The sequence below is a fragment of the Actinomycetota bacterium genome (assembly GCA_035697485.1).
GTDB lineage: Bacteria > Actinomycetota > UBA4738 > UBA4738 > HRBIN12 > JAOUEA01.
On record DASSCU010000064.1, the window covers coordinates 1 to 113,503 of the forward strand.

The 113,503-nt window shown below is 70.2% G+C and carries 120 protein-coding genes and 1 tRNA gene (2 of these 121 running past the window's edge); 29 read left to right on the forward strand and 92 right to left on the reverse strand.

The features are described 5' to 3' along the window. From VFI59_16775 to VFI59_16790, 4 genes are all read right to left on the reverse strand, one after another. The coding region (locus VFI59_16775; GenBank protein HET6715351.1) for an NAD(P)/FAD-dependent oxidoreductase at positions 1–1,144 on the reverse strand (1,144 nt) is incomplete at its 3' end. A gap of 142 nt (positions 1,145–1,286) precedes the next feature. Then, a complete protein-coding gene (locus VFI59_16780) occupies positions 1,287–2,582 on the reverse strand; it encodes an MFS transporter (GenBank protein ID HET6715352.1) in 1,296 nt (431 codons plus the stop codon). A gap of 171 nt (positions 2,583–2,753) precedes the next feature. Further along, complete coding sequence (serA, locus tag VFI59_16785; protein HET6715353.1) at positions 2,754–4,337, reverse strand: phosphoglycerate dehydrogenase; 1,584 nt, start codon at positions 4,335–4,337, stop codon at positions 2,754–2,756. Next, entirely contained in the window at positions 4,334–5,494 is a 1,161-nt protein-coding gene (locus tag VFI59_16790) for an alanine--glyoxylate aminotransferase family protein (GenBank protein HET6715354.1), read from the reverse strand. The genes serA and VFI59_16790 overlap by 4 nt, the downstream gene beginning before the upstream one ends. 175 nt (positions 5,495–5,669) lie before the next feature. Here VFI59_16790 and VFI59_16795 point away from each other — a divergent pair, with 175 nt between their 5' ends. Genes VFI59_16795 through VFI59_16805 form a run of 3 tightly spaced genes read left to right on the forward strand, consistent with a single transcriptional unit; the run spans position 5,670 to position 10,382 of the window. Next, entirely contained in the window at positions 5,670–8,699 is a 3,030-nt protein-coding gene (locus VFI59_16795; protein ID HET6715355.1) for an FtsX-like permease family protein, read from the forward strand. After that, a complete protein-coding gene (locus tag VFI59_16800; GenBank protein HET6715356.1) occupies positions 8,696–9,562 on the forward strand; it encodes an ABC transporter ATP-binding protein in 867 nt (288 codons plus the stop codon). The genes VFI59_16795 and VFI59_16800 overlap by 4 nt, the downstream gene beginning before the upstream one ends. Then, the gene (locus VFI59_16805; GenBank protein ID HET6715357.1) at positions 9,555–10,382 is read left to right on the forward strand and encodes an ABC transporter ATP-binding protein; all 828 of its coding nucleotides are present in this window, start codon (positions 9,555–9,557) and stop codon (positions 10,380–10,382) included. The genes VFI59_16800 and VFI59_16805 overlap by 8 nt, the downstream gene beginning before the upstream one ends. 25 nt (positions 10,383–10,407) lie before the next feature. Here VFI59_16805 and VFI59_16810 read toward each other — a convergent pair whose 3' ends face one another. The 5 genes from VFI59_16810 to gatB form a co-directional block, all read right to left on the reverse strand. Beyond that, positions 10,408–10,560 (reverse strand): hypothetical protein, encoded by a 153-nt coding sequence (locus VFI59_16810; protein ID HET6715358.1) that lies wholly within the window; start codon positions 10,558–10,560, stop codon positions 10,408–10,410. 87 nt (positions 10,561–10,647) lie between these two features. Further along, positions 10,648–11,880, reverse strand: coding sequence for an FAD-dependent oxidoreductase (locus tag VFI59_16815; protein ID HET6715359.1), 1,233 nt, complete (start codon positions 11,878–11,880; stop codon positions 10,648–10,650). Between the two features lie 8 nt (positions 11,881–11,888). After that, a complete protein-coding gene (locus VFI59_16820; protein HET6715360.1) occupies positions 11,889–12,200 on the reverse strand; it encodes a Rieske (2Fe-2S) protein in 312 nt (103 codons plus the stop codon). Positions 12,201–12,279: 79 nt separating this feature from the next. Beyond that, positions 12,280–13,572 carry an MFS transporter gene (locus VFI59_16825; protein ID HET6715361.1) on the reverse strand — a complete coding sequence of 431 codons (1,293 nt, stop codon included), beginning with the start codon at positions 13,570–13,572 and terminating at the stop codon, positions 12,280–12,282. A gap of 9 nt (positions 13,573–13,581) precedes the next feature. Next, positions 13,582–15,033: an Asp-tRNA(Asn)/Glu-tRNA(Gln) amidotransferase subunit GatB gene (gene gatB, locus VFI59_16830; protein HET6715362.1), complete on the reverse strand. Its 1,452-nt coding sequence runs from the start codon at positions 15,031–15,033 to the stop codon at positions 13,582–13,584. A 53-nt stretch (positions 15,034–15,086) separates the two neighbouring features. Here gatB and VFI59_16835 point away from each other — a divergent pair, with 53 nt between their 5' ends. The 4 genes from VFI59_16835 (at position 15,087) to VFI59_16850 (ending at position 16,229) form a co-directional block, all read left to right on the forward strand. After that, entirely contained in the window at positions 15,087–15,293 is a 207-nt protein-coding gene (locus tag VFI59_16835) for a hypothetical protein (GenBank protein HET6715363.1), read from the forward strand. A 5-nt stretch (positions 15,294–15,298) separates the two neighbouring features. After that, on the forward strand, positions 15,299–15,448 hold the full coding sequence (locus tag VFI59_16840; protein ID HET6715364.1) for a hypothetical protein: 150 nt from the start codon (positions 15,299–15,301) through the stop codon (positions 15,446–15,448). Positions 15,449–15,484: 36 nt separating this feature from the next. Next, entirely contained in the window at positions 15,485–15,628 is a 144-nt protein-coding gene (locus VFI59_16845) for a hypothetical protein (protein ID HET6715365.1), read from the forward strand. A 220-nt stretch (positions 15,629–15,848) separates the two neighbouring features. Continuing rightward, positions 15,849–16,229 (forward strand): nuclear transport factor 2 family protein, encoded by a 381-nt coding sequence (locus tag VFI59_16850; GenBank protein ID HET6715366.1) that lies wholly within the window; start codon positions 15,849–15,851, stop codon positions 16,227–16,229. Positions 16,230–16,250: 21 nt separating this feature from the next. Here the strand turns inward: VFI59_16850 and VFI59_16855 are convergent, their stop codons facing one another. The 5 genes from VFI59_16855 to VFI59_16875 form a co-directional block, all read right to left on the reverse strand. Continuing rightward, positions 16,251–16,763 carry a GrpB family protein gene (locus tag VFI59_16855; GenBank protein HET6715367.1) on the reverse strand — a complete coding sequence of 171 codons (513 nt, stop codon included), beginning with the start codon at positions 16,761–16,763 and terminating at the stop codon, positions 16,251–16,253. 263 nt (positions 16,764–17,026) lie between these two features. After that, on the reverse strand, positions 17,027–17,341 hold the full coding sequence (locus VFI59_16860; GenBank protein HET6715368.1) for a hypothetical protein: 315 nt from the start codon (positions 17,339–17,341) through the stop codon (positions 17,027–17,029). Positions 17,342–17,661: 320 nt separating this feature from the next. Further along, on the reverse strand, positions 17,662–18,150 hold the full coding sequence (locus VFI59_16865) for a GNAT family N-acetyltransferase (GenBank protein ID HET6715369.1): 489 nt from the start codon (positions 18,148–18,150) through the stop codon (positions 17,662–17,664). Positions 18,151–18,191: 41 nt separating this feature from the next. After that, positions 18,192–18,767 carry a GrpB family protein gene (locus VFI59_16870; protein ID HET6715370.1) on the reverse strand — a complete coding sequence of 192 codons (576 nt, stop codon included), beginning with the start codon at positions 18,765–18,767 and terminating at the stop codon, positions 18,192–18,194. A gap of 265 nt (positions 18,768–19,032) precedes the next feature. Then, a complete protein-coding gene (locus tag VFI59_16875) occupies positions 19,033–19,416 on the reverse strand; it encodes a hypothetical protein (protein HET6715371.1) in 384 nt (127 codons plus the stop codon). A 148-nt stretch (positions 19,417–19,564) separates the two neighbouring features. On the opposite strand from VFI59_16875, the gene VFI59_16880 reads away from it, so the two are divergent. Then, positions 19,565–20,569 (forward strand): EamA family transporter, encoded by a 1,005-nt coding sequence (locus VFI59_16880; protein HET6715372.1) that lies wholly within the window; start codon positions 19,565–19,567, stop codon positions 20,567–20,569. Between the two features lie 69 nt (positions 20,570–20,638). On the opposite strand, the gene VFI59_16885 is transcribed toward VFI59_16880, so the two are convergent. From VFI59_16885 to mnmA, 8 genes are all read right to left on the reverse strand, one after another. After that, positions 20,639–21,811 carry a hypothetical protein gene (locus tag VFI59_16885; GenBank protein ID HET6715373.1) on the reverse strand — a complete coding sequence of 391 codons (1,173 nt, stop codon included), beginning with the start codon at positions 21,809–21,811 and terminating at the stop codon, positions 20,639–20,641. 75 nt (positions 21,812–21,886) lie between these two features. Continuing rightward, positions 21,887–23,356, reverse strand: a complete 1,470-nt coding sequence (gene gatA / locus VFI59_16890) for an Asp-tRNA(Asn)/Glu-tRNA(Gln) amidotransferase subunit GatA (GenBank protein ID HET6715374.1) — start codon at positions 23,354–23,356, stop codon at positions 21,887–21,889. Then, a complete protein-coding gene (gene gatC / locus VFI59_16895) occupies positions 23,353–23,646 on the reverse strand; it encodes an Asp-tRNA(Asn)/Glu-tRNA(Gln) amidotransferase subunit GatC (protein HET6715375.1) in 294 nt (97 codons plus the stop codon). The genes gatA and gatC overlap by 4 nt, the downstream gene beginning before the upstream one ends. Positions 23,647–23,670: 24 nt before the next feature. Continuing rightward, on the reverse strand, positions 23,671–24,471 hold the full coding sequence (locus VFI59_16900; protein ID HET6715376.1) for a DUF4328 domain-containing protein: 801 nt from the start codon (positions 24,469–24,471) through the stop codon (positions 23,671–23,673). 1 nt (position 24,472) lies between these two features. Then, positions 24,473–25,399, reverse strand: a complete 927-nt coding sequence (locus VFI59_16905) for a tetrahydrofolate dehydrogenase/cyclohydrolase catalytic domain-containing protein (GenBank protein HET6715377.1) — start codon at positions 25,397–25,399, stop codon at positions 24,473–24,475. A gap of 6 nt (positions 25,400–25,405) precedes the next feature. Further along, positions 25,406–27,463, reverse strand: coding sequence for an NAD-dependent DNA ligase LigA (gene ligA / locus VFI59_16910; GenBank protein HET6715378.1), 2,058 nt, complete (start codon positions 27,461–27,463; stop codon positions 25,406–25,408). Then, entirely contained in the window at positions 27,460–28,098 is a 639-nt protein-coding gene (locus tag VFI59_16915) for a hypothetical protein (protein HET6715379.1), read from the reverse strand. Before VFI59_16915 ends, ligA begins: the two co-directional genes overlap by 4 nt. Before the next feature lie 125 nt (positions 28,099–28,223). Then, positions 28,224–29,300: a tRNA 2-thiouridine(34) synthase MnmA gene (gene mnmA / locus VFI59_16920; protein HET6715380.1), complete on the reverse strand. Its 1,077-nt coding sequence runs from the start codon at positions 29,298–29,300 to the stop codon at positions 28,224–28,226. Between the two features lie 194 nt (positions 29,301–29,494). On the opposite strand from mnmA, the gene pabB reads away from it, so the two are divergent. Then, positions 29,495–31,267, forward strand: coding sequence for an aminodeoxychorismate synthase component I (pabB, locus tag VFI59_16925; protein ID HET6715381.1), 1,773 nt, complete (start codon positions 29,495–29,497; stop codon positions 31,265–31,267). A gap of 17 nt (positions 31,268–31,284) precedes the next feature. Here pabB and VFI59_16930 read toward each other — a convergent pair whose 3' ends face one another. The 4 genes from VFI59_16930 to VFI59_16945 all read right to left on the reverse strand — a co-directional run bounded on the left by VFI59_16930 (position 31,285) and on the right by VFI59_16945 (position 33,736). Next, positions 31,285–31,464, reverse strand: coding sequence for a hypothetical protein (locus tag VFI59_16930; GenBank protein ID HET6715382.1), 180 nt, complete (start codon positions 31,462–31,464; stop codon positions 31,285–31,287). 233 nt (positions 31,465–31,697) lie between these two features. Further along, the gene (locus VFI59_16935) at positions 31,698–31,898 is read right to left on the reverse strand and encodes a hypothetical protein (GenBank protein ID HET6715383.1); all 201 of its coding nucleotides are present in this window, start codon (positions 31,896–31,898) and stop codon (positions 31,698–31,700) included. A 163-nt stretch (positions 31,899–32,061) separates the two neighbouring features. After that, a complete protein-coding gene (locus VFI59_16940; GenBank protein HET6715384.1) occupies positions 32,062–32,832 on the reverse strand; it encodes an enoyl-CoA hydratase-related protein in 771 nt (256 codons plus the stop codon). 13 nt (positions 32,833–32,845) lie between these two features. After that, the gene (locus VFI59_16945; protein ID HET6715385.1) at positions 32,846–33,736 is read right to left on the reverse strand and encodes an NAD(P)H-binding protein; all 891 of its coding nucleotides are present in this window, start codon (positions 33,734–33,736) and stop codon (positions 32,846–32,848) included. 77 nt (positions 33,737–33,813) lie between these two features. Here VFI59_16945 and VFI59_16950 point away from each other — a divergent pair, with 77 nt between their 5' ends. Further along, positions 33,814–34,254 carry a Fur family transcriptional regulator gene (locus tag VFI59_16950; GenBank protein HET6715386.1) on the forward strand — a complete coding sequence of 147 codons (441 nt, stop codon included), beginning with the start codon at positions 33,814–33,816 and terminating at the stop codon, positions 34,252–34,254. Here the strand turns inward: VFI59_16950 and VFI59_16955 are convergent. The 42 genes from VFI59_16955 to VFI59_17160 all read right to left on the reverse strand — a co-directional run bounded on the left by VFI59_16955 (position 34,251) and on the right by VFI59_17160 (position 71,593). Continuing rightward, the gene (locus VFI59_16955; GenBank protein ID HET6715387.1) at positions 34,251–35,048 is read right to left on the reverse strand and encodes an ATP-binding cassette domain-containing protein; all 798 of its coding nucleotides are present in this window, start codon (positions 35,046–35,048) and stop codon (positions 34,251–34,253) included. The genes VFI59_16950 and VFI59_16955 overlap by 4 nt on opposite strands. Then, the gene (gene cbiQ, locus VFI59_16960; GenBank protein ID HET6715388.1) at positions 35,045–35,812 is read right to left on the reverse strand and encodes a cobalt ECF transporter T component CbiQ; all 768 of its coding nucleotides are present in this window, start codon (positions 35,810–35,812) and stop codon (positions 35,045–35,047) included. The genes VFI59_16955 and cbiQ overlap by 4 nt, the downstream gene beginning before the upstream one ends. A gap of 19 nt (positions 35,813–35,831) precedes the next feature. Next, on the reverse strand, positions 35,832–36,179 hold the full coding sequence (locus VFI59_16965) for a PDGLE domain-containing protein (protein HET6715389.1): 348 nt from the start codon (positions 36,177–36,179) through the stop codon (positions 35,832–35,834). Continuing rightward, entirely contained in the window at positions 36,176–36,874 is a 699-nt protein-coding gene (locus tag VFI59_16970; GenBank protein ID HET6715390.1) for an energy-coupling factor ABC transporter permease, read from the reverse strand. Before VFI59_16970 ends, VFI59_16965 begins: the two co-directional genes overlap by 4 nt. A 145-nt stretch (positions 36,875–37,019) precedes the next feature. Continuing rightward, the gene (locus tag VFI59_16975) at positions 37,020–38,666 is read right to left on the reverse strand and encodes a methylmalonyl-CoA mutase family protein (protein HET6715391.1); all 1,647 of its coding nucleotides are present in this window, start codon (positions 38,664–38,666) and stop codon (positions 37,020–37,022) included. 49 nt (positions 38,667–38,715) lie between these two features. Continuing rightward, entirely contained in the window at positions 38,716–39,651 is a 936-nt protein-coding gene (gene meaB / locus VFI59_16980; GenBank protein ID HET6715392.1) for a methylmalonyl Co-A mutase-associated GTPase MeaB, read from the reverse strand. 9 nt (positions 39,652–39,660) lie between these two features. Continuing rightward, positions 39,661–40,875: a PrsW family intramembrane metalloprotease gene (locus tag VFI59_16985; protein HET6715393.1), complete on the reverse strand. Its 1,215-nt coding sequence runs from the start codon at positions 40,873–40,875 to the stop codon at positions 39,661–39,663. After that, positions 40,872–41,450, reverse strand: a complete 579-nt coding sequence (locus VFI59_16990) for a hypothetical protein (protein HET6715394.1) — start codon at positions 41,448–41,450, stop codon at positions 40,872–40,874. The genes VFI59_16985 and VFI59_16990 overlap by 4 nt, the downstream gene beginning before the upstream one ends. Positions 41,451–41,476: 26 nt before the next feature. Next, positions 41,477–41,920, reverse strand: a complete 444-nt coding sequence (locus tag VFI59_16995) for a hypothetical protein (GenBank protein ID HET6715395.1) — start codon at positions 41,918–41,920, stop codon at positions 41,477–41,479. Beyond that, positions 41,917–42,957, reverse strand: coding sequence for an alcohol dehydrogenase catalytic domain-containing protein (locus tag VFI59_17000; GenBank protein HET6715396.1), 1,041 nt, complete (start codon positions 42,955–42,957; stop codon positions 41,917–41,919). The genes VFI59_16995 and VFI59_17000 overlap by 4 nt, the downstream gene beginning before the upstream one ends. Next, positions 42,957–43,418, reverse strand: a complete 462-nt coding sequence (locus tag VFI59_17005; protein ID HET6715397.1) for an SCP2 sterol-binding domain-containing protein — start codon at positions 43,416–43,418, stop codon at positions 42,957–42,959. The genes VFI59_17000 and VFI59_17005 overlap by 1 nt, the downstream gene beginning before the upstream one ends. A gap of 18 nt (positions 43,419–43,436) precedes the next feature. Continuing rightward, positions 43,437–44,264: a CPBP family intramembrane glutamic endopeptidase gene (locus VFI59_17010; GenBank protein HET6715398.1), complete on the reverse strand. Its 828-nt coding sequence runs from the start codon at positions 44,262–44,264 to the stop codon at positions 43,437–43,439. Between the two features lie 11 nt (positions 44,265–44,275). Beyond that, entirely contained in the window at positions 44,276–45,547 is a 1,272-nt protein-coding gene (gene murA / locus VFI59_17015; GenBank protein ID HET6715399.1) for a UDP-N-acetylglucosamine 1-carboxyvinyltransferase, read from the reverse strand. 47 nt (positions 45,548–45,594) lie between these two features. After that, positions 45,595–46,044: an ATP synthase F1 subunit epsilon gene (gene atpC / locus VFI59_17020; protein ID HET6715400.1), complete on the reverse strand. Its 450-nt coding sequence runs from the start codon at positions 46,042–46,044 to the stop codon at positions 45,595–45,597. A gap of 68 nt (positions 46,045–46,112) precedes the next feature. After that, positions 46,113–47,546, reverse strand: coding sequence for a F0F1 ATP synthase subunit beta (atpD, locus tag VFI59_17025; GenBank protein ID HET6715401.1), 1,434 nt, complete (start codon positions 47,544–47,546; stop codon positions 46,113–46,115). Continuing rightward, positions 47,543–48,436 carry a F0F1 ATP synthase subunit gamma gene (locus VFI59_17030; GenBank protein HET6715402.1) on the reverse strand — a complete coding sequence of 298 codons (894 nt, stop codon included), beginning with the start codon at positions 48,434–48,436 and terminating at the stop codon, positions 47,543–47,545. The genes atpD and VFI59_17030 overlap by 4 nt, the downstream gene beginning before the upstream one ends. Beyond that, positions 48,437–50,140 carry a F0F1 ATP synthase subunit alpha gene (gene atpA, locus VFI59_17035; GenBank protein HET6715403.1) on the reverse strand — a complete coding sequence of 568 codons (1,704 nt, stop codon included), beginning with the start codon at positions 50,138–50,140 and terminating at the stop codon, positions 48,437–48,439. Positions 50,141–50,158: 18 nt separating this feature from the next. Further along, entirely contained in the window at positions 50,159–50,698 is a 540-nt protein-coding gene (gene atpH, locus VFI59_17040) for an ATP synthase F1 subunit delta (protein ID HET6715404.1), read from the reverse strand. 1 nt (position 50,699) lies between these two features. After that, entirely contained in the window at positions 50,700–51,266 is a 567-nt protein-coding gene (locus tag VFI59_17045) for a F0F1 ATP synthase subunit B (GenBank protein HET6715405.1), read from the reverse strand. Between the two features lie 25 nt (positions 51,267–51,291). After that, positions 51,292–51,543, reverse strand: a complete 252-nt coding sequence (gene atpE, locus VFI59_17050) for an ATP synthase F0 subunit C (GenBank protein HET6715406.1) — start codon at positions 51,541–51,543, stop codon at positions 51,292–51,294. 38 nt (positions 51,544–51,581) lie between these two features. Then, positions 51,582–52,382 (reverse strand): F0F1 ATP synthase subunit A, encoded by an 801-nt coding sequence (atpB, locus tag VFI59_17055; GenBank protein HET6715407.1) that lies wholly within the window; start codon positions 52,380–52,382, stop codon positions 51,582–51,584. A gap of 24 nt (positions 52,383–52,406) precedes the next feature. Then, complete coding sequence (locus tag VFI59_17060; GenBank protein HET6715408.1) at positions 52,407–52,835, reverse strand: ATP synthase subunit I; 429 nt, start codon at positions 52,833–52,835, stop codon at positions 52,407–52,409. A gap of 16 nt (positions 52,836–52,851) precedes the next feature. Continuing rightward, positions 52,852–53,070 (reverse strand): AtpZ/AtpI family protein, encoded by a 219-nt coding sequence (locus VFI59_17065; GenBank protein HET6715409.1) that lies wholly within the window; start codon positions 53,068–53,070, stop codon positions 52,852–52,854. A gap of 154 nt (positions 53,071–53,224) precedes the next feature. After that, complete coding sequence (locus VFI59_17070; protein HET6715410.1) at positions 53,225–54,124, reverse strand: ABC transporter permease; 900 nt, start codon at positions 54,122–54,124, stop codon at positions 53,225–53,227. After that, on the reverse strand, positions 54,121–55,077 hold the full coding sequence (locus tag VFI59_17075; GenBank protein HET6715411.1) for an ABC transporter permease: 957 nt from the start codon (positions 55,075–55,077) through the stop codon (positions 54,121–54,123). The genes VFI59_17070 and VFI59_17075 overlap by 4 nt, the downstream gene beginning before the upstream one ends. Before the next feature lie 2 nt (positions 55,078–55,079). After that, positions 55,080–56,375 carry a spermidine/putrescine ABC transporter substrate-binding protein gene (locus VFI59_17080; GenBank protein HET6715412.1) on the reverse strand — a complete coding sequence of 432 codons (1,296 nt, stop codon included), beginning with the start codon at positions 56,373–56,375 and terminating at the stop codon, positions 55,080–55,082. Continuing rightward, a complete protein-coding gene (locus VFI59_17085; GenBank protein HET6715413.1) occupies positions 56,372–57,460 on the reverse strand; it encodes an ABC transporter ATP-binding protein in 1,089 nt (362 codons plus the stop codon). Before VFI59_17085 ends, VFI59_17080 begins: the two co-directional genes overlap by 4 nt. A gap of 215 nt (positions 57,461–57,675) precedes the next feature. Continuing rightward, the gene (locus VFI59_17090; GenBank protein ID HET6715414.1) at positions 57,676–58,845 is read right to left on the reverse strand and encodes an MraY family glycosyltransferase; all 1,170 of its coding nucleotides are present in this window, start codon (positions 58,843–58,845) and stop codon (positions 57,676–57,678) included. A gap of 67 nt (positions 58,846–58,912) precedes the next feature. Next, complete coding sequence (gene glyA / locus VFI59_17095; GenBank protein HET6715415.1) at positions 58,913–60,196, reverse strand: serine hydroxymethyltransferase; 1,284 nt, start codon at positions 60,194–60,196, stop codon at positions 58,913–58,915. A 2-nt stretch (positions 60,197–60,198) separates the two neighbouring features. Continuing rightward, positions 60,199–60,645: a ribose 5-phosphate isomerase B gene (gene rpiB, locus VFI59_17100; protein HET6715416.1), complete on the reverse strand. Its 447-nt coding sequence runs from the start codon at positions 60,643–60,645 to the stop codon at positions 60,199–60,201. 3 nt (positions 60,646–60,648) lie between these two features. After that, positions 60,649–61,236: a protein-tyrosine-phosphatase gene (locus VFI59_17105; protein HET6715417.1), complete on the reverse strand. Its 588-nt coding sequence runs from the start codon at positions 61,234–61,236 to the stop codon at positions 60,649–60,651. Then, complete coding sequence (locus tag VFI59_17110; protein ID HET6715418.1) at positions 61,233–61,871, reverse strand: L-threonylcarbamoyladenylate synthase; 639 nt, start codon at positions 61,869–61,871, stop codon at positions 61,233–61,235. The genes VFI59_17105 and VFI59_17110 overlap by 4 nt, the downstream gene beginning before the upstream one ends. Next, the gene (prmC, locus tag VFI59_17115; GenBank protein HET6715419.1) at positions 61,862–62,695 is read right to left on the reverse strand and encodes a peptide chain release factor N(5)-glutamine methyltransferase; all 834 of its coding nucleotides are present in this window, start codon (positions 62,693–62,695) and stop codon (positions 61,862–61,864) included. Before prmC ends, VFI59_17110 begins: the two co-directional genes overlap by 10 nt. Next, on the reverse strand, positions 62,692–63,792 hold the full coding sequence (gene prfA, locus VFI59_17120) for a peptide chain release factor 1 (GenBank protein ID HET6715420.1): 1,101 nt from the start codon (positions 63,790–63,792) through the stop codon (positions 62,692–62,694). The genes prmC and prfA overlap by 4 nt, the downstream gene beginning before the upstream one ends. Before the next feature lie 60 nt (positions 63,793–63,852). Continuing rightward, positions 63,853–64,668 (reverse strand): DivIVA domain-containing protein, encoded by an 816-nt coding sequence (locus tag VFI59_17125; protein HET6715421.1) that lies wholly within the window; start codon positions 64,666–64,668, stop codon positions 63,853–63,855. A 78-nt stretch (positions 64,669–64,746) separates the two neighbouring features. Next, positions 64,747–65,661, reverse strand: coding sequence for a DUF1385 domain-containing protein (locus VFI59_17130; GenBank protein ID HET6715422.1), 915 nt, complete (start codon positions 65,659–65,661; stop codon positions 64,747–64,749). A gap of 6 nt (positions 65,662–65,667) precedes the next feature. Next, positions 65,668–65,898 (reverse strand): 50S ribosomal protein L31, encoded by a 231-nt coding sequence (gene rpmE, locus VFI59_17135; GenBank protein ID HET6715423.1) that lies wholly within the window; start codon positions 65,896–65,898, stop codon positions 65,668–65,670. A gap of 85 nt (positions 65,899–65,983) precedes the next feature. Continuing rightward, positions 65,984–67,669, reverse strand: coding sequence for a transcription termination factor Rho (gene rho / locus VFI59_17140; protein HET6715424.1), 1,686 nt, complete (start codon positions 67,667–67,669; stop codon positions 65,984–65,986). Positions 67,670–67,673: 4 nt separating this feature from the next. Further along, positions 67,674–68,336: a fructose-6-phosphate aldolase gene (gene fsa / locus VFI59_17145; GenBank protein ID HET6715425.1), complete on the reverse strand. Its 663-nt coding sequence runs from the start codon at positions 68,334–68,336 to the stop codon at positions 67,674–67,676. Beyond that, positions 68,333–69,400, reverse strand: coding sequence for a hypothetical protein (locus VFI59_17150; protein HET6715426.1), 1,068 nt, complete (start codon positions 69,398–69,400; stop codon positions 68,333–68,335). The genes fsa and VFI59_17150 overlap by 4 nt, the downstream gene beginning before the upstream one ends. A gap of 8 nt (positions 69,401–69,408) precedes the next feature. After that, entirely contained in the window at positions 69,409–70,749 is a 1,341-nt protein-coding gene (locus VFI59_17155; protein HET6715427.1) for a cyclic 2,3-diphosphoglycerate synthetase, read from the reverse strand. 55 nt (positions 70,750–70,804) lie between these two features. Further along, positions 70,805–71,593 (reverse strand): metallophosphoesterase, encoded by a 789-nt coding sequence (locus VFI59_17160; protein HET6715428.1) that lies wholly within the window; start codon positions 71,591–71,593, stop codon positions 70,805–70,807. Between the two features lie 106 nt (positions 71,594–71,699). On the opposite strand from VFI59_17160, the gene VFI59_17165 reads away from it, so the two are divergent. Then, on the forward strand, positions 71,700–72,875 hold the full coding sequence (locus VFI59_17165) for a MarP family serine protease (protein ID HET6715429.1): 1,176 nt from the start codon (positions 71,700–71,702) through the stop codon (positions 72,873–72,875). 6 nt (positions 72,876–72,881) lie between these two features. On the opposite strand, the gene thrB is transcribed toward VFI59_17165, so the two are convergent. From thrB to VFI59_17195, 6 genes are read right to left on the reverse strand one after another with little or no spacing between them, the layout of a single operon-like run. After that, the gene (gene thrB, locus VFI59_17170) at positions 72,882–73,736 is read right to left on the reverse strand and encodes a homoserine kinase (GenBank protein HET6715430.1); all 855 of its coding nucleotides are present in this window, start codon (positions 73,734–73,736) and stop codon (positions 72,882–72,884) included. A gap of 28 nt (positions 73,737–73,764) precedes the next feature. Continuing rightward, a complete protein-coding gene (gene thrC, locus VFI59_17175; GenBank protein HET6715431.1) occupies positions 73,765–74,853 on the reverse strand; it encodes a threonine synthase in 1,089 nt (362 codons plus the stop codon). Next, complete coding sequence (locus tag VFI59_17180; GenBank protein ID HET6715432.1) at positions 74,850–76,142, reverse strand: homoserine dehydrogenase; 1,293 nt, start codon at positions 76,140–76,142, stop codon at positions 74,850–74,852. The genes thrC and VFI59_17180 overlap by 4 nt, the downstream gene beginning before the upstream one ends. Further along, positions 76,139–78,022: a diaminopimelate decarboxylase gene (gene lysA / locus VFI59_17185; GenBank protein ID HET6715433.1), complete on the reverse strand. Its 1,884-nt coding sequence runs from the start codon at positions 78,020–78,022 to the stop codon at positions 76,139–76,141. The genes VFI59_17180 and lysA overlap by 4 nt, the downstream gene beginning before the upstream one ends. Next, positions 78,015–79,697: an arginine--tRNA ligase gene (gene argS / locus VFI59_17190; protein HET6715434.1), complete on the reverse strand. Its 1,683-nt coding sequence runs from the start codon at positions 79,695–79,697 to the stop codon at positions 78,015–78,017. Before argS ends, lysA begins: the two co-directional genes overlap by 8 nt. Beyond that, positions 79,694–80,083: a response regulator gene (locus VFI59_17195; GenBank protein HET6715435.1), complete on the reverse strand. Its 390-nt coding sequence runs from the start codon at positions 80,081–80,083 to the stop codon at positions 79,694–79,696. The genes argS and VFI59_17195 overlap by 4 nt, the downstream gene beginning before the upstream one ends. A 98-nt stretch (positions 80,084–80,181) precedes the next feature. On the opposite strand from VFI59_17195, the gene VFI59_17200 reads away from it, so the two are divergent. The 6 genes from VFI59_17200 to VFI59_17225 all read left to right on the forward strand — a co-directional run bounded on the left by VFI59_17200 (position 80,182) and on the right by VFI59_17225 (position 87,675). Beyond that, a tRNA-Arg gene (locus VFI59_17200) sits at positions 80,182–80,253 on the forward strand. Between the two features lie 15 nt (positions 80,254–80,268). Continuing rightward, positions 80,269–80,922, forward strand: coding sequence for a pyridoxamine 5'-phosphate oxidase (gene pdxH, locus VFI59_17205; protein ID HET6715436.1), 654 nt, complete (start codon positions 80,269–80,271; stop codon positions 80,920–80,922). Positions 80,923–80,995: 73 nt separating this feature from the next. Further along, positions 80,996–84,649: a pyruvate:ferredoxin (flavodoxin) oxidoreductase gene (gene nifJ, locus VFI59_17210; GenBank protein HET6715437.1), complete on the forward strand. Its 3,654-nt coding sequence runs from the start codon at positions 80,996–80,998 to the stop codon at positions 84,647–84,649. Then, on the forward strand, positions 84,646–85,689 hold the full coding sequence (locus tag VFI59_17215) for a dihydroorotate dehydrogenase-like protein (GenBank protein ID HET6715438.1): 1,044 nt from the start codon (positions 84,646–84,648) through the stop codon (positions 85,687–85,689). Before nifJ ends, VFI59_17215 begins: the two co-directional genes overlap by 4 nt. A 36-nt stretch (positions 85,690–85,725) precedes the next feature. Next, entirely contained in the window at positions 85,726–87,087 is a 1,362-nt protein-coding gene (locus VFI59_17220; GenBank protein HET6715439.1) for a M20/M25/M40 family metallo-hydrolase, read from the forward strand. A 54-nt stretch (positions 87,088–87,141) separates the two neighbouring features. Continuing rightward, a complete protein-coding gene (locus VFI59_17225; protein ID HET6715440.1) occupies positions 87,142–87,675 on the forward strand; it encodes a proteasome activator in 534 nt (177 codons plus the stop codon). Positions 87,676–87,707: 32 nt separating this feature from the next. Here the strand turns inward: VFI59_17225 and VFI59_17230 are convergent, their stop codons facing one another. The 5 genes from VFI59_17230 to VFI59_17250 all read right to left on the reverse strand — a co-directional run bounded on the left by VFI59_17230 (position 87,708) and on the right by VFI59_17250 (position 93,048). After that, positions 87,708–88,571: an ABC transporter permease gene (locus VFI59_17230; GenBank protein HET6715441.1), complete on the reverse strand. Its 864-nt coding sequence runs from the start codon at positions 88,569–88,571 to the stop codon at positions 87,708–87,710. After that, on the reverse strand, positions 88,568–89,506 hold the full coding sequence (locus VFI59_17235) for an ABC transporter permease (GenBank protein HET6715442.1): 939 nt from the start codon (positions 89,504–89,506) through the stop codon (positions 88,568–88,570). The genes VFI59_17230 and VFI59_17235 overlap by 4 nt, the downstream gene beginning before the upstream one ends. A 79-nt stretch (positions 89,507–89,585) precedes the next feature. Further along, the gene (locus tag VFI59_17240) at positions 89,586–90,845 is read right to left on the reverse strand and encodes an ABC transporter substrate-binding protein (GenBank protein HET6715443.1); all 1,260 of its coding nucleotides are present in this window, start codon (positions 90,843–90,845) and stop codon (positions 89,586–89,588) included. Further along, positions 90,842–91,984 (reverse strand): ABC transporter ATP-binding protein, encoded by a 1,143-nt coding sequence (locus tag VFI59_17245; protein HET6715444.1) that lies wholly within the window; start codon positions 91,982–91,984, stop codon positions 90,842–90,844. Before VFI59_17245 ends, VFI59_17240 begins: the two co-directional genes overlap by 4 nt. Positions 91,985–92,037: 53 nt before the next feature. Next, entirely contained in the window at positions 92,038–93,048 is a 1,011-nt protein-coding gene (locus VFI59_17250; protein HET6715445.1) for a dihydroorotate dehydrogenase 2, read from the reverse strand. 18 nt (positions 93,049–93,066) lie between these two features. Here VFI59_17250 and VFI59_17255 point away from each other — a divergent pair, with 18 nt between their 5' ends. After that, positions 93,067–93,615, forward strand: a complete 549-nt coding sequence (locus tag VFI59_17255; protein ID HET6715446.1) for a phosphoribosyltransferase family protein — start codon at positions 93,067–93,069, stop codon at positions 93,613–93,615. On the opposite strand, the gene VFI59_17260 is transcribed toward VFI59_17255, so the two are convergent. Further along, a complete protein-coding gene (locus VFI59_17260) occupies positions 93,612–94,493 on the reverse strand; it encodes a cytochrome c oxidase assembly protein (GenBank protein ID HET6715447.1) in 882 nt (293 codons plus the stop codon). The genes VFI59_17255 and VFI59_17260 overlap by 4 nt on opposite strands. 153 nt (positions 94,494–94,646) lie before the next feature. On the opposite strand from VFI59_17260, the gene VFI59_17265 reads away from it, so the two are divergent. From VFI59_17265 to VFI59_17295, 7 genes are all read left to right on the forward strand, one after another. After that, positions 94,647–95,225: a cytochrome c oxidase subunit 3 gene (locus tag VFI59_17265; GenBank protein ID HET6715448.1), complete on the forward strand. Its 579-nt coding sequence runs from the start codon at positions 94,647–94,649 to the stop codon at positions 95,223–95,225. Positions 95,226–95,229: 4 nt separating this feature from the next. Beyond that, the gene (locus VFI59_17270) at positions 95,230–95,991 is read left to right on the forward strand and encodes a c-type cytochrome (GenBank protein HET6715449.1); all 762 of its coding nucleotides are present in this window, start codon (positions 95,230–95,232) and stop codon (positions 95,989–95,991) included. Then, positions 95,988–96,827 (forward strand): Rieske (2Fe-2S) protein, encoded by an 840-nt coding sequence (locus VFI59_17275; GenBank protein ID HET6715450.1) that lies wholly within the window; start codon positions 95,988–95,990, stop codon positions 96,825–96,827. Before VFI59_17270 ends, VFI59_17275 begins: the two co-directional genes overlap by 4 nt. After that, a complete protein-coding gene (locus VFI59_17280) occupies positions 96,824–98,260 on the forward strand; it encodes a ubiquinol-cytochrome c reductase cytochrome b subunit (GenBank protein ID HET6715451.1) in 1,437 nt (478 codons plus the stop codon). The genes VFI59_17275 and VFI59_17280 overlap by 4 nt, the downstream gene beginning before the upstream one ends. Then, positions 98,257–99,012 carry a cytochrome c oxidase subunit II gene (coxB, locus tag VFI59_17285; protein ID HET6715452.1) on the forward strand — a complete coding sequence of 252 codons (756 nt, stop codon included), beginning with the start codon at positions 98,257–98,259 and terminating at the stop codon, positions 99,010–99,012. Before VFI59_17280 ends, coxB begins: the two co-directional genes overlap by 4 nt. A 71-nt stretch (positions 99,013–99,083) precedes the next feature. Next, complete coding sequence (gene ctaD, locus VFI59_17290; protein HET6715453.1) at positions 99,084–100,682, forward strand: cytochrome c oxidase subunit I; 1,599 nt, start codon at positions 99,084–99,086, stop codon at positions 100,680–100,682. Further along, entirely contained in the window at positions 100,679–101,062 is a 384-nt protein-coding gene (locus tag VFI59_17295) for a cytochrome c oxidase subunit 4 (GenBank protein ID HET6715454.1), read from the forward strand. The genes ctaD and VFI59_17295 overlap by 4 nt, the downstream gene beginning before the upstream one ends. Before the next feature lie 28 nt (positions 101,063–101,090). Here the strand turns inward: VFI59_17295 and VFI59_17300 are convergent, their stop codons facing one another. Both VFI59_17300 and VFI59_17305 read right to left on the reverse strand, forming a co-directional pair. Then, positions 101,091–101,810 (reverse strand): 50S ribosomal protein L11 methyltransferase, encoded by a 720-nt coding sequence (locus VFI59_17300; GenBank protein ID HET6715455.1) that lies wholly within the window; start codon positions 101,808–101,810, stop codon positions 101,091–101,093. Between the two features lie 37 nt (positions 101,811–101,847). Beyond that, positions 101,848–102,345 carry a DUF309 domain-containing protein gene (locus VFI59_17305; protein HET6715456.1) on the reverse strand — a complete coding sequence of 166 codons (498 nt, stop codon included), beginning with the start codon at positions 102,343–102,345 and terminating at the stop codon, positions 101,848–101,850. Positions 102,346–102,424: 79 nt separating this feature from the next. On the opposite strand from VFI59_17305, the gene solA reads away from it, so the two are divergent. Then, positions 102,425–103,540, forward strand: coding sequence for an N-methyl-L-tryptophan oxidase (solA, locus tag VFI59_17310; GenBank protein HET6715457.1), 1,116 nt, complete (start codon positions 102,425–102,427; stop codon positions 103,538–103,540). Here the strand turns inward: solA and VFI59_17315 are convergent. Continuing rightward, positions 103,537–103,962 (reverse strand): MarR family winged helix-turn-helix transcriptional regulator, encoded by a 426-nt coding sequence (locus VFI59_17315; GenBank protein HET6715458.1) that lies wholly within the window; start codon positions 103,960–103,962, stop codon positions 103,537–103,539. The two genes, solA and VFI59_17315, sit on opposite strands and share 4 nt — an antisense overlap. 20 nt (positions 103,963–103,982) lie before the next feature. Here VFI59_17315 and VFI59_17320 point away from each other — a divergent pair, with 20 nt between their 5' ends. Then, positions 103,983–104,804, forward strand: coding sequence for a VIT1/CCC1 transporter family protein (locus VFI59_17320; protein ID HET6715459.1), 822 nt, complete (start codon positions 103,983–103,985; stop codon positions 104,802–104,804). After that, positions 104,801–105,310 (forward strand): GNAT family N-acetyltransferase, encoded by a 510-nt coding sequence (locus tag VFI59_17325; protein ID HET6715460.1) that lies wholly within the window; start codon positions 104,801–104,803, stop codon positions 105,308–105,310. The genes VFI59_17320 and VFI59_17325 overlap by 4 nt, the downstream gene beginning before the upstream one ends. On the opposite strand, the gene VFI59_17330 is transcribed toward VFI59_17325, so the two are convergent. From VFI59_17330 to VFI59_17355, 6 genes are read right to left on the reverse strand one after another with little or no spacing between them, the layout of a single operon-like run. Beyond that, positions 105,307–107,268, reverse strand: coding sequence for an ABC transporter ATP-binding protein (locus VFI59_17330; GenBank protein ID HET6715461.1), 1,962 nt, complete (start codon positions 107,266–107,268; stop codon positions 105,307–105,309). The two genes, VFI59_17325 and VFI59_17330, sit on opposite strands and share 4 nt — an antisense overlap. A 47-nt stretch (positions 107,269–107,315) precedes the next feature. Next, positions 107,316–107,918, reverse strand: a complete 603-nt coding sequence (locus VFI59_17335; protein ID HET6715462.1) for a calcium-binding protein — start codon at positions 107,916–107,918, stop codon at positions 107,316–107,318. Positions 107,919–107,964: 46 nt separating this feature from the next. After that, complete coding sequence (locus VFI59_17340) at positions 107,965–108,654, reverse strand: uracil-DNA glycosylase (protein ID HET6715463.1); 690 nt, start codon at positions 108,652–108,654, stop codon at positions 107,965–107,967. Further along, positions 108,651–110,288, reverse strand: coding sequence for an ABC-F family ATP-binding cassette domain-containing protein (locus tag VFI59_17345; GenBank protein ID HET6715464.1), 1,638 nt, complete (start codon positions 110,286–110,288; stop codon positions 108,651–108,653). Before VFI59_17345 ends, VFI59_17340 begins: the two co-directional genes overlap by 4 nt. Before the next feature lie 29 nt (positions 110,289–110,317). After that, on the reverse strand, positions 110,318–111,007 hold the full coding sequence (locus VFI59_17350; GenBank protein ID HET6715465.1) for a GNAT family protein: 690 nt from the start codon (positions 111,005–111,007) through the stop codon (positions 110,318–110,320). Next, complete coding sequence (locus tag VFI59_17355) at positions 111,004–111,414, reverse strand: hypothetical protein (GenBank protein HET6715466.1); 411 nt, start codon at positions 111,412–111,414, stop codon at positions 111,004–111,006. Before VFI59_17355 ends, VFI59_17350 begins: the two co-directional genes overlap by 4 nt. 90 nt (positions 111,415–111,504) lie before the next feature. On the opposite strand from VFI59_17355, the gene VFI59_17360 reads away from it, so the two are divergent. Then, positions 111,505–111,837, forward strand: coding sequence for a WhiB family transcriptional regulator (locus tag VFI59_17360; protein ID HET6715467.1), 333 nt, complete (start codon positions 111,505–111,507; stop codon positions 111,835–111,837). A gap of 7 nt (positions 111,838–111,844) precedes the next feature. Here VFI59_17360 and nth read toward each other — a convergent pair whose 3' ends face one another. Then, positions 111,845–112,507 (reverse strand): endonuclease III, encoded by a 663-nt coding sequence (nth, locus tag VFI59_17365; GenBank protein ID HET6715468.1) that lies wholly within the window; start codon positions 112,505–112,507, stop codon positions 111,845–111,847. A 252-nt stretch (positions 112,508–112,759) separates the two neighbouring features. Beyond that, positions 112,760–113,503: the 3' portion of a Type 1 glutamine amidotransferase-like domain-containing protein gene (locus VFI59_17370; protein HET6715469.1), read on the reverse strand. The gene runs 3 nt beyond the window's last position; only the last 744 of its 747 coding nucleotides appear in the window; its start codon lies beyond the right edge, outside the window; it ends in the stop codon at positions 112,760–112,762. Then, position 113,503 carries a 1-nt sliver of a pyridoxal-dependent decarboxylase gene (locus tag VFI59_17375; protein ID HET6715470.1) on the reverse strand. Its footprint extends 1,526 nt past the window's final position, so only 1 of the gene's 1,527 nt is visible here; its start codon lies off the right edge, out of view; only part of the stop codon is in view: it crosses the right edge, with 1 base visible at position 113,503. The genes VFI59_17370 and VFI59_17375 overlap by 4 nt, the downstream gene beginning before the upstream one ends.

Here is a 113,503-nt window from a genome sequence, read left to right on the forward strand (position 1 = left end):
CTCCAGCGCGCGCCTGCTCGAAGGCCTTTTCGAGGTAGGCGACCGAGTGCGCGAGCTCGAACCCGCCGGTGAGGTCGGCCTGGTCGGGCTTCGCCGCGAACACCGGCGCGCGGTCGAGCGCCAGGTTGATCTTCACGGTGCCGCTCCGCGACTTCCAGTTGTGGATATCGTCCACGAAACCCGGAGGCAGTTCGCTCGCCTCGAGCTGGCGCAGGAATGTGATCGTCGGGTGGGTCGCCGCCACGACGACCGCAGCGGTCAGCTCCTCGCCCGACTCGAGCGCGACTCCGGTCGTGGTACCACCCTCGATCAGGATCTTGGCGACCTTCGCGCCGGTGCGGATCTCGGCGCCCTGGGAACGCGCGCTCGAGGCGATCGCGTCGCTCACAGCACCCATGCCGCCCTCGGGCACCGCCCACGAGCCGAGGTGGCCGTCGCCGACGTCGCCGATCGAGTGATGCGCCATCACGTAGCCGGTGCCCGGCTCGTTGGGGCCGGCCCACGTGCCGATCAGCCCGTTCAGCGCCATCACGGTCTTGACCTGGTCGGACTCGAAGAAGCGGTCGAGCAGGTCGACGACCGACATCGTCATCAGCTGGGTCACGTCGGCGAGCCCGCGCACGTCGAGCCCGCGGAAGCGCCACGCGAGCCGGAGCTGCTCGGTGAGGTCGCTCGGCTTCAGCGAGCCGAGCTTCGGAGGCGTCGTCATCATCAACGGGCCGAGCACTTCGGCGAGCCCGCCGATCCACGAGTCCCAGCGCTCGATCGCGTCGGCGTCGCGCTTGGAGAACTGGGCGAACGACTCGTAGTTCTTCCGGGCGTCGTCGTCGTACTGCACGATGCAGCGGCCATCGGGGAACGGCAGGAAGTACGGCCCGACCGGCGTCGCCTTGTACCCGTGCCGCTCGAGCTGCAGGTCGCGCAGGATCGTGTCGGGCATCAGGCTCATCACGTAGCTGAGCGTGGTGACCTTGAACTCGGGCGCCTCGGGCCAGGGCTCCATCGTGTCGGCGGCCCCACCGACCTTGTGGCGAGCTTCCAGCACCACGGTGCGGGCGCCGGCCCTCGCGAGGTAGGCGGCGGCGACGAGCCCGTTGTGGCCCCCGCCCACGACGATCGAGTGGTAGCCGTTCGTGGACGACATCGCTCCCTCTCCGACGGCCGACGTTGGACCGCCACGGGGCGTGACGATACCCCTGAACGGCAATTCAATTCAAATCCCCTTGGCCGACCGTTGTCTCGAGGGGAGATGCGGGCGGCTTGCCGACCGCGTGCTGACCGGTCGTTCAGGACGAAGCGGCGTTGCTCGCGGGCGTGACGTCCCGCATCGCGGCGTCCCGGTGCTCGCCGCCCAGCGGGCGCACGAGCACCAGGGCGGCCAACAGACAGCTCAGTCCCCCGACGAAGTACGCGCCCCGAGGACCGATCGAGTCGACGACCTCACCGCCGAACGCGAACGAGATCGCGAGCGCGATCAGGATCGCGGATTCGCTCGCGCCGATCACCCGGCTGCGCACGTGGTCGGGCGTGCGCCGCTGCAAGATTCCCTGTTCCGCGACGCCACCGATCCCTTCCCCGGTGCCGGCGCCGACCATCAGGCCGACGGCGAGCGGCAACCATGGGACGACCCCGATCAGACCCAGACACAGGCCGACGAGGACCACGCCCCAGATCAACGCGCGCGCCTCCTGGCGTTCCCGCAGGTATCGCTGGGCGAGGAAGGAACCCAGCGCGGCACCGCCACCCCATCCCGCGTTCAGCAGCCCGTAGCCGATCGCCCCGGCCCCGAGCTCCTCGGCGAAGGCGACCTCGGCGACGAGGGTGAAGCCCGCCCCGAGCAGCAGCACGACCCACGCGAGCGTGATCGCGCGCAGCACGCGGTCACGCAGCAGGAACACGACGCCGTCCTTCAGACTGCCGAATCCGTCGTCCTCCCCGCGCTCACCCGAGAACGAGCCCGGAGTCGTGCCGATCAGCCATGCCGATCCCGCGAACGAGACGGCGTTCAGGCCGAAGACCCAGTAACCGGCGGCCTGGAGCTGTTCGGGAGTGGAGTCGGGCGCGATCACGGCGACGAGCACGCCACCGAGGATGGGGCCGACCAGGTTCCCGATGTTGCGACCGACCGCGACCATGCCGTTCGCCCAGGTCAGGTCCTCGGGCCCGACCAGGTTCGGCACGGCCGCCGCGGACACCGACCAGATCGGCGACTCGAGCGTGGCGGTCACGAATGCCATCACGAGCAGCTGCGCCGGCGTCTGCGCGAACGCGAGCGCTACGAAGCCGGCTGCGGCCGCAAGATCGGCGATCACGAGCACCTTCCTGCGGTCGAACCGGTCGCCGAGAGCGCTCCCCAGCGGCGCGAAGAGGCCCTGGGCACCGAACGTGAGCAACAGCGTCCACGACACCCACCGGGACTCACCGGTGAGCTGGAACATGATGAAGGCGAGCGCGGCGAAGGCCGCGCCGCTGCCCGTGAGCGAGATCAGGCGGGCGGCCGCGAGCCGGCGCACGGCGGCACGCTCGCGCGCCGACGGCACATGGCGAGGCTCGGGGACGGCGGTGCTCGGGGTCTGGCTCATGAAGCGGGGCTCCTTGCGAGGTGGTGCTGGGCGGTGGTCCTGAGGCCGGTGTTACCGCGGGGCGCGCGGCCCGACGAAGGCACGCGCTCCGGCCGCATCACCGGTGATCAGGGACATCCGCTTCATGATCGGGGCAGGCTATCACAGCGATGCGTCCCGAGGGACCGCCGCTCAGACGGGAGGCAGCGTCACCGTTCGCAGCTGGTGGGCCTCGATCTCTCGGGCGACGCGCTCCAGCACCTTGGGCGGGGCCTCGGTGTCGACCGTCAGGCACATCAGCGCCTCGCCACCCTCGGCCTTGCGACCGACGTCCATCGTGGCGATGTTGATGCCGGCCTCGCCGAGCAGGGTGCCGACCTTCCCGATGATGCCGGGACGGTCGACGTACGTGAAGAACACCATGTGCCCGGCCGGCGTGACCTCGATCTCGAAGCCGTTCACCTGGGTCACTCGCTCGTGGTCGCGCCCGAGCACCGACCCCGACACCTCGACGGGGTCCGCATCGGTCTCGGCCCGCAGCGAGATCGAGCTCACGTAGTCCTGCGAGACCGTCGATCGCATCTCGCTCACCGTGAGTCCGCGCTCACGGGCGAGCATCGGCGCATTCACGAACGAGACCGGTTCATTCACGGTATTTCCGAGGATGCCCTTCAGGGTGGCGAGCGTGAGCACCCGTGTGTCCGATTCCGCGATACGGCCGAGGTAGCTCGCGACGATCGATCGCACACCGCCCTCGGCCAGGCCGGCGGTGAGCGCGCCGAGGCGTTCCGCGAGCGGCACGAACGGCCGCACCACCTCGGTGACCTCCGCGCCCGCCGAGACGTTCACGGCGTAGGGGACGAACTCGCCGGTCAGCGCGAGCCGCACCATCTCGGCCACCGTCGTGCCGGCCTTGTCCTGCGCCTCCTTCGTCGACGCGCCGAGGTGGGGAGTGACGACGACCGACTCGAGGCCGAACAGCGGGGAATCGGTCGTGGGCTCCGTCGAGAACACGTCGAGTGCCGCACCGCCGAGATGTCCGTCCTCGATCGCCTTCGCGAGGGCGCTCTCGTCGACGATGCCCCCGCGGGCCGTGTTGACCAGCCGCGCGCCCTGTTTCATCAGCCGCAGCTCGTGCTCGCCGATCAGCCCCTCGGTCTCGGGCGTGCGGGGCAGGTGGATCGAGACGAAGTCCGCCTGCACCAGCAGGGCCTCGAGCGAGGGCATCGCGTCGACGCCCATCTCCTTCGCGCGCTCGGCGCTCACGTACGGGTCGAAGGCGATCACTCGCATGCCGAACCCGGCGGCGCGCTGCGCGACGAGCGCGCCGACGCGTCCGAGGCCCACGAGCCCGACGGTCTTGCCGGCGAGCTCGACGCCCTCCCACTTCGAGCGCTCCCAGGCGCCAGCCTTCAGCGCCGCGTGTGCCTGCGGGGTGTTGCGGGCCTGGGCGAGCAGCAGCGCCATCGCCTGCTCGGCGGCGCTGATGATGTTCGACTGCGGCGCGTTCACGACCATCACACCCCGCCGGGTGGCCGCCTCGACGTCGATGTTGTCGAGGCCGATGCCGGCGCGGGCGACGACCTTCAGGTGCGTTGCCGCCTCCAGCACCGCGTCGGTGACCTGGGTCGCACTGCGGATGATCAGCGCGTCGTAGGGCTCGATCTCGGCCGCGAGGTCACCGCTCGCGAGGTCGGTGCGCTCGTCGACCTGGAAGTCGGCCCGCAGCAGCTCGAGCCCCTGCGCCGACAGCGGCTCGGTGACGAGGACCCTCACGCCCCGCGCGACTCCATGAACACCGTCTCGGCAGCGGCAACCGCAGCACCACGCTTCACCGGATGCCCGAGCGACTCGAGCGTCATCTCGAGCGCCGCGAGCCCGCGGATGATGTCGAGCTCGCTGAAGTAGCCGAAGTGCCCGATGCGGAAGACCTTCCCCTTCAGGGGGCCCTGTCCGGGGGCGAGCACGCAACCGTGATCCGCCCGGATCGTGTCGCAGATCGCGTCCGCGTCGGCCGACTCGGGCGCGCGGATCGCGGTGACGGTCCAGTTGCCGTCGAGCCCCTCCCCGAACAGGTCGAGCCCGAGCGCCTTCGCGCCTTCCTTCACCGCCCGCGAAAGCGTCCGGTGGCGCCGCATCGCGGCCTCGACGCCGTCCTGGAAGTAGAGCTCGAGCGCGGCCTGCAGGCCCTGCATCACGCTGATCGCGGGGGTCCACGGGTTCTCGGGGTCGGGAAGGTCGGCGAAGCGCTTGTAGGTGGCCCAGTCGAAGTAGAAGCGTGGGTTCGTGGCGGTGCGTGAGGCTTCCCACGCCCGCCCGCTGATCGCGACGAACGCGATCCCCGGCGAGGCGCTCAGCGCCTTCTGCGAGCCCCCGATCGCGACGTCGACGCCCCACGCGTCGAACTCGAACGGCACGGCGCCGAGCGACGAGACGACGTCGACCACGACCATGGCGCCGGCGTCGTTCGCAACCTTCGCGAGCTGCTCGATCGGCTGGATAACGCCGGTCGAGGTCTCCGACTGCGTGAGCAGCACGGCCTTGATCGGGTGCTCGGCCAGCGCCGCCGCGACCTCGTCGGGCCGGATGCGCGCTCCCCACTCGTAGTCGACCGTGTGCACCGTGAGCCCGAACGTCTCGGCCAGGGTCTTGAACCGTTCCGCGAAGAATCCCGCGAGTGGCACGAGCACCTCGTCGCCGGGCGAGAAGCAGTTCGCGATCGCCGACTCGAGGCCGCCGGTGCCGCTCGAGGTCATCAAGAGCACGTCGGCTGTCTCCGAACGGTAGAGCTGCCTCAGCCGGTCGGTGACCTCTCGCATGATGTTTCCGAACCCAGGTCCGCGGTGGTACACGAGCGGGCTGCCCTGGGCGAGCAGTACCTCGGGTGGGATCGGGGTGGGGCCGGGTGCCAGGATGATCTCGGGCCTGTCCACGGTGCGGATCAACTCCTCGCAGGTGTCGTTCTGGGCTCGAAGTCCCAGCCTAACAGGGCCCTCCCCGGCCCCTGCGGCGTCCGGGAACGGCACGATTCCGCAACCGCGCGCACCGGCAAGGAAGCGTAGGTCCGTATCATCCGTGCGGGCGCTCCGACGGGCGCCACCTGCGGTGATGGCGACCCTTCGGTTCCTGTTCAAGCGCTTCGTTGCCCAGCGATCGCTGGGGCTGGCCGTCGTCGTCACGCTGGCCTTCACGATCGGAGTGCTCGTCGCGGGGCCGATCTACGCCGATGCCGCTCGCGAGGCGATCATGTCGTCCTCGCTCGGCAGCGAGAGCGTCACGGTCACGAACGCCCGCCTGCAGCTGTTCGCGGGGGCCGACTTCGATTGGAACGCCGCTGACGGCGCGATCACCGGCGCGTTCGACGCCGTGCCCGTGGACGCCGTGGTGCCGCAGGGCCTCGGCACGGTGCGGCTCGGCGGGGCCGACGGCCCGTCGGTGCCGCTCGTCTTCCGTAAGGGCGCCCCTGAGCACCTGGAGATCGAGGGAGAGCCACCCGGCGCCGGCGAGATCGCCCTGCCCACGAGCACGGCTGCGTCCCTCGGCCTCGAGACCGGCGACCACGTGGCCCTCGTGGGACCCAACGACGAGACGCTCGACCTGCGCGTCTCGGGCACGTTCGAGTCCCCCGATCGCGAGGATCCGTTCTGGTACGGCGGCCGCAGCCCGTTCCCGGCGCCCGACTCGACCGACCCGCCGCCGCTGCTCGTCGACCGCGCCACCTACCTCGATGCCGCCGGGACGCTCGGCCTCACGACGGAGTTCACGTGGGACGCGTTCCTCGCCCTGGACGGCGTGCCGTTCGAGCAGGCGTCGCGCGTGCCAGCCGAGCTCGCCGAGATCGAGGACGTAGTGCGGGCCCGGCCGGGGCTCTCGTCGACCCGCATGGTGAGCGGCCTCGAGACGCTGTTCGATCTCGTCGACCTGCGGGTGAAGAACCTGCGGGTTCCGATCCTGCTCGTCGTGTTCCAGATCGGGGCGGTGACGTTGGCCGTGCTCGCCGGCGTCGGGTCGCTGACGCTGACCCGCCAGACGTTCGAGCTCGCGGTGCTGCACAGCCGCGGCTTCTCCCGCCGCACCCTGCTCGTGGCGCAGGGCGCCCAGGCGCTGCTCTGCGCAGCGGTCGCGTTCCCGCTCGGGTTGTTGCTCGGACTCGGGCTCGCCAAGCTCGCCGGGCGGTTCAACGGCGAACAGCTTCCCGGGGTCGAGTTCCCCGCCCGGTTCAACGACGGCGCGCTCTGGCTCGGCCTCGCCGTGGCGTTCGTCGGCGCGCTCGTGCTGCTGGCGCTCTCGGCGCCGGCGGTCTCGCGCACGGTGATCGAGGAACGCCGCATCGCCTCGCGCGAGGATCGTCCCCTGCTCGCCCGGGTGCCGGTCGAGCTGATCGTGCTGCCACTCGGCATCTTCGCCTTCATCCAGCTTCGTGGCGGTACGAAGCCGGAGGCGGGCGAGGGTGCGATCGAACCCCTGGTCCTCGCCGCGCCGACGCTGCTGTTGTTCGCGGCCTCGTTCGTCGCCCTTCGGTTGCTCTCCTTCGTGTTGCGCCGGCTCGACGGGCGTATCGGACGCGCTCGTCGGCTCCCGCCCTACCTCGCCGGGCGGCGGCTGGGGCGCTCCCCCGGCACCGGGTTCGCCTCGGCGCTGTTGCTGCTGCTGTCGATGGGACTGCTCGTGCTCGCGACGTCGTACCGGGCGATCGTGCTGCAGAACCACAGCGACGCCGCGCACGTGCAGGTCGGCGCCGACTGGAGCGTCAGCGCGACCCCGCCCGACCAGGTGCTCGCCGCAGCGGGGTCGATGCCGCCCGAGACGATGGCCGTCGTGCGCACGGACCCCAGCTTCTCGACCGGGAGCTTCTCGCTGCCGCCGACAGCCCTCGGCATCGACCCGGCCCGCTTCGAGGAAGCGGGATGGTGGCGCGACGACTTCTCTTCGACGTCGCTCGACGACATCCTCGAGCGGCTCGACACCGAGCCGCTCGGGGTCCGGGTTCCCGACGGCGCGACCGAGCTCACGATGACCGTCGAGGTGCCCCGTGCCGCCGACGAGCTGCGAGCGCAGGCAACGTCGGTGACGGTGGGGGGTGAGCTCTCGACCTCCTCGCAGCCGCTCACCGCGGGTCCGCAGGAGGTCTCCCTGGCGGTCCCCCAGGCCGAGCGCCTGCTGTCGATCACGTTCCAGGCGGACACCGGCACGGATCTCCCCGACGAGATCGATGTCGTGATCGGCGCGCCGCGGCTCGGCGACCAGGCCCTCGACCTCGCGACTTGGCAGCCGACGACCTGGCGCGGCGGCTCGGGCACGCTCGAGATCGAGCCCGACGGGTCCGCGCGCTACACCTTCCGTCCAGGGGCTGGGAACGTGGTCGGCGGGCTCCTCCCGGCCGCGCCCGTCCTGCCGGCCCTCGTCTCCGACAACGTGGCGACGCAGACCGGGGGCACGGTGGAGCTCGGGCTCGCCGGCCAACGGCTGCAGGTCGAACCCGTCGCCGTGGCGAGCCAGTTCCCCGGGGTCGTACCGAACGCGCCGTTCGTGGTCGTGCCCCTCCGTGGGCTGCTCGAGCGGCAGTTCTCGATCCCGGAAGCCGGCGTCACGCTGAACGAGGTGTGGGCCAACACCCCCGAGGACCCGTCGCCGCTGCTGACCGAGGCCGGATGGGTGCCGGGCGTGGTGAACGCCACGGCGCCGATCGAGGGATCGCTCGCACAGCTTCCGCAGTCGCTCGCGGTGGGCATGAACTTCGCGGCCGCGGTCGCGGGCGTCGGGCTCGTGATCGTCGGGGTCGCCGCGGGCCTGTACTTCACGATGCGCCGGCGAGACTACGAGTTCGCGGCCTTGCGGGCGATGGGCACGGACCGGCGACAGATCCGGACCACCCTCGTGCTCGAACAGGCCGCCCTGCTCGGCTTCGCGCTCCTCGCCGGGCTCGCGATCGGCTACTGGCTCCTGCGGCTCGTGATGCCCTACGTCGGCACGAGCCTCGGGGTCTCGTATCCGGCGCCAGTGCTGATGCTCGACTGGCCCGCGATCGGCACGGCGGTCGTGGCGATCGTCGTCGCGAGCGCGATCGCGCTCGGCGCGGCGATGCGCACCCTGATGCGATCGTCGGTGACCGGCGTCCTGCGAGGTGAGCCCGAATGACGATGGTGAGCCCCGGGCTGTTCGCCCCGTCCGATCGGGAGGTGCTGATCCGCTTCCGGCACGTGTTCAAGGTCTACCGGATCGCCGAGACCGGGGTGGTCGCGCTCGGTGGGGTCGACCTCGACATCGCGCCCGGCGAGTTCCTCGTGGTCGTCGGCCCCAGCGGCGCCGGGAAGTCGACGATCCTCAACCTGATCGGCGGGCTCGATCGGGCCTCGGCGGGCTCGGTCGAGGTCGACGGGCAGGACCTCGGCCTGCTCGACGTCGATGCGCTCACTCGCTACCGCGCCCACCGCATCGGCTTCGTGTGGCAGGGCACCGCGCGCAACCTCGTGCCGTACCTCACGGTGCGCGAGAACGTAAGCCTGCCGGCCGCCATCGACCGCCACGACGATCCCGGACGGCGACGCGACGCCGACGAGCTCCTGCGCCTCGTCGGCCTCGGCGACCGGTTGCGCCACACGCCGGGCATGTTGTCGGGCGGCGAGCAGCAGCGGGCGGCGATCGCGGTCGCCCTCGCGAACACCCCCTCGATCCTGCTCGCCGACGAGCCGACCGCCGAGCTCGACTCCGAGAGCGCGGCCACGGTGCTCGACGCCTTCCGCGCGGTCAACCGGGAGTTCGGCGTCACGATCGTGATGGTGACGCACGACCTCGCGGCCGCGCGCGCCGCCGACCGGCGCATCCGGGTGCGGGACGGGCGTGTGCTGCACGAGGCCACCAGCGTGGGGCCGGTCGGCGACGACGGACGGGTGCGTCTGCCCGAGGAGGCAGTCGCGGCCCTCGGCGACGGGGAACTGGAGGCCGAGGTCTCGCCCGACGAGGTGCGGCTGCGGCGGCGGAGCGAGACGGGCCATGCCTGAGATCGACGACCTGCGCGCGAAGTGGGGCCCTTCGGGCGATGCCGCCGATGTGCGCGAGAGCGATGTCGCCGGGCCGTCGACGGAGCGTCGCGACACGACGCCGGCCGGTTCGGCCCCCTTACTCGAGGGGGAGGCCGTCGTGCGCAGGTACCCGGGGGCCCAGGGCGTCCTCGCAGTGCGGGGAGCGTCGCTCTCGCTCGCCCCGCGCGACTTCGTGGCGCTGATGGGCCCCAGCGGATCGGGGAAGACGACGTTCATCGGTACGCTCAGCGGCCTCGACGCTCCCGACGAGGGCGAGGTTCGCTGGAAGGGTCGGACGATCCACCGGATGTCGCGCGCCGAACGCGGCGAGCTCCGCCGGCGAAACATGGGCATCGTCTTCCAGTCGTTCGGCCTGCTCCCCACGCTCTCGGCCGTCGAGAACGTCGAGCTCCCGCTCCGTGTGAACGGCGCGCAACTCGACGAGGCTCGGGAACGCGCGAGCGGCTGGCTCGAGCGGCTCGGCCTGGCCCACCGCATCGACAACCGCACGTTCGAGCTCTCAGCCGGCCAGCAGCAACGCGTCGCGGTCGCTCGCGCACTGATCACCGAGCCCGAGGTCGTGCTCGCCGACGAGCCGATCGCCGAGGTCGACACCGAGAACGCCGACCTGATCCTCGCGGCGCTGTGGGACGTGATCGGCAGAGGTGGCGCCGTGCTCGCCGCGACCCACAACCCCGAGGCGCTGCGGTACGCCAACCGGGTGGTGCTGTTCCGCGACGGCGTGGTCGAGCGGGAAGGCTCTCCCGACGAGCTCGCCGGGCACCTGTCGACCGACTAGTCTCGTTCAGACTACTGACGACGCTTCAGAACCGGAGGGACTTCCAGACGTCGTCGCCGCGGTCGACGACGGCGTCGGGATCGAGCTCGACCGGCAGCGGTCGCTCACCGGGCTCACGCCTCAGTACGCGGTCGAGGAGCGTGCGCCGACCGCTGGCTCGCGCCAGCGCCGTGGCCATGCGATCGCGCCGCGTCTCACGGATGCGGCGTTGCAGGTCGAGGTCTCAGGTGGGGTGCCCGACCGCGGGACCGCCGATGTGCATCGCTCACGCCTCCCCGGGTACGAGCGTGCGCAGGTCGACGTCGGGGTCGGCGAGCGCCGCCGGGTCGGGGGCCGCCTGCGCCGAGACGAGGCCGAACGAGCGGCGCACGTCGCGCTTCCAGTCCAGGCTGACGGTGGAACGCACCACACCGTCGGCGTCGAGCAGGAACGCGCAGAACGACCGGTGATCGATCGAGCCGCGCACGACCGTGCGGTCCCAGGTCGCCGCGACGCCGGCCATCTGCACCTGTGACTCGTACTGATCGCTCCAGAACCAGTGCGGATCGTCGTACGTCTCGCCCGCCCCGAGCATGTTCCGGGCCGCGGTCTCCCCCATCTTGATCGCGTTGTCGAAGTGCTCGACGCGGATCGGCCCGAACACCGGATGATCGTGGCGGGCGACGTCGCCGGCGGCGAACACGCCGGGCACCGACGTCTCCAGCGCCGGCCCCACCGGGATGCCGCCGCCCTGGTCGAGCCCGGTCCCGGCCATCAGCTCGACGCTCGGCTCCGTGCCGACCCCGACGATCGCGAGGTCGGCGTCGATGCGCTTCCCGCCGCTCGTGACGACCACTTCGAGGCGTCCGTCGCCTTCGAAGCTCGCGACCGCCTCGTTGAAGAGCATCCGAACCCCGCGATCGCGGTGCAGCGCCTCCAGCGCCCGCCCGATCTCGGGGCCGAGCACCCGGTAGAGGGCGGTCTCGAAGACCTCGACCACCGTCACGTCGTGGCCGAGCATGCGCATCGATGCCGCGACCTCGGCCCCGATGAACCCCATGCCGACGCAGACGACCCGCGCGCCGTCGACGGCCGCTTCCTTGACGCGCTCGGCGTCTGCGGCCGTCCGCAGGTCGAAGACACCGGGCAGCGAGACGCCCGGCACGTCGAGCTTGCGGTTGCGGCTGCCGGTCGCGACGAGCAGAGCGTCGAACGCGACGCGCTCGCCGCCGGCGACCACGATCTCGCGATCGCGCACGTCGAGCTGCACCGCACGGGCCGCGAAGCGCGTCTCGACCTCGTGGTCGGCGTACCACCCCTCGGGCCGCACGTACTGCTCCTCGAGCGGCTGCTCGCCGCGCAGGAATTCCTTGGAGAGCGCGGGCCGCTCGTACGGGGGCAGCGGTTCCGCCCCGATCATCACGACACGGCCGTCGAACCCCGCGTCCCGGAGCGTCGCGGCCGCAGTGGCGCCGGCGAGCGAGCCGCCGACGATCACGAACGACCGGTCGTGCGCCACCAGATGCCTCAGGCCTCGATCCTCAGGTCGCCGCCCTCGTCCGACACCGGGTAGGTCGCGATCGACTCGGTCGCCGGCCCCTCGACCACCTCGCCGGTCACCATGTCGAAGACGCTGCCGTGACACTCGCACTCGATCGTGGTGCCGTCGATCTCGCCGCCGAGGGACAGGTTGCACTGCCGATGCGTGCAGATGTCGCTGAACGCGCGCAGCTCGCCCTCGACGCGCGACACGGCGATCTGCTCGCCGTTGACGTCGAACGCGGTCGCGTCACCCTCGGCGACGTCGTCGGCCTTCCCGACGGTGATCCACTCGGCCACGGTCCGCACCTCCTCGCTCGTCGGCACCCGGCGGGCGCGCGTCGAGCAAGCTTACGTCGCAACCTCAGAACGGTCCTCGTCAGGGTGGCGGCGGCATCGAGGGCGGTCGGGAGTCGTCGGCGGCGCGGGCGCGCGCCCGCAGCACCGTGCCGACCCCGAGCACGCCGTAGAACGCCGCCAGGATCAGGATGCCGACCCGGAAATCGATCGAGAGCAGCACCGGCGCGAAGGCTCCCGCCACCCACGCGACCTGGAACATCACCTCGTACCGGACGAACACCCGCCCCTGGGCGCCGGGCGGGGCGTGACGCTGCATCAGGCTCTGGAACGCGAGCCGGCTGAACTCCGCGGCGGCGCCCGCGACGAACGCGAAGACGGTGAGCAGCGGCAGCCCGAACAGCTCGAACGCGAGCACGGCGCCGATGCACGCTGCGCTCACCGACGCGACCACCACCGCCTCCTCCCGGGTGGTGCGCGGCACGCGCGGCGCCACGACATCGGCGACGAACGTGCCCAGCACCCCGGCCCCGGCCAGCACCGCGAACCAGTACAGGGGCTCCCCCGCCTCCCGGAGCGAGAACGCGAGCAGGAACAGCAGGAAGCCGCTCGCCGCGCGCATGCCGACCGCCCCCACCGCCGGCACCGCCAGGGCGGGCACGGCACCCCGACGCCCGAGCTCCCGGCGCCGCGGGGGCGGGGTGCCCGGATGCGGAAGGCGCAGCGTCAGCAGCGCCGACACCGCGTACACGGTGGCGGCCGCATAGATCGCGGCGGTCGAGTCGCCGAACCAGATCGCGGCGAACGCGATCGGCGCCGCGAGGATCGCTCCGACCGCCGCGAGCCGGCCGAGGCGCGCGTTGGCCTGCATCAGGCCGTCCCCCGGACCGGCGTAAGCGATCGTGAGCCCGTTCTTCGTGATCGCGTGCACCTTGGAGAGCACGAGCAGCGCGAGGGCGGTCGGGAACAGCACGAGGGTGTCGAAGCGGGGCGCCGCGTAGACGGCGATCGCCGCCCTGCCTGCGGCCGAGACGAACGCGATCAGCCGGCGCGGTCCGGCTCGGTCGAGCACGGGCACGAGCAGTGGCCCCGCCAGGGCGAGCGGCAGCATCGTGATCCCGAGGTAGGCGGCCACGCGCAGCTTCGCCTCGCCGACGGGCAGCGAGAAGAAGACCGAGTCGGCCAGGGCGATCGCGAGCATCGCGTCGCCCGCCACGCTCGTGAAGTGGTTCAGCGCGTAACTGTCGATCGGATCGGTCGAGCGCCACATGCGCACGAACGGATGCACGGCGCCGCGCGCCAGGCTCGAGATGCCGTAGAGCGCCAGCTGCCACAGCGGGATCCGCTTCGGTCGGCCCGCCGGAGTCCCGGCCACCGCGAGACCTCAGCCCTGCAGTCGCTCGCGCAGCAGCTCCTGCGCCAGCTTGGGGTTCGCGGACCCACCCGAGGCCTTCATGACCTGCCCGACGAGGAAGCCGATCACGCTCTCGTTCCCGTCGCGGAACTTCTGCGCCGCGTCAGCGTTCTCGGTGAGCACCCCGTCGACGATCGAGCCGAGCTCGCCGCTGTCGGACACCTGGCGCAGCCCCGTGCGCTCGACGATCGTCTCGATGGCGTCGCCGGTCTCGGCCGCCTCCTCGAGTGCCTGCTTGGCGCCCGTGCCGCTGATCGAGTCGTCGCCGAGCATCTCGAGTAGATCGGCGATGTGCTGCGGGGTTACGCGGGCGGCGGCGTTCGCCCCGTGCTTGTTCGCGAGGCCCGCGAGGTCCTGCGTGATCCAGTTCGCGGCCGCGACCGGGTCCGCACCGAGCTCGACGGTCGCCTCGAACGTCGCCGTCGAAGCGCGGTCCCCCACGAGAACTCGCGCGACCTCGGGCTTCAGGCCGTGCTCACCGACGTAGCGCTCGCGCCGAGCCCTCGGCAGCTCGGGCAGCGCCGCCCGCAGCTCCTCGATCCACTCGGCCGAGGGCTCGATCGCCGGGATGTCGGGCTCGGGGAAGTACCGGTAGTCGAACGCTTCCTCCTTCGAGCGCATCGACGCGGTCGCGCCGGCGTCCTCGTTCCAGTGGCGGGTCTCCTGCACGATCGTCTCGCCGGCCTCGAGCGCCTTCGTCTGGCGCGAGATCTCGTAGACGAGCGCCCGTTCGAGCGAGCGCACCGAGTTCATGTTCTTGATCTCGACCTTCGTGCCGAACACCTCGGTGCGCACCGGCCGCATCGAGATGTTCGCGTCGCAGCGCAGCGAGCCCTCTTCCATGCGCACGTCGCTGACGTCGAGCGACTCGAGCGTGGCGCGCAGCTCGCGCAGGTACGCGCCGGCCTCCTCGGGCGAGCGGATGTCGGGCTCGCTCACGCACTCGACGAGCGGCACGCCGGCGCGGTTGAAGTCCACGAGCGCGGCGTCGGCGTCGTGGATCCGTCCGCTCGGGCTGCCGTGGGTCGTCTTGCCGGTGTCCTCCTCCATGTGCACGCGCGTGATGCCCACGCGGCTCGTCGTGCCGTCAGGCAGCTCGACGTCGAGGTGCCCCCCCACACAGATCGGCAGGTCGTACTGGCTGATCTGGTAGTTCTTCGGCATGTCCGGATAGAAGTAGTTCTTCCGGTGGAAGAGCGAATGCGGCGCGATCTCGCTGCCGAGCGCGAGACCGATCGTGATGATGCGCCGGATCGCTTCGCGGTTGGGCACCGGCAGGGAACCCGGATGCCCGAGGCACACCGGGCAGACGTTCGTGTTGGGCGGCGCGCCGAACGTGTTGCGGCACCCACAGAACATCTTCGTCTCGGTGCTGAGCTCGACGTGGCACTCGAGCCCGATCACGGCCTCGTACTCGGTCATGCGGCCCAGCCTACCGGCCTGCATGCCCACCCGTTCGGGGATACCCTCGTGCGGTGAGCGGGTACGGCGGACTGGGCGGCCACGAGGGCCACGGCGGCGTCCCGGCCGGCGGGCACGGCTACTTCAGCACGCCCGGGCGCGCCGGTGACGTCGCCGACGAGCTCCGACGCACCCGTGGCCCACGCAGGCCTCGCGATCCGAAGCGGGGTTGGTGGCGGCGGTTCTGGCGTCGCGACGATCCGCCCGGATCGGGGTCGTGAGATCGATGAGGGTCACGCTCCTTCCCGTCGACGACGCGAACCGGCGCGCGCTCGAGGCCCTGCGCGTCTCCCCGGAGCAGGAGCGGTTCGTCAGCACCGTCTCGGACTCGTTGCTCGAGGCCGCCGAGGAGCCTGACGGCCGAGCGATCGCGTAGGGCGTCTACGCCGACCGGACGCCCGTCGGCTTCGTGATGATCAGCGACGAGGTGGGCGCGCCGGGCTACATCCCGCAGTACCTGTGGAAGCTGCTGATCGACGACCGATACCAGCGACGCGGGTACGGCACCGCGACGCTCGACCTGATCGCGCGCACTTCAGGGGTCGACCCGGGGTGAACGAGAAGTGGACGAGCGCCGGCCAGGGGAGACGGCAGCCCGATCCCGTTCTACGAACGCTACGGCTTCGTCCGCACGGGAGAGGTCGTCTTCGACGACGAGGTGCTGTTGCGCCTGGACCTCACCGAGAGCTCGGGACGCCCTGTGGAGAACGCGCCGTGATTCGCCAGTGTTCGCCTGTGTACCGGACGAAACCTGTGCTCTATGAGGAGGTCGAGTCATGTCGAACGAGCGAACCCCCCACATCCCTCTGCGGGTGCTGAACGGGTTCAACGACCACGACATCGATGCGATCATGGCGAACTTCGCCGAGGGCTGCGTCTTCGAGTCTCCTCGTGGCCCGGACCCGTGGGGGCGCAGGTTCGTCGGTAGAGCAGAGGTTCGTCGTGGACTGGCAGCTCGCTTCGAGGGGATCCCCGACGTCCACTACGGTGAGGACGATCACTTCGCGACCGGATCGCGCGGGGTCTCCGAGTGGACGATCACGGGCACCGAGGTCGGCGGAGATCGGATCGAGGTTCGGGGTTGCGACCTCTGGACCTTCGGCGATGACGGTCTCATCGTCAAGAAGGACAGCTTCTGGAAGCGCCGCGAACCCTAGGCGGAGCGGGCAAGCGATCGTCTAGGTTCCCGCGGCATCTCCCCTCGTCGAGCCCGCTTGACGGACGACTTTCCGCACATACGAGGATTTCGCTTCAGCGTAGGCGGTTGCGTCGCTGTGCCGGCCGGCAAGTGCCAGCTTCAGCTCTTCGTATCGGCGTGCCTCATCGGGATGCGATCGAAGGTAGTCGCGGAAGGCGATCATCATGGACGCATCCGCGGCACCTTCCTCCACGACGTGCACGTTGAACGCCACACCTCCGCGAGAGCCCTTGAAGAGGACGTGCACGTCGTCCCGGTGATGATGGGTATAGCCGAGTGACGCGAGGGGAGATCGATAGACGGCCTCCGGGTCGTAGCGCTCCACGAGGATGAGGACGTCGATCGTCGGCTTCGCCACGATGCCCGGGACCGCGGTCGACCCCACGTGCTCGACACGCAGACCCCTCGGACCGAGCGCCCGTCGGATCTCTTCCGCTGCGGTCTCGTAAAGGCCGGCCCACGCGGGATCGTGCGGCAGCAGTTGGATCACCATCTCGCCACCCTATTGAGATGGCACGGACGGGTGCGCGCCGATCACGTCGCGACCGATCCCGCGGAGTCTCCGATCCCGCTCGTGGGGCCGATCGAGGTCGCTTGAACTCCACGCCGATCGCAAAGCCTGACCAGGCGATTCCTTCGAGCAGCGACGCATCACGGCGCGTGACGCTGGAGTGCGTGAGCGCTCGGAGATGCCCCTGGAGAGGCTATCCGATAAGAAACGCCGGACGGCTGTGAAGCCCGCCTTGAACGTCCCTCCTAGCTGAAGCTGGGCACCGGGCTCAAGAGCTCGCTGTAAGTGGGTCGGACGGAATCGATCGCCCAGATCTTGCCACCCAGGGCCATCAGGTCCGGCTCCGTGAACATGTGGGTACTCTCCCGCTCGAAGGCCGCAAGGTCCGGGTAGTCGAACTCGGCGATGACCTCGGTCTCACCGGCCAACGGCATCCAGAACGTGCCTTGTGTCCAACCCTTGTCAGCCAGGAGCTTGTTGAACTCATCGCCCAGCCTTAGGAGCTCGATCCAGGCTTCCTGCGACTTCGGGAAGAAGTGCATCCGCTGTCGGTACAACATGGCTCCTCCGATCTCCGAGGGCCGACTCGCACCAGGAACCGATCCCTGAGAGGGGCGCGAGTTCCCGCCGCCTCGGCCCTCCACCACTGGTGGCCTCCGTTCTGCTTCGCGCCCTCCTTACCTCACCCCCTCCAGTTAGGGTCCCTCCCGCTAGGCGGCCTGCGCCCAACGCGACCAAAGCCAACGTAATCCGTTGGGTTCGTCTCGAGCAGGGTCATACGACCTTCAAGGGCCGGGCACTGAACCAAGGGACGCGTCCGTCGGGGAACATGCACGCCCTGATGCGCGAGTGCTCGGGAATGTCCCCCGAGGAAGCGAGGCTATGAGTCGAAGGGCAGACTCATGGCGACTCCGTACCACCCTCGTCCTGCTGCGGCGACCTTGAAACCTGCCCGGATGTAGAGTCGGACGGCGGGGTTGAGAAGGTGCACGTTCAACGCCAACGCGGGAAAATGGCCGCGCGCTCGCGCCACGAGCGCGTCGAGCAGCGCCCGACCGATTCCCCTTCCGCGCTGGTCCTCGACGACGGCTATCGCCAACTCCGGGAGCGGCTTCCCCTTCGGATCGCGTAGCAGCGGCGGTTCGCGCAGCACCCACCAGACCGCGCCGAGGCGCCGTTCGCTCCTGTCCACAGCGACAACCGCCGCATCCATCGAATCGGGCAGGAACGCCACGACCTGGGGATCGTCTGCAGCAGCCAGCGGCTGACCTTCGAGCGTGCAGACCTGCCGGGCCATCTCGACGAGGAACGGGCGATCTTCAGTGGCGGCCGACCGCAGGGCGAAGCAGAGATTCGGGTTATCCGGCATGACGAGTGATCATGGACAGCGTTCGCGCATGTCCCTCGATGTCAATCGGAGTGATCGGATGGCTCCCAGCCCGCCTCCGTTGCCCATGCCTCTGCCGCGCGATAGATGAGGTCGCAGGCCGGGTCCTTCGCGTCCGCATAGGCATCGCTATCGGGAGCCAGCGTCGCCAGCCCGCGCTTTACCTCCGCATACGCGGCGGCAGCGGCAGGGTGCCCGCGGAGGTAGTCACGAACGATGAGCGCGTACCGCTGGTTCGCCCGGCCTGCCACACGCACATGAACATGGGCCTGCCGTCTGCCTTCCGGCTCATGGAAGAGAGCCTTCTGCCACTCCGACGGATCGGCCGAGAGACCGGGCACGACGTGGTCGTCCACGGGGGCACGACGTCGCCATCCCCGTTGCTCCAACATCGAAGCGACCCGGTCGAGCAGACTCTCGTCCACGACGGTGACCTGAACGTCGATCACGTCCTTTGACAGCAAGCCGGGCACGGACGTGGACCCTATGTGATCGACCCGTTGGGCATCCTCGCCGAGGATCGTGCGGAGTTCGCGCTCGATCCGGTCGAACTCGTCGGCCCATCCTTCGTCTGCTTCCCACAAGGTGACAAGGGACATCAGGACCACGTACTCCAGCGTCGGTCGTTGCTTCAACAGGGATGACGATACGTCGTGATGGGCCGGGACCTGAGCGTCATCAGGATCTGAAGCGGGTGGCGCACCCTGCCCGAAACTCCGCGGTCGAGATCTCCCTCTCCCGAACAGCGATCACTCCGTGAGCTGGCCGCTGCAGACCACGTCGTGGTGCTCGGGTGTTCATGAAGCGGATGTCGACACCGACGAGGTCGGTGGGGCGAGAACGCGAGCGACTTGGCTCCCGGGGTCAGATCGTCGCAGCCGCCTTGACGATCTCACCGTTGCTGCGGTCCACAGCGCGGACCCGGATGGCGTCGGGACCTGCCACGTTGGCGACGGTCTTGTCGACCTCGAACTCCCCTTCGTGGTCCGCGATACGGGTGCCCCTGAAGAAGACCGTGCCGTTGTGGCGCATCACGATCCTCCACACGTGCCCGGCTCGCTTGTTCGGGGAGTTCACCTCGAAGTCGACCTCGATGCGGTGCTCCCGGTCGAGTTCGAGCTTCCAGACCGACCCCATCGTGCCGTGGCCGGTCTTCGTCACCTCGACGTCGTCGTTGGCCAGCGCGGCCGGTGCGGCGAGTGTCAGCGCCAAGATCGCCACGAGGCATGAACGGATGAATGCAGACATGATTCGCCTCCTCTCCGTTGCCTCACTGTCAGCGTGGCACCGGATGGACGACGCGAACACCGCGACCGACCTGCACGAGTCGGGACCCGGCTCGGCCCCCTGAGACCATCGGACCGACGCAGCCCGCGGCGGCCTCTATCCTTCCTCGATGTCCGATGTCCCGCACCCGCCGACCGCGAAGGTCTGGACGATCCTCGGCGCCCTCTACTTCGTGTGGGGCACGACCTACCTCGGCATCGAGAAGGTCAACGAGACGGTGCCGACACTGCTCGGGGCTTCGGCGCGATTCCTGTTCGCCGGCACGGTGCTGTTCGCCTGGACGTCGATGCGCACGGGCGAGCGCACGACCTCGAAGCAGTGGCGGGCCGCCGGCATCGTGGGGGTCTTCCTGCTGCTCGGGGGGAACGCGCTCGTGGCGGTGTCGGAGAACATGGGTACGCCGACGAGCATCGTGTCGTTGATCATCGCGTTGATCCCGCTGTGGCTCGCGTTCTTCGACCGGGTCGTGTTCCGCGCGGCGCCCCTCGGTTGGAAGGTGATCGTGGGACTCGTGGGCGGCTTCACGGGGGCGGCCCTCCTCGTGAGCGGCAGCGCCGGCGCGGGCGTGCCGGTCGGCGGCATGCTCGTCGCGGTCGCCGCCACGCTCTGCTGGACGGTCGGGTCGCTGTACGCGCGCGGGGCGCCGCTTCCGAAGGCGCCGCTGCTCGGCAGCGGCATGCAGCAACTGGTGGGCGGCGGCGTGATCCTCGTCGTCGCGCTCTCGATCGGCGAGGGCGCCGACCTCGATATGGACGCGATCTCCAGCTCGTCGTGGCTCGGCCTCGCGTGGCTGATCGTGGCCGGCTCGTTCGTGGGCTTCAGCGCCTACCTGTGGCTGCTGCGCAACGTGCGTACGACGCTCGTCTCGACGTACGCGTACGTGAACCCGATCGTCGCCGTCACGCTCGGCGTGGTCGTGCTCGACGAGGCCCTCACCGGGCGGATCTTCCTGAGCGGCGCGATCGTGCTGGCGTCGGTCGCGCTGATCGTCTCGTCGGGCAGCGCCGCGCGGCAGCCTGAGGACGCCGGCGACCCGGCCGCGGGCGTCGCCCGAGAGATGGCCGAGGAGCACGGCGAGCCCGCGCCCTCCCCCACGGGTCGACCCGAGCACTGACGAGCCCGCCGCTCGACCGACGAGCGATCTCGGTTCCCGGCGGCCGACCGGCCGCCGCACGACCTGCTATCACCCGACCCCCTCGGGCGGCGGCTGCTCCTCGGCGTCGGCGGCTGGCGCGGGTACCTCCGTGGGAGCGTCGACCGTGATCACCCGCGCCGCGGCCGCTTCGGCGCCCAGCACGACCGGGGTCGCGGTGCCGGACACGTCGACGGCGACGACGTCCATCGCCTCGTCGCATCCGGCGACCCCGACCAGCAGCGTCGACGCATCGAGCCACCCGAGCGCGGTCGTGGGCCGATCGGCGTCGGGCAGAGCCGGTCGGGCCACGCGGGGGCCGAGGGCGATCGTCGCGACGCGATCGGCACACGTCTCGCCGACATCGAAAGCCTGCAGCGTCCCCGACGGAGGCAGTCGGAGGTTCCACGCCGCCTGGCCGGCGTCGCCTCGCCACCCGTCGGTGAAGCCGGTGCGGTCGGCGAGGTCCATCGAATGGACCTGGGGATAGTCGCCCGCGTGCTGGGCGGTCCAGACGAGGTGCTGTCCGTCGGACGTGAACGCGATCGAGGTGAACCGTGTCCCGCCCTTCGAGAAGACGAGCGGCACCGGATCGAGCCCCTCGTTCGTCGACAGCCAGATGCGCTGACGTCCGCCGCGATCCACGACGAAGGCCAGGGCGAGTCCGCTGGGGTGATACGCGATATGGAGGTATCGACCGACCGGCAGGTCGTCCAGCCGATCGACGCGCCCGTCGTCCATGAACCGCTTCTCCGGCGGGCGCGAACCGGGGGTCGCGAACACCAGGGCGAGGCCGAGGGGGTGGCCCCAATCGAAGGCGCGCACGCGCTGACCGGTCGCCCGCAGGTTCGGATCGTCGCCCTCGACACCCCGGATCTCGAGGTCGCCAAGGAGCACGCGGTCGCCCTGCGGTCCCCAGGCGAACGGTCCCGCGTCGGGAACCTCGAACAGACAGCTGAGGCGTCGCCCGGAGGGATCGACCACCCATGCCTTCCCCTCCGCCACGAATGCCACGGTCTGCTTGGCCTTCGTCGAGCCGCCGACGCACGATCCAGGGATCGGATCGCCGTTCCCCAGCGCGGCGATCGGCGACGGAGCCGCCGAGGGGCCACCGGTGGCAACCGTGGACCGATCGTCGTCGCCCGCTGGCGGTCGATCGCTCGTACAGGTCGACGCCAGCAACAGCAGAGCGAGGACCAACAGGGTGTTCCGCCGTCCCCGCACGACCCGACCTCCGGATCGAGGGTATCCCCGGGCAGCACCGCGGGCAACGGTCGATGCCTGCGATGCGACGACGCCTCAGGCGGCTGCGAGGAGCGGGGGCCGGAGGTCCAGCCCGAGGTCTGACTCCAGCGTGTGTGCGGCCCGGAACAGGGTGGATTCCTCGAGCGCCGGCGCGGTGAGCTGCAGACCGATCGGCAGTCCGTTCGCGTCGAGCCCGCACGGCACACTGATCGCCGGCACGCCTCCCAGGTTCGCCGGGATCGTGAAGATGTCGTTCAGGTACATCGCCAACGGGTCGTCGGCCTTCGCCCCGATCGGGAACGCGGTCGTCGGCGACGTCGGCGAGACGAGCACGTCGAACCGCTCGAAGGCCGCAGCGTAGTCCTGCAGGATCAGCGTACGCACCTTCTGGGCCTGGCCGTAATAGGCCTCGTAGTAGCCGGCCGAGAGGGCGTACGTGCCGAGCATGATGCGCCGCTTCACCTCGGGGCCGAACCCGGCGCCGCGCGTGCGGAACATCATCTCGATCGAGTCGTCGCCGTCGACGCGCAGGCCGTAACGCACGCCGTCGTACCGGGCGAGGTTCGACGACGCCTCGCTCGGCGCGATCAGGTAGTAGGCGCTGAGCGCATACTCCGCGTGCGGCAGCGACGCCTCGCCCACCTCGGCGCCGAGCCCGGCGAGGCGATCGACGCCCGCGTGCACCGACGCGGCGACGTCGGGCTCCACGCCCTCGCCGAAGGCCTCGGCGAGCACGCCGATCCGCAGGCCCTGAACCCCGGCTTCGAGGCCCTGCGCGTAGTCGGGCACATCGGCGTCGAGGCTCGTCGCGTCGTGGCGATCCTTCCCGGCCATCACGCCGAGCAGCGTCGCGGCGTCGCGCACGCTCCTCGTGAACGTGCCGACGGTGTCGAGCGACGAGGCGAACGCGATCAGGCCGTACCGGCTGATGCGCCCGTAGGTCGGCTTCAGCCCGACGACCCCGCTGAGCGAGGCGGGCTGACGCACCGAACCGCCGGTGTCGGTGCCGAGCGCCCACACGGCCATGCCGCTCGCGACGGCCGCCGCGCTGCCCCCGCTCGACCCGCCCGGCACGGTCTCGAGTGCCCAGGGATTGTGCACGGGACCGAACGCCGAGTTCTCGTTCGAGGAGCCCATGGCGAACTCGTCGCAGTTCGTCTTGCCGACGAGCACCGAGCCGCCGCCCGACAGCCTGGTCCAGGCCGACGCGTCGTAGGGCGGCACGTAGTCGTCGAGGATCTTCGAGCCGCACGTCGTTCGGATGCCCTTCGTGGTGAAGACGTCCTTCAGTGCGAGTGGCATCCCGGCCACGCCCGATTGCGGCGCGCCGGTCGCGAGGTACGTGTCGAACGCCTCCGCCCGCTCGAGCGCGACCTCGGGTGTCGGCGTGAGGAACGCGGCCACGCGATCGTCGAATGCCTCGCGGCGAGCGATCGCCGACTCCGCGAGGGCGACCGCGGAGATCTCACCGTCACGCAGGGCCGCGGAGAGCTCCGTGCCCGTGCGATCGCAGAGCTCGGTCACGACCCGGTCTCCGCGATCTTCGGCACGAGGAACCGCCCGTCGGTCGACGCCGGGGCGTTCGCGAGGGCGGCGTCGTGCGGCAGGCTCGGCTCGGGCTCGTCGTCACGGAACACGTTCACCTTCGGGATCGGCGAGGCCGTCGGCGCGACGTCGTCCGCGGCGACCTCCCCGACCTTCGCGGCGTGTTCCAGGATCACGGCCAGCTGGTCGCGCATCCGCGCCTTCTCGTCGTCGGTGAGCTGCACGCGCGCGAGCTTCGCGACGTGGTCGATGTCGATCTCCACCGGCATGGGCGGCAGTCTAGTCGCGCCGGGTCAGTCGAGGTCCGGGCGCGGCGGTGCGAGGCCGTCCGGCCCCGCCGGGAACGGCGCCGATCCGGCTGGACCGCCCGCGGTGCCGGCGTCGATCGAGCCCTGGTGACGCTCGATGTCGCCGACGACACCCGCTCCGGCGAGCCCCGCGGCCGCAAGGAAGAGGTGCCAGACCCCGATCCCCCATGCGACCGGCGAGAGATCGACGACGTAGGTGGTGCCGCGGACCTGGTCGCCGGCCTCCGCCACCCGAGCGACGATCAGCACCCACGGCCAGATGGCCGCGACGATGCTCGCGACCACGGCCGCCAGGAACAGCGCCCACCAGACCACGTGCAGCCCACGCCGAGGCGTCGACCCGGCCCGCGCGGCGGAGATCGTCGAGAGCTCACGCACACACACGTAGGGCATCACCAGGTTCGCGAAGGGGATGAACCACCAGATCACGGCCATGCCGGGTTTGCGGGTGGGGGCGGGAAGACCGGGCACGGCCCAGACGTTCTCGTGGGCCCGCGCCTGCCAGACGAGCCAGCACACGGCGGTCGCGAGGAACGCAAGGCTGCCGATCCACACCACCGTGCCGATCGCGCCGGGATAGAAGGTCGAGAACGCCGGCTGGGCCGACGACCCCTCGGGGGGCAGGAAGAGGCGCACCTGCCACTCGGCATCGGAGGCCCCTCGCGTGATGGCCACGATGCCCGTGATCGACAGGATGGCCGCGCTCGCGAGGCATGCCCATCTCGCCGCCCGCCCGGGGGCACCCGGCTCTCGGAACCGGTACGTCGTGCCGAACGCGCTCGCCATGTCAGGTCCCCGTCCCGAAGCGCGGTTCCACGTGGGCCGCGATCGCGGCGGCCACCAGGGTGTTCCCCACGAGCCAAACGTCGGTGATCGGCCCCACGCCGCCGGGCACCGGCGTGACCGCCTCGGCCTTGGCCGCGACCGAGTCGAAGTCGAGGTCGCCGGTCAACCGCGTCGCGCCCGTCGCCGGGTCCGGAACCGCGTGGAAGCCGACATCGACGGCGATCACGCCCTCACGGACCATGTCGCCGGTCACGAGCCCCGGCTGACCGGCGGCGACGATCAGGATGTCGGCCTGGCGGGTGGCCTCGGCCAGACGTCCCGATGCCGCCGTCCGGCTGTGGGTGGCGATCACCGTGGCGTGACGTTCGAGCGCGAGCCACTGCGCCGGCTTGCCGACGCTCGTCGAGCGCCCGACCACGACGACGGTGCGACCCTCGTAGAAGCCCGCCGGGTCGGCGCCGGTCGACCGCGCGTAGGCATCGAGCAGGAAGAAGCACGACGCGGGGGTCGACGGCACGAAGCGTGGCCGACCCAGGGCCAGCAACCCCGCGTTCTCGGGATGCTGCCCCTCGACGTCCTTGCGTGGGTCGACCGTCGCGTTCACGACCGCCTCCGGCAGGTGCTCCGGGAGCGGTCGCAACACGAGCACGCCCGTGACGCGCGGGTCGGCGTTGACCTTGCCGATCGTGGCGAGCACGTCGGGCAGCTCCACGGTCGACGGCAGGCGTTCCGACACGTAGTGGTAGCTCAGCCCCTCGGCGAGATGCCGTACGTGGCGCTCGTAGGCGGCGGCCCCCGCGTCGTCGCCCACCGTGATCGTCGCGAGCCCGGGGGTGACCGACGACATTCGCAGCACGCGGAGTTCGTCGTCGATCGACGCCCTGAGCGTCGCCGCGAGCGCGACCCCGTCGATCACGGTCGCGCCCACGCGTGTTCAGCTCCGGCCGAGGCGGCGCACGAACTCGGCCTCGTCGATCACGTCGACGCCGAGCGTCTCCGCCTTCGCGAGCTTCGAGCCCGGGTTCTCCCCGGCCACGACGAATGAGGTCTTCTTCGAGACGCTCGAGGCCACCCTGGCGCCGGCGGCATGCGCGAACTCGGTCGCCTCCTCGCGGCTCATCGTCTCGAGCCCGCCGGTGAGCACGATCGACTGCCCCTCGAGCGGCCTCGGACCCTCGTCGCCCGCACGCTCGTCGGCCATGCGGACGCCGGCGGCCCGCAGCTTCTCGATCAGCGCGAGGTTCTCCTCCTCGTCGAACCACTCACGCACCGTCGCCGCGATCTCGGGGCCGATCTCGGGCACGGCGTCGATCTCGTCCTCGCTCGCGGCCGCGATCGCGTCGATCGAGCCGAACGCGCGAGCGAGCACCTGCGCGACGTGCGCGCCGACGTGGCGGATGTTGAGACCCACGAGCAGCCGCCAGATCGGTCGATCCTTCGACGCTTCGATCTGCGTCAGCACGTTCGTGATCGCCTTGTCCTTGAACCCGGGCAGCTGGGAGAGCTTCTCGGGGTCGAGGGCGTAGATGTCGGCGGGATCCTCGATCAGCCCGGCCTCCAGCAGACGCATCACGGTCATGTACCCGAGGTGCTCGATGTCCATCGCGCCGCGACCGGCGAAGTGGAACAACCACTCGATGCCCTGCGACGGACACCCCCGTTTGTTCGGGCAGCGGTAGTCGGCCTCGCCCTCGGGCCGCACGAGCGACGTGCCGCACGAGGAGCAGGTCGCCGGCATCTTCCACCGCCGGGCACCCTTCTTCCGCTTCGAGAGCACCGGCCCGACGATCTCGGGGATCACGTCGCCGGCGCGCCGGACGATCACCGTGTCGCCCTGCCGGACGTCCTTTCGCCGCACCTCGTCCTCGTTGTGCAGCGTGGCGTAGGTGATCGTCACGCCGCCGACGAACACGGGGTCGAGCACGGCGAACGGCGTGACCTTGCCAGTGCGCCCCGTGTGCACGTCGATCTTCTTCAGCAACGCGGTCCGCTCCTCGGGCGGGAACTTGTACGCGATCGCCCAGCGCGGGGCGTGGCTCGTGGCACCCAGCTCGCGCTGCAGGTCGGTCTGGTCGATCTTGATCACCGTGCCGTCGATCTCCCAGTCCACCGAGTGCCGGTGCGACTCCCAGTGCCGCAGGAACGCCTTGACACCGTCGATCGAGTCGCGCGCCTCGGTGGTCGGTGCGACCGGCAGCCCGGCCTTGGCCGCCCAGTCGAGGAACCCCAGGTGCGAATCGAACATGATGCCCTCGGCATAGCCGAACGAGTGTGCCCACAGCCGCAGCGGTCTCGACGCGGTCACCTTGGGGTCCTTCTGGCGAAGCGACCCAGCGGCCGCGTTGCGCGGATTCGCGAACGCCTTGCCGCCGGCGGCCAGGAGCTGCACGTTCAGCTGCTCGAACGCGCTGACGGGGAAGTACATCTCGCCTCGGATCTCGACGACGGCTGGCGGATCGTCGACCGTGAGCGTGCGCGGGATGCCCTGCACGGTGCGCACGTTCGAGGTGATGTCCTCACCGATGCGTCCGTCACCGCGGGTCGCCGCCTTCGCCAGGCGCCCCCGCTCATACGTGAGCGCGCACGCGACCCCGTCGATCTTCAGCTCGCACGCGTAGCGGGCCTCGGCGCCGACCCCTCGCTCGATGCGCGCCGCCCAGGCGTCGAGCTCCTCGAAGCTGAACGCGTTGTCGAGCGAGAGCATCGGGGCCCGATGGGCGACCGGTGCGAACAGGTCCGCGGGGGCACCCCCCACGGTGATCGTCGGCGAATCGGGCGTCTGCAGCTCGGGGAATCGATCCTCGAGCTCGCGCAGCTCGCGCATCAGCTCGTCGTACTCGGCGTCGGCGACCTCGGGATCGTCGAGCACGTGGTAGCGGTAGCGGTGGTGCTCGATCTCGGACCGCAGCTCCTCGACGCGGAGCTTCGCCTCGGCCCGCTCGCGCTCGTCGGGCGCCCGAGCCGTGCCGGTCGGCCTCGCCCGAGCGCTCACGCGGCGATCTCCACCCCGCCGGCGAGGCCGATCTCGAGGCCGGCGACGATCACGCCCCCGTGCACGCCGGGGACCTGACGCAGGTACTGCAGCGAGCGATGGAAGCCCCCCGGCTTCCCCAGCACCGCCTGCACGCCCGCGGCGGCGGCATCGGCGAGCATGCACGTGTCGGCGATCACTGCGAGCCCGTCCGGGCCGGCTCCTCCGCGGCCGCGGCCGAGCGTCGTGGAGACCCCCACCCCCGATTGCGACGGGGGCAGCGCCACCGTGATCGGTTCGCCGCCACGGCGCTTGACCCCGAGCTTCATGCGCTTGCGGGATCGGATGTGGTAGTCGCCGTCGCAGGCGACCGTCAGCTCGTGCAGCTGCTCCCCGAGGAAGCGCCCCACCTGGTCGACGACCGCCCCTCGGAACGTGAACATCGGCCCGACCCCGGCACTCGTGGCCGCCAGCACCATCTCCTTCACGATGTCGGGCGCGTCGGCCGTGATGCGATCGAGCGGACGCTTGCTCTCGCGGAACGCCGGGTAGCGCAGCGCGTAGCTCTGCAGCTGTTCCCAGAAGCTGAGCGCGGCGGCGCGCGACTCCTCGGCGTAGTCCTCGGGTGCGGAGATGTGCAGCACCAGGTCCTGCACCTGGATGTCGAAGCTCTTGGCGCGGCGCCGCAGCAGCTTCAGGGTGTGTCCCTTCCTCTCGGCTCGGAAGGCGATGATAGCCGAGGCCGCCGACGGCTCCGAACCTGACCGACGAGGGCCGGAGGTCAGCGCAACGACTCGACGATGCGGCCGCCGCCGAGGAGCTCGTCGCCCCGGTACACGACCGCCGCCTGACCGGGCGAGATCGCCCGCTGCGGCTCACGGAACTCCACCCGGAACCCACCTGGCGTCGCTTCCACCAGCGAGGGGACGTCGTCGCCGCGGTAGCGGATGCGCACGGTCGCCTCGAACGGGAAGTCGGCGGGCGGTCCCCCTGCGATCCATGACGGCCGGTCGGCGAGGAGTCCCCCGCGTGCCAGGAGCTCCTGCGGCCCTACGACGACGCGGTTGTGCGCCGCATCGACCTCGAGCACGTAGGCCGGTTCGCCTAGGGCGACGCCGAGCCCCCGCCGCTGCCCGACCGTGAACCCGAACGTGCCGTCGTGCTCGGCGAGGACTCGACCCTCGGCGTCGACCACCTCACCCCTCGGGTGCGTGAGTGCCGGCACCCGCGACCGCACGAACCCGCCCGCGTCGCCGCTCGGCGCGAAACACAGTTCCTGCGAGTCGGGCTTCGTCGCGACCGGAAGGCCGAACCGCTCGGCATGCGCCCGCGTCTGCCGCTTCGGCATGTCGCCCACGGGGAACAACGACCGCGCGAGCTGGCCCTGCCCCAGCATGTAGAGCATGTAGGACTGATCCTTGGCCCCGTCCGCCCCGCGGCGGAGATGCCAGGTGCCGTCCGCGCTCCGGTCGCTCCGCACGTAGTGCCCGGTCGCCACCATGTCGACGCCGAGCTCGTCGGCTCGCCTGAGGAAGGCGCCGAACTTGATCTCGCCGTTGCACCGGGCGCACGGGTTCGGCGTGCGGCCCGCCTCGTGCTCGGCGATGAAGTCATCGATCACCCGCCGATCGAACTCCGCCGTCATCTCCGCGATCTCGAACGGGAACCCGCCGATCCGCGCCACCGCATGGGCATCGGCCAGCGCGGCCGGACCGCAGCAGCCGTGCTCGACTCCGTCGAGAACGAGCCGCATGTGCGACCCGATCACCTCGTACCCCTGCTCGGCGAGGAGGCACGCGGCGACGGACGAGTCGACACCGCCCGACATCGCGACCAGCACGGAACCCTTCGACGCCATGACGACAAGGCTACCGTCGGAACCGCGGTCAGCCCGACGTGCACGATGGCCGCGAATCGAACACGCGGGCCGGCGCCAGGCTCGATCCCGGCAGCTCGTCGAACAGCACGTCGCCGGACGGCAACACGGCGGCGTGGACGCCGATGACCCCAGTGAAGGGGCCCCGTCAATGGCCGTACCGCTATCGTTCCGGCATGATCGAGGCGCGCTTCGACGACCTGACGGGCGCCTCGGACTCGTTCCGCCTGATCGGGCCGGCGGGCGTGCTCGAGGCGCTGCGGGTCGACGAAGTCGCGGGCGTGATCGCGGCAGCGGAGAGCGCAGCCGCTCGGGGTATGTGGGTCGCGGGCTTCGTCGCCTACGAGGCGGCGCCGGGCCTCGACCCCGCGATGCGTGTGCGGGACGGGGCAGGCGACGATCCCTTCGCACGGCTGCCGCTGGCGTGGTTCGCCATGTTCGAGGATCGCGAGCGCACCGTGCTACCGGAACCGCAGGACGGCCCCCCTCGGACCGGGACCGACGCGTGGCGCCCCTCGGTCGATCGCGACTCCTACGACGCCGCGATCGTCCGCATCCGCGAGCACATCGCGGCCGGCGACACCTACCAGGTCAACCACACGCTCCGGTTGCGATCCAGGGTGGAAGGCGACGATCGTGGCCTCTACCGGGACCTGTGCTACGCGCAGCGGGGCGCGTACGCCGCCCACCTGAACCTCGGGCGCTACCGGGTCCTCTCGGCCTCCCCGGAGTTGTTCTTCCGCATCGACGACGGCCGCATCACGACGAGGCCGATGAAGGGCACCGCGCGCCGGGGGCGGTGGTCAGCCGAGGACGACGAGGTCGCGGCCGGCCTGCGGGGATCGGTGAAGGATCGCGCCGAGAACGCGATGATCGTCGACCTGCTCCGCAACGACATGGGGCGGGTCGCTCGCACGGGCACCGTGACCTGGAGCGACGTGTTCGACCTCGAGCGCTACGAGACCGTGTGGCAGCTCACCTCGACGGTCTCGGCCGACCTCGAGCCCACCGCGTCGCTGGTCGACGTCTTCCGGGCGCTCTTCCCGTGCGGCTCCGTCACGGGGGCGCCGAAAGTCCGGACGATGGAGATCATCGCCGAGCTGGAGGATTCTCCGAGAGGCGTGTACTGCGGAGCGATCGGGGTCCTCTCCCCGCGCGGTTCGGACGCTCCCGCCGCGCGGTTCAGCGTGCCGATCCGCACGGTGGTGCTCGATGCCGACAGCCACACCGCCGAGTACGGGGTCGGGGGCGGCATCACGTGGGGGTCGAGCGCCGAGGGCGAGTACGACGAGACGGTCGCGAAGGCGCAGGTGCTGACGGCCAAGCGGCCGCGGTTCGAACTGTACGAGACGCTCCGCCACGACCCTGGGGAGGGGTTCCGCCACCTCGATCGGCACCTCAGGCGTCTGCGGGAGTCGAGCGCCTACTTCGGGTTCGCGTACGACGAACGAGCCGTGGTGACGGCCCTGCAGCAGGCGGCGGCGCGCTTCCCCGACCGGCCAGCCCGGCTCCGGGTCTCCGTCGACCGCCGAGGCGCGGTCGACGTGGGCGCCACCGCGCTCGTCACGTCAGCGGAACCCGTTCGCGTGGCGGTCGACCGCGGCCACCCCGTGGACCACGCCGACCCGATGATGTTCCACAAGAACAGCCTGCGCGGCGTCTACGAGGAGGCGAGGGCCCGCCACCCCGACGCCGACGAGGTCCTGCTCATGAACGACCGGGGAGAGATCACCGAGGCCACGATCGCCAACGTCGCCGTCGCTCTCGATGGGCAGTGGGTGACCCCGCCCCTCGACGCCGGACTGCTGCCGGGCGTGGGCCGTGAAGTCGCGCTCGAGGAGGGATGGCTGGTCGAGGGCACCGTGCAACTCGACGACCTAGACCGGGCCGACGCGATCGAGCTGGTGAGCGACGTCCGCGGGCGACGACGCGTGCTGCTGGTCGAATGAGGCCGTGCTCGGGCCGGCTATTCGGGGTCGACCGGGGCCCTGGCCCCCGGGAAGCGGAACGGGTGCACGGTGTGCTCGTCCAACGGGCAGGCGCACAGCGGGCAGCGAGGCGGCTCCTCGTAGACGAGCACGGTTCGCTCGCAGTACGGGCAGGCGCCCTCTCGCATCGCAGGAGGCTCGGCGATCTCGTTCGTCATAAAGGGTTCCACGCTCGGGGGGAGCGGTCTGCACCCTGCATCGGCACCACCCGCGGCTACCTTGAATCGGGGATACCTGAGGGCTGCACCCTGTGCGCGACAGAACATCTGAGGAACTCAAGGGATCCCCCGCTGTACGCCGTCCGGGGGAACCCTCGAACGGCCGACCCCGGAACGGAACGAGGCCCTCCGGGGGAGGGCCTCGTGGTCGGGGTCGATCGTCGGCGGGTGTTTCAGGCGGCCTTCCGGCTCTTGCGCTTGCCGCGAGGCACGTAGCTGTGCACCGGTTCGTGCTGCCAGCAGAACTGCCACTTGTTGTAGCGCGAGAGCTTCGTGTCGCAGCCTCGCTCGGCGCAGACGCGATCGCCCGCGTACTGGCGGTTCGGACGCGGGAGCGTCCGGACGGCCGCGCCCCGGTACCTCTCCTCTGCCACGTCGTTCACATCCTTTCGGACGGGACCGGCGGACGGCTCGGGGTGTCGGTCCCGCTTTGCACGTTCTTCGAACGGCGAACGGCATCGGTTCATTCCGCGACGTGAACGGAGTGTGACTGCATAGGTTCGGAGGCCAGGAGGTCGGGAACCGATGCAGGCCGGGTCAGGCGCCGAAGCGCGGATCGCGCTTTTCCAGGAACGCCCGCATGCCCTCGCGCTGGTCGGCCGTGCCGAACAGATCCAGGAAGAGCCGACGCTCCCGCGCAATGCCCTCAGGACCGGACGAGACGAGCGCGGCCCCGATCGCGGCCTTGGCGGCCGCGAGCGCCTGCCGCGGACCGCGGGCGAACGCCCGAGCCGCCTCGACCGCCGTGGGAAGCACGTCGGCCGCCGGTACCACGCGGTCGGCGATGCCGAGGCGGCGGGCCTCGTCGGCCCGCACGAGACGCCCCGAGTAGACGAGGTCGCGGGCGCCGCTCGGACCGATCATCTGGGTCAGGCGTTGCGTCCCCCCGGCTCCGGGGATGACCCCGAGCGTGATCTCGGGCTGGCCGACGGTGGCGTCGTCGGCCAAGAACCGCAGGTCCGCCCCAAGGGCGAGCTCGAGCCCTCCGCCGAGCGCGAAGCCGTTGACGGCCGCGATCGAGACCTTGGGGATCTCAGCGAGGAGGTCGGACGCCGCGCCGAGCGCGTCGACGGTCGGCCGCACCTCGTCGGGGCCCCACTCGGCCATCGCTTTGATGTCGGCGCCCGCGGCGAAGATGCGCTCGCCACCCCACAGCACGAGGGATCCGACCTCATCGCGGTCGGCCGCCTCACGGATCGCGTCGTTGAGCTCGGTCGCGAGCTGAAGATCGATCGCGTTCGCCGGTGGCCGGTCGAGCCGGACGATACCGACAGCGTCGTCGACCTCGAGCCTCACGGAGTCGCCCATCGTGGCGGCGATGCTACCGGGCCGCGGCGTCGGCCGTCGCCGCCGAGGCGACGGCCGACCGCATGGCGTCGGCGAACGGCGTCGTGGAGAGGCCGAACCGCTCGGCTGCATCGGGTGCGTCCGAGCGCGCCGACGTGATGAGAGCGTCGACGACGTGGCGACTGACCGGGCGCTCGAACAGAGTCGAGAGGCGAGAGCGCGCCGTCTCGCCCTCGAGATGGTCGGGTCGGGCGGCGGGGCCGGCGAGCAGCGCGAGCACCTCGTCGGCGGCCACCACGTCGGGACCCTCGAGGCCCCAGATACCGGCGAGGTCCTCGTCGAGGTCGTCGGCGACCGCGAGGGTAGCGGCGAGGTCACCGACGGCAACCGGCGCGACCCGCCGTCGGCCGGACCCCCAGACGATCGGTGGCACCTGAAGCGCGCCGGCCACCGTGGCGGCGAACCAGAGTGAGCCGGCGCCCACGACCGGGGCGCTCCGGATCACGGCATGTTGCAGGCCCGACGTGACCACGACCTCTTCTGCGAGACCCTTGGCTCGCAGGAACGGCACCGCCGACGCCGGCGAGGCTCCCGGAACCGAGACGAACACGATCCGCCGCACCCCCGCCTCTCGAGCGGCGGTCACCGCTCGCACGGTCGAACCGTGGTTCGCGGCGAGCAGGGCGTCGTCGTCGACCTGGTCGGGTCCGCCGACCAGATGCACGAGCGTGAACACCCCTCGGAGCACCTCTGCGAGATCGTCCGCCTCGTCGAGCCGGCCGATCGTGACCTTCGCCCCGAGCGCGCGGAGCGGTTCCGCGGCGTCGGGATCGCGGATCGCGACCCTCACCTCGTCCTTTCGGGCGAGCAGCGGCACGAGGGCGTGCCCGACCGGGCCGGAGGCCCCGGTGACCATGACCGTCATGGCTCGATGCTACCGAGCGGCCATGCCAAGCACCTGCAACGGGCGTTGCACCTGCAACGCCCTGCTACTATCGGCGCGTGGAACGCACCGGACACGACTACGCCGACGTGATGGATCAGCTGCGCAGCAGGGGGCTTCGAATGACCCCACAGCGACGGGCGATCGTCACCGAGGTCATGCGCACCCAGGGACACATCTCCCCCAGCGTGATCGCCCGCAAGGTGCAGGGCGAGATGCCGGGCGTCAACGCCTCCACCGTCTACCGCACGCTCACCCTGCTCGAAGATGTCGGCGTGTTGTCCCACTCCCACCTCGAGACCGGCGCCGAGTACCACAAGACCGAGGAAGCAGAGCACGTGCACCTCACGTGCGGACGATGCGGCAAGGATGACCCGCTCTCACTCGCAGAGGCCCATGCCCTGCAGGATCTGATCCGGCGACACCATGGCTTCGAGGCCGACCTGACCCACTTCGCGATCACGGGTCGGTGCGCGACCTGCGCCGCGAAGGCGGGCTAAGGCTTCCGCGTCTCGCCCCGGGCCCGCTCGGCCTCCGCCAACGCGGGGAAGAACCCGAACGGCAGCTCCAAGCGGTTGGCCGCCATCAACGCCTCGTCGGCGAGCACCTCCGCCGTAGCCCCGTCGGCGACGACCCGCCCACCGTTCATCACGAGGGAACGTGGGCACAGCTCCAACGCGTAGGGGAGGTCGTGGGTGACCATCAGCATCGTGATGTCGAGCGTTCGCAGGATGTCGGCGAGCTCCCGGCGGCTCGCAGGGTCGAGGTTGGACGACGGTTCGTCGAGCACCAGGATCTGCGGCCGCATCGCGAGCACGGTGGCAACAGCCACCCGCCGTCGCTGCCCGAAGCTCAGGTGGTGGGGCGCGCGGTCTGCGAAGGCCTCCATGCCGACCGACCTGAGCGCCTGGACGACGCGTTCGTCGAGGTCTTCACCTCGCAGGCCGAGGTTCGCGGGCCCGAACGCCACGTCGTCGCGGACCGTCGGCATGAACAGCTGGTCGTCGGGGTCCTGGAAGACGATGCCGACGCGGCGTCGCACCTCCTGCAGGTGCTCCTTCACGACCGGCAGCCCGCCCACGCGCACCGATCCGGCCTGCGCCGCGTGCACCCCGTTCAGGTGCAGCACGAGCGTGGTCTTGCCGGCTCCGTTGGGACCGAGCAGCGCGACCCGCTCGCCGGACCCGATCGAGAGGTCCACGCCGAACAGCGCCTGTGTACCGCCCGGATAGGCGAACGCGAGGTCGTTGACCTCCAGGGCCGGTCCGGTCACGGGGTCCCTGGACTCGGTCATGCCTGCTGCATCCACGCGATCGCGCAGATCGGCAACGCCGCAGCCGGGAGGATCGACGCCGTGAGCCACTGCCGCGCATTGGCGTGGGCCTCACCCATCTCCGGCATCGAGCCCGAGTAGCCGCGTGAGACCATCGCGAGGTAGACGCGCTCGCCGCGCTCGTACGCCCGGATGAAGAGCGCCCCGGCGCTCTGCCCGATCGCCTTGGTCTGCCAGATCCACCGGCCCTCGAACCCTCGCGACTGGCGCGCGATCCGCATGCGGCGCATGTCGTCGGCGATCACGTCCATGTAGCGCACCATGAACGAGGCGATCGACGTGAACGCCCTCGGGACCCGCAGCCGGTCGAACCCGGTGAGGAACTCCGCCATCGTCGTGGTCGCGGCGAGCAACGAGCTCGCGAGCACGCCGATCGTGGCCTTCGCGAGGATGTTCCAGGCCCCCCAGAGCCCCTCGACCGAGAGCGAGACGCCGAGCACGTCGACGCGTTCGCCCTGGCCCACGAACGGCAGGAAGAACGCGAAGGCGACGAACGGGATCTCGATCGCGAGGCGGCGCAGCAGGAACGTCGCCGGGATCGACGCCCACGCGGCGGCGAGGAGCACGAGGGCTGCGAAGATCCCGAAGGCCCAGAACGCCTCCCGAGGGGTGGCCACGACGATGAGCACGAAGAGGAACTGCGCGACGAGCTTCGTCTCCGGCGCCAGCCGGTGCACGACGCTGTGGCCGTGGAAGTACAGCGCGTGCGCGTGACTGCCGCTCACAGGAACACCGGTCCCCTGCTCAGCCGGCGGTGGCGGGCGACCTCGCGTCGTGGTCGTCCTCGGATCGCGGGCGCCGGGCGTGGACGATGCCGAAGAGCACGAGGGCGATGCCGCCCGTGATCGCGACGCCGATGATCCCCGAGAGGCCGGTGCCGAGCGACTCGTCGCCGACCCCCTCCACCCCGTAGCCGGCGAGAGGACTGTCGGCGAGATCGTGGTCCTCGGCCGTCTCGATGAAGCCCTCGTTGGTCGCCACCTTCTCGAGGCCGTCCGGGCTCGAGCTGGCGAGCGGGCTCACGAAGAAGGCCAGGCCGAGGGCAACGATCAACCCACCGACCACGATCGCGACGATGCCCGTGCGGGTCATCGTCGGGACCCCTCGACCGCGAGGTCGGAGCCGAGCTGCAGCTCGGGCACGAGATCCTGCGCCCCGTACACGAGATCGGGGCGCACGGCGACCACCGCTCCGACCGTGAGGGCCGTGATCAAGCCTTCGCCGATCCCGATGAGGAAGTGCACTCCCAGCATGGCCGTGAGCACGGTGCTCAGCGGCGCATCGCCGGTGCCGCCGATCGCGTACAGGATCGTGAACGCGAACGCCGCGACCAGCACCGAGAGCAGTCCCGCGAAGAACGACGCGGCGACGACGGAGCCGCGGTTGGCGGGGAGGAACCTCCTGATGCCCAAGAAGATCGCGAGCCCGCTCCATCCGGGGATGATCGAGATCAGCAGGATGTTGGTGCCGAGCGCCGTCAGCCCCCCGTCTGCGAACAGGAGCGCCTGCACCACGAGCACGATGGCGACCGCGATCGTGCCGGCCCACGGGCCGACCATGATGCACGCGAGCGCCCCGCCGAGCAGATGCCCGCTGGTGCCCGCGGCGACGGGGAAGTTCAACATCTGCACCGCGAAGACGAAGGCGGCCACGAGCCCCGCCATGGGTGCGAGTCGATCGGAAAGCGACTCCTTGGCCCGCATCAGGGAATAGCCGATGCCACCGGCCGACACCATCCCGGTCGCGACCGAGACCCCTGCGCTCAGGAATCCATCAGGTACGTGCACCGACCAAACCTCCCGCCCGCACGAGCGTGTACATCCGTAATGTTGCAGTTGCAACGGGCTGCATGAAGCTCCCTCGAGGCTACCGAGCGCTGGTCGCATCCGTCAATGCCGGGAGCACACGTGCAGAGCTTCCGCGGGCCGAGGGTCAGAACCGAGGAGTCTCTCGGTAGCCGCCGAACACGGTGGTGAGGGCCTGCACGATCTCGCCCTCGGTGCACCGCGAGCGAGCGCACCCGATCAGCGGCTCGATCAGATCCGCGTCCTCGTCCGCCGCGGCGGAGACGAGCGTGGCCAGCGCCCCGTCGGCCGCGGCCCGATCGCGCTGCGAGCGGGTCCGCCCGACGGCCTCGCGCTGCTCCGCCTCGGCCTCGGGTCCGATCACGAGCGTGTCGACCGAGGCCGCCCCCGGGTCGGCGAATGCCGTCACGCCCACCTTCACGAGGTCGCCGGACTCCAGTCGTCGCTGTTCCTCGAACGCCGCCTCCGAGATCAGGCCCTGGAACCATCCGCGCTCGATGCCGGCGAGCACGCCCTCGAGCATCGAGCCTCGGCCCATCTCGTCGATATGGGCGAACAGCTCCTCGGCCAGCGCCTCGATCTCGTCGGTCGCACGCTCCACCACGTACGAACCGCCGAGCGGATCGGCGACGTCGGCGACGCCGCTCTCGAAGGCGATCACCTGCTGGGTGCGCAGCGCGAGGCGGGCGGCGTGCTCCGTGGGCAGCGCGAGCACCTCGTCGAGCGCGTTCGTGTGCAGCGACTGGGTGCCGCCGAGCACGGCCGTGAGCGCTTCCACCGCCGTGCGCACGACGTTGTTCATCGGCTGCTGCGCGGTGTTCGACACCCCAGCGGTCTGCGTATGGAACCGCAGGCGCCGGGCATCGGCGTCGGCGATGCCGTACCGATCCCTCAGCCACCGTTCCCAGATACGACGGGCGGCCCGGAACTTCCCGAGCTCCTCCAGCAGGTCGATGTGACTGTTGAAGAAGAACGACAGCCCCGGCACGAAGACCGCCGGGTCGAGGCCCCGCTGCAGGCCGAGCTCGACGTAAGCGAAGCCGTCGGCCAGCGTGAACGCGAGCTCCTGAGCGGCGGTCGCACCTGCCTCCCTGATGTGGTAGCCGCTCACGCTGATCGGGTGGAACCTCGGGACGCGCGCGGCACAGAAGGCCATCAGGTCGCCGATCAGTCGGAGGTGAGGGCGCGGCGGGAACAGCCACTCCTTCTGGGCGATGTACTCCTTCAGGATGTCGGTCTGCAGCGTGCCGCCGAGGCGCTCCCAGGCGACCCCCTGGCGTTCCGCGGTCGCGAGGAAGAACGCGAACGCGATCGGCGCCGGCCCGCTGATCGTCATCGACGTCGTGATGTCGCCGAGTGGGATCCCGTCGAAGAGCGCCTCGAAGTCGTCGAGGGAGTCCGTCGCGACGCCGCACCGTCCGACCTCCCCCTCGCTGCGCGGGTCGTCGGAGTCCAACCCCATCAGGGTGGGCATGTCGAACGCGACGCTCAGCCCGCCCTGGCCCTGGTCGAGCAGGAACCGGCACCGGGCGTTCGTCTCGGCGGGCGTGCCGTAGCCGGCGAACTGGCGCATCGTCCAGACCCGGCCCCGGTACATCGACGCGTAGACCCCCCGCGTGTACGGCGGCGATCCGGGAAGCCCGAGTGCGACGTCCTCGTCGCGGTCCGCGACGTCGTCGGGGCCGACGAGGGCAGGGACGGGCTGACCCGACAGCGACGTGTGCGAGCGGTCCTCGCTCGGAGGTGCTGTCGTCTCACCGTTCACGTCGCTCATCGGACCTCCGGGTCGTGCCGAGCCGGCGGTCCCGCGCCGATGGACGTGACTACCGGACCGCCCTGTCGACCAGCATAGCGGCGGCCCCGTAGGGATCGACGCGGCGTTCGGCCAGGTCGCCGGCGAGCGACGGATCGGCCTCGAGCGCCGCGGCCACCTGCCGCCGGAACCGTTCGGCGGCGAGCGCCTCCACCTCTCGGAGCAGGCGCACCCGGCGCCGCTCGGCGAGCGCCCCGGTGGCGGCCAGGTGCGTGCGATGCGACTCGACCGCCTCCCACACCGCTTCGACCCCCCCGTGGTCGATCGCCGAGGTCGTGAGCACCGGTGGATCCCAGTCGCGTGCGGCGCCGAGGTGCAGCATCTGGCGCAGCTCGCGCACCACTTCCTGGGCGCCGTCACGGTCGGCCTTGTTCACGACGAAGACGTCGGCGACCTCGAGGATGCCCGCCTTCGCCATCTGCACGGCGTCGCCCATGCCCGGGGCGAGCACCACGACCGCGCTGTCGGTGGCCGCGGCGACGTCGACCTCCGCCTGACCCACGCCCACCGTCTCCACGACGACCCGCTCGTACCCGGCCGCGTCGAGGATGCGGACGGCCTCGGGCGCCGCGAGCGCCATGCCGCCGAGGTGGCCGCGGGTGGCCATGGACCGGATGAAGACGCTCGTGTCGGTGGCGTGTTCCTGCATGCGGACCCGGTCCCCGAGCAGCGCTCCGCCCGTGTACGGGGAGGTCGGGTCGACGGCGAGCACGGCCGCCCGCAGGTCGCGGGCCCGGCACACGCGGACGAGCTCGGCGGCGAGCGTGGACTTGCCGACCCCGGGCGCGCCGGTGAGCCCGATCGTCGCGGCACGTCCGGTGCTCGAGAAGATGCCCTCGGAGAGCGCCTCGAGGCCCGGGTCACCGTCCTCCACGGCGCTGATCGCGCGGGCGACCGCGCGACGGTCGGCGCCCAACACCCCCCGGACCAGCGCGTCGACGTCCATATCGGCAGCCTACCCGCCGCCCTCCGGACCCTCGTCGCCCGCGGGGGCGGCGGCGGGGATCGCCCGCAGCGCGTCGCGGAGCGACCGGCAGTACGCGCGCTGCCGAGCGAGCGCCGGGTCGTCGCCGTCGCCGACGCGTGAAGCCACCATCGCGAGGTTCACCTGTTCACGCTGGAGGCGGTGGAGCAGCCCCGCCGCCCCGGAGCCGGCCCGCCGGCGCATCGCGCGCCGGGCCGCCCGTCGCCGCCGTGGGTTCTCGAGCAGGTGGAGCTCCACGGCGGAGATGCCGTCGAGCCCGATCTCGCCCGCGAGGGCCTCGTGGAGCCAGCGTCGCTCGCGTCGCCGGGCCAGCGTCACCGCGATCGCGACGAACACCAGCAGCGGCAGGCCTTTCACCGCGGTGGCGAACACCACGAGCAGGTAGTCGACCCCGATCCACGGCTCCTCTGGGAACAGCGTCAGGATCGGGGAGTTCCACAACAGGTGGGCGAGCGCGGCCAGCGCGCAGAGTGCCGCCGCCACCCAGAGCCGATGCCGCAGCGGTTCCGTCGCCCGGCGGGAGACGACCACCCCGATCGCCATGCCGACGAGGCCCGTGTACAACACGTGCCCGTACAGGCCGCTCGCCACCACGCGCAGCCAGAAGCCCTGCAGAACGCCCGACGGCTGCCCGCCGAAGACCGCCATGAAGTAGAAGACGTCCTCGACGATCGCGAAACCGAGCCCGCAGATCGCCCCGTAGACGAACCCGTCCATCACGTCGTCGACCTCGTCGCGGGCGATCAGATAGATCAGCACGACGCCGCACCCCTTGAGTGTCTCCTCCACGAACGGTGCGGTGAGCGCGGCGGTCCATCGCGCGGCGAACTCGGGGCCGGCGAGGCGGGCGACGGTGAGGCCCCACCCGGCGTTGCCGATCGCGGACAACGTGGTCGCGGCGACCGCGCCCCAGACGAACACCGCTGCGAGCAGCGGCACGGGCTCGCGCTCGTACAGGTCGAGCACGTACACCACGAGCACGACGGGCAGGCCGTAGAGCGCCAGCAGCAACCACGACAGCGCCCAACCGCTCGGCGACATGTTCCGGTACAGGCTCTGCTCGGCAACCGTCACGACGCCGGTGAGGCCCACGATCAGCACGAAGAGCCAGAACGCGGGCTGCCTCGGCTGCAGGAACCCGGTGTGGTGCAGCCGCCGGCCCAGGCGCATGTCGCTGGCGCTCATGCAGCCCGCCCGACGATCGCGCGGCTCACCATCGTGTGGATGTCCCCATCGACGAACGCCAGGAGCCCTTCGGGAGCGAGACCGACGAACACTACCCCTTGGCCGTCGGGCGAGATCACGGTCGTGACCTCCCCCTCCACCGCCGCGCCTGTCTCGGCGTCGATGCCCACGAACGTGAACCGCTGCCCCTCGAGGCCCTGGTCGAGCATGACCGGGACGAGCACCTCTGAGACCGACAGCTGATCGAGCGACTCACCGAGCAGCTCGTCGCGCACTTCGACCGCCAACGCCTCGGCATCGGCGGACGGGCCCCAGGCGACCGCGGCAAGCGTCCCGCCGCCCCGCGTGACCCGAACGAACCGCCGATCCCCGACGGAACCAGGCGCCGCCGGCTCCCATCCAGTGAGCGGCCGAACCGAGACGACGCCGGGGATCGACACCGGCGGACCCGTGGGCTCCGCGAGCGCGGCCGCCGCGACGAACCCTCCCAACGTGGTGACGAGCACGACCACGAGCACCGCCGCCGGAGCCAGCCAGCGGCGGTCGTGCGCGCCCCGCCGCATCCAGGAGGACACGTCGGGACGGGACGGGGTCCTCGACGTCACCGACCGGGCCGATCCCGCGGCGACTCCTGCACCGTCAGCAGGGACGTGAAACGCCCGAGTCGCCTGGGATGCCGCAGCATCCCGTGCACGCGCACCCGGCCGGTGAGCACGTCGATGAGGGCGGCGCGACCGTCCGGGTGCAGCGGATCTGGCAGTCCCGCGCGCAGGGGGGCGCCGGCCAGCGCGAGCAGCCGATCGGCCGGCGCCACCACGCGCAGGTGGGCGTCGGGTGCGATCCCGTCCGAGACCGCGACGCTGCCGGGCGACAGCCGGACCGTCACCGCGACGCCGGCGTCGGGCGCAGCAAGCACGACGACCGACCGTCGCAGGTGCACCGCGCGCTCGGGCTCACGCGCCAGGTGCTGCTCGAGCAGGCCGGCCAGCAGCTCAGCGAGCCCGCTCGGATCGGATCCCTCCAGCGCCACCCTGGCCGCGGTCACGGCTCGATCAGCACCTTCGTCGCGAGCCGGCGATCGAATCGCTCGTAGCCGGCGACGGCCTCGCCGAGCGAGATGCGGTCGCTCACGAGCGGCAGTGGGTCGATCGTTCTCTCCTCGACCCGTCGCATGACCTCCCGCCACTCGCGGTGGACGGGGCAGATACCCGTGAACCGCAGTTCGAGCGCCCGCGCCCAGGCGACGCCGAGCTGCAGCTCCACCGACTCGCCCGCGTACACCCCGGCCACGACGACCCGCCCGCCACGGCGGACCACCGCGGTCGCCGCCGTGTAGGCGTCGGCTGCCCCAACGGCATCGATCGCCACGTCGGCGCCTCGGTCGTCGGTGGCCTCGGCCAGCACGCTCTCGGCGCTGCGCTCCCCCACGTGCAGCGCCGTGGCCCCCGCAGCGCCGGAGAGCGCGAGCCGGGCCGGCTCACGATCGAGCAGGAACACACGCTCGACCCCGAGAGCCCGCAACGACGCCGCGGCGCACCACCCGACCGGACCGGCGCCGAAGACGGCGACCACATCGTCGGCGTGCGCCCGAGCGAGCGAGGCCGCGTGGGAGCCGGTCGCGAGCACGTCGCCGACGAAGATCGCCCGCTCGTCGTCGACGCCGGGCGGCACCGGGAGCAGGTTGACGTCGCCCCACGGCACCCGCACGAGCTCCGCCTGCGTGCCGGGCAGTCCGCCGCCGAACGGTCCCGCGCCGAAGACCGCGGCCCGCTCACACAGGTTCGTCTGTCCGTGCGCGCAGAACCAACACGCGCCACACGCCACCGCGAACGACAGCACGACACGATCGCCTGGCCGCACGGTACGGATCGAGGCACCCACCTCCTCGACCACGCCGACCGCCTCGTGGCCCAGCACCTCACCGGGAGCCGTGGGGGTCTTCCCGTGCAGGAAGTGCAGGTCCGAGCCGCAGATCGCCGCGCGCCTCACCCGCACGAGCGCATCGGAGGGCTCCCGCAGTCTCGGTTCCGCGACGTCGGCCACCTCGACCTTCCCGGGCTCGACGAAGACGACCGCACGCATCACGCCTCGTCGGGGAACCTCGTGGGCACCGCGCCACAGACCACGACGAGCTCGTGCGCCGCCTGCACGTAGCGGAGGATCTTGGGCAGGTCGCCACGCACGCGGAGCTTCCCCTGCATCATCGCGCGGACCGGGTCGAGGTCGCCGCGCACGACGTCCTTCCAGCGGCGGTACGTCGCGGAGATGACGAACTCGGCGGCCGCGCCCTCGGCCGGCGCGATCAACCTCCCTCCCCGGCAGGCGCCGTGCCACAGGTCGAGGTACCCCCAGACGTCGGAGGCCACGCCGCGATCGGGATCGGCCTCGATCACGAAACTGATGTCGCCTTCCCAGTCGGAAGCCGCCGTCCGGTAGTCGGCCGATGCGTTGATCTCATCGGCCAGCGCACGGAACCACTCCTCCCGCGGGAACTCGAACATCCCCACCTCCCCTGCCGGCCCCAGCATACGGAGGTCGTCCATGGGAGACGGCCGCACGGATCAGCGCAGCGCGTCGGAGACGATCACGGAGACGGCGATCAGGTTGAATGCGGCATGACCGACGATCGGCGAGAGCAGCGTCCTGCGTCGTTCGTAAACGAGGGCGAGGCCGAGACCGGTGACGACCATCGTGATCTGCAGCGCCAGCGCGTCAGGCCACGGACCGGGCACGTAATGGATCACGCCGAACAGGAGCGCGGAGACGATGGCGCCGAGGGCCACCCCGTGGCGATCACGGATCGAGCGGAAGATCAGACCACGGAACAGGAATTCCTCCGTGATCGGCGCCACGACGACCGCGAACACCGCGAAGACCACCAGCTCGAACCCCTGCAGGCCCTCGGTCACCTGCGTCGGCACCTCGACATCCTCGTTCGTGACGGCGGTGAGGATCCAGATCGCGATCGCCGCGGCGATGCCGGCCACGATGCGCACCGCCACACCGAGCCCGGCGCCGATCGCGACCTCGCGAGCCACCCGCGAGGACGGAACGAGCCGCAGGGCCTCGCGCCAGCCGGGGTGCCGCATGCGGAGCCACACGAGCAGGGTCCCGACCAACACAACGTCGACGGCGATGCCCTGAGCGAGCTCGCTGACGCCGCTGGCGCCTCCGTCGGTGGTGTCGCCGAGCAGCGCGAACAACGGGACCGCGGCGAGCGATCCGAGCACGAAACCGAGCAGCGCGATGCCCACGGTGGGCAGGAACCGCCACATGACCTTGGGACGGCCGTCGGGGAGCGTCGCGACCGAAGGACCGGAGGCGATCGCCGTGCCGATGGGCGATCCGTCGGCCCGCAGGTCGGGCCGTCTGGGGGGTCCGGGCATCATCGGCAGGGTTCCTAGGACAGACGGATCGCCGGCTCCTCGACCCGGCGAACCTCGACCCCGAGCGCCCGCAGCTTCTCGACGAACCCCTCGTAGCCGCGATCGAGATGGTGCAGTTCGGAGATCTCCGTGATGCCGTCGGCGGCGAGTGCCGCGATCGCCATCGCGGCGCCGGCCCTGATGTCGAGCGCCCGCACCGGGGCCGCCGAGAGCCGATCGACCCCGCGGATCACCGCGTGATGCCCCTCAGTCCGGATGTCCGCCCCCATGCGACGAAGCTCGTCCACGTAGAGGAACCGGCTCTCGAAGACGTTCTCGGTCGCGATGCTCGTCCCCTCGGCGGTCGCCAGCATCGACATGAGGATCGGCTGGAAGTCGGTCGCGACGCCCGGGTAGGGCAGTGTGACGAAGTCGATCGCGCTCGCGCGCTCGGATTGACGGATGCGCAGCCCCTGCTCGGTCATCGCGACGTCGGCCCCCGCGTCGCTCAGCTTCTGCAGGAGCAGGTCGAGGTGATCGGGCCGCGCGTGCTCGAGCGTCACGTCGCCGCGGGTCGCGACCGCGGCTGCCGCCCACGTGCCGGTCTCGATGCGGTCGGGGATCGCCACGTGGTCGGCGGGGATGAGTCCTTCGACGCCCTCGATCTCGATCGTGCTGGTGCCCGCCCCCTCGACGCGGGCTCCCATCGCGCCGAGGAAGCCCGCGATGTCGGCGATCTCGGGCTCGCGCGCCGCATTGTCGATCACCGTCGTACCCCGCGCGCGCACGGCCGCCATCATCAGGTTCTCGGTCGCGCCGACGCTCGGGTAGTCGAGCGTGATCGCGGCGCCGTGCAGCCCGCGCGTCTCCGCGACGAGGAAACCGTGTTCGGAGCCGATCTCGGCCCCCATCCTGCGCAAGCCGTGGATGTGTAGGTCGATCGGGCGCGAGCCGATCTCATCGCCCCCCGGCATCGCGATCCTCGCCCGGCCCGCCCGGGCGAGCAACGATCCCAGCACCGCGGTCGAGGCACGCATGCGCCGCACGAGCTCGTAGGGCGCCTCCACCGACGTGAGCTCCGTGGCGTCGATCGTGACCGTGCCCCCCTGCCACGCGACGCCGGCGCCGAGGCGCTCGAGCACCTCGCCCATCGTCAGGCAGTCGCGGATGTGCGGAACGTTGCGCAACATCGTCCGCCCCGGCGCCAGCAGCGCCGCGGCCATCAGCTTGAGGGCGGAGTTCTTGGCGCCTGCGACCCGGATCGTGCCGGTGCATCGCGCCCCTCCCGTGACCAGGAGTCGTTCCATGGGGCTCACAGTGTAGGGGGCGCCGGGCCCGGGCGTGGGACCGAGGCTCAGCTGCCGACGGTGGCGAGGGCGATCCGGGCCAAGGCCTTCTTGAGCTCGCCCCGGATCGCGGCCACGTCGGCCTCGGCGAGCTGCGTGTCGTGGTTCTGCAGCCGCTCCTCGAGCTCGGCGGCCCTCGCCTTCGCGGCGTCGACGTCGATGTCGCCGGCGAGCTCGGCATGCGCGGCGAGCACGTCGACCCGTGTACCACGGTCGCTGCCTTCCTCGCCGCCGGCGCTCGTCACGTGCATGAATCCTCCGTCGATCACGGCGGCGAGCTCGCCGTCACCCTCCCGATGGATGCGCAGCGGCCCGATCGCGAGCTGCACCATCATCGGCGCGTGCCCCGTGAGGATGCCGACCTCGCCGTCGACGCCGCGCGCGATCACGGTCTCGGCCGGGCCGGACCAGACCTCCCGCTCCGGGGTGACGACGTGCACGTCGAGCGACCCGCTCATGGCGCGATCGCCTTCGGCTGCTCGAGCAGCCCACTCATCGCGCGACCGCCTTCGGCTGCTTGAGCCAACTACGCCGCCTCCATCTGCTTGGCCTGCTCCACGGCTTCCTCGATACCGCCCACGAGGAAGAACGCCTGCTCGGGCAGGTGGTCGTACTCGCCCTCGGTGAGTGCCTTGAACGAGGCGATCGTCTCGTCGACCGGCGTGTACTTCCCGGGCAAGCCGGTGAACTGCTCCGCCACGAAGAACGGCTGCGACAGGAAGCGCTGGATCTTGCGTGCCCGCGACACGACGACCTTGTCCTCCTCCGAGAGTTCGTCGATGCCGAGGATCGCGATGATGTCCTGCAGGTCCTTGTAGCGCTGGAGGATCTCCTGCACCCTCCGGGCCACCGCGTAGTGCTCCTCGCCGACGTAGCGCGGGTCGAGGATCCGCGACGAGGAGTCCAGCGGGTCCACGGCCGGGTAGATGCCGAGGGAAGCGATGTCGCGCGAGAGCACGGTGGTCGCGTCGAGGTGCGCGAACGCCGCGTGCGGCGCCGGGTCGGTGATGTCGTCGGCCGGCACGTAGATCGCCTGCAACGACGTGATCGAGCGGCCTCCGGCCGAGGTGATCCGCTCCTGCAGGTCGCCCATCTCGCCGGCGAGGTTCGGCTGGTATCCCACGGCGCTCGGCATGCGGCCGAGCAGGGTCGAGACCTCCGAACCCGCCTGTGTGAACCGGAAGATGTTGTCCACGAACAGCAGCACGTCGAGGTGCTTCTCGTCGCGGAAGTACTCAGCCATCGTGAGCGCCGACAGCGCCACACGCAGACGCACGCCGGGGGGCTCGTCCATCTGGCCGAAGACGAGCGCGGTCTTCTCGATCACGCCCGATTCGGTCATCTCGATGAAGAGGTCGTTTCCCTCGCGGGTCCGCTCTCCCACACCCGCGAAGACCGAGACGCCGCCGTGCTGTTCGGCCTGGCGGCGGATCATCTCCTGGATGATCACGGTCTTGCCGACGCCGGCACCGCCGAACATGCCGATCTTGCCACCCTGCACGTACGGCTCGAGCAGGTCGATCACCTTGATGCCGGTCTCGAGCATCACCTTCTTCGGCTCGAGGTCGGCGAACGGGGGCGCATCGCGGTGGATCGGCCAGTAGGTGTCGGGACTGATCTGGTCGGGGGTCGTGTCGAGCGGCTCCCCGAGCACGTTGTAGACGTGACCGAGCACGCCCTCGCCCACCGGCACGGTGATCGGGGAGCCTGTGTTCTCGACGGGGGCGCCCCGGACGACACCGTCGGTCGGCTTCAGGGCGATCGCGCGCACGGTGGCGTCGCCGATGTGCTGGGCAACCTCGCACGTGATCGTGGTTGTCTCGCCGCCGAGGTCGACGTCGAGCGTCAGTGCAGTGTTGATCTCGGGCAGCTCCGCCGGCGGGAACTCGACGTCCACCACCGGCCCGATCACCCGTACCACGCGACCCTTCGCGCGTCCGTTCGTCTCCGCCATCGTCATTCCTCCGCTGTCGCGGCGAGGGCTTCCGCCCCGCCGACGATCTCCATGATCTCGGTCGTGATCTCGTCTTGGCGGGCGCGGTTCGCCTGCCGGGTGAGGATCTTCATCAGCTCGTCCGCGTTGTCGGTCGCGGCCTTCATCGCGCGTCGGCGCGCGGCGTTCTCCGATGCCGCCGACTCGAGCAGCGCCGCGTACACCTTCGTGATCAGGTACTGCGGCAGCAAGTGATCGAGGATGCGCTCGGGCGCGGGCTCGAACAGGTACTCGGCATGCACGGTCTTCGTGCCGGAGCCAGAGATCTCCTCGGGCGCGATCGGCAGGAACCGCTTGGCGGTCGCGCGCAGCGTGAACGCGGAGCGGAAGTCGGTGTACGCGCAGTGCAGCTCGTCGATCTCCCCGGCCGCGAAGTCGTCGATCAGCCGAGTCCCGATCTCCTGCGCGACGTCGTAGCCCGGCACCTCGGTGTGCCCCTGCCATTCGGCGCGGATCGGGACCCCGCGGAACCGGAAGTAGCCCACGCCCTTCTTGCCGCTCACGTACAGCACCGGCTCGAGCCCTCGGTCGCGCACGGACGCGAGCACGCCCTCGGCTTCCTTGATCACGTTCGCCGTGTAGGCGCCGGCGAGACCTCGGTCGGACGTGCAGACGAGCACCCCGGCCGTCCGCGGCTCGGCCCGCTCCTCGAGCAGGGGGTGGGAGAACGAGCCCGAGTTGCGAGCCAGGTCTTCCATCGCCTCGGTGAGCTGGATCGCGTACGGGCGCGACGCCTCCACGCGCTGCTGCGCCTTCACGATGCGCGAGCTCGCGATGAGCTCCATCGCTCGGGTGATCTTCTTCGTCGACTGGACCGATCGGATCCGCCGACGGACGACGCGTAGCTGGGCGCCCATCTACTCCTTCGGTGCCTCCGTGTCATCGACCGGCGTCTGCTCTTCGAGCAACCCCACGCCCGGACCCTCCTCGTCGTCGTCGACCGAGGACATCCGGTCCCAGCCCACGTCGGGCTTCATCTCGTCGGGCGGGGTCGTCTCGCCGAGCGCAGCCCCCGACCCCGGGCCGGTCTCCGTCGGAGCGAAGACCTCATGGAACGCCTCGATCGCCGCCTTCAGCGTCTCCTCGGTCTCATCGGAGAGGTCGCCGGTGTCGCGTATCGCCGTGAAGACCTCAGGGTTGCGCGTCTCGAGGAACGTCGCGAACTCCTGGACGAAGCGCTTCGCGTCCTCAACCGGGTAGTCGTCCATGTAGCCGCCGGTCACGGTGTAGATCGCGACGACCTGCCGCTCGACCGGCTGCGGGTCGTACTGCGGCTGCTTCAACACCTCGACGACGCGTGCGCCGCGGGCGAGCTGCTGCTGCGACGCCTTGTCGAGCTCGGATCCGAACTGTGCGAACGCCTCGAGCGCGCGGAACTGGGCGAGATCGAGGCGGAGCCGTCCGGCGACCTTCTTCATCGCCTTGATCTGCGCCGAGCCACCCACGCGCGAGACCGAGACGCCCACGTTGATCGCGGGGCGCACGCCGGAGAAGAACAGCTCCGACTCGAGGAACAGCTGCCCGTCGGTGATCGAGATCACGTTCGTCGGGATGTACGCGGAGATGTCGCCGCCCTTCGTCTCGATGATCGGCAGCGCCGTCATCGACCCGCCCCCGTTCTCGTCGGAGAGCTTCGCGGAACGCTCGAGCAGGCGGGAATGCAGGTAGAACACGTCGCCGGGGTACGCCTCGCGGCCCGGCGGACGTCGCAGCAGGAGGGAGATCTCACGGTAGGCCACCGCCTGCTTCGACAGGTCGTCGTAGACGATCAGCACCGCATCGCCCTTGTCCATCCAGTGCGCGCCGAGCGCGGCTCCCGAGTAGGGGGCCACGTACTGGAACGGCGCGGGGTCGGAGGCGGCCGCGTTCACGACGGTCGTGTACTCGAGCGCCCCGTTCTCGCGGAGGGTCTCGACGACCTCGGCCACCGTCGACGCCTTCTGGCCGACCGCGACGTAGATGCACTTCACGGCCTGGTCGGTGCCCCAGTACTGCTTCTGGGAGATGATCGTGTCGAGGGCGACCGCCGTCTTTCCGGTCTGGCGGTCGCCGATGATCAGCTGCCGCTGCCCGCGACCGATCGCAGTCATCGCGTCGATCGCGGTGATGCCCGTGTACATCGGCTCCTTCACGGGCTGGCGGGCGACGACGTTGGGCGCCTGCACCTCGAGGTTCCTCGTCGTCTCGGCCGCGATCGGACCCTTGTCGTCGATCGGCCGGGCGAGGCCGTCGACCACCCGGCCCAGGAACGCGTCGCCGACGGGGATCGAGAGGATGCGTCCGGTCTGGGTCACCGGGTCGCCCTCCTCGATCAGGGCGGCGTCGCCGAACACGATGCATCCGATCTCGTCCTCGTCGAGGTTGAACGCCATGCCCAGCAGCCCGTCGGGGAACTCCAGCAGCTCGTTGGCCATCGTGCGCGGCAGCCCGGCGACACGCGCGATGCCGTCGCCGGACTCGATCACGCGACCGACCTCTTCGCGTGAGACCTCCGGCGTGTAGCTCTCGACGTTCTTCCTGAGGGCTTCCGCGATGCTCGCGGGGTCAAGGTTGAGTGCCATGGTGTGGTTCCAGCTCCCTTAGGTGCCTAGGTGTTGCTTCGCGGATGCGAGCCGGCTCGACACCGACCCGTCGAAGACCTCGTCGCCCACCCTCGCAACGATCCCCCCGACCACCGAAGGGTCGACGACGACCTTCACGTCGACCGAACGGCCGGTGGCCTGCGAGAGCGCGCGGGCGATGCGGTCGCGTTGCGCTTCGCTCAGCTCGACCGCGCTCCGAACCTCGGCGAGGACGTGATCACGTTCGCCGGCCGCTACCTGGGCAAGGTGCTCGACGATCTTCGGCAGCTCCCGCGCCCGGCCCGCGTCGACCACGAACCCGAGCAACGTGACCGTGACCGGGTTCGCTCGATCGCCCACCAGTTCGGCGATCACCGCCTTCTTGTTCTCTGCGGGCAGCGCGGCATCGGTCAGGGCCTCACGCAGTGGTGTGTGCTGCTCGAGCCCCTTCGCGAACCCGTAGAGCTCGTCCTCGACCGTGGGCAGGACGCCCTCGGCGCGCGCGACCGAGAACAGCGCCTCGGCGTAGCCCTGGATCAGCTCCTCGTCGCGCGTCATGTCAGTTCGTCGCATTCCCGCCCGCGACCTGGTCGATGTACTCGTCGATCAGGCGCTCGTGGGCGCTCGGGTCGAGGGACTCGCCCACCACGCGACCGGCGAGCTCGACCGCGATCTCGGCGACCTGCGCTCTGAGCTCCTGGAAGACGCGATCGCGCTCGGCGCGGATCTCCTCTTGCGCGCGCACCACCGTGGCCTGGGACTCCTGCTCGGCCTTGGCCTGCACGTCTCGGCGGAGCTGGTCGGCGGTCTTGCGCGCCTCCTCGATGATTCGGTTGGCCTCGTCGCGGGCACCGGCCAGCTGCTGGCGGTACTCGGCGAGCAGGGAATCGGCCTCGGACCGAGTGGACTCGGCTCGCTCCATCTCGCCCTGGATCTTGTCGGACCGGGCTGCGAGGGTCTTGTTGAGGGCCGGGAAGGCGAACTTCCACAGCACGAAGAAGACGATGAGGAAGGCGAGTCCGCCGACGATCAGCTCGACGATCGGCGGGATCAGCACGCTGATGCCGCCTGCTTCCTCCTCCTGTCCGGCCGTCGCTTCCGCGGCCAGGATCAACGTGTTCACCATGTCGTTCCTCTCTGGCTCGGAGACCTCAGACGATGAACGACAACACGAAACCGAAGAGCGCGAGCGCCTCGACGAACGCGATGCCGAGGAACATCGTCGTGCGCACCATGCCGGCCGCCTCGGGCTGACGCGCCATCGCCTCGACGGACTTGCCGACCAGGAAGCCGATGCCGATGCCGGGCCCGATCGCGGCGAGGCCGTACACGAGACCCTTGCCGATCGCGCCGATATCGCCGGTGAGGCCGCCTTCGGCCGCCTGCGCGAGAACGTGGAACATGTGTTTCCTCCTTCTCGGTTCTTCCGTTGAAGTCTCGGTCAGTGCTCGGGATGCATCGCCAGGCCGATGTAGACGGCCGTGAGGATCGTGAAGATGTAGGCCTGCAGCGCCGCCACGAGGACCTCGAAGGCGGTCATGAACACCATCAGCAGGAACGCGAAGGGCGCGAAGACGATCGTGACGGGCTCCAGCAACAGGTACGCGGAGCCGAGGGCGAAGATCGTGAGGATCAGGTGGCCGGCGAACATGTTGCCGAAGAGTCGGACGGCCAGCGAGAACGGTCGCACGAGGAACGTCGACACGAACTCGATCGGCGTGACGAGGAGGTAGAGCGCGGTCGGCACGCCGGGTGGGAACAGCTGGCTCTTGAAGTAGCCGCCGGCCCCCTGTTTCGCGATGCCCGCGATGTTGAAGATGAACCATACGAGGATCGCGAGGAAGGCCGGGATCGCGATGCGCGAGGTCGCCGGGAAGTTCAAAAAAGGAATGATGCCGAAGATGTTGGCGACGAACAGGAAGGCGAACATCGACGTGAGGAACGGCACGTAGCCCAAGCCATCGGGGCCCATGACCTCCATCACGATGCCGTTGCGGATGAAATCGACCAGCGACTCCACCAGGTTCTGCAGGCCCTTGGGCACGAGCCGGCCGCCACGCGCCCCGGCCACGAAGAGCACGATCACGATGACGGCGGCCAGGACCATCAGCCCCGACGCCCTGTTGAAGCAGTGCTCGCCGCTGCCGATCAGGCACGGCGTGTCGAAGATCTCGGGTCCGAGCTCGTTGTCGCTGAACCCTCCCTCGCTCGGCGGGACGAAGGCCAGGACCGCTGACGTCATGGCCGAGGTGATGGTCGAGAGCATCTAGGCGTTCTCCTTCGCGGCCAGCGCGGCGTTGGCTCGCGCGGCCGACGGGTCTGCGGGGATCTGGAGCTGGCCGCCCACACCGCGCATCGTGAGTCGAGCCTCGTAGACGAGCAGCGCCATCGTGGCGGGCACCACGGTCAGCCCGAAGGCGAGTGGCGAGAACCAGGCGAACGTGTCCAACAGGAACATCAGCCCGACGACGATGCCGATGCGCACGACCGGCCCGACGAGGGCCACCGCGTGCACCGCGGTGATCGAGATCGTCGAGGCGCGGCCGAGCGACCATCCGTGCGCGGCGAAGTTCGTGAAGACGACGGCGACCCCGATCGCGGCCGAGACGGCGGCTTCAGGTCCCCCGAAGGCCCAGGCGACGACGGAGGCGACCACGAAGGCGAGCAGCGAGGGCACGATCGCCCTCCGCACCATCTCGCGCTCCGGCCGCTCAGTCAGGGTGTCTCCCGTGTCGCACGTAGACCAGGTAGATCGAGGCGCCGACGCCGAGCAGCATCCCGATCGGAAGGAACAAACCGTCGAAGCCGAGCCACCGGTCGAGGAGCCAGCCGACACCCCCCCAGACGACGATGCCGGCGAGCAGGGTGCCGATCACGCTCCAGGCCTGGTTGGCTCCCCTCCACGCTTCCCCTGGGTCGCGTCCCGGCATGGGCGCGGCAAGTATAGGGGCGCGGCCGGAAGCCCGTCAAAGGAACGCAACATCCGTTTCCGCAGGTCAGAGGCGGTTTCCTCGTGACTTTGTGAAAGATTTCACGAAGTCGGCGGCGTCGACCCTACCCGGCGTACATCGGTCAGGAGGTCCCTCATTTGCCGGCACCCACGGCCGCCCTGGCACCGACCACCTCGCCCTCGGCCGCCTTGCGGCTCGACCGGAAGCTCGTGGCGAGATTCAACCCCGCGGTGAGAAGGCCGGCCATGAACAGGAGCGTGCCCCAGACGTTCACCTGCGGCGGCACGCCGATCCGGGTCGCTCCGTAGACCCACGTCGGGAACGTGTTCACCGCGCCGCCGACGAAGTTCGTGATCACGAAGTCGTCGAGCGACAACACGAATGCCAGGAGGAATCCTGCGACGACACCCGGCAGGATCAGCGGCATCGTCACCCGCATGAAGGCCTGGAACGGTGTCGCGAACAGGTCCTGCGCCGCGTTCTCGAGCGAGCGGTCGAGTCCCTGCACCCGGGCACGCACGGTGATCGCGACGAACGCGATCGCGAAGCCGATGTGGCTGAACAGGATCGATCCGAAACCGATCGGCGTCTTCCCGAGCACGAACATCGACAGGAGGGACGAGGCCAGCACGATCTCGGGGATCGCGATCGCGAGGAAGATGACGAAGTTCGTCACCGCGCGCCCGCTGAACTGATACCGGCCCAGCACGAGCCCGATCAGCGCACCGAGGACCGTCGCGATGATCGATGCAGGGATCGCGACGAGGATCGACGTCCTCACGGACTCGTTCAGCGCCGGGATAGCGAACATGTCTCGCCACCACCGCGTCGTGCAGCACGTGAACTCCGCGATCTGCCGCTCACCCAGGAGATCGTTGAACGAGAACAGGATCATGATGAAGACCGGGAACGCCAGGTAGATGATCATCGCGATCGTGAAGACCGGCAGGATGTAGGCGGTCCAGCGCTTGCGCTTGACGCGCAGCGGCGGGCGGTCGACGGTCTCGACCCGGTCGACGGTGACCGCGCTCATGCCGCGGCCGCCAGCGTCGAGTCTTCGGTGCCCAATACCTTGGCGTACGCGAGCGCGATCACGAGCATGCCGATCATCAGGATCACCGAGAGCGCGGCCGCCTCGGGGTAGTCGGCCTCCGTCAGGAACTTCGTCTGGATCACCTGTCCGACCATCGTCGTGCGGTTGGACCCGAGCACGCTGGAATTCACGTAGTCGCCGGTCGCCGGCACGAACGTCAGCACGAGGGCTGCGAACAGCCCGGGGAACGACAGGGGCAGCACGACCTTGCGGAACGCCTCGAACTTCGTCGCGTACAGATCCTTCGCCGCCTCGACGAGCCCCTTGTCGATGCGGTCGAGCGCGACGTAGAGCGGCAGCGCGGTGAACGGAAGGAAGTTGTACGTGATACCCGCCACGACGGCGACGGGACCAGCGAGCACCCGGAAGTTGTCAGGGAGGAGCCCCAGGTCCTTCAGGAAGCCGAAGAGCAGGCCGTCGTCTGCGAGGATGAAGTTCCACTGCACGGTGCGGATCACGAACGACACGAAGAACGGCACCAGGATCAGGAAGAAGAGCGTCGACTTCCATCTGCCGGCATAGAAGGCGATCCAGTACGCCATGGGGTAGGCGAGCAGGATCGTGAGCACGGTGGCGAGGGCCGAGTACAGCAGGGCTCGGGCGATGAAGGTCTTCGACGATGCGAACGCGTCCGCGTAGTTCTCGAAGGCCCAGGTGAACTGATAGCCGCCGGAGAGCAGTCCCCCGCTCTGCAGCGAGGTGTAGACCACGAGGATCAGCGGCACGATGAAGGCGAGCATCAGGTAGATGCCACCGGGTGCCAGGATCCCGTACGCGACCCGGCTCCGTCGCTTCGCGAGGAATTGGTCGGCACGCTTCGGCGGCTCTTCGCCGGACTGGCCGGCGACGGCCGCGGTGAGCAGCGCGAGATCCTTGGACTGATCCTGAGGCACTCTTACGTCTCCGAGATCGGGACGAAGATCGCGTCCCACTCCTCGCGTTCCTCGTCGGTCGTGAGGTTGCGACCGAACGGGGTCTGCGCGAGGAGAGCATCGTCGGGCCACAGGAGCGGGTTCTCCGCCATGTCCGCCAGGTCCGCAGCGTACTCCCCGCTCTCCTCGGTGGCGTGCTGGGCGATCAGGTCCTGCACGGCGGGCACCGGCGACATGTACGCCACCCACTCCGTGATCATCTGCGCGATCTCCGGCAGGTACACGTAATCCATCAGCTGGTACGCGCCCTGGGGGTTGGCTGAGTTCGCCGGGATCATCATGTTGTCGATCCACAGGAGCGCCCCGCCATCGGGAACGACCCACTCGTACGGCTTGTTCTCCCAGATCTTGTAGTAGAGGACGTCGCCCGACCAGGCCATCGAGGCGGCGAGGTTCCCGGCCGTGAAGTCGTCGATGTAGCCCTGGTCGTAGAACTTCCGCAGGGTGCCGGAGTCCTTGAGCATCTGGATCCAGTCCGCGGCCTCTTGCCATTCTGCCGGGCCTGAGCTGGCGGGGTCGATGCCGAGGTTGATCATGACCAGATCGGGCATGTCGCCGGTGATCATGCCGACCGACGACGTCCCAACGATGTCGGGGTTCATCAGATCGTCCATCGTGGTGACCGGCCGGCTCACCTTCTCGGTGAGGTACCCGATGCCGGTGAGGCCCGACTGCCACGCCATCGAGTACTTGTTGCCCGGATCGTAGTCGGGGTCCTTCGCCCACGACGCGGCGTTCGCGTCGAAGTTCGGCCGCATCGACGGATCGAGCTCGGTCACCCAGCCGTTCACGGTCAACGCCGTGAACTCTCGGCCGTTCGTGATCACGATGATGTCGCGTCCCGTGTCCTGCTCTGCCTGCAGCTGCGGCAGGAGCTCACCGAAGAACGACGCGTTGGCCTGGATCTCGTCGTTGTAGTTGACGGCGATGCCCGTCTCTTCGGTGAACGACACCAACGAGGGGTGGATGCGCTCGCCCGTGTCCGGATCCTTGGCAGAGTCGATGTACAGCGGCCAGTTCGCGAAGTTGATCGTGTCGCCGGGGGGCGCCGAGAAGTCGACGGTCGCCCCGCTCGTCTGGCCGCCGCTGCCCGGGGCCGTGTCGCCACCGCATGCCGCCAGGATCGACGCGAGACTCAGGGTACCGACGGTGGCACCGCCGTACTTGATCAGGTCGCGCCGCGAAACGCGACGCTGCGTCATGCCCCGCATCAACGAAGCGGAGAACCCCGGGTCGACGTCCTTGCGGTCGTGAGTCATACCTCGTCCTCCTCCATGATCAGGCCCTCTTGGGGCGCCACGGCGAACGTGTGCTCGGGTTTCCACGACACCGTGACGGCCTCGCCTTGTCGGGGTGCTTCCTCGCGGCCGAGGTTCTGCACGTACGCAGTCATGATGGTGCCGCCGACGGCCTCGACCTTGTACTGGTGGCTGACGCCGATGTAGGTGGTCATCGTCACGTGACCAGTGACGTGGTTGTGCCCCGCGGGAACCGCCACGTCGCTCCCGCGCGAGATCGTGAGCTTCTCCGGACGTACGCCCACCTTCACCGTGCCGGCCACGTCGGACGGCACGCGGGTGGTCGGCAGCTGCACCGTCCCACCGTCGCGCAGCGAGACGGTGGCGACGCCGTTCCCGCCTTCCTTCAACTCACCCTCGAGCATGTTCGAGGCGCCGAGGAACCCGGCGACGAACTCCGTCGCGGGGTTCTCGTAGACGGTCTCGGGGTCGCCGAGCTGCTCGATCCTGCCGAGGCGCATGACGGCGAGGCGGTCGGACATCGTCATCGCCTCTTCCTGGTCGTGCGTCACGTAGATGAACGTGATGCCGACCTCCCGCTGGATGCGCTTGAGCTCGAGCTGCATCTGCTTGCGCAGCTTCATGTCGAGCGCGCCGAGCGGCTCGTCGAGCAGCAGCACCTTGGGGTGGTTCACGAGCGCCCGCGCGAGCGCGACCCGCTGCTGCTGACCGCCCGACATCTGGGGGGGCTTGCGGGTCTCGAACCCGATCAGGTCGACGAGCGTCATCGCCTCCTTGACCCGGGTCTCGATCTCGGCCTTGTCGACCTTCTTGCGCCGCAGACCGAACGCCACGTTCTCCTTCACGTCGAGATGCGGGAACAACGCGTAACTCTGGAACACCGTGTTCACGTCACGCTTATACGGGGGAAGGTCGGTCACGTCGCGCCCGCCGAGGTAGACCGTGCCGTACGTCGGATCCTCGAACCCGCCGATCATGCGCAGCGTGGTGGTCTTGCCGCACCCCGAGGGCCCGAGCATCGAGAAGAACTCGCCCTCCTCGACGTCCAACGAAAGGTCGTCCACCGCGACGGCGTCACCGAACATCTTCGTGACGCGTTCCACGCGAACGTCGATCTCGTTCGGCACGCGCTCCCCCTCCTCGGCCTCCCCCCCGACGCAGCGCGTCGAGGCGGCGGGCATCATCACCTGTCAGTACGTAGCCAGGAACCCGCGGGTTCGGAGATGCATCATCGACCACTTGTACGGAACGGACAAGTGGGGAGGACCCGGCTCGTCAACCTGGCCGCGCGGCCCACCCCTCACGCCTGACCCTCGGCCGACGGCTCCGACCCGGTCGGCGTGGGGTCCCGGCCCTCGGCAGCATCGGCGGACCCTTCGCCCCTGCTCCTCCAGCGATCGAGGGCGGGGAGCGCCGTGACGAGGAACAGTCCGAGAGCCGCCAGCAACACCAGGCCTACGGTCGTGCGCCCGTCGATCAACCCCACCGCGAGCGCGCTCGCGCTGATCAGCGAACTCCACAGGTACATCAGCAGCACGGCCCGCCGGTGGCTGTGGCCGATGTCCATGAGCCGGTGGTGGATGTGCTCCTTGTCGGCATGGCCGATGCCCTGCCCGCGCCACGTGCGGCGGGCGATCGCGAGCACCACGTCGAGCAGCGGGATGAACAGCACGAGCAGCGGCACGAGCACCGCGCCGGTGATCGCGGCGATGTCGCCGGCGCTCGGTGGGAACGGGTTGCGGCCGATGCCGCTGATCGTCGCGATCGACAACAGCATGCCGAGCAGCAGCGAGCCGGAGTCCCCCATGAAGATCTTGGCCGGGTAGAAGTTCCATGGCAGGAACCCGAGGCAGATCCCGACCGTGATCGCCGAGAGCATCGCGGCCGCCGAGGCGTCGCCGAACATGTTCTCCGTGCGGATCACGTAGACGAAGAAGGCCGCGGCCGCGATCGCGATCATGCCGGCGGCGAGCCCGTCGAGGCCGTCGACGAGGTTGACCGCGTTCGCGACGGCCACGACCCACAGAATCGTGAGGGGAACCCCGAGGTCGGGGTCGAGCACGACCACGCCGAGCCCGGGGATCCAGAAGAACGCGAGCGCGGCACCCATCAGCACGAGCACGCCCGCGATGAAGACCTGCGCCGTGAACTTCGCGAGCGCGCTCGTGCCCCGCCGATCATCGATTAAACCGAGCCCGACCATCAGCGTGCACGTCGCGATCGCCGCCAAGGGGATCGGGCTGCCTCGTCGCACCTCGGCGAAGAACGGCAGCACCAACGCGATGCCCATGGCCACCAGGAAGCCCCCGTACATCGCGAGCCCCCCCATCGTGGGGGTGGGCACCGCGTGTACCGTGCGGTCGTTCGGCTCGGAGATCGCGCCCATGCGCACGGCCATGCGCCGAACGACGGGCGTGGCCACGAACGTCGTCCCCGCGGCCGCGAGGAAGATGATCAGGTAGGCGCTCACGCTGGGGCCAGTCTGAGGGCCCGGTCGCACGCCCGGCAACCGGCCCCGTCGAGGCCACGCGACACCGCTACGGGTAAACGGGGAAGCGCTGCATCAGGTCCCGTACACGCCCGCGGGCCTTCTCCTTGAGGCCCGCGTCGTCGGGGGCGTTCAGCACGTCGGCCATGATGCTGGCGATCTCGCGCATCTCCGGCTCGTCCATGCCGAGGGTCGACGGGCCCGGCGTGCCCACCCGGACCCCCGAAGGCGTCGAGGGGGGGTTCGGGTCGAACGGGATCTGGTTCTTATTGAGGGCGATGCCGACCTCGTCGCAGGCCGTCTCGGCGACCTTCCCGTCGATGCCGAGCGGGCGCAGGTCGGCGAGGAGAAGGTGCGAGTCGGTGCCGCCGGAGACGATGCGCAGACCCTCGTCGGTCAGCCCCGCGGCGAGCGCCCGCGCATCCCGCACGGTGCGTTCCGCGTACTCGCGGAACGCAGGCGTGGACGCTTCCTTGAGGGCCACGGCCTTTCCCGCGATGCAGTGCTCGAGCGGCCCGCCCTGCATCATCGGGAACACCGCCTTGTCGATCGCCTTGGCGTGCTCCTCCTTGGTCAGGATCATCGCGCCCCGCGGCCCGCGCAGCGCCTTGTGCGTGGTGAACGTCACGACGTCGGCGTGCGGCACCGGCGACGGGTAGGCACCGCCGGCGACGAGGCCGATGAAGTGGCTCGCGTCGACCCACAACAGGGCGCCGACCTCATCGGCGATCGATCTGAACGCCGCGAAGTCGATCTCGCGAGGGTACGCGGTGAATCCGGCGAGCACGATCTTCGGGCGGTGCTCCTTCGCGAGGTCGCGGATCCGATCCATGTCGAGCTGCTCGGTCTCGCGATCGACCTCGTAGCCGACGAAGTTGAACCACATGCCACTCACGTTCACGGGTGATCCGTGGGTGAGGTGACCGCCGTGCGCGAGCACCAGGCCGAGCACCTTCTCGCTCGGATCGTTCGGCGTGAGGAACGCACCGAAGACCGCCATGTTGGCCTGCGCGCCCGCATGAGGCTGCACGTTCGCGTGATCGGCGCCGAACAGCTCCTTCGCCCGGTCGATCGCGAGCTGCTCGGTCACGTCGACGAACTCGCAGCCCCCGTAGTAGCGGCGACCCGGGTACCCCTCGGCGTACTTGTTGTTCATCGTCGAGCCGATCGCCGCGAGCACGGCCGGGCTCGCGTAGTTCTCCGACGCGATCAGCCGCAGTTCCGTCCGCTCGCGCTCGAGCTCGCCCGCGATCGCCGCGGCGACCTCGGGGTCGGTGGCCTTCAGCGCCTCCCAGTCGGCCGCGTACTCCCGCCCCTTCGCTCCTTGGCTCATGGCTACAGCTCCCCTCGCTCGATCGATGCGATCTGCTCCAGGCGCAGCACGTGCCGGCCGCCCTCGAACCCGGTCGCGAGCCACACCCGCACGATCTCGCGCGCGTAGGCCGGTGCGACCACCCGTCCACCCATGCTCAGCACGTTGGCGTCGTTGTGCCTGCGTGACAACTCCGCGAGGAACAGGTCGTGACACAACGCGGCACGCACGCCGTGCACCTTGTTCGCGGCGATCTGCTCCCCCTGACCCGACCCGCCCATCACGATGCCCCGCTCGCATTCCCCGTTCCCGACGGCATGGGCGGCGGCGGCGATGAAGGCGGGGTAGTCGACCGGCTTCTCCGAGTCGGTGCCGTGATCCACGACCTCGTGCCCCTCGCCGACGAGGAACGACTTGATGTCCTCCTTGAGGAGGAAGCCTGCGTGATCGCTGCCCATCGCGATGCGCATCGCTCAGCCCTCGCTGGCCGCCGGCACCGTCGCCGCGCCGTAGAGGCCGTCGACCAGCCTCCCGATCCACTCGTCGAGCTCCCACGCGATCGCCCGGTAGCTCTGAAGCGGGAGTCCCAAGGGGTCGGCCACGTCCTCGTCGAACGGGTTCCCCGTGAACCCCGCCCGCCTGGCCTCGGCCGCCAGGGAGACGCGACCGACCAGGGCGTCTGGACCCGCGTCCGGGGGCACCGGAGGCAGCGACTCGAGCAAGCGGACGAGCTCCTTGAGCGTGAACGCGCGGTCCCCCGCGGCATGCTCGTCGGTGAGCGCGACGCGATGCTCGCCCGCCATCGCGATCACGAGATCGGCGTCGGTGATCGCAACCGATGCGAGACGGCGGGCCCGGTGTCCGGCGATGTCGGTGCCCCGCTCTGACGCCGCGGTCACGGCCTCGGCGGTGGCCGCCGACCCCTCGACCCCCCACGTGCCGGCCGATGCCACGGTCGGCGCCTCGGCGCCGAACCGCGCGACCAGGGCATCACGCAACAGTCCCTCCGCGATGGGGGAACGGCAGATGTTGCCCGTACAGACGACCAGGATCGAGGTCATGGAGAGGGGCGCGAGTCTAGCAGCGCGTCCCCGACGGGCAGAAATCGCGCGATGTCGTCGGCGCTCAAGTCGCCTCGGCGGAGCAGGCGAGGGACGCCGTGCGCCAGGTCCACCACGGTGGACGATGTGCCCTCCAGTGGGCGTTCCTCGCAGAGGTAGACATCGACGAGGTCGCCGAACACCGACCGCAGCGCGTCACAGGTGGTGGCTGGCGGCTGACCGGATCGGTTCGCGCTCGTCACCGCGAGCGGGCCGGCCGCGGAGAGCACCGCTCGGGCGAGCGGGTGCGCCGGCATCCGGACGCCGACGCTCGACCCGTCACCGCCGAGGTCCCACGGCGCGCTCACCCTCGAACGCGGCAGCACGATCGTCAGCGCCCCTGGCCAGAAGGTCTCCACCAGGGCCTCGGCCCGAGCGTCCAGCTCGGCCACCGTCCGCGCCGCGGCGGCGGATGGGACGAGCACCGGCAGGGTGAGGTCACGGACCCTTCCCTTGGCCGCGAAGAGTCGCGCGGTCGCCTCGGGATCGTCCGGGCGGGTGGCGACGCCGTAGACCGTGTCGGTGGGGAACACCACCAGGAGGCCGGCCAACGCCGCCTCGACGGCCTCGGCGACCGGGTCGGGCGTCACGGCCACGTCGCGACGATCACCCGGTCGCGCCCCGCCAGGTCGGGAAGGACGACGACGTCGGCCGCCCCCGCTTCACGGGCCTTCTCGCCGACCGCGGCCGCCTGCCGCTCCCCGATCTCGACCACGACCACGCCGCCCTCGCGCAGACGGGTCGACGCCTGCTCGAACAGCGTCGCGTACACCTCGACCCCGCCCACCAGCGCCTCCACGGGATCCGCTCGCACCTCCGCCGGCAGCGCGGCGTATTCGCCCTCCTCGACGTAGGGCGGATTGCTGACCACGAGGTCGATCGGGACGGTCGAGGAAGGGTCGAGGGCCGTGAGGAGGTCGCTCGCGCGAACCTCGATCTCCAGCCCGGTTCGAGCGGCGTTCTCCTCGGTCAACGCGAGAGCCTCGGGCGATCGATCGACGGCGATCACGCGCGCGTCCGGGCGCTCCCGCTTCAGCGAGAGAGCGATCGCCCCGGCCCCCGTGCCGACGTCGACGACCAGCGGGCCGGGCGTCACCGGCAGAGCCTCGACCGCGGCATCGACGACGATCTCGGTCTCCGGCCGCGGGACGAACACGCCGGGGCGCACGGTCAGGACCAGGTGTCGGAAGCCGGTTTCCCCCGTGAGGTGTTGGGTCGGCACGCCCGTGCACCGCCGGCACAGCGCCCGGCCGTAGGACCTCGCCTCCGCGTTCCGCAACGGTTCCTCGCGTGCGTAGACCCCGGAGCGATCGGTGCCGAGCACGCCGGCGAGCAGCTGCTCGGCCGTGGACAGCGACGCGTCGACGTCGTGACGCTCCAGGTAATCGGCTCCTCGCCGAACCGCCTCCGAGGGCCTCACGCCGGCTCCTCCTCGCCTCCCTCGGCCAGCTGCTGGGAGCGCTCGACCGCGTTGAGGCGATCGATGAAGTCGTCGAGCTCCTCGCCGCCGGCGAGCACGTCGGCGAGCTGGTGCGAGGTGTGCTTGATGCGGTGATCGGTCACCCTGCCGTCGGGGAAGTTGTAGGTGCGAATCTTCTCGGCGCGATCACCCGAGCCGAGCTGCGACCGGCGGGCAGCCGCCTCCTTGGCCGCGGCTTCCTCCTGCGCCCGCTGCAGCAGTCGGGCACGAAGGTAGCGCATCGCCTTCTCACGGTTCTGCAGCTGCGACCGCTCCTCCTGACACTCGATCTTGATGCCGGTCGGCACGTGCACGATGCGCACCGCGGAATCGGTGGTATTGACCGACTGCCCGCCCGGTCCACTCGACCGGTACACGTCGATCAGCAGATCCTCGGGGCGGATCTCCACCTCGACCTCCTCCGCCTCGGGGAGCACGGCGATCGTGGCGGTCGACGTGTGGATGCGCCCCGACGATTCGGTCACCGGCACGCGTTGCACGCGATGCACGCCCGACTCGTGCTTGAGCCGGCCGTACGCATCGCGACCGCGTACCTCGAGCACGGCGTCCTTGAAGCCGCCGAGGTCGCTGGGTGAGCTCGAGAGGGTGTCGGTCTTCCAGCGATGGCGCTCCGCGAGCCGGTGGTACATCTCGTAGAGCTCGCCGGCCCACAGCGCCGCTTCCTGACCGCCGGCCCCTGCCCTGATCTCGACGATCACGTCCTTGCCGTCGTTCGGATCCTTGGGAACGAGGAGGGTTCCGAGCCGCGAGCGGAGTTGTTGCGCGCGCTCCTCAGCCTGCGCGGCCTCGTCCTCGAGGAACGCGACCATCTCCGGTTCACTCTCGTGCGCGGCCAGCTCACGGGCGTCGGTGGCTTGCTGCACCGCCTCACGGTACGCGCGGTAGGGCACCACGATCTCCTGGAGTTCGGCGAACGCCTTCCCGAGCGAACGGAATCGGTCGGGATCGGTGGCCACGCCGGGCTCGGCCATCTCGGCGGAGACCCGGTCGTGCCGGGCCTGGATCTCCTCGAGGCGTGTGTCGAGATTGTCGCTCACGTCCTCGATCATCCCAGGGGGCGTGCCGATCGCCCGAACGAGCCGGGCGATCGTCGACGGCTAGCGTCCGCCGCCCGGCTCGTCGTCGAGATCGAGATCGAGGTCGCTCAGGTCGGGGAGGTCCGGGAACTCAGCCTCGTCGGACGCCGGTTCGTCGAACAACCGGGCGAGCCCCGAGTCGGGGTGGGGCGGCGGCGACTCGGTCGCGACCCAGAGCTCCTCGATCGGCAGCGACGTGGTCTCGTCCCGGGGTCCGGGCGTCGGGGGCGGCGCTCCTGGATCCGCCGGTGGTTCGGCCGGCTCGGTCACCGGCGTGTCCATCCCTTCACCCGGGGAGACGAGTGGTTCCGGAGGCGGCGTGGACGACGGCTGGATCGCGACCTCGAGATCGTCGGCGACCGAGAGCAGGCGCGACTGCATCTCGTGGAGCTGGCGCAGCATGGCCTCCCGCCGCTCAGACAAGTTCGCGAGCATGCGGTCGGATTCCTGCTGGGCGGCGACCACCGACTGCGAGCTGCGGATGCGGACCTCCTCGGCTCGCGCCTGGGCCTCGGCCTTGATGCGGGCCGCCTCGTCTCGTGCCTGCTCGACGATCTGCTCCGCCTCGGTGTCGGCCGAGGCCAGCACGCCCGCGAAGCGCTTCGACAGGCGCTCGTAGGCGACGTCGGCGGGCTCGGGGGGCGCGGTCTCGAGCTCGGCGATGCGACCACGGGCGTCGGCGAGCGTACGCTCGAGCCCCTCGACGTGGGCGGCGAGAGCCACGAGGTACGCGCGGACCTGGTTCGGGTCGTATCCGCGACGGACCGTCGCGAACTCCCACTGCCTGATCTGCTCGCCGCTCGCCACGAGCGGGAGTCCCGTCTCACCCGTGGACACCGCGGATCACACCCCCTGCCGGATGGCCACTCGGGCCACCTCGTGCATCTTGCGGAAACGAGACCGGCGATGCAATCGTCATCCCGCTGCGTCGGCCGCCTCGTCCTCGCGACGCAACACCTCGCCGAACGAGGCGATCGCCACCTCGATCTGCGAGTCGTCGGGTTCCTGCGTCGTGATCTTCTGCAGCCAGATCCCCGGCGCCATCAGCGCTCGCATCACGAGCGACCCGTGGAACCGTGCGCCCAACCGCAGCGCCTCGTAGGCCACGCCGGCGATGATCGGGATCGCCACGATCCTCGAGACGATGCGCCACACGAGGCCGGGCGTGCCGAACAACGTGAAGACGAAGATCGTGATGATCATCACGATGATCAGGAAGTTCGTGCCGCAGCGCACGTGCTCCTTCGGGTATCGATCCACCTTCCCGGGCACGAGCTCGTCGTCGTGCTCGTACGCCGCGATCGTCTTGTGCTCGGCGCCGTGATACTCGAAGACCCGGTGGATGTCCTTCGTGCGACCGATCAGCCAGAGGTAGCCGACGAAGAGCAGCACGCGGAACACGCCCTCGGCGATGAGCAACGGGACACCGCCACCCAGTCTGGTCTCGACCCACGTGAACAGGGTGGTCGGACCGAGGATGAACACGCCGATGAACAGCACCATCGCGATCGCGAGTGAGACGCCGATCTGCCTCGAAGTCAGCTGCTCGTCGTCGTCGACCGACTGGTTCGCGGCGACCATCAGCGCCCGCATGCCGATCGCGAGCGACTGTCCGAGCACGATCACGCCCCGGAGCAACGGCTTGCGCAGGACCGGGTGCCGGTCGGCCACCGAGCGGATGTCGTGCGACTCCAGGTGGATGTCGCCGGCGGGCCGGCGCACCGCGACCGCCCAATGGCGCGCGCCTCGCATCATGACTCCCTCGACGACGGCCTGGCCGCCGTAGAGGTGCGGTGCGGGCGACGGCGAGGCCGCCGGATCGTCTGCCACTCGCGACTAGCTCTTCTGCGCTGCCTGCTGCGCAGCCTGCGTCTTCGCGTAGCGCCGCTGGAACCGCTCGACCCGTCCGCCGGTGTCGACGAGCTTCTGCTTCCCCGTGTAGAAGGGGTGGCAGTTCGAACAGATCTCGGCGCGGATCTCACCCACGGTCGAGCGGGTCTGGAACGTGTTCCCGCACGAGCAGTGGACGTTCGCGATCTGGTAGTCGGGGTGGATGCCCTGCTTCATCTGTATGCGTCTCCTTCGCTGACCGCTCGAGGGTACCTCGCACCGGTTCCAACGCCCGGCTATTCCCTGCGCGACCGGGACGATCTCAGCTCCCGCTCTTGGCGATCTCCTTCAGGAACTGCTCGTTCGACTTCGTCGCACGGATCTTGTCGGTGAGCAGCTCGAGCGCTGCACCCGGGTCGAGCGCGTGCAGCACGCGACGCAACTTGATCACGAGCGCGAGCTCCTCGGGTGGAAGAAGCAGCTCCTCCTTCCGGGTGCTCGAGGCGTCGACGTTGATCGCAGGGAAGATGCGCTTCTCCGCGAGCTGACGGTCGAGGCGGAGCTCCATGTTCCCGGTGCCCTTGAACTCCTCGAAGATGCCGTCGTCCATGCGCGACCCGGTCTCGACGAGCGCGCTCGCGATGATCGTGATCGATCCGCCCTCCTCGATGTTGCGCGCGGCTCCGAAGAAGCGGCGGGGCGGGTAGAGGGCCGAGGCGTCGATGCCGCCGGAAAGGATCTTGCCGCTCGCCGGCATGCCGAGGTTGTAGGCACGGGCGAGTCGCGTGAGGTTGTCGAGCATGATCACGACGTCCTGCTTCGACTCCGCGAGGCGCTTGGCGCGCTCGAGCACCAGCTCGGTGATCTGGATGTGCTGGTCGGTCGGCTTGTCGAACGTCGAGAACACGACCTCGGCGGCCGTCACCGTGCGCTGCCAGTCGGTGACCTCCTCCGGTCGCTCGTCGACCAGCAGCACGATCAGATGCACCTCGGGGTTCGAGTTGAGGATGCCGTTCGCGATCTGCTTCAAGATCGTGGTCTTGCCGGCCTTGGGCGGCGACACCACCATGCCGCGCTGGCCCTTGCCGATCGGCGCGATCATGTCGATGATCCGCTCGGTCACGGCGGTCGGACCCGACTCGAGCCGGAACCGCTCGTCGGGGAAGAGCGGGGTGAGCTTGTCGAAGTTCGGCCGTTGCTTCGACTGTTCGGGATCGACCCCGTTCACGGTCTCGACGTCGAGCAGCGCGAGGTACTTCTCGTTGTCGCGCGGCCGGCGGACCTTGCCCGCGACCACGTCGCCCTTGCGCAACGATGCCTTGCGCACCTGCGAGACCGAGACGTAGATGTCCTCGGACCCGGGTGCGTAGCCCGACGTGCGAAGGAACCCGTACCCGTCGGGCAGCAGGTCGAGGATGCCCGTCTGCGTCGGGGCGTTCTTCATCTCCTCGGCGCGCTCCTGCTCCTCTCGAAGCCGGCGCTCCTCCCGCATGCGACGACGGTCCTCGCGGGACGGACGCTGCCGGCGATTCCGCTCCTGGCTGCCGCCCTGGTTCTGGTTGCGGTCACCGCCCTGGTTCTGGCTACGGTCCTGGTTCTGGTTTCGGTCCTGGTTCTGGCTTCGGTCCTGGTTCCGGCCACGGTCGCCATCGCCGCTCCGATCGTGGCCGCGGCCGCGGTCCTCGTCGCGATCACCGTCCTCGTCGCCCGAGCGGTCACGGCCGGCGTCGGCGACCCCGCGTTCGGCTCCCCCGGCCTCAGCGCCTTCTGCCGTGTCGGTCGCCGAGGCCAGCTCGTCGGCCGCGGTGCGCTCCGCGACGGCCACCGCCCCCTGCGCTGGGCTCGCGGCGCCCTCACCGGCCCCGTTGCCGCCCTGGGCGACGATCGCGTCGATCAGGCCGGCCTTCCGCAGGCGCTGGGTGCCCTCGATGCCCATCTCCTGGGCGATGCGCTGCAGCTCCGGGATGAGCTTCTGTTCGAGAGCGCTTCGGTCGGTCGTGGTGTCCATGAGGCTATGCCTCTCCCTTCAGGTCGTTCTGGAGCGTCTGCCAGTCGGCCAGGAACTTCTCCAGGCCGAGGTCGGTGAGCGGGTGCTTCACGAGCTTCGCGAAGACGTCGAACGGCATCGTGGCGATGTCGGCGCCCGCCAGGGCCGACTCCACGACGTGCATCGGGTGTCGCAGCGAGGCGGCGAGCACGTTCGTCTCGTAGCCCTGCACCTCGTAGATCTCGGTGATCGCGCGCAGCACGCCCATGCCGTCGCTCGCCACGTCGTCGAGGCGGCCGAGGAACGGCGACACGATGTACGCCCCGATCTCGGCGGCGAGGATCGCCTGGGCGGGCGAGAACACGAGCGTCACGTTGACCTTGATGGCGTCGCTCACGAGCCGCTTGCCGGCTGCCAGCCCCTCGGCCGACATCGGGACCTTGACGACGGCGTTGGGCGCCTTCTGGGCGAGCACGAGCCCTTCCTCGTACATCGCGTCGGCCTCGGTCGCCGTGGTCTCCAGCGAGATGTCGCCGGGGACGGTCTCGAGGATCTCCTTCCAGACGATGTCGGGATCCTGGCCCTCACGGGCCACGAGCGATGGGTTCGTCGTGACGCCCGACAGCACGCCCCACCGGTTGATCTCGCGGATCTCCTCGATGTCAGCGGTGTCGAGGAACAACTTCATGCGGTCTGTCCTCCTGCGACTGGGTGTTCTGCGACTGGGTGTTCTGCGACTGGGTGTTCGGCGACCGGCTGATCGTCCGCCGGGTGTTCGGCACCGTCGTCGACGGTGATCGGCAGGTCGGCGGTCGTGTCCGCGACGTCACGGATCTCGGACGCTCGCTGTGTGGTGTGCTCCATCACCAGGTCCATCACGGCGGCGATCGCCTGGTCGAAGCTGTAGTTCGGCAACACCGGCACGCCGTGCGACAGGGCCTGGCTCTTCACGTACCGCTGCAGTCGGCGGATGTTCTCGAACCCGGCCGCATACCGCTCGGCGGGCCGCGAGGCCACGGCACCCTCGCGGGTGGCGAAGTGCGAGAGGTGACGCCCCTCGTCCTCGACGCCGAGGACGAACGGCACCGCCAGGATCCGGTCGCGATGCGATTCGAGGTCGAGGAACCCCGGCACGATGTGGGCGCCCTCGATCACGATGCTCGTGCCTTCGAGGGCCGCCCGCTCGATCAGGGCGTTGATGCCCACCGCCACCGCCGCCGTCTGCTCCCGGAACCCCAGCAGCAGCGCGTCGGACGACGTGCCCGGCGGCTCGCGGAGCGCCTGATCCGCGTGGAAGGACGACGTGTGCAACGTCGGCATCAGTTCCGAGGAGAGCATCGAGCGCATCACCTCGCGGATCGCATCGGTCGCAACCACGCGCACGATGCCCAGTCGAGCGGCCAGCTGCGTCGCGATCGTCGACTTACCGACGCCGGTCGTGCCGCCGATCAGGATCACGAGTGGCACGTCGAGTCGCTCGACCTCTCGCCAGCGGATGAAGTTCTTCGCGTATCGCTCTCCCGCGATCTCGCCGATCACGGCGAGCGCGAGATCTGACAGCTCGTCGGAGGTCACCGACGCGAGCCCTTGATCCCGCAGCCGATCCTCGATCGCCTCGGCCACCTGGTACGCGCGGTAAGGCGACAACCCCGTGACCATGACTTGCGAAGCCATCAGGCCCTTGGAGAAAGGCAGGCCGGGCTCACGATCGGTGATGACGATGTGCGGCGTCTTGGGCTCTCTCGGTTCCATCGGTTGGCTCAACGTTTCCCCCGATGACTGCCTCGCTCTCGGGCGAGGTCGATCACCTCACCCAGGGCGGTGTCGAGGTCGGTCGACCCCTCCACGACCACGGCACGGTTGTCCACGAACACGACCTCCGCCCCCCGGGCGAGGGCCCGCTCGACGCCGATGTCGACGGCGGCGGCCTTCAGCTCCGTGAGGAGGACGTCGTACCCTTGGGCTGCGTCGAGGTCCTCCGCGAGGCCGGCCCGATCGGCCAACCGTGCGCTCCACCCCACCACCTCGCATCCGGATGCCTCCCGCAGGTGCTCGACCTGTCGGGCGGCGATACCGCCGGGGGCGGTGGTAGCGAAGAACACCCGCGCATCCTGTACTTCGGCCAACGGAACCGGGACGAAGTCGGTGATCAACAACTGCGACTCATCGAGGAACCGGAGGACGTGGGATCGCAGCGCGGAGAGATTCTCGGGCCCGGCGAGCGGGCCAGCAGCCATGGTAACAACGACCAGGTCGGATCGCAACAGCCGGTACGGGCCGAGGTAACCGCCCAGGTACTCTGCCGGGGCGCCCGCCGGCACCACGAGCACGCCGGCGTCCCACGGGACGGGGGGCACGGCCGCCCCGCTCCCCTCGAGCACGATCACTCCGGGACGGCGCGCGACCGCGAGCTCCGCGGCCGCTCGCAGGTTGGAGGCGTACGGCGCCCCGGCGAGGCCACCGCCCGCCCGGCGGGTCCCGATCGTGGTGACGCCGGTCGTGAGCGCGTCTTCCAGATAATCAGAGGCCGCATGCTGGCCCGATCGCACGAGCTCGATCAGACGATCGAGATGCACGCTCCCGGCCTCGGCCACCTGGGGCTCCGCCGGCCCACCCCGGCCCATCGCCACGACGACCGGATCGTCGCCCCGCCTGGCCGCCAGCCGAGCAACCTCGCCACTGATCGCGGTCTTCCCCGTGCGCTTACCGGTGCCGATCACCGCGAGGGTGGGTGCGTCGAGCGGGGGTCCGTCCTGCGGCGGTCTGAGCTCGAAGTCCGCGCCCGTGTACCGCACCCCACGCGTCAACGCCACGGCGGCAAGCTCCATGCGTTCCCGGTATCCGAGGACCGGCTCGTCGGAAAGGTCGAGCACGACCTCGGGCCGCCAGGCATCGATCGCGTCCGCAAGCGCCGCCATGCGATCGTCCCCGGCCGCCCTGGTGGGAACACCCACATCGGGCAGCGATCGCGGATCGATCTTCTCGATGCCCCCCACGAAGACCGCCCCCACGACCTCGTGGCCCCGCTCGGTCGCGGTCTCGATGCCCCATCGCGTGACGGGGGGATAGTGCTCGCCGTCCACGAGCACGACGGTTCGCATCGGTGGGATCGCCTCCTTCGAAGGAGCTGAGGATCTGCGGAACTCGGACCGTCCGCTAGTCGCCGACCGGCACCGTGCGATCCTCGATCGACTGCTCGTGCTCCCGGTGGAGCTGGTCGCCGGTGAGCGAGAAGTGCGCCATCACGTGGCTCTCACCGAACGGGAATCGCCGCAGGATGCGCACCTGCCCGTCGTCGAATTCCAACACGTTGTAGCAGGGTTTCGTGTAACCGCGGACGCGCAGCGACGAGACCGTGCCGGCGTTGGCGACGTACATGTCCTCGAGCCGCCACACGTACGGGACGTGCTTGTGACCCGAGAGCACCACTTGCACGCCCGCGTGGATCAGCACCTCGAGCAGGTCGCCGGCGTCCATCACCGTGCTGCGCTCGCGGCCGGTGCCGGGGATCGGCAGCAGGTGATGGTGCAACACGAACACCTTGAGCGTGGCGGGCTCCTCGAACTGCCGGCGGATCCAGTCGTAGTGCACCCTGCCCACCTTGCCCTCGTTGAGGTCGGGCTCGCTGGAATCCACGCCGACGATCCGAACGCCCTCGACGTCGTGCGACCACATGCGCGGGCCGATCAGGTCCTCGAAATGCAGGTAGCCGACGTTGCGGGAGTCGTGGTTGCCGGGCACCGTGATCATCGGAGCCTGGATGCGCTCGGCGTAGGCGACCCAGTTCTTGTATTCCTGCCGATAGCCCTCGGCGGTGAGGTCGCCGCTGACGACGACGACGTCGGGACGCATCTCGTTGAGCTCGGCGATCACGCGGTTCATCAGGTTGGGCACGAAGAACTGCGAGCCGACATGCGGGTCCGAGATGTGGGCGATGGTGACCACGGATGATGCCAGTCTAATGGGCGGCGGGTCGCTCGCGTGAACGGCTCGACACCTGCCGCCGACGATCACCGGCATCGGCGTCGACGACGTGCGACGATACCCGCCCATGACGTGGCTCGACGTGCTCTTGGTGGCGATGCTCGCGGGAGCCCTGTACTCGGGATACCGGCGGGGTGCCCTGCTGCAGGTGATCGGCATCACCGGGCTCATCGCCGGAGTGATCGTGGGTGTGATGCTCGCGCCCCGGGTCGCCCGGGTCGCCGGCTCGCCCGCCTCGGCCGTGGCACTCGTGCTCGGTACGGTGCTGGTCGCAGGTGCGGTCGGCAACATGCTCGGCTGGGCGGCCGGGAGCCGGCTGCGGCGCCGGACGCAGGAAACGCCCCTGCGCAGGGTCGACGCCGTCGGCGGCTCGTTGCTCTCCGCGATCGCCCTCGTCCTCGCGACGTGGTTCCTCGCACTCAACTTCGCAGAGGGCCCGTTCCCCGTGCTGTCGAGGGGACTCCGCGACTCCGAGATCGTGCGCAGGCTCGACTCCGCCCTGCCGCCTCCACCCTCGCTGGTGGGCGAGGCCAGACAGCTGCTGGCGTTGCTCGGGTTCCCCGACGTGTTCATCCGTCTCCCGGAGGAACCTGCGGCACCCGTCCAACCACCGAACGGTGCGCAGGCTCGAGCGGCGGCGACCGCGGCGCAGAGCTCGACCGTCGAGGTTCTCGGCAGCGGCTGCGACCGGGGATTCGTGAATCAGGGCAGCGGGTTCGTCGTCGACGACGGCCTCGTGCTCACGAACGCGCACGTCGTCGCGGGCACGACCGAGCAGTGGGTGCAGTTCGGTGGCACCCGCATCCCGGCCACCGTGGTCGCCTTCGACTCCGACCTCGACGTCGCCGTGTTGCGAGCGCGCGGGCTGACGCTCGCACCGCTCCCCTTATTGCACGGCGAGGCCGAGCGCGGCGATGTCGGCGCCGTGCTCGGCTACCCGGGCGGCGGCGAGCTCGAGGCGGAGGATGCCGCGGTCCGATCGGTGATCGAGCCGGTGGGCCGCAACATCTACGGCGAGGGTCAGGTGCCGCGGCGGGTCTACGAGGTGCAGGCGTCGATCCGACGGGGGAACAGCGGCGGTCCGTTCGTGCTCGCGAGCGGCCGGGTCGCGGGGCTGGTGTTCGCGAGCTCGGTGGCCGACGCGGACGTGGGATACGCGATCGTCTCGAGCGAGATCCTCCCGATGCTCGCGGATCCGGATTCCCTGACCGCCTCGGTCGGCACCGGCGCCTGCGCGATCTGACGACGATCAGGCGCGTTCGAGTTGGAAGCCGGTCGCGCGGAGCGCGAGCGGCAGCACTCGCCAGCCGGACGCAGGAACGGGCAGGTCGCGATCCTCGCCCGGGAACGCGAGCAGCGTGGGGCCGGCGCCGGACACGCACACCGGGACGCCCACGTCCCGCACCGCGTCGAAGACCCCGCGGACGGATGGAACCAATGCCAGCCTGACGTCTTGGTGCAGGCGGTCGCGCATCGCCTCACCGAGCAGCGCCGGGTCGACCGTGAACGCCGCCACGGCGAGCGCCGCGTGGGCGACGTTGAAGACGGCGTCGGCCCGCCCCACGGGGTCGGGCAGCGCGGCGCGGGCCTCGTCGGTGGGCAGGCGAACGTGATCGGGCACCAGCAGTACCGGTCGCAGGTCCGGGTGAGGGTCGAGTCGTCGCACGAGACCGTCTCCCACGGCGATCGTGAAGCCGCCGAAGCAGGCCGGTGCGGCGTTGTCGGGGTGTCCCTCGATCGACGCCGCGTGAGTGAACACCCGGCGCGGCGACGGCTCGTCACCGAGCAGCGCCAGCACCGCCACGACCCCTGCGACCACGGCGGCCGACGAGGACCCGAGACCGCGGGCGAGCGGGATGCGGTTGAGCCCGTGCAGCCCGAACGACGGCAACGCTCGGTCGCCGGCCACTCGCCGCATCGTGGCGCGGATCAGGTCGGACCCGTCGACGGCGAGCTCGTCGGCCCCCTCGCCGGTCCACCCCACCCCAGGGTCCGCCTCGGTGTCGACCGTCACCTCGTTGCACCAGTCGAGCGCCAACCCGAGGCAGTCGAAGCCGGGACCGAGGTTGGCCGAGGTCGCGGGGACGCGCACCGTCACTCGCATCGTCGGAGCCTATCGCGGGGCCGGCGCGCTACAGCCCGAGCTCGGCGGCGACCGCCCCGGCGTCGGGTGGCACGGCTGACGGATGCGCCGCGCCCGCGATCGCCCACTCAGGGTCTTTCAGCCCGTGACCGGTCAGGATGCAGACGACGGTCGCACCGCGCGGCAGCTCCCCCTCGGCGTGCAGGCGCAGGAGGCCGGCGACGCTGGCGGCGCTCGCCGGCTCGGCGAACAGGCCCTCACGCGCCACCCGACGGTAGGCGCCCAGGATCTCGCGATCCGTGACGGCGCCGATCGCCCCCTCGGACTCCCTCGCGGCGGCGACGGCCTTGTCCCACGACGCCGGATTGCCGATGCGGATCGCCGTCGCGATCGTCTGCGGATCGCGGACCGGCTCACCGAGCACGATCGGCGCGGCGCCCTGCGCCTGGAACCCCATCAACCGTGGCGGCTCGGCGATGACACCGTCGACGAGGTACTCCGAGTACCCCATCCAGTGGCTCGAGATGTTGCCGGCGTTGCCGACCGGCACGCAGTGCAGGTCGGGTGCCCCGCCGAGCGCGTCGACGATCTCGAACGCACAGGTCTTCTGGCCCTGCAGCCGGTAGGGGTTGACGCTGTTCACGAGCGTGACGGGGAACCGCTCCGCGAGGTCCTTCGCGAGCTCGAGTGAGTCGTCGAAGTTGCCCTCGACCTCGAGCACCCGGGCCCCGTGGACGAGGGTCTGGGCCATCTTGCCGATCGCGACCTTCCCCTTGGGCACCAGCACCGCGCACGTCAGGCCCCCCTTGGCCGCGTAGGCGGCCGCCGACGCGCTCGTGTTGCCCGTCGAGGCGCAGACGACGGCCTTCGCGCCTTCCTCGAGCGCCTTGGAGATCGCGAGCGTCATCCCGCGGTCCTTGAACGACCCGGTCGGATTCGCGCCGTCGTACTTGAGCCAGACCTCACAGCCGGTCTCGTCGCTGAGGGGAACCGAGCGCACGAGCGGGGTACCGCCCTCACGCAGGGTGATGACCGGCGTGTCGTCGGCGACGGGAAGCCGGTCACGGTACTCCTCGATCACCCCGCGCCACTGATGGGCGCCCGAGTCCGGTTCCCGCTTCGGGGGGCCGGCGCTCACGGCTCTTCCCCCTCGACCCGCAGCACGCTCGCCACCGAACGCACGGCCGGGGACTCGCGGAGCTCCTGCAGCGTCTTCTGCAGCGCGCCCTCCTGGGCTCGGTGGGTGATGAACACGAGGGTCGCCTCGTCGCCCGCACCCTCCTGCCACACGCGCTCGATCGAGACGCCGTTGTGTCCGAAATCCCCGGCGATCTCGGCGAGCACGCCGGGGCGATCCGCCACGTGCAGGTTCAGGTAGTACTGCCCCTGCGTGTCGTCCATCGGCCGGATGCGGCGCTCGAGCACGCACGTGCATCCCATCGCGCGGCCACCGGTCGCCCGGTTGCGGGCGGCCGTCACGAGGTCGCCGACGACGGCGGTCGCGGTGGGGTCGCCGCCGGCGCCGCGCCCGTAGAACATCAGCTGGCCGACCTTCTCGCCCTCCACGAAGACGGCGTTGAACGCGTCGCGCACCGCGGCGAGCGGGTGGGCCTCGGGGATCATCGCCGGGTGCACTCGCGCGGAGATCTCACCCTCGTCGAGCTCCGCGATCGCGAGCAGCTTCACGACGTACCCCATGCGCCGCGCGTCGGCGATGTCGAGCGACGTGATGCCGGCGATGCCCTCCCGGTAGACGTCGCTCGCGACCACGCGGGAGTTGAAGGCGATCGAGGCGAGGATCGCGCACTTGGCCGCGGCGTCGAACCCCTCGATATCGGCGGTCGGGTCGGCCTCCGCGTACCCGAGGCGCTGCGCCTCGGCGAGCGCCTCCTCGAACGAGGAACCGTGCTCGCTCATCTGCGTGAGGATGTGGTTCGTGGTGCCGTTCACGATGCCGAGCATGCGCCCCACGCGTTCGCCGGCGAGCGACTCCTTCAGCGGACGGATCAGCGGGATGCCGCCGGCGACCGACGCCTCGAACAGCAGGTCGAGCCCGGCGGCATCGGCGGCGTCGAAGAGGTCCTTCCCCTCGGTGGCCAGGAGCTCCTTGTTGGCGGTGACCACCGACTTCCCGTTCGCGAGGGCGCGCAGCAACAGGGCCCGCGCCGGCTCGACCCCGCCGAACACCTCGCAGACGACGTCGACCTCGGGGTCGTCGACGATCGAGACCGCGTCGGTCGTGAACGCTTCCGATGGCAGCGGCACGTCGCGCTCCCGGCCCGGATCACGCACGGCGACCCTCGTCACGGCGATGCGGCAGCCCGCCCGCATCGCGATGTCGTCGGCGTGCTCGAGCAGCAACCTGATCGTCGCGGCGCCGACGGTGCCGCACCCCAGCATGCCGATGCGGATCGTGCGTTCGCTCATGCCTCGTCCCCCGGCCCACGGTCCTCGACGGAGGCGTCGCCCCGGCCGCCGATCCAGGCCGCCATCAGTATCTCGTCCTCGTCACCGTAGGACTTGCGCGAGTGCCGCGCGAGCCTCCCTTCCTCGACGAACCCGAACTTGCGGTACAGGGCGATCGCACTCCGGTTGTGCGGGTAGACCGAGAGCACGATCTTGTCGACGCCGACCGAGCGTGCCCATCGCAGCGCCTCGGCCATCAGGGCGGTCCCCACCCCATGACCCCGGGCCTCCGCCGAGACGGCGATGCCGAGCGTCGCGACGTGCCGCGTCACCGGGTGGGCCTCGCGTTGGATGTAGACGTGCCCGACAACGCGGTCCCCGGGGTCGACGGCGACGATCTGTGCCTCCCGCTCGGTCCACGATCGCCGGAACCGTCGACGGTAGGTCCGCGGCGTGCCGGTGACGCGCTCGGTGCGTACGTGCCGTCCTTCCTCAACGACCGCTGTCCAGAACGCGAGATACGAACGTGCGTCCCGCGGGCGGGCGGGCCGCACGGTGATCCCCTCGATCGGCGATGGGGGGGTCGGCACGCGGACGTTCGCCACCTCCAGGCGATCGAGGTCGGCGTCGTCCTCGCGCCGGAGCCAGGCCGTGGCCTTCCCCTCCCGCACCGCGACGACGGCGGGCCGCCCCACCCGGTTGTACGTGCTCGCGAGCGAGTACGTGTAGGCGCCGGTCGCGGCGAAGGCGATCAGGTCCCCGGGCCCCGTGCCCGCGGGCAGGCAGACGTCCTCGGCGAGCGTGTCGCCAGATTCGCAGTGCCGCCCGACCACCGTGAACGTCGCCTGCGATGCCCCGGTCGGGGCGGTCGCCGGCGCGGAGGCCCTCTCCACCGCGTACGCCGCGTCGTACAGGGCCGGCCGGAGGTTGTCGCTCATGCCGCCGTCGACCGCGAGCAACCGTCGCCCGCCGGCCACCGTCTTCCTCGCGACGACACGGTAGAGCGTGACGCCCGCGTTCGCCACGAGCCATCGTCCGGGCTCGACGACCAACGTCGGCATCGCGACCGCGTGCCGCTCGGCGGCAGCTGCGAGCCGATCTCGCATCGAGGCGGCGAGGGACTCGAGGTCGGGCGCGAGCTCCCCGACGTACCGGACGCCGAAGCCGCCGCCGACGTCGACCGTGCCGAGCGCGAGGCCGGTCTCGCGGCGCACGTCCGCGACGAGGGCGACGAGCGTGTCGATCGTGCGCAGGTGGGGGTCCGGTTCCAGCAACTGGGACCCGACGTGAGCGTGCACGCCCTCGACGGCGAGGCCCGGCATCGCGGCGGCCGTCCCGAACACGCCGGGAGCCGCGGCCAGCGACGTGCCGAACTTCGCGGCGTCGTGGCCCGTCGCGATCGCCTCGTGGGTCGCGACGTCGATCTCGGGCACCACCCGCAGCAGCACCCGCTGCACCCGCCCGTGCCGACGCGCCGCGGCGCCGAGACGGCGCAACTCGTCGAGCCCGTCGGCCACCACGAGCCCGACGCCGGTGTTGACGGCGAGCTCGATCTCGGCATCGGTCTTCGCGTTCCCGTGGAAGACCACGCGGGACGGCGGCGCTCCCGCCCGCAGGCATGCCTCCACCTCGCCGCCGGTTGCCGCGAGCAGGTCGAGCCCCTCGTCGAGCGCGAGCCGCAGCGCGGGGTGGGTGGTGAACGCCTTGACCGCGTAGCAGGCTCGCGGGAACGCCGCACACACGCGACGGCAGCGCCCTCGCATCTCGGCGGCATCGATCACGATGAGCGGGGTCGCGAACCGCCCCGCGAGCTCGGTCGCGGACACCCCCGCGACCAAGAGTCCTCGGTCGTCGAACGTCGCATGCTCGGGCCAGGGACCGGCCGGGGCGGCCTCAGGCATCGTCCTCCCCGCGCTCCATCGACGCCGGCGCGCTCACCCCGAGCAGTCCGAGCAGGTTCGCCAGCACCTGCTTCGTGCCGGCCGCGAGCCACAAGCGTGCCTGCGTGAGCGCGGGGTCGTCGGAGACGACCCGGCAGTCCGTGTAGAAGCGGTGGAACCGCCCGGCCAGTTCCTGCGCGGCGTGTGCGACCCGATGCGGGGCTCGCAGCTCGGCGGCGTACGCGATCCGGTCGGGTGTGTCGGCGAGGCCGCGCAGGAGATCGACCTCCGCCTCGGTCGTGAGCAGCGAGAGGTCGGCCTCATCGATCGGGGCGAGCACGACGCCGTCCGACTCGGCCCTGCGCAGGATCGACGCGATGCGGGCGTGGCCGTACTGCACGTAGTACACGGGGTTGTCCATCGACTGACGCTTCACGGCCTCGATGTCGAAGTTCATCGAGGCGTCGTTGGAGAACAGCAGCAGCTGGAACCGGGCCGCATCGGCCCCGACCTCGTCGAGCAGTTGGTCGAGGGTGATGAAGTTGCCCGAGCGCTTGCCCATCGGCACCGGTTCACCGTCGCGCAGGAACGCGACCCATTGGTAGATCACCAGATCTACGGCGTCGGGGTCGTACCCCATCGCCTCGGCAGCTCCCTTGACCCGGACGACGTCGCCGTGGTGGTCGGCGCCCCAGACGTAGAGCAGTCGGTCGAACCCCCGGGAGAACTTGTCGACGAGGTAGGCGCAGTCCGCTCCGAAGTAGGTGTGCTGACCGTTCGATCGGATCACGACCCGATCCTTATCGTCGCCGTAGGCGGTCGAACGGAACCATGCCGCGCCCTCCGAGTCGTAGACGACCCCCGCGTCGCGCAGCCGTTCGACGGCGGCCTCGATCTCACCCTTCGCCGCGAGCTCCGACTCCCGGAAGTACACGTCGAAACGCACGCCGAACCGCTCGAGGGTCGCCTCGATCCATCGCAGCACCCGCGCCACGCCTTCGGCGCGCATCCGCAGGAACCGCTCGTCGCCGGGCAGGTCGGCGATCTCGGGGCCTTCCGACTCGAGGATGTCCCGCGCCAGGTCCTCGATGTAGGCCCCGTGGTACCCGTCCTCGGGCACCTGCGCATCGCGGCCGACGAGCTGCAGGCACCGCGCCTCGATCGAAGCCCCGAACCGGTCCATCTGTCCGCCGGCGTCGTTGAAGTAGTACTCCCGCTCGACCGACCAGCCGGTCGCTTCGAGCAATCGCGCGAGCGCGTCGCCGATCGCCGCGTTCCTCGCGTGCGCGACCGTGAGCGGCCCCGTGGGGTTCGCGCTCACGAACTCCACCTGAGCCCGGCGCCCGTGGGGCTCGACCCGGCCGTAGGCGTCGCCGCTCGCGACGACTGCGCGCAGCGCGTCGTGCAGCCAGTCGTCGGTGGTGAACAGGTTCAGGAAGCCGGGACCGGCGACCTCCGCCTTCTCCAGGAATCGTGCCGGCGGGAGGGCCTCGGCGATCGCCTGCGCCACGTCGCGGGGTGGCTTCCCGGCGCGCTTCGCGAGGCCCAAGGCGACGTTGGTCGCGAAGTCGCCGTGCTCGCGCTGCTTCGGCGTGAGCAGCTCCGGAGTCGGCAGGTCGTCGTCGATGCCGAGGCCGGGGGCGGCGGCCTCGAGCGCCCTCGAGAGGAGCGCGACGAGCTCATCTTCGATGATCACGCCGGACCTCCGGGGGTGAGCGCGTCGCGCACGGTGGCGACCAACGCTTCGGGGTCGAACGGCTTCGTCACGTAGGCGACGATGCCTCGGCTGTCGCCCCTGGCCTGGCTCTCCTCCTCGGTATGGGCCGTCAGGAGCACCATGGGCACCTGATCCATGCCGTGCTCCTCACGCAGGCGCCGGGACACCTCGTACCCGTCGATGCCCGGCATCGTCACGTCGAGCACGATCGCGTCGGGCCGCACCTCGATCGCGCGCTCCACCGCCCGGTCGCCTCGCGTGGCGCTCGACACCCGGAACCCACCGAGACGGAAGTTGAGCTCGAGCAGCCGCACGATCACCGGGTCGTCGTCGGCGACGAGCACGTGCGGCTGGGACTCCTCCATCGGTGGAGGATACCGAGCGAGGTCGAGGGCTCTCGGCCCAACCGACGGCCGGTGCGCCACACCGGCGGAGAACGGGCGGTTGCTAGACTCGCCCCGCCGCCCCCGTAGCTCAGGGGATAGAGCGCCGGCCTCCGGAGCCGGGTGCGCAGGTTCGAATCCTGCCGGGGGCACCCACGGCCCGTACGATGGCGGCGATGAGCGATCCCCGTCAGATGCACGCTCCGACGGGCTTCCACGAGGATCGCCCGCTCGAGCGAGCCGACCTGCTCGACGACCCGATCGCCCAGTTCCGACGCTGGCTCGACGATGCGGAGACCGCCGGGGTGCCGTTGCCCAACGCGATGGCCGTGGCGACCGCGGACGCGGCCGGCCGGCCGTCGGTGCGCCACGTGCTGCTGCGCGGCGTCGACGAGCAAGGCTTCCAGTTCTTCACGAACCGGCAGAGCCGCAAGGGGCGCCAGCTCGCCGAGAACCCGTGGGCCGGGCTCGTCTTCCTGTGGAAGGAGCTCGACCGGCAGGTACATGTCACGGGGCCCGTGGACATCGTGCCCGACGACGAGTCCGACGCGTACTTCGCCAGCCGGCCGCGCGACGCGCAGCTCGGTGCCTGGGCGTCGGCACAGAGCACGGTGATCGAGGGTCGGGAGGAGCTCGAGGCCCGCATGGCCATGATGGCCGCGCGGTTCCCGCGCGAGGTGCCCCGCCCCCCGCATTGGGGCGGATACCGGGTGCGTCCGGAGACGATCGAGTTCTGGCAGGGGCGCCGGCACCGGCTGCATGATCGCTTCCTCTACAGCGCAGGCCCCACGGGCTGGCTCGTGCGACGCCTCGCCCCCTGACGCTCGACCGGCCCCTCCCGCGAGGGTCCTTCGCCCCTACGACCGGGATCGTGCACCCGCCACGATGCCGGTCATGGATACCGACGTACAGCCGCAGCATGCCGGCCTGCGACGGAAGCAGACCGTCGACGGCAACGAGGCCGTGGCCGCCGTCGCGCACCGGCTGAGCGAGGTCATCGCGGTCTATCCGATCACCCCCTCGTCGTCGATGGGGGAACTCGCCGACGAGTGGTCCTCGCTGGGCCGGCTCAACCTCTGGGGCGCGGTGCCCGACGTCGTGGAGATGCAGAGCGAGGGGGGCGCCGCCGGCGCCCTGCACGGCGCCCTGCAGTCGGGGGCGCTCTGCACGACGTTCACCGCGTCGCAGGGCCTGCTGCTGATGATCCCGAACATGTTCAAGATCGCGGGCGAGCTCACCCCGTTCGTGATGCACGTGGCGGCTCGCACCGTGGCCACGCATGCCCTCTCGATCTTCGGCGATCACTCCGACGTGATGGCCGCCCGTTCGACCGGGTTCGCGATGCTGTGCAGCTCGTCGGTGCAGGAAGCGCAGGATCTCGCGCTCGTCGCCCACGCGGCAACCCTCGAGACGAGGGTGCCGTTCCTGCACTTCTTCGACGGGTTCCGCACCTCGCACGAGGTGGCCAAGATCGAGGCACTCGCCGACACGGATCTGCGGGCGCTGATCGACGACCGATCGGTGCGTGCCCATCGAGCGCGGGCGCTCTCCCCCGAGCACCCGGCGCTGCGGGGCTCGGCCCAGAACCCCGACGTGTTCTTCCAGGCGAGGGAGGCTTCGAACCCGTTCTACCTGGCGACCCCGGACGCGGTCCAGGCGATGATGGATCGGCTGGCCGAACGCACCGGCCGCGCCTACCACCTCTTCGACTACGCCGGGCATCCCGAGGCGGAGCGTGTGCTCGTGATGATGGGGTCGGGTTGCGGAGCCGCCGAAGAAGCCGTGGACGCCCTCGTCGCCCGGGGGGAACGGGTCGGCCTCGTGAAGGTGCGGCTGTTCCGGCCGTTCGCGCCCGGCGCGCTGCTCGCCGCCCTGCCCGAGACCACGCGCGGGCTGATGGTGCTCGATCGCACGAAGGAGCCCGGCTCGGTCGGCGAGCCGCTCTACCAGGACGTCGTGACGGCGATCGCGGAGGAGATCGGGGCCGGACGGTCGCAGCTGCGCGGGGACATGCCGCGCGTGCTCGGCGCGCGCTACGGCCTCGCGTCGAAGGAATTCACCCCGGCGATGGCGAAGGCCGCGCTCGACGCCTTGGACGATCCCGGCGCTCCGCAACACTCCACCGTCGGCATCGTCGACGACGTGACGAACGCGAGCCTGCCCGTCGACCCGTCGTTCGACACAGAGCGCGAGGAGACGGTGCGTGCGGTCTTCTACGGTCTCGGCAGCGACGGCACGGTGAGCGCCAACAAGAACTCGATCAAGATCATCGGTGAACGCACCGACCTGCACGCGCAGGGGTACTTCGTCTACGACTCGAAGAAGGCCGGCGCGATCACCGTCTCGCACCTGCGGTTCGGCCCGACACCGATCCGCTCGAGCTACCAGATCCGCCGGGCGAGCTTCGTGGCGTGCCACCAGTTCGAACGACTGGAGCGCACCGACGTGCTCGCGGTCGCGGCGCCGGGCGCGACGTTCCTGTTGAACAGCCCGTACGGCCCCGAGGACGTCTGGGCGCACCTGCCGCTGGAGACCCGGCGGCGCATCGTGGAGCTCGGAATCCGCTTCTTCGTGGTCGACGGCTACGCCGTCGCGAAGGAGGCGGGCCTCGGGCAGCGCGTGAACACGGTGCTGCAGACGTGCTTCTTCGCGCTCGCCGACGTGATGCCCCTCGACGAGGCGATCCCGGCGATCAAGGACGCGATCGTGAAGACGTACGGACGACGCGGGGAGACGGTGCTCACCCGCAACTTCGCGGCGGTCGACGCCGCGCTCGACGCACTGCACGAGGTGGCGGTGCCGGCCGAGCTCGACGTCGACGAGGGCCCCTCGATGCTGCCGCCGGTGCCTGCGGCGGCGCCCGACTTCGTCCAGCGCGTGACCGCCCGCATGATCGCGGGTGAGGGCGACCTGTTGCCGGTGAGCGCCCTGCCGGTCGATGGCACGTTCCCGACCGACACGGCCAGGTGGGAGAGGCGCTCGATCGCCCGCGATATCCCGATCTGGGACCCGGCGATCTGCATCGACTGCGCGAAGTGCGCCCTCGTGTGCCCCCACGCCGCGATCCGGATGAAGGTGTTCGAGCCCGGCGAGGCCGACGGCGCGCCTGCCACGTTCCAGCACAAGGAGTGGAAGGACCGCGAACGGCCCGGGCGCCGTATGACGATCCAGGTGGCGCCCGACGACTGCACTGGCTGCGGGATCTGCGTCGACGTCTGCCCCGCGCGCAGCAAGGAGCAGATCAAGCACAAGGCCATCGACATGTGTCCGAAGCCCGACCACCTCGACGAGGAGCGCGCGAACTGGGACTTCTTCTCCTCGATCGCCGACCCAGACCCGACGACGGTGCGCGCGGAGACCGTGAAGGGGTCGCAGCAGCTGCCGCCGCTCTTCGAGTTCTCGGGCGCCTGCGCCGGCTGCGGAGAGACCCCCTACCTGAAGCTCCTCACCCAGCTCGTGGGTGACCGGCTGCTGGTCGCCAACGCGACCGGGTGTTCCTCGATCTACGGCGGAAACCTGCCTACCACGCCATGGTCGGTCGGCGCCGACGGCCGCGGCCCAGCGTGGTCGAACTCGTTGTTCGAGGACAACGCGGAGTTCGGGCTCGGCATGCGGCTCGGGCTCGACGCGCAGCGCCTGCTGGCGCTCGAGCTCCTCGAGCTGCTCGAGGACGACCTCGGGGAGTCGTGCGTTCGAGGGCTCGTCGAGGGGTCCGAGTCGCGCGACCGCGATGCGATCGCCCGCCAACGCCTGCGGGTCGGCGAGGTCCGCTCCCGGCTCCAGCACGTGCATCGGACCGAGGCTCGCGACCTGGAGTCGATCGCCGACTCCCTGGTGCCCTCGAGCGTGTGGATCGTCGGCGGCGACGGGTGGGCCTACGACATCGGCTTCGGCGGGCTCGACCACGTGCTCGCGAGCGGGCGCAACGTGAACATGCTCGTGCTCGACACCGAGGTGTACTCGAACACCGGCGGGCAGGCGTCGAAGTCGACGCCGCGGGGCGCGGTCGCGAAGTTCGCCGCGGCCGGCAAGGGACAGGGGAAGAAGGATCTCGGCATGATCGCGACCGCGTACGGCGACGTGTACGTCGGTCAGATCGCGATGGGTGCGGACATGCCCCACACGGTGAAGGTGCTCGCGGAGGCCGAGGCCCACCGCGGACCCTCGCTCGTGATCGCGTACAGCCATTGCATCGCCCACGGCATCGACATGTCGACGGCCATGACGCATCAACGCGATGCGGTCGCCTCGGGGTACTGGCCGTTGTGGCGATACGAGCCAGAGGCCGTCGCGCGAGGCGAGCACCCGTTCCACCTGGACTCGAAGCGTCCGTCCGTCCCTCTGTCGACGTTCGCCTCGAAGGAAGCTCGCTTCGCGATGCTCGCGCGCTCCGACCCGGCACGAGCCGAGGAACTCCATCGGCTCGCCCAGGACGACGTCGACGCCCGGTGGCGCCTCTACGAGCAGCTCGCGGAGGTCGACCGGGGCGCCGGCGAACCGACCGAGACGTCGCCGGCCGCCGACCCGCAGGAGGGGGAGGAACCGTGAGTCCGGACCTGCGCACCACCTACCTCGGCCTCGAGCTCGCGAACCCGCTCGTGCCGAGCGCATCGCCGCTGGGCCAACGCATCGAGACGCTGCGGACGCTGCAGGACGCCGGCGCCGGCGCCGTGGTGTTGCCGTCGCTGTTCGAGGAGCAGATCGAGCACGACGAGATCCAGTTCACGGGGGCGCTCGAAGCAGGCGCCGAGAGCTACGCCGAGGCGCTCACCTACCTGCCCGAGTTCGCCGACTACACGACCGGCACCGACGCCTACCTGCGACACCTCGAGGCGACGGTCCAGGAGTTGGAGATCCCCGTGATCGGGAGCCTCAACGGCATCTCACTCGGAGGCTGGGTCGAGCACGCACGCCGGATCGAGGACGCCGGCGCCGCGGCGCTCGAGCTGAACGTCTACTTCATCGCCGCCGACCCCGACGAGAGCGGCGCCGCGGTCGAACAGCGCTACGTCGATCTCGTGGAAGCCGTGCGGGCTCGCTGCACGATCCCGCTCGCGGTGAAGATCGGCCCGTTCTTCAGCTCCGTCGGCGATATCGCTCGCAGGCTCGTCGAGGCGGGCGCCGACGGTCTCGTGTTGTTCAACAGGTTCATGCAGCCCGACTTCGACCTCGACGCGATGACGGTCGACACCACGCTGCACCTATCCGAGCCCGACGAGCTGCGCCTGCCGCTGCGATGGATCGCGATCCTGCACGGGCGCGTCGACTGCTCGGTCGCCGCCACGACCGGCGTGCACTCCGCGACCGATGTGCTGAAGGTGCTCTTCGCCGGGGCCGACGTCGCGATGATGGCGAGCGCCCTGCTGCGTCAGGGTCCCGAGCACGTCGGCACGGTGCTCCGCGAGCTCGAGGGGTGGCTCGGCGAGCACGGGTACGACAGCGTCGCGCAGATGCGGGGCGCGATGAGCCAAAAGCACGTGCCGAACCCCGTGGCGTTCGCGCGGGCGAACTACGCGCACCTTGTGACGAGCTTCGTGAGCCCGTATGACTGGCGCATGGCCGAGCCGGAGGGCGACCTACACGCCTGAGCCTCGGACAGGACATCGGCGATAGGCTCCCCGCCCATGGACAACGACGACCTCCGCCGTGCCGTCGCCGACGGCATGCCCCAGACGATCGCCGACCTCGAGCGCCTCGTGCGGATCCCCTCGATCGGTGCTCCCGGCTACGACCCCTCACTCGTCCGGGCGAGCGCCGAGACGACGGTCGAGATCCTCCGGTCGGCCGGAGTCGGCGACGCCCGGTTGCTCGAACTCGACGGCGGGCATCCGGCGGTGTACGGAGCGATCGACGGGCCGGCAGACGCCCCGATCGTGCTCCTGTACGCCCACCACGACGTGCAGCCCGAGGGACCGGCCGACCGGTGGCAGAGCCCCCCGTTCGATCCGGTCGTGCGTGAGGGGCGTCTCTACGGCCGCGGCGCGGCCGACGACAAGAGCGGCATCGTCGCGCACGCGGCCGCTTTGCGGTCACTCGGCGTGCCGGATGGCGCCACGCCGCCCGCCACGGTGCGGATCGTCATCGAGGGCGAGGAAGAATGCTCCACCGAACACCTGCCGCAGCTCGTGCAGGGTCACGCCGACCTGCTGCGGGCCGACGTGGTGGTGATCGCCGACGGCGGCAACGAGCGCACCGGCGTGCCCACGATCGGCACGAGCGTCCGCGGGGTGACGGACTGCCGCGTCACCGTGCGGGTGCTGCCGATCGCCCAGCACAGCGGCGCCTACGGCGGCCCGATCCCCGACGCGATCACGGCGCTGTGTCGCATGATCGCGACCCTCCACGACGACCGAGGCGAGATCGCGATCGGCGGCCTCCACCAGTTCGCGTGGCCAGGCGCCCCCGTCACCGAGGCGTCGCTGCGCGAGGAATCCCGCGTCTTCGATTCGGTGAAGATGATCGGATCGGGCACGATCGCCGACCGGCTCTTCGCCAAGCCCGCCGTCGCAGTGGTGGGCTTCGACGCCCCCGCGGTCGCAGGTTCCTCGAACCAGATCGTGCCCCAGGCGTCGGCTCGAGTGTCGCTCCGGCTGGCGCCCGGTGACGATCCGGAGCGCGCCCGCGACGCCCTCGTCGACCACCTCCGTGCGGCCGCACCGTGGGGCGTCCAGGTCGAGATCGAAGCCGACGAGGCGGGCATGGGGTACATGGTCGACACGACCACCCCGGCGTACGCGGTTGCGAAGTCGGCCCTCGCCGACGCGTTCGAGCACGAGGTGGTCGAGATGGGAAGCGGCGGCTCGGTGCCGATCGTGCCGATGCTCGCCGAGGCCTTCCCAGGCATGGCGGTGCTGATCTGGGGCGCGGGCGACGAGCGGTCGAACTACCACTCGCTCGACGAGAGCGTCGACCTCGCCGACCTCGAGCGGCTCGTGCTCGCGCAGGCGCTGTTCATCCGCAACCTCGGCGACGGCACGGGATCCTGACGCTCCCCGGCCGCCGACCAGGGCTTGTCGTGCGGCCGCTGCTAGGTTGGTCGCATGAGCGACGATCCGATCGCCACCGAGCCGGGGTCCGAACAGCGCGTCGTCGAGGCCGTGCCCGTCGAGGACCACAACGCCGACGCACCCGACGAGGCCGAGGTGGGCCCCCCGGCGGAGTCGATCACTGAGCCCGCCAAGCTGCTCCGCATCGCGAGCATGGTGCGCGAACTGCTCGATGAGACCAGGCAGGCCTCGCTCGACGAAGCGGGGCGCTCACGACTCGCCGAGGTCTATCAACGTGCCGTCGGCGAACTCAGGGAGGTCCTTTCCCCCGACCTGCAGGAGGAGCTCGCCGACCTGGCACCCCCACTCGCAGGGGTGCCCACCGAGTCCGAGATCCGCGTCGCCCAGGCGCAGCTCGTGGGCTGGCTCGAGGGGCTCTTCCACGGCATCCAGGCGGCGATGTTCGCCCAGCAGGCGGCCGCACGCCAGCAGTTCGAGGAGCTTCGGCGCCGGGGTCTGCTGAGCCAGAACCCGCAGTCGCCCGACGGCCCCGCCGAGGGCCCTTCCCGTGGTGGCCAATACCTCTAGCCGCTCGACGACCTCGAGCTGCTCGACGGTCGCTACTCGGCGGGGATCGCGGCGCGCGGCCGCGCGGCCGACGCGCGCGCACCCATGCCCGTGCCCGTATCGTCGGAGCTTCGCGCCAGCATCTGTGCGAGCAGCACCGGCACGATCGTGACGGTGACCGCGATCAACGCGACCACGTTCGTGACGGGCCGGTTTCTCGGCCGGAACAGCACCTGGAAGATCCAGATCGGCAAGGTGGGGTCGCTCCCACGCGTGAACGTCGTGACGATGATCTCATCGAACGACAGGGCGAACGCGAGCACGCCGCCCGCGAGCAACGCCGTCGCGAGGTTCGGCAGGATCACGTGCCGGAACGTCTGCCACCCCGACGCTCCGAGGTCCGCCGAAGCCTCCGCCACGTTCGGCGACATGCGCCGGAGCCTGGCGACCACGTTGTTGTAGACGATCACGATGCAGAACGTCGTGTGGCCGAGCACGATCGTGAGCACCCCGAGGGGTGCATCGAGCACGCCCGAGATCGTCGACCGGAGAGCGATACCGGTGACGATGCCGGGAAGGGCGATCGGCAGCACGATGATGAACGCGAGGGCCTCGCGCCCGAAAAAGCGCGACCGGTACACCGCCCCGGCGAGCAAGCTCCCCAACACGATCGCGACCCCAGCGCTCACCGCCGCCACGAGCAGCGATAGCCGGAACGCCTCCCACATGTCCTCTCGCCCGAACGCGACGCGGAACCACTCGAGCGTGAGGCCGGGAGGGGGGAACGTGAACGACGACGACTGCGTCGTGAACGCGTACAGCACGATGATCGCGAGCGGGAAGTAGAGGAACAGCACCACGAAGATCGACGCGAGCTTCAGGCCGAGGCCGGCGCCGGTCCGCTCGCGGGCGCTCATAGCGATTCGAACGCCCCCCCGCGCTTCGCGACCATCAGGTACACGATCATGATCGCCATCGCGACGAACGTGAAGGCGGCCGCGAGCGGAGTGTTCCCCACGACGCCGATCTGCGTGTACACCTGCTGGCCGAGGTAGAACTCCGAGCTGCCGAACATCGTCGGCAGGATGAAGTCGCCGAGGGTGAGGGAGAACGTGAAGATCGAGCCCGCGATGAGACCCGGCTTGGCCAGGGGCAGCACGATCCGCCGAAACGTCAGGCCGGGGCGAGCTCCGAGGTCGCTCGAGGCCTCGAGGAACGAGCCGGGCACCCGCTCGAGCGCCGCCTCAACCGGCAGGATCATGAACGGGAGCCACAGGTACGTGTAGACGACGAACAGGCTGATCTTCGATGCGATCAAGGATGAGCCCCCGACCATCGGCGCCCGGATCAGGGTGTCGAGCACGCCGTCGAGACCGACCTTGCCGAGGGACCAGTACAACACACCCTCCCGGGCGAAGATCTGCCGCCAGGCCAGCGCACGCACCAGGTAGCTCGACCACAGCGGCATCAGGACCGCGAGGTAAAGCACGAACCGCCCGCGGCGGGTGGCGTACCGCGCCATGTAGTACGCCAATGGGAAGGCGAGGATCGCGCACGCGATCGTGACCCCCGCCGCCATGAAGAGCGTGCGCAGCACGATGTCTCGGTTGTAGGGAACCCAAAGGTCCTGATAGGTGCTCAGCGTCAACGTGCGGTCGATCAGGCCCGTGAACTCCTCGATGCTCCAGAAGCTGTTGATCAGGAGCCCGGCGATCGAGCCGAGGTAGAGCACCACCAGCCAGAGCACGGCCGGCAACAGCAGGAGCAGGAGCTTTGCCCACGGACGACGGTAGAAGAAGCCCGAGCCCCTGGCGCTCACCCCACCCCGGCGTTCCTCCCGGTTCACCGCCATGGGCCCGCACCATTCCGCAACGACGAGAGGTGGGGCCCGGACGGGCCCCACCTCCGTGCATCGGTCGTGGGGCGGCGGATCAACGCCCGCCGATCACCGCGACGTAGTTCGTGACCCACTGCTGGTACGGCACGCATACGGCGCCCGAGTCCGGCGCGAAGCAGTCGGACTGCGGGGTCTTCCAGAACTCGATCTGGTCGAAGTTCTCGATGCCGTTCGTGACGCACCCATCAGGGCCGAGAAGCTCGTTGCCCTCGCATGCTTCCGGCACGGCGGGCACGGAGCCGAACCACGAGGCCAGGTCGCCCTGCACCTTGGGGTCGAGCGAGTGCTCCATCCATAGGTAGGCGCAGTTTGGGTGCGGCGCCTCGGTGTGCATCATCGTGGTGTCGGCCCAGCCCGTGGCCCCCTCCTTCGGGATCACCGACGAGAAGTCCTTGCCGGCGCCCTCGATGAAGTTCACCTGGAACGGCCACGAGCCGCTCGCGACAGCCTCGCCGTTGACGAAGTCATCCATCTGGACGTACGCGTCGTGCCAGTAGCGGCCGATGAGCTCACGCTGCTGGCGCAACAGATCCAGAGCGGCGTTGAACTGGTCCTCGTTGAGCGCGTACGGATCCTCGATGCCGAGGTCCGGTTGCGTTGCCCGCAGGTACAGCGCGGCGTCGGCGATGTAGATCGCGCCGTCGTAGGCCTGCACGCGACCCTTGTTCGAGTCGCCGTCGGGCAGTGTCTGCTCCTCGAACACCACCGACCAGCTGTCGGGCGCCTTGCCCTTGAACGCGGCGGTCGAGTACATCAGCACGTTCGAGCCCCACTGGTACGGCGTGCCGTAATGTTCGGTCGTGCCGTCGCCGTCAGTGTCGACCGTGAACCACTCCGCGTCCTGCAGGTTGGGGTCGACCGTCGAGTAGCTCTCGATCAGGTCGAGGTTCACCGGCTGCACGGTGTCGCCGGCGATCAGTCGCAGGCTGGCATCGCCGGATGCCGTGACCAGGTCGTACTGGCCCCCGCCCTCCTGCATCAGGGCGACCATCTCGTCGGATGTGCCGGCGGTGGTCACGTTGACCTGGCAGCCGGTCTCCTCCTCGAAAGAGGTCACCCAGTCGTAGGCCGGATCGGTCGAGCCGTCCTCGATGTAGCCGGCCCACGCGATGATGTTGACCTCGCCCTCGCCCTCGCCCACCGAGGTGATCGTGGGCTCATCGGGGTCGCCCGATGTCGTGGTGCCTCCGTCCCCGCCGCCGGTGTCTCCGCCCCCCCCGCCATCATCGCCGCACGCGGCGGCGACCAGCGAGAGCGCGGCGAGGAGCGCCAGCAGGCGCATCCACTTCGTCATGCATCCTCCTCCCCGGGGTCGACCGACCCCGTCGTCCCCTCGGCCGGCGCCCCACCGGGCCCGTCTCCGGGTTCCACCGGGCGGCTGTGTTGTCGCTCCCACGTCAATCGCACGCGGCGCCCCTGGACCTGCAGCGCCTCCATCGACGACGTGCGCAGGTTCTGCTGCATGACGACCAGCTCGCCCCCCTCGTCCAACGTGACCGTGTACCTGGTCACGGCACCCAGGTATACGACCTTCGTGACCACTCCGGTTGCCGTGCACTCGCCCTCGGCGACCGCCGAGTCCACGTCGAGGGCGAAGTGGATCTTCTCCGGACGGATCGTGACCGCCGAAGGCGACCCCACGATCGCCGCGGCGGCATCGCCCTCGAGCACGTTCGACACGCCCACGAATCCGGCCACGAAGCCGGTGGCGGGCCGTTCGTAGACCTCGGCCGGTGTCCCCACCTGTTCGACGCGACCGTGGTTGAAGACCGCGAGGCGGTCGCTCATCGTGAGCGCCTCCTCCTGGTCGTGCGTGACGTAGATGAAGGTCAGCCCCACGGCCTGCTGGATCTCCTTCAGTTCCACCTGCATCGCCTGTCGCAGCTTCAGGTCGAGCGCCCCCAGGGGCTCGTCGAGCAGCAGCACACGCGGCCGCATCACGAGCGCCCGGGCGAGCGCGACGCGCTGGCGTTGCCCGCCCGAGAGCTGCGCGGGCTTGCGATCCCCGAACCCGCTGAGCCGGACCATCTCGAGCGCCTCCTCGGCCCGGGACGCTCGATCGGCCTTGGGTGCCTTGCGCACCATCAATCCGTAGCCCACGTTCTCGGCGACCGTCATGTGCGGGAAAAGGGCGTAGTCCTGGAAGACGGTGTTCACGTCGCGTTCGTACGGCGGCTTGTCGCCAACGTCGACCCCGCCGAGCAGCACGCGGCCGGCCGTCGGCCGCTCGAACCCGGCGATCATGCGCAGGCAGGTCGTCTTGCCAGATCCGGAAGGGCCGAGCATCGAGAAGAACTCCCCTTCGCGCACGTCGAGGTCGACCCCGTCGACCGCCACGACGTCGCCGAAGCGCTTCACGACGCCCTCGAGCCTGACCGCGACGTCGCCGACGCCCGCCTCCGCGCCGCGCGCGGCCACGGCAGCGTCGCTCACTGACACCCCTCCAACCTGGACCCCCTCCGGAACCCGCACATCTTGACCGCCGATCAACGGCCCCGCAACACCGAGCGACGTCCGGCGAGCGCCGACGTGAGCGCTCCGAGCACCCCGGGGCCCTCGTAGATGAGCGCGGTGTAGATCTGCACGGTGGTGGCGCCTGCTTCGAGGCAGGTATCGACGTCGGCCCCCGACGCGATGCCGCCGCACGCGTTGACCGCGACCTCGTCGCCGACGGCCGCCCGCACGTCGGCGACGATGCGCGGCGTGTGCGGCCACAGCGCGCGCCCCGACAAGCCTCCCCGGCCGACCGCGAGGCGCGCATCCTCGACCGGCCTCGTGTTCGAACAGGTCAGTCCGTCGGCTCCCGCATCCCGTGCGATCGTCGCGAGCGACGTCACGACCTCGCGTTCGATGTCGGTGAAGAACGGCGGCAGCTTCACGAGCACCGGCTTCACCGTCCGGGCACGGAAGGCTTCCACGAGCGCGCGCAGGTGCGCCTCGTTGTCGCGGTCCCGACCCCAGGAGACGTTCGGGCAGCTCGCGTTCAGCTCCACTCCATCGACGAGCGGCTCCAGGAGCTCGAGCGCCGACACTGCGTCGGCGAGATCTTCGTCGGCCAGGCTGACGAATCGCGGCGCCGGACCCCGACCCCGGTGACGCAGCGTGGCGGCGACCGCCTCGGCGCCGGGGTTCGGGAGCCCCATCGCGTTGACGATCGAGCGGTGGCGTGTCGACCGCGCGATACGAGGGAACGGATTGCCGGCCCGAGCCGCGCGGGTGATCGTGCCGCCGACGACGTACCCGAACCCGAGTTCGCCGAGAGCGTCGAGGTGGCGGCAGGACTTGTCGAACCCCGCGGCCAACCCGATCGGGTTGCGCAGCGCTACGCCGCAGAGGTCGGTCACGAGCGCAGGGTCGGTCGAGACCCCGCCGATCCGAGGCCACGGAAGCGGCAGACCCAGCATCGTCGTCGCGATCCGATGCGAGGTCTCCGGCGGCAACGCGAAGAAGAGGGGACGGCCGACCGTCGGATACCACCCTGCGCCCCGCGTCGCCATCGATCCCATCATGCCATCATGCCGACCATGGCCGACGACCTCGTGAGGCGCCTGGTCGAGGCGTCGGAGCTGCACGGCGACTTCGTGCTGTCGTCCGGTGCCCGTTCGACCGTCTACTTCGACAAGTTCTTGTTCCTGACCCGCCCCGAACTGCTCAGCGAGCTCGCTCACGAGGTGGCCGCGCTGCTGCCGGAGGGCATCGACCACCTGGCAGCCCCCGAGGGGGCCGCGACGCTGCTCGTGGCCGCCGTCTCGCTCGAGACCGGGCTGCCCGTCGCCGTGGTTCGGAAGGAACCGAAGCCCTACGGCACGATGTCGCAGGTCGAAGGGCACGCGCCTGCCGGCGCCCGCATCTGCCTGATCGAGGACGTGAGCACGACTGGACACCAGGTGCGCCGGGCCGCCGACGTGCTCGCCGACGCCGGCGTCACGATCGAGCGCATCGTGCTCGCGATCGACCGGGGCGGCGCCGACCACCTGCGGGATGCAGGCTACGACGTCGCGGCGGTCGCGGTGCTCCGTCCCGACGTGCCCCCTGCCCCGGGACCGGGTGCGGCGACCGGTTAGCCGGGCGCGATGCGGGCGGCGGCCACCGCTGCGTCCTCACGAGCCTCGATCCGGCGCTGCGCCTCGTCGTCGTGGCGTTTCCACGACGTCGCCACGAGCAGCATGGCCACGACGAGCGCGAGGTTCCCTGCGACCCACATGAGCACCGCCGCGTTCCGCTGGTCGGCGAGCGCCTGCGGACCCCACGGCGACGGAAGGGATGCGTAGGTCCCGTACAGCGGGGCATCGGCCGTATAGATCGCCAACGCGAGGAACGACATCGCGGGCATCGCCAGCAGGAGCGACAGCAGGCGCGCCCCGTACCCGATGGTGTGCGGGCTCGGATCGACACCGACGATCGGCCACCAGTAGACGAGGGCTGCACCTACCCACGCCGCATGCTCGACCGCGTGCCACTGCGTCGATGTCAGCGCCAGGTCGAAGAGGCGGCTCGCATGCACCGCGATCGGCACCCCGACGAACAGGCTCCAGCCAACGACGGGGTTGGCCAGCGCGCGCACGCCGCGCGACCGGAGCACACCCGCGAGCGCCCGGGCCCCGCCGGTCGGCAGCGTCGCGAAGGCGAGGGTGATCGGCGCGCCGAACGCGAGTAGGGGCGGCGCCACCAGCGTCAACAGCAGGTGCTGCAGCATGTGCATCGTGAACGACACGTCCGCGGACGAGTCGATCGGAGAGACCAGCGCCAGGACGAGCACGACCCACCCCGCCGCGAACGCAACCGGCCGGTGCGCCTGGAAGGGGCGGCCGAGCCGCCGGGCCCGGACGCAGCCGGCGACGTAGGCGGAACCCACTCCGAACAGGATCACCACCGTCACCGGATCGAGGGCCCACCGGTCCAGCGCCGCCCACGGAGCCGCCGGCAGAGTCGTCTCCGCCATCACGGCCACATCGTGTCAGCCCGCGGCGTCCGTCGCACCGGTGACCGTCGGAGATCGACGTCGTCGGTTGGACGCTCGGGACAACCGGGCGCTCGTCCGGTCGCCGGGCCCGCGTTGACCGACCCCCGCCGGACCGATACAACTTGTGCGCAGATGGCCCAGGTGTCGACGTCCGCCGCGCAACACCGTGCTGGTGCCTCCCCCATCCTGTTCGGGACGATCCTGTTCCTCGCATCGGAACTACTGTTCTTCGGAGGATTGTTCGGCGCCTACTACGCATTACGGGCCGAGACCTCGCCGTGGCCACCCGAGGGGGTGGAGCTCGAGACCCTGCTGGCCGCGGTCGCCACCGCGTTGCTGGTGCTCTCGAGCGGCACGTTCCACCTCGGGCTCGTCGCCGCGCGCCGGGAGCGCATCGGTGGTCTCCGGGCCTGGATCGCGATCACCCTCGTGCTGGGAGCGCTGTTCCTTTCGCTCCAGGTGCTCGACTACTCACGGCTCTCGTTCGAGGTCTCGAGTCACGCCTACGGCACGATGTACTACGCGATGACCGGACTCCACTGGCTCCACGTGGCCGCCGGCCTCGTGCTGATGTTCGTCGTGCTCGGACGTATCTCGCAAGGGGCATACCGGGGCCAGCACATCGACGGTCTCCATGCGGTCGGCTACTACTGGCACTTCGTCGACATCGTTTGGATCGGTCTGTTCGCGACCCTGTTCCTGGTGCGCTGAGATGGTGGGACGCGCGCGGACCGAAGCTCGAGTGCTCTCGCGGGTCCTGCGGGTCGGCCTCGCGCTCGCCGTGCTCGGCCAGATCGCGTGGTCGTTCCGCCCGGCGCCCTCGAACGCGCAGGCCGATCTCGAGGCCGAGGGCCGGGCGCTCTACGAGGCGAACTGCTCCACGTGCCACGCACTCGATGCCACCGGCACCGTCAACGGCCCGTCGCTGCAGGGGGTCGGTCCGGCGTCCGTCGACTTCATGCTGCGGACCGGTCGCATGCCCCTCGCGAACCCGAACGATCAGCCGCAGCGAGGTGAGCCGAAGTTCACGCCGGACCAGATCGACGCATTGATCGCCTACGTCGCTTCGATCGCGCCCGGGGGGGAACCGATCCCGACCGTTGACGCGTCCGCCGGCGACCTCGCGCTCGGCGCGGAGGTCTTCCTGAACAACTGCGCCGGGTGTCACGGTGCCGGAGCCTCGGGCGATTCCGTGGGCGGCGGTCAGATCGCCCCCTCGCTCTACCCTGCCGACGCCACCGAGATCGGCGAGGCGGTGCGGGTGGGCCCGGGAGTGATGCCGAGGTTCGGACCCGAGACGATCGACCAGCAGGAGCTCGACTCGCTCGCCGCCTACCTGCTGTGGCTCCGCGACAACGGCGACGAGGGCGGCCTGCAGCTCGGCCGCGTCGGGGCGGTCGCGGAGGGCCTCGTCGCCGTCGTGGTCGGCCTCGGCATCCTGGTCCTCGTGCTGCGGCTCACGGGAGCCAAGCGGTGAAGCGCCCGGAACGCATCGCGGCGGCGGCCTTCTCGGTCGCGATCGCCGCCGCGCTCGCGCTGTTCGTCGCCTACGTGCAGGGCAGCGGCCCACAGGCGGAAGGGGTCCTGCTCGCCCTGGCGCTGGGCGGCGTGGGCGTCGGACTGCTGGTGTGGGCCACACGCCTGATGCCGCACATCCGCGACGAGACGCAGCCGAGGAAGAAGACCACCCCCGCCACCGAGGCCGACCGCGAGTCGGCCGTCGAGACGGTGGAGGCGGGCGTCGACGAGATCAAGCGGCGTCGGTTCCTGTCGCGCCTGCTCGTCGGCGCCGCCGGCGCGCTGGGGCTCGCTGCGCTGATCCCGATCCGGTCGCTCGGCCGCTCGCCGGGAGACTCGCTGTTCCGGACGAAGTGGACGTCGGGGGCCCGCCTCGTCACTTCCGACGGCACACCCGTGACGTCGTCGACCCTCGAGATCGGCTCGTTCATCACCGTCTTCCCCGAAGGGCACGAGGGCTCGTCGGACTCGCAGGCGGTGCTGATCCGGGTCGCGCCCGACCAGCTGCAGCTGCCGCCCGAACGCGGCGCCGGGGCGCCAGACGGCCTGGTGGCCTATTCGAAGATCTGCACCCACGCCGGGTGTCCGCTCGGCCTCTACCTCGCGGCCACGCACGAGCTCCGGTGCCCGTGCCACCAGTCGACGTTCGACGTGTTGGACAGCGCACGTCCCGTGTACGGGCCGGCACCGAGGCCGCTCCCCCAGCTCCCGATCGAGATCGACGGAGCCGGGGGGCTGCGGGCGACCGGCGACTTCACCGACCCGGTCGGCCCGAGCTTCTGGGAGGAAGCGTGATCGTCCGCCGCCTGGTCGACGGGGTCGACGAACGGCTCGACGGCACGTCGTTCATCAAGCGCAACCTGCGGAAGGTCTTCCCCGACCATTGGTCCTTCATGCTGGGCGAGCTGGCTCTCTACAGCTTCGCGCTGCTCCTGCTCACGGGTACCTTCCTCAGCCTGTTCTTCGTCGCGTCTCCAGCCGAGACGGTCTATCGCGGACCGTACGCGCCGCTGCAGGGTCGCGAGGTCTCTCTCGCCTACGACTCGGTGTTGCGCATCTCCTTCGAGGTGCGGGCGGGGCTCGTGATGCGTCAGACGCACCACTGGTCGGCGCTGGTGTTCGTCGCCGCGATGACGGCCCACCTCGTGCGCGTCTTCTTCACGGGCGCCTTCCGCAAGCCTCGCGAGCTCAGCTGGATCATCGGGGTGACGCTGCTCGTGCTCGGCATCGGCGCCGGGTTCACCGGGTACTCGCTCCCCGACGACCTGCTCTCCGGCACGGGGTTGCGCATCATCTACTCGGCCGTGCTCTCGATCCCGGTGATCGGCACCTGGCTCGCCTACCTGTTCTTCGGGGGCGAGTTCCCGTCGGCTGAGCTGATCCCGCGGCTGTTCGTAATGCACATCCTGTTGATCCCCGCGTTGATCGTCGGCGCGCTCTCGGCCCACCTCGCCCTCGTGTGGCACCAGACCCACACCCAGTTCCGGCCCCAGGGCACCCCCGAGGAGTCGGTCACCGGCACGCCCGTATGGCCGAAGTTCGCGCTGAAATCTGTCGGCCTGGCGTTCATGACGTTCGCGGTGCTGACCGGGCTCGGCGGGCTCGTGCAGATCAACCCGATCTGGCTCTACGGCCCCTTCCTGCCGTACTCGGCGCCCTCCCCCGCCCAGCCCGACTTCTACGCTGGATGGCTCGAAGGCCTGCTGCGGCTCTGGCCGAACTGGGAGTTCCACGCCTTCGGGCACACGATCGGCGAGCTGTTCCTGCCTGCCGTCGTGGTCCCGGGCATCATCTTCACGGCACTGGCGCTCTGGCCGTTCATCGAGGCCCGGGTAACCCGCGACACGGCGATGCATCACGACGCGCAGCGCCCCCGCGAGGTGCCGGTCCGGGCGGGCGTCGGCGCGGCGGGTATCGCCTTCTTCGTGCTCCTCATGCTCGCCGGGTCCAACGACGTGCTCGCGAAGTACCTGCAGGTCGAGGTGGACACGCTGAACGGCGTGCTGAAGGTGCTGCTGTTCGTGGTGCCGGTGCTGGTGTTCGCGATCACATGGTGGATCTGCCGGGACCTGCGCGCGCGCGACGCCGCCCCGATCGCGAGGCCGGCGAGGGTCGAGTTCCGGCGCAACGCTGCCGGCGGCTTCGACGAGTCCCATGACGGCGCGGGGCCTGGCGCGGGGCCTGGGGAACCCGTCGCCGCGAGGCCGGCCGATCGGGAGGATCCATGAGGGGCCGCGCCTCACGCGTCACCGTGATCGCCGCCGCCGTGACCGTGGTCATGGCCTCGGTGACGTCGTGCTCGTCCTCGTTCGGCATGCCTCGCGGAAGCACCGAGCAGGGCGAGGAGATCTTCGACCTGTGGCAGATCTTCTTCTGGGCCGGCATCGCCGTGGCCGTGCTGGTCTACGGACTGATTGCCTGGTCGCTGATCCGATACCGGCGCCGGCGCCGGGAGTCGGACGCCGACCTCGGCCTCCAGTTCCACGCGAACGTGCCACTGGAGATCATCTACACGGCGATCCCCGTAGTCATCGTGATCGTGCTGTTCACGCTCTCGTTCGGCACCGAAGACCGAGCATCGTCGGTCTCGCCCACCCCCGACGTGGTCCTGCGCGCCGAGGCCTTCTCCTGGGGATGGCGGTTCGGGTTCCCCGACGAAGGGGTCGAGGTCGTGAGTGAGCCGAGCGCCGAGGGGGTGCCCGGGCCGGAGATCCTGCTTCCACTCGGGCGCACGACCCGCATCGAACTGACGTCGAACGACGTGGTCCATGCGTTCTGGGTGGCCGACTTCCTGTACAAGCGCGACGCGATCCCCGGCAGGGTGAACGTGTTCGACGTGACGCCGACCGAGATGGGCACCTACCACGGGGTGTGCTCGGAGTTCTGCGGCATCCACCACGCGTACATGACGTTCACGGTTCGCGTGGTGGACCAGAGTGAGTTCGATACGTGGATCGCGCGAGGGGCGGCGGCCGCGTGAGCCTCACGAGGGAACGCCCCGCGCCGGCTCCGGCCCCGACCGAACGCCCGCACGGCGGTCCCGTGGCATGGGTGACCACGACCGACCACAAGAAGCTCGGGATCATGTACTGCGTCACCGCGTTCACCTTCTTCCTGATCGGCGGGGCACTCGCCGGCGCGATGAGGGCTGAGCTCGCCGATACCGGCAGTCAGCTGGTCGGGGCGCAGTCGTACAACACGTTGTTCACGGTCCACGGCATCATCATGATCTTCCTGTTCGTGGCGCCGTTCGGGGTGGGTCTCGCGAACTACCTCGTCCCACTGCAGATCGGGGCGCCGGACATGGCGTTCCCGCGCCTGAACGCGATGGGTTACTGGTTCTTCGCGGGCGGCGGCTTGCTCGTGCTGCTCAGCTCGTTCGCGAGCGATGCGGGCGGTGTGGCGACCGGCTGGTACCTCTACCCGCCGCTCTCGGGTCCGCGGTACTCCCCAGGCGTGGGCCCCGATCTGTTGATCCTCGGCCTCGCGCTCGTAGCCATCTCCACGGTGATGTCGGGCGTGAACGTGATCACGACGACGTTCCTGATGCGTGCGCCGGGCATGACGATGTGGCGCCTGCCGGTCTTCACGTGGAACGTCGTCGTCACGGCGATCCTCGGGCTCGTGGCGTTCCCTCCGGCGGTCGCCGCCTTCGTGCTGCTGCTGTTCGATCGCCGGCTCGCCGGCCAAGCCTTCGATCCGCTCGGGGGCGGGGATCCGATCGTGTACCAGCACCTGTTCTGGTTCCTCGGACACCCGGAGGTCTACATCCTGATCCTGCCGTTCTTCGGGGTGATCACGGAGACCATCCCCGTGTTCAGCCGCAAGCCATTGTTCGGATACACGGGGTTCATCCTCGCCACCCTCGCGATCGGGGCGCTGTCGACCGGGGTCTGGGCCCACCACATGTTCACGACCGGGGTGGTCGACAATCCGTTCTTCTCGGCGATGACGTTCACGATCGCGGTTCCGACGGGCGTGAAATTCTTCAACTGGATCGGCACGATGTGGGGCGGCAAGCTCTCGTTCCGTGTGCCGATGCTGTTCTCGATCGGCTTCTTGTTGAACTTCCTGATCGGGGGCATCACCGGCGTGATGCTCGCGAGCGCCCCGCTCGACTTCCAGCTCGCCGATTCGTACTTCCTCGTCTCCCACTTCCACTACACGATGATGGGCGGGTCGGTCTTCGGCATCTTCGCCGCGATCTACTTCTGGTGGCCGAAGGCCTTCGGCTACATGCTCTCCGAGCGGTTCGGTCGCGCGGTGTTCGCCCTGATGCTCGTCGGGTTCAACCTCACGTTCTGGCCGCAGTTCGTGGTGGGTCTGCGCGGCATGCCGCGCCGCATCGTGGACTACGCGCCCGGACTCGGCTGGGATACACCCAACCTGGTCTCGTCGCTCGGCGCCCTGGTGCTGTCGGCCGGCGTGTTGCTCTTCCTGGTCGACGCGTTCACGTCACGGCGGCGGCGTACGCCGGCGGGCGACGATCCGTGGGGCGGATTCTCACTCGAGTGGGCGACCACCTCGCCGCCACCTGAGCACAACTTCTCCTCGCTGCCGCGCATCCGTTCGGAGCGTCCGGCCTTCGACATGCGGCACCCCGAGCTCGTGTCGGGCCCGCCAGCCACGGCCTCGGAGCCGCCCGCATGAGGATCGCACTGCGGTACCTGTGGGTGTACTCGGCCTTCGGGCTCGTGCTCGGTTCCGTCTACTTCGCCCTGACGCAGGAATGGGTGGGCGCCGTCGCCCTCTGGTTCCTCGGGCTGATGCCGGCCATCGTGGCCGTGTGGTGGATCCGGCACGGGCCGTCGGGCTCCGTTCGCGCCGCCGACGACCCCGATGCGGACCCTTCGTCGTCCGCGGGCGAGTCGCTTGGGTCGTTCCCGATGTCGACGGCCTGGCCCCTGTTCCTCGTGCTGGGCGTGATCGTCACGGGCGCCTCGCTCGTGTACGGACTGTTGTTGCTGCCCGTCGGCGCGGTGCTGCTCGTGTGGTCGATCGTCGGGCTCGCGCGCGAGAGCCGCGGGTAACGGCGCCCGGATCGAGCGCCTGGCCGCGTCAGGCGCGCACGCAGCGCCAGACCCGGAGCTCCCAGAGCAGCCGGCTGCCGCGCTGGTGCAGCTTCAGCAGTCCGTCCTTCATGAGGCGCGCGGTGGCCGTCGCCTTCGCCACGAGGTCGGGAAGCGGGAACGTGCGCTCGAGCACCGGCTCGATGTTGTCGCCGAACACGCGGCGGGCCGCGGCGAGGATCGCGTTCTCGTCCTGCAGCGTGCCGGTCGGCAGGTAGAGGCGGCCGCCGGGTTCGAGCGTGTCGCCGATCGTCTCCAACAGCTTGCGCGGGAGCTCGGCGCCGGTGGGGCCACCGGCCGGGACATCCTGGAACCACCCCGTGACGGCGGCGAGGTCGTCGGGGATGCCCGAGACGTCGCCGATCAGCACGGTCGCATGGACGTCGCGCATCGGTTCCAGCAGGTCGCCCTGACGGAACTCACAGACGTCGCTCAGGCCCAGGCGCTCGGCGTTCTTCGCCGCCATCTCCACGGCGGGACCCGACAGATCGCAGCCGTACACCCTCTTCGCGCCGAGCCTGGCTGCGACGAACGCCAGCACGCCGCTGCCGCAACCTACGTCGATCACCGTGTCGTCGGGCGCGATCTCGAGGGCGTCGGCGAGCGTCTTGCTCGTGCTCGTCGGGCTGAAGACGCCGGGGCGCACGAGCAGCGAGAAGGGGCCGGTCCTGCCCTTCCACTCGATCTCGCTCGTCTCGACCTGGGTCATCCTGGTCGCACAGGCTACACGTCGTCACAGGGCGCCGCTAGACGATCGGGGGGTCGAAGGTCACGTCTTCTCCTGGGACCAGGTCCCCGCGCTCGACGGCGGCCGCGTCGGCCTCGAGTTTGTCGTGCAACGCGCCGGTCGCGATGCCGTGATGACCGTCGGGATACTCCTTCACACGGCGGGAGGCGCGACGCATCAGGGTCTTCGCACCGTGCGCGTTCCCCCGTTGCAGATGCACGTACCCCGCTCCCATCTGCGAGAGCCCCTTGAAGAACTCGGCGTCGTCGGTGCCGCGGGCCTGTTTCCACGCCGTCTCCCAGGCCTCGTGCGCAGGGAAGTACCGCCCCTCGCGCACGTGCCGTCGCGCGAGCTCGTGGTTCTGATCGAGGGTCATCGAGTCGTAGTCCTCGAGCACCAGCTCGTTCTCGGCATCCCAGTCGAGCGGACGTCCGAGCCGGTCGCGAGGTCGCTCGGGCTTCTGCCGGGTCGGGCTCGGCAGTCCGGTCTTGCCCTCGGTCTCGGGGAGCTCGCGCATCGAGCCATGCTACCCCCCGGACGCCCGGTCGACGGGGGCCTCCCGGCTCGCGCGGAGCTCCTGCGCTACCGTTCCCGGCGTGGAACGGTTCGACGTGATCGTCGTCGGTGGCGGCGCGATGGGCACGGCCGCGGCCCGTGAGCTGGCTCGCCGCGGCCGCGCCACGGTGGTGCTCGAACGGTTCGCGATCGGACACGCCAACGGCAGCTCCGGGGGCCCGACCCGCATCTTCCGCTACGCGTACCACCGCCCCGACTACGTCCGGCTCGCGGTGTCGGCCCGCGAGGCCTGGCACGAGCTCGAGGTCGACGCCGACGAACAGCTCCTGCGCGTCACGGGCGGCATCGACGTGGGGCCGGCCGCCCTGCACCGAGCCGATCTGCTCGAGGACGCAGGCGTGCCGGTCGAACGCCTCCGTGGGCCCGCGGCCGAGGAGCGGTGGCCGTCGCTCCGGTTTCCTGCCGAGGCCGACGTGGTCTTCCAGCCTGACGGCGGCGTGCTCCACGCCGCGCCGACGGTGATCGCACAGGCGCGGCTCGCCGAAGCGAACGGCGCGACCGTGCGCACGGAGACCGTCGTGACCGACATCTCGACGGACGACGACGCCGTGGAGGTCAGGACCTCAACGGGCGACACCCTCAGCGCTCCCGTCGCGATCGTCGCCGCCGGGGCGTGGGCCGGGCCGCTGCTCGCTCGCGCCGGGATCGAGCTCACCTTGCGCCCGAACCTCGAGCAGTCGACGTACTTCGAGCTCGAGGACCGCGACGCGTCGTTGCCGACGCTGATCGACTGGCTCGAGGACGCCGGCCACCCCCCATACCTCGTGCCCGACCCGTGGGATGCCGGATCGTTCAAGGTCGGTCTGCACATGGCCGGCCCCGCCACCGATCCCGACGCCCGCACCTTCGATGCCGACCCCGAGCGCGTGGAACGGGTGATCGAGTACGTCGCGGGCCACCTGCCCAGCGCCCGCGCGACCGGTCGCACCGACACGTGCCTGTACACGATCACCCCCGACGAAGACTTCGTGCTCGACCGGGTGGGGCCCATCGTGATCGCCTCGCCGTGCAGCGGACACGGCTTCAAGTTCGTGCCGTTGTTCGGGCGCGCCCTGGCCGACCTCGCGACCGGCGAGGAGACGGCGTTCGACCGATCGGCGTTCCGTGCCGACCGGGCCGGGCTCCCGCGGCGCTAGTCCTCGTCGGCGAGCACCCCGAGGGCCGATCGGAGTGCCTCGTCGGTCTGGTCTCCGAGCCGCCGACGGGTGCGGGTCTCCAGCACCTGCATCGCACGTCGGAACTCGGTCGCGCATCGTCGTCCCTCGGTGGTCAGCGTGACGAGCTTCGCACGAGCATCGTCGGGATCGGGAACCCTGCGCACGTATCCCCGGGCCTCGAGGTCGTCGACCACCTGCATCATCGACTGCTTCGCGATGCCCGCGAGGCCGGCCAGCTCGCCCAGCCTGGTGCCCTTCCGCCGGTCGACGTGCAAGAGGACGACCACGTGCCCGGGCCGCACGTCGTCGTACCCGCGCTCGGCCATCGAGCTCGTGAGTGCCGTCGCCAACGCACGATGGGCCGCCAACAGCATCGAGGTGAGGTCGGGAGCTCGGGCCACCCCCGATTATGCTCGTCCACGTGAGCGAGCTGCTGCCACCGGAGGACGCGCGAACCAAGAGCATGCTCCCCGAGCTGCTGGCGACACGCCGCCGCATGCGCAGCCGCAGCGAGCCGTTGCTCCCGCACTCGGGACCGGTCGACGATGAGCAGCGGCCCGGGGCGGGGAAGACCGGCACCCTGCGCGCGGCGATCTTCGGCGTGAACGACGGGTTGGTCTCCAACGCCGCGCTGATCATGGGGTTCGCGGGCGCCGGGGAGACCGGCAGCGTGATCGTGCTGGCAGGCATCGCCGGGCTGCTCGCGGGCGCATTCTCGATGGGAGCCGGCGAGTACGTGTCGATGCGGGTGCAGCGCGAGGTGCTCGAACGCATGCTGCACCTGGAGGCGCACGAGCTGGGGAGCGACCCCGACGGCGAGCAGGCAGAGCTCGCCGACATCTACCGAGCGAAGGGCGTCCCGACGGAGCTTGCCGCCGCGTTGGCCACCGAGCTGTCGAGGGACCCCGCCACCGCTCTCGACGCGCACGCTCGGGAGGAGCTCGGCATCGATCCCGACGAGGGACTCGGTTCCCCGTGGGGAGCGGCGGCATCCTCCTTCGTCACGTTCTCGCTCGGGGCCTTGGTACCGCTGGTTCCGTTCCTCGTGACGTCGGGCTCCGCAGGTGTGCTCGTATCGGCCGTGGTCACCGGCATCGCGCTGCTCGGGGTGGGCGCGGTGACCGCGAGGGTCACGGGGCGCTCGCCGCTGCTCTCCGGGCTGCGCATGCTCGCGATCGGCGGGGCCGCCGCGGTCGTGACCTATCTGATCGGTCTCGCCCTCGGGATCAGCGTCGTCGGATGAGCGGTGGGGAGTCACCCGTGACCGTGCGGGAGGCCGCTCCGCACGAATACGCGGAGACCGGCCGCGTCACGGCCGAGGCGTACCGCCAGTTCGTCGTCGACGGTGACGACGACTGGCACGAGTATCTCGGCGCGATCGCCGACGTCGAAGGAAGGGCTGAGCGCACCACCATCTTCGTCGCCCTCGACGGCGAGCAGATCGTCGGCAGCGCGACCCTGGAGCTGTTCGATCGCGTCGAGGACGACCCGACCCTGCACCCCGAGGAGTGCCACATCCGGATGCTGGGCGTGCACCCGGACGTCCGCCGCCGCGGGGTCGCCAGGGCGCTGATGTCGGCGTGCTTCGAGCGGGCCCGGCACGAGGGCAAGACGTTCATGACGCTGCACACGACCGAGCGCATGGGTGACGCCCAGCGCATGTACGAGGCACTCGGGTTCGAACGCCTCGACGATCGGGTGTTCCCCGACGGGTTCGTGCTGCTGACGTACCGTCGCCCGATCGACTAGGCGCCGGGTCGGACGACCTCGCCGCTCGCGAGGATCACGCCATCCTCGCACTCCGCCTGCACGAGGCCGCCCCGGAACTGCTGCTCGTAGAGCTGGGCGTAGAGGCCGCCCCGCTCCAGCAGCTCGTCGTGGGTACCGTGTTCGACGACCCGGCCGCGATCGAGCACGAAGATCACGTCGGCCTTGAGGATCGTGGACAGCCGGTGGGCGATCGCGAGCGTCGTCCGGCCCTGCATCAAGGGTTCCAGCGCCGCCTGCACGAGCCGCTCGCTCGTCGAGTCGAGCGACGACGTCGCCTCGTCGAGGATCAGGATGCGCGGGTCCTTCAGGATCACGCGCGCGATCGCGAGCCGCTGCTTCTCGCCGCCGGAGAGCTTGTAACCGCGCTCGCCGACGATCGTGTCGTAGCCCTCGGGGAGCTCCACGATCCGGTCGTGGATGTAGGCCGCCCGTGCGGCCGCCTCCAGCTCCTCCTGCGTCGCGTCGGGCCGCCCGTACTCGAGGTTGCGCCGGATCGTCGTGTGGAACAGGTAGGTCTCCTGCGTCACCACCCCGATGTTGTCGCCGAGCGACTCGAGCGTGACGCCCCGAACGTCCCGCCCGTCGATCGTGATCGAGCCCTCCTGCACGTCGTACAGGCGAGGCACGAGGTAGGTGATCGTCGTCTTGCCGGCGCCGCTCGGGCCGACGAGCGCCGCGAGCTGCCCCGGCTCGATGCGCATCGACACATCGTCGAGCGTCCACTCCCTCGGGGACTCGTTCGCGGCCTCGAGGTCGGTCGGCGACGTCGGCGTCGCACGCTCCCGCGGCTCGTCGTATCGGAACCTGACGTCGCGCAGCTCAACGGCTCCACGGACCTCGGTCGGGTCGAGGGTCACGGCGTTCGGGGCGTCCTGGATGTCGTGGCGGAGGTCGAGGTACTCGAAGATGCGGTCGAAGAGCGCGAGCGAGGAGTGGACCTCGGTCGAGACCTGCAGCATCGAGCCGATCGGGAAGAACAGCCGGGACTGCAGGGTCGTGAACGCGACGATCGTGCCCGCATCGATCGCGGTCGGATCGGTCGAGAGCTGCCACCCCGCCACCAGGTACACGAGCGCGGGCGTGATCGAGAAGAACGTGCCCACGACGGCGAAGAACGACCGGCCGATCATCGTCTGTCGGATCTGGAACCCCGTGAGTCGCTCGTTCTCCTCGCGGAAGCGTCCGATCTCGTGCCGCTGTCGCCCGAACGACTTCGACAGCAGGATGCCGCTCACCGAGAGCGTCTCCTCGGTGATCGCGGTGAGGTCGGCCAGCGTCTTCTGGGTGCTGGTCGCCACCTCGCGACGGGCCCGGCCCACCTTCACCGTGAGCCAGAGGAAGAGGGGCATCAACGCCAACGACAGGACCGTGAGCGGCACCGAGAGCACGAGCATCGCGATCAGCGTGCTGATGATCGTCACGACGTTGGCGAGCACGTTCGACGCGGTATCGGTGACCACCGACTGCACGCCGCCGACGTCGTTCGAGAGCCGAGACTGGATCTCGCCGGTGCGGGTCGCGGTGAAGAACCGCAGGGGCATGTGTTGCAGGTGCGCGTACAAGGCGTTGCGCAGGTCCTGCATCACCTTGAGTCCGACCTGGTTCGCCCAGTAGGTCTGCGCGATGCCGATCAAGCTCGTGACGATCGGCACGGCGATCATCAAGGCCACGAGCGAGTACAGCAGGGGAAGGTTGGGGCAGGACTCGCCGGCGCAGGACCCCTGCTCGCCGAAGAGCGCGTTGTTAAAGATCTCGGCGATCAGCAGGGGGTTGATCACACCCAGGCCCGACGTGAGCACGATCGCGATCGCCACCAGCGCGGTCGTGCGCTTGTACGGCTTGAAGGTGTCGATCACCCGCCGCACCGTCGCCCGGTCGACCGGGCGTTGGTCCTCCTCGACGGGGCTCACGGCGAAGAATCCTCGGTGGCGACCCATGTGTTCGAGGATACGTCGCGGGTGCGACGACTATTCCCGGCCCGGGGCTAGCCGTCGGCGCAGCCGTTGCGGCGCCGCTCGACCGAGCTCATCGTGTCGCCCGGGTCGGCGGCGAACGTGTCGTACCCCTGGCCACCCTTCACGGTGTCCTCGCCGTCACCGTCGATCACCGCGAGGCACCGGTCGGCGCCGCCTTCGCCGCTCACGTAGTCACGCCCGCTCTGGCCGTACAGCAGGAGGTCGGGATCGGGTCCCCCGTAGACGTAGTCGTTGCCCACGCCGCCGACCCCGTAGTCCGCGCCCCCTTCGCCCTTGATGATGTCGTGCACGGCAGCGCCGAACATGCGATCGTCGTCCGGCCCGCCGTAGATGACGTCGTTGCCGCCGCCGCCATTCAACTCATCGGCTCCGTCGCCGCCGTAGAGCACGTCGTTTCCCCCCTTGCCCAGGATGACGTCGTTGCCGCCCATCCCGCAGATCGACTCGCCCTTGGGGGTCCCCACCATCCGGTCGTCCCCCGGCGTTCCGACGAATCGGTCCAGGCAGGAACCGCCGGCGACGGCTCGCGGCGAGGCGACGGTCAACGAGGCGACGGTCGGGATGGCGATCGCCACCAACGACCGGGCCAGGGTTCGAAGGGCACGGGACACGGTGGCGCCTCCAGCTCGGGGCGCCCGCTGCGACGTTCCTGGCCGCCTATGGAGCGGTCCCGGCCAGCGACGCGGCGCGCGCCATCACCGTATCCATCATCGGCACCGTGAGCTTCCCGGTGAAGGTGTTCTGCTGCGACGGGTGGAAGCATCCGAGCAGCGTGTAGGGGCCGACCGCGACCTCGGCGCCGTGACCGAACCGAGGCTTCGGCCTGATCGGGTGACCGAGCGCCGCGAACGCGCGCAGCGCGCCGTCCCAGCCGAACGAGCCGAGCGCGACCACGACGCGGAGCCGATCCAGCGCGTCGATCTCGCGCACGAGGTACGGGAGGCACCGGTCGCGCTCCTGCGGCGTGGGCCGGTTCGCCGGCGGGGCACAGCGGACGACCGCCGTCACGTACGCGCCTCGCAACCGCAGGCCGTCGTCGATCGCGACGCTCGCCGGCTGGTTCGCGAGTCCCGCCCGGAACATCGATCCGAACAGGAAGTCGCCGGAGCGGTCCCCCGTGAAGATCCGGCCCGTTCGATTGCCGCCGTGGGCGGCCGGAGCGAGCCCCAGCACGAGCACGCCGGCACGGGGATCGCCGAACCCGGGCACCGGTCGTCCCCAATAGGTCTCGTCAGCGAACCGCGCGACCTTCTCTCGCGCGGTCCGCTCCCGCCACTCGACCAGTCGCGGGCACGCCAGGCACGCGACGACCTCGTGCTGGATCGCCGCGAGCGCGTCCGCGCTCACGCCGGGATCCGGCCCCGGGCTTCGAGCCAGTCGTCGTACCCGCCCGGCGACGAGAACGCCTGGCCGTCGCGGACCTCCACGATGCGATCCGGGATGCGGTCGAGAAGGTACCGGTCGTGGCTGATCACGATCACCGTGCCGTCATAGGACTCGAGCGCGGACTCGAGGACCTCCATCGAGTCGATGTCGAGGTGGTTCGTCGGCTCGTCGAGCAGCAGGCAGTTCGCGCCCGAGAGCATCAGCAGGCAGAGCTGCAGGCGGGTCCGTTCGCCTCCGGAGAGCGTGCCCACCGGCTGACGCATCTGGTCGTAGCGGAACAGGAACCTTCCCAGCAGGGCGACCGCGTCTTCCTCGTACATCGGCTTCACGTCGCGGACGAACTCGATCGGCGTGCGGTCGGGCGGCTCCGTCTCATGACCCTGCGCCAGATAGCCGATCCGCACGGACGGCCCCACCCAGCGACGCCCTTCGTCGGGTTCGCGCAGTCCGGCGAGCACGGTGCCGAGGACGGACTTCCCCGCGCCGTTCGCGCCGATCATGCCGATGCGCTCGCCCCGGTGGATCTGGACGTCGCACCCGAGCAGCACGGGGTCGCCGTCGAAGGCGACGGTGACGTCATGGAGCTCGACGACCTTGGCGCCGCCACGCTCTGCCGCCCGCATCTCGAGCGCGATCCTGCGACGCTCGAAGACAGGCTTGTCGATCTTGTCCATTCGGTCGATCTGGCGCTGCTTGTTTCGTGCCTGGGTGATGTGACGCTTGTTGACGACGATGCGGGCCCAGTGCTCGAACCGCTTCACCGCCTCCTCGAGTCGTTCGATCTCCTTCTGCTGGGTCACGTAGAGCTGCTGCTGTCGTCTGAGCGCGATCTCCTTCGCGACCGCGTACGCCGAGTAGTTCCCCGGCCACATCGTGATGCGGCCGCCGTCGAGCTCGGCGATGCGCGAGACGGTCTCGTCGAGCAGGTACCGGTCGTGCGACACCGTCACCACGGCGCCTGGGAACTCGGCGACGATCGACTCGAGGCGAGCGCGGCGATCGGCGTCGAGGTGGGTCTCGGGCTCGTCGAGCAGGAGCAGGTCGGGCTGGCGGATCAGGCAGGCAGCGAGCGCGACGAGCTTGCGCTGCCCCCCGGAGAGCGCTGAGGTCGGCAGCGCCAGGTCATCGCCGTCGAGGCCGAGCGAGACGAGCGTCGCGCGTGCCTCGCCGGCGAGGCCGGCTCCGCCCGAGGCGACCCACCGATCCAGCAGATCCTGCTGGTGCGTGAGCACCCGATCCATGCGGGCGAGGTCGGCCACCACCTCAGGCCGGCCGAGCTCCGCCTCCACGGTTCGCATCTCAGCGTCGAGGGCGGCGATGTCGGGCCGCGCGGCCAGCACCGTCTGTTCCGGCGTGCGATCGTCGCCGTCCACATGCTGCTCCAGATAGGCGATCACCAGATCCTTGCGCCGCACCACCTCGCCACCCGAGGGCGCTTCGACACCCTGCAGGATGCGCAGGAGCGTCGACTTCCCCGCGCCGTTCGGACCCACGACGCCGATGCGGGCCCCGTCGGGTACCTCGAGGTCGGCCCCCTGCAGCACGGGCCAGGAGCCGTAGGACTTCTCGACGTTCACGAGGCTGACGACGGTCACCGCCCCACGATACGGAAGCGCGCGTGCGGTCAGCCGGCTCGGGACGCGGGCATGAGCTCGCGGAGCGAGACCGTGCCCGGCTCCGCCTCGAGCCAGCGTTCCATCGCGGCCCGTCGGACCGGCCACTCCTCGGCCAGCATCGAGAACCATGCGGTGTCCCGGTTGCGGCCCTTCACGATCATGTGCGAGCGGAAGACACCCTCGAACGTGAACCCGAGCCGCTCAGCCGCCACCCGCGAGCGAGCGTTCAACGCGTCGCACTTCCACTCGGCGCGCCGGTACCCCCACGTGTCGAACGCCTCGCGGAGCAGCAGGTAGGCCGCCTCGGTGTTGGCACGGCCCCGCTGCGCCGATCGCACGTACCAGATGTTCCCCAGCTCGAGCCGGCGCATCGCCGGATCGATGCTCATGAGGCTGACGACCCCGATCGGCTCGGCCGCGTCTCGATCCACCACCGTGAAGAACAACGGGTCCGTCGATACGGCGCCGGCGACGAGCCAGGCGCGCATCTCCTCGAGCCCGTCGAACGGCCCGTAGGTCATGTACGTCCAGATCTCCTCGTCCTCGGCCGTCGCGTGCGATCGCTGGTAGAGGCCCGGCGCGTGCGCCTCGGGGTCCAGGGGCTCCAGCCGGATGAACCGGCCGTCGATCGCGCCGGCGACCGGGCGTACCGCGGGACCGCCGTCCACGGGCTCGCCCACGGGACGCCGCGCGGTCATCGCACCGCCACCCGCAGCGACCGGAAGCGCTCGGCAGCCGCCTGGAACGGTTCCAGCGGGTCGAGCAGGTTCTCCACCGCCCAGATCAGCCCCTCGAACCCGCCGAGGTCGGGGGCACTCTCACGCAGCCGCCGGGCACGCTCGAGGGCTTCGTCAATGCCGGCGAGGCACGCATCCCACTCCTGCTCCATCTCGGGACGACGCCACGCCGCCATGGCCCCGCGCGCGCGGCCGAGGCGTTCCTCGAACTCCGCGAGGGCGTCGGGAAGCGGACGCCCCGGCAGGCGGGTGGTCGGCATCACCTCGGTGAGCGCCTGCTTTGCCGGCTCGACCTCGCCCAGCACGCGCTCGAACGCCTCGAGCGAGGGCTCCAGCTCGGCCGGCAGTCGCTTGCGTCGGAAGACCATCACGTCGTTCCTTGACTGAACCGTCGTTCAGATAATAGGCTCCGCGCCACGCAGGGGAACCGTCGTCCAGGCCCGTGAGAAGGTGGTTCGATGATTGAACCGAAGTTCAAGCACGACCCGCGCGAGACCTGGTGGATCGGGCAGGCGGGCTGTATCGGCGAGGATCCCGAGCTCTTCTTCCCGATCGGCACCACGGGTCGATCGATCGAACAGACGGCCCGAGCGATCGAGGTGTGCGAGGGGTGCCTGGTGCGAACGGCGTGCCTCGCGTGGGCGCTCGACACCTGCCAGGACGCCGGGGTCTGGGGCGGCCTCGGCGAGGAGGATCGACGGGAGATCAGGCGAGCACGACGGCGGGCGGCCGCCGCGGCGGCCCTGGTGGAGCCTGCCCGTCCCGATGACGAGCTCGTCGGGGTGGGGTGAACCCCGGTCACACCCTGCTGGACGGGCACAGATCCTCCACGGGGCAGTCACCGCACAGAGGCCTCTTGGCCTGACAGATCGCGCGGCCGTGGTCGATCAGAACGTAGCTGAACCCGAACCAACGCTTGCGAGGGATCAAGCGCATCAGGTCCTGCTCGATCTTGTCGGCATCGGAGTGCTCGCTGAACCCGAGCCGGTTCGCCAGCCGCCGCACGTGGGTGTCGACGGCGATGCCTTCGACCTTCCCGAACGAGTTCCCGAGCACGATGTTCGCGGTCTTGCGCGCTACGCCACGCAGGGTGGTCAGATCCTCCATCGTGTCGGGCACCTCGCCGCCGTAGACCGTGACGATGCGCTCGCACGCTGCTCGAAGCGACGCGGCCTTCTGGTTGAAGAAACCTGTCGGCCTGATGTCGGCCTTGAGCTCGTCCTCGGGCACGGCCAGGTAGTCGGCGGCGCTGCCGTACTTGCGGAAGAGTGTCGCGGTGACCTCGTTCACCTTCTCGTCGGTGCACTGGGCCGACAGGATCGTCGCGACGAGGCACTCGAGCGGTTTCGAGAAGTTGAGCGCGACGTGCGCGTCGGGATAGGCCTTCGAGAGGCGTCGGATCAACACCGGGGCCCGATCCTCGATCGGTGACGTGCGCGTGAGCTGCGGGCGGGCGGTCATCGACCCGTCACCCTACGAGTTGCGGCCGGAGGCGCCCAGGGCCACCGGCTCCGCGATCCCGATCAGGCGACCGGCCGGTCCGGGTCGCGCGCCGGATCGGCCTCGGGCAGCACGTCGGCCACTACTCCCCCGTCTTCCAGGCCGGCACCGGCGTCACGCAGTCCTCGCGGGGCACGAACTCCTGCGGGCGATGGGCTCCATCGGGATCGCCCGGTGCTCGGGCCAGCACACGTGGCTCACGGCGCCACCTCCCTACACCTGCGGGGTGCCGGTGCCTCGCCCATCGATCGGGAGTGGCAGGTCGAAGCGATCACCGTCGCCGTAGCGCGCGAACTCGCCGTCGCGTCGGACGTGCACGCAGCCGCGTCCGCGCACCTGCCAACGCTCACCGTCGCCGAGCATCGCCGTCTGCTCATCGATGCCGACGAACGCGTGCCCGTCGGCGACCGACGAGACGATGAACTCGGACGCGCCCGGCACCCATGTATCGATCATGTCCCAATGCGGCCCGAAGAGGGTCTCGCGCACGATGCCGAGGCCCGGCTTGAAGATCGCGCCGAAGTCGTCACTGTCGCTGTCGAACGTCGTCTCGGTCAGACAGGCGACCCCGGCGCTGCATCCGGCGTACCCCATGCCCCGGGCGATACCGCGTAGGAGCGCGGCGCACACCGCGGTGTCGCGCAGCACGTGGGAGAGGTGGGCCGGGTTGCCTCCCGAGAAGTAGACGACCGACGCCTCCTCGAGCCGCGCCGCGAGCTCGTCGCGCCCGGCGTCATCGCGGGTGCGCACCGGCAGCACCTCTGCCTCGACGTCGATCGAGGCGAAGTGCTCCAATCCCTTGCGCCCCCACTCCTCGAACACGGCGTCGCCCTCGCGGGACGAGGCCGTGGGCGCGATCACGACGCGACCGTCGCCCGTCACCCGCTCGAGGAGCCAACGGTCCGCGACCTCTGACCACGGCTCGAACTCGCCCGACCCGAGCAAGGCCCAGGAGCT

Bases quoted from the DNA above. Each gene is read 5' to 3' on its own strand.
- VFI59_17165 (HET6715429.1), top strand. From the start codon at position 71,700: ATGACGTGGCTCGACGTGCTCTTGGTGGCGATGCTCGCGGGAGCCCTG.
- VFI59_17150 (HET6715426.1), bottom strand. From the start codon at position 69,400: ATGGAACCGAGAGAGCCCAAGACGCCGCACATCGTCATCACCGATCGT.
- VFI59_17235 (HET6715442.1), bottom strand. From the start codon at position 89,506: ATGGCGGTGAACCGGGAGGAACGCCGGGGTGGGGTGAGCGCCAGGGGC.
- atpA (HET6715403.1), bottom strand. From the start codon at position 50,140: ATGGCACTCAACCTTGACCCCGCGAGCATCGCGGAAGCCCTCAGGAAG.
- lysA (HET6715433.1), bottom strand. From the start codon at position 78,022: ATGCCTGAGGCCGCCCCGGCCGGTCCCTGGCCCGAGCATGCGACGTTC.
- rpiB (HET6715416.1), bottom strand. From the start codon at position 60,645: ATGCGCATCGCGATGGGCAGCGATCACGCAGGCTTCCTCCTCAAGGAG.
- VFI59_17065 (HET6715409.1), bottom strand. From the start codon at position 53,070: ATGCCGGGACGCGACCCAGGGGAAGCGTGGAGGGGAGCCAACCAGGCC.
- VFI59_16900 (HET6715376.1), bottom strand. From the start codon at position 24,471: ATGGCGAGCGCGTTCGGCACGACGTACCGGTTCCGAGAGCCGGGTGCC.
- VFI59_17220 (HET6715439.1), top strand. From the start codon at position 85,726: ATGGACAACGACGACCTCCGCCGTGCCGTCGCCGACGGCATGCCCCAG.
- nth (HET6715468.1), bottom strand. From the start codon at position 112,507: ATGACCGCCCGCCCGCAGCTCACGCGCACGTCACCGATCGAGGATCGG.
- VFI59_17250 (HET6715445.1), bottom strand. From the start codon at position 93,048: ATGGCGACGCGGGGCGCAGGGTGGTATCCGACGGTCGGCCGTCCCCTC.
- nifJ (HET6715437.1), top strand. From the start codon at position 80,996: ATGGATACCGACGTACAGCCGCAGCATGCCGGCCTGCGACGGAAGCAG.
- VFI59_16850 (HET6715366.1), top strand. From the start codon at position 15,849: ATGTCGAACGAGCGAACCCCCCACATCCCTCTGCGGGTGCTGAACGGG.
- VFI59_16985 (HET6715393.1), bottom strand. From the start codon at position 40,875: ATGAGCGCCAGCGACATGCGCCTGGGCCGGCGGCTGCACCACACCGGG.
- VFI59_16875 (HET6715371.1), bottom strand. From the start codon at position 19,416: ATGTCTGCATTCATCCGTTCATGCCTCGTGGCGATCTTGGCGCTGACA.
- VFI59_17355 (HET6715466.1), bottom strand. From the start codon at position 111,414: ATGGTCTTCCGACGCAAGCGACTGCCGGCCGAGCTGGAGCCCTCGCTC.
- VFI59_17350 (HET6715465.1), bottom strand. From the start codon at position 111,007: ATGACCGCGCGGCGTCCCGTGGGCGAGCCCGTGGACGGCGGTCCCGCG.
- VFI59_16840 (HET6715364.1), top strand. From the start codon at position 15,299: ATGAGGGTCACGCTCCTTCCCGTCGACGACGCGAACCGGCGCGCGCTC.
- murA (HET6715399.1), bottom strand. From the start codon at position 45,547: ATGGAACGACTCCTGGTCACGGGAGGGGCGCGATGCACCGGCACGATC.
- coxB (HET6715452.1), top strand. From the start codon at position 98,257: ATGAGGGGCCGCGCCTCACGCGTCACCGTGATCGCCGCCGCCGTGACC.
- mnmA (HET6715380.1), bottom strand. From the start codon at position 29,300: ATGGCGTCGAAGGGTTCCGTGCTGGTCGCGATGTCGGGCGGTGTCGAC.
- VFI59_17360 (HET6715467.1), top strand. From the start codon at position 111,505: ATGATTGAACCGAAGTTCAAGCACGACCCGCGCGAGACCTGGTGGATC.
- VFI59_16780 (HET6715352.1), bottom strand. From the start codon at position 2,582: ATGAGCCAGACCCCGAGCACCGCCGTCCCCGAGCCTCGCCATGTGCCG.
- VFI59_17155 (HET6715427.1), bottom strand. From the start codon at position 70,749: ATGCGAACCGTCGTGCTCGTGGACGGCGAGCACTATCCCCCCGTCACG.
- VFI59_16800 (HET6715356.1), top strand. From the start codon at position 8,696: ATGACGATGGTGAGCCCCGGGCTGTTCGCCCCGTCCGATCGGGAGGTG.
- VFI59_16810 (HET6715358.1), bottom strand. From the start codon at position 10,560: ATGGCCACGGCGCTGGCGCGAGCCAGCGGTCGGCGCACGCTCCTCGAC.
- VFI59_17305 (HET6715456.1), bottom strand. From the start codon at position 102,345: ATGCGCGAGCTCCCCGAGACCGAGGGCAAGACCGGACTGCCGAGCCCG.
- fsa (HET6715425.1), bottom strand. From the start codon at position 68,336: ATGAAGTTGTTCCTCGACACCGCTGACATCGAGGAGATCCGCGAGATC.
- VFI59_17070 (HET6715410.1), bottom strand. From the start codon at position 54,124: ATGAGCGCGGTCACCGTCGACCGGGTCGAGACCGTCGACCGCCCGCCG.
- VFI59_16965 (HET6715389.1), bottom strand. From the start codon at position 36,179: ATGACCCGCACGGGCATCGTCGCGATCGTGGTCGGTGGGTTGATCGTT.
- VFI59_17265 (HET6715448.1), top strand. From the start codon at position 94,647: ATGGCCCAGGTGTCGACGTCCGCCGCGCAACACCGTGCTGGTGCCTCC.
- VFI59_17030 (HET6715402.1), bottom strand. From the start codon at position 48,436: ATGGGCGCCCAGCTACGCGTCGTCCGTCGGCGGATCCGATCGGTCCAG.
- VFI59_17300 (HET6715455.1), bottom strand. From the start codon at position 101,810: ATGACCCAGGTCGAGACGAGCGAGATCGAGTGGAAGGGCAGGACCGGC.
- VFI59_16880 (HET6715372.1), top strand. From the start codon at position 19,565: ATGTCCGATGTCCCGCACCCGCCGACCGCGAAGGTCTGGACGATCCTC.
- VFI59_17255 (HET6715446.1), top strand. From the start codon at position 93,067: ATGCCGACCATGGCCGACGACCTCGTGAGGCGCCTGGTCGAGGCGTCG.
- VFI59_16860 (HET6715368.1), bottom strand. From the start codon at position 17,341: ATGTTGTACCGACAGCGGATGCACTTCTTCCCGAAGTCGCAGGAAGCC.
- gatB (HET6715362.1), bottom strand. From the start codon at position 15,033: ATGACCGAGTACGAGGCCGTGATCGGGCTCGAGTGCCACGTCGAGCTC.
- rho (HET6715424.1), bottom strand. From the start codon at position 67,669: ATGGACACCACGACCGACCGAAGCGCTCTCGAACAGAAGCTCATCCCG.
- VFI59_16870 (HET6715370.1), bottom strand. From the start codon at position 18,767: ATGTCCCTTGTCACCTTGTGGGAAGCAGACGAAGGATGGGCCGACGAG.
- atpB (HET6715407.1), bottom strand. From the start codon at position 52,382: ATGACGTCAGCGGTCCTGGCCTTCGTCCCGCCGAGCGAGGGAGGGTTC.
- VFI59_17105 (HET6715417.1), bottom strand. From the start codon at position 61,236: ATGACCTCGATCCTGGTCGTCTGTACGGGCAACATCTGCCGTTCCCCC.
- glyA (HET6715415.1), bottom strand. From the start codon at position 60,196: ATGAGCCAAGGAGCGAAGGGGCGGGAGTACGCGGCCGACTGGGAGGCG.
- atpD (HET6715401.1), bottom strand. From the start codon at position 47,546: ATGACGATGGCGGAGACGAACGGACGCGCGAAGGGTCGCGTGGTACGG.
- VFI59_16955 (HET6715387.1), bottom strand. From the start codon at position 35,048: ATGACCGAGTCCAGGGACCCCGTGACCGGACCGGCCCTGGAGGTCAAC.
- VFI59_16865 (HET6715369.1), bottom strand. From the start codon at position 18,150: ATGCCGGATAACCCGAATCTCTGCTTCGCCCTGCGGTCGGCCGCCACT.
- pdxH (HET6715436.1), top strand. From the start codon at position 80,269: ATGGCGGCGATGAGCGATCCCCGTCAGATGCACGCTCCGACGGGCTTC.
- VFI59_17195 (HET6715435.1), bottom strand. From the start codon at position 80,083: ATGGAGGAGTCCCAGCCGCACGTGCTCGTCGCCGACGACGACCCGGTG.
- meaB (HET6715392.1), bottom strand. From the start codon at position 39,651: ATGGACGTCGACGCGCTGGTCCGGGGGGTGTTGGGCGCCGACCGTCGC.
- VFI59_16845 (HET6715365.1), top strand. From the start codon at position 15,485: ATGATCAGCGACGAGGTGGGCGCGCCGGGCTACATCCCGCAGTACCTG.
- VFI59_17240 (HET6715443.1), bottom strand. From the start codon at position 90,845: ATGACGAAGTGGATGCGCCTGCTGGCGCTCCTCGCCGCGCTCTCGCTG.
- VFI59_17325 (HET6715460.1), top strand. From the start codon at position 104,801: ATGAGCGGTGGGGAGTCACCCGTGACCGTGCGGGAGGCCGCTCCGCAC.
- VFI59_16930 (HET6715382.1), bottom strand. From the start codon at position 31,464: ATGACGAACGAGATCGCCGAGCCTCCTGCGATGCGAGAGGGCGCCTGC.
- atpE (HET6715406.1), bottom strand. From the start codon at position 51,543: ATGTTCCACGTTCTCGCGCAGGCGGCCGAAGGCGGCCTCACCGGCGAT.
- atpH (HET6715404.1), bottom strand. From the start codon at position 50,698: ATGACGCGCGACGAGGAGCTGATCCAGGGCTACGCCGAGGCGCTGTTC.
- thrB (HET6715430.1), bottom strand. From the start codon at position 73,736: ATGCGAGTGACGGTGCGCGTCCCCGCGACCTCGGCCAACCTCGGTCCC.
- VFI59_17330 (HET6715461.1), bottom strand. From the start codon at position 107,268: ATGGGTCGCCACCGAGGATTCTTCGCCGTGAGCCCCGTCGAGGAGGAC.
- VFI59_17080 (HET6715412.1), bottom strand. From the start codon at position 56,375: ATGACTCACGACCGCAAGGACGTCGACCCGGGGTTCTCCGCTTCGTTG.
- VFI59_17045 (HET6715405.1), bottom strand. From the start codon at position 51,266: ATGGTGAACACGTTGATCCTGGCCGCGGAAGCGACGGCCGGACAGGAG.
- VFI59_16975 (HET6715391.1), bottom strand. From the start codon at position 38,666: ATGAGCGACGTGAACGGTGAGACGACAGCACCTCCGAGCGAGGACCGC.
- gatC (HET6715375.1), bottom strand. From the start codon at position 23,646: ATGCCGGTGGAGATCGACATCGACCACGTCGCGAAGCTCGCGCGCGTG.
- VFI59_17060 (HET6715408.1), bottom strand. From the start codon at position 52,835: ATGGTGCGGAGGGCGATCGTGCCCTCGCTGCTCGCCTTCGTGGTCGCC.
- VFI59_16805 (HET6715357.1), top strand. From the start codon at position 9,555: ATGCCTGAGATCGACGACCTGCGCGCGAAGTGGGGCCCTTCGGGCGAT.
- VFI59_17085 (HET6715413.1), bottom strand. From the start codon at position 57,460: ATGTTCGGTGACGCCGTCGCGGTGGACGACCTTTCGTTGGACGTCGAG.
- VFI59_17295 (HET6715454.1), top strand. From the start codon at position 100,679: ATGAGGATCGCACTGCGGTACCTGTGGGTGTACTCGGCCTTCGGGCTC.
- VFI59_17230 (HET6715441.1), bottom strand. From the start codon at position 88,571: ATGAGCGCCCGCGAGCGGACCGGCGCCGGCCTCGGCCTGAAGCTCGCG.
- VFI59_17260 (HET6715447.1), bottom strand. From the start codon at position 94,493: ATGGCGGAGACGACTCTGCCGGCGGCTCCGTGGGCGGCGCTGGACCGG.
- VFI59_16855 (HET6715367.1), bottom strand. From the start codon at position 16,763: ATGGTGATCCAACTGCTGCCGCACGATCCCGCGTGGGCCGGCCTTTAC.
- rpmE (HET6715423.1), bottom strand. From the start codon at position 65,898: ATGAAGCAGGGCATCCACCCCGACTACCAGATCGCGAACGTCCACTGC.
- VFI59_17180 (HET6715432.1), bottom strand. From the start codon at position 76,142: ATGAGCGAACGCACGATCCGCATCGGCATGCTGGGGTGCGGCACCGTC.
- pabB (HET6715381.1), top strand. From the start codon at position 29,495: ATGATCGAGGCGCGCTTCGACGACCTGACGGGCGCCTCGGACTCGTTC.
- VFI59_17010 (HET6715398.1), bottom strand. From the start codon at position 44,264: ATGATGCCCGGACCCCCCAGACGGCCCGACCTGCGGGCCGACGGATCG.
- VFI59_16945 (HET6715385.1), bottom strand. From the start codon at position 33,736: ATGACGGTCATGGTCACCGGGGCCTCCGGCCCGGTCGGGCACGCCCTC.
- VFI59_16940 (HET6715384.1), bottom strand. From the start codon at position 32,832: ATGGGCGACTCCGTGAGGCTCGAGGTCGACGACGCTGTCGGTATCGTC.
- VFI59_17000 (HET6715396.1), bottom strand. From the start codon at position 42,957: ATGCGTGCGGTCGTCTTCGTCGAGCCCGGGAAGGTCGAGGTGGCCGAC.
- VFI59_17005 (HET6715397.1), bottom strand. From the start codon at position 43,418: ATGGACGACCTCCGTATGCTGGGGCCGGCAGGGGAGGTGGGGATGTTC.
- atpC (HET6715400.1), bottom strand. From the start codon at position 46,044: ATGAGCGGGTCGCTCGACGTGCACGTCGTCACCCCGGAGCGGGAGGTC.
- VFI59_17225 (HET6715440.1), top strand. From the start codon at position 87,142: ATGAGCGACGATCCGATCGCCACCGAGCCGGGGTCCGAACAGCGCGTC.
- VFI59_16795 (HET6715355.1), top strand. From the start codon at position 5,670: ATGGCGACCCTTCGGTTCCTGTTCAAGCGCTTCGTTGCCCAGCGATCG.